The 95,167-nt window shown below is 47.1% G+C and carries 91 protein-coding genes, 1 tRNA gene and 1 riboswitch; of the genes, 35 read left to right on the forward strand and 57 right to left on the reverse strand.

The window, feature by feature from the left end:
• Window positions 1-23: 23 nt before the first annotated feature.
• From HZB61_13215 to trxA, 15 genes are all read right to left on the reverse strand, one after another.
• Complete coding sequence (locus HZB61_13215) at window positions 24-1,223, reverse strand: hypothetical protein (protein MBI5057567.1); 1,200 nt, start codon at window positions 1,221-1,223, stop codon at window positions 24-26.
• A 59-nt stretch (window positions 1,224-1,282) separates the two neighbouring features.
• Window positions 1,283-1,966: a matrixin family metalloprotease gene (locus HZB61_13220; GenBank protein ID MBI5057568.1), complete on the reverse strand. Its 684-nt coding sequence runs from the start codon at window positions 1,964-1,966 to the stop codon at window positions 1,283-1,285.
• Between the two features lie 117 nt (window positions 1,967-2,083).
• Window positions 2,084-2,443, reverse strand: coding sequence for a four helix bundle protein (locus tag HZB61_13225; GenBank protein ID MBI5057569.1), 360 nt, complete (start codon window positions 2,441-2,443; stop codon window positions 2,084-2,086).
• Window positions 2,444-2,526: 83 nt separating this feature from the next.
• Window positions 2,527-2,769 (reverse strand): type II toxin-antitoxin system MqsA family antitoxin, encoded by a 243-nt coding sequence (locus HZB61_13230; GenBank protein ID MBI5057570.1) that lies wholly within the window; start codon window positions 2,767-2,769, stop codon window positions 2,527-2,529.
• Complete coding sequence (locus HZB61_13235) at window positions 2,759-3,079, reverse strand: DUF4258 domain-containing protein (protein MBI5057571.1); 321 nt, start codon at window positions 3,077-3,079, stop codon at window positions 2,759-2,761. Before HZB61_13235 ends, HZB61_13230 begins: the two co-directional genes overlap by 11 nt.
• Window positions 3,080-3,155: 76 nt before the next feature.
• Window positions 3,156-3,344: a hypothetical protein gene (locus HZB61_13240; GenBank protein ID MBI5057572.1), complete on the reverse strand. Its 189-nt coding sequence runs from the start codon at window positions 3,342-3,344 to the stop codon at window positions 3,156-3,158.
• Window positions 3,345-3,463: 119 nt separating this feature from the next.
• A complete protein-coding gene (locus tag HZB61_13245; GenBank protein MBI5057573.1) occupies window positions 3,464-3,823 on the reverse strand; it encodes a DUF2784 domain-containing protein in 360 nt (119 codons plus the stop codon).
• Window positions 3,824-3,979: 156 nt separating this feature from the next.
• A complete protein-coding gene (locus HZB61_13250) occupies window positions 3,980-4,630 on the reverse strand; it encodes a ribonuclease HII (protein ID MBI5057574.1) in 651 nt (216 codons plus the stop codon).
• 112 nt (window positions 4,631-4,742) lie between these two features.
• A complete protein-coding gene (rplS, locus tag HZB61_13255) occupies window positions 4,743-5,102 on the reverse strand; it encodes a 50S ribosomal protein L19 (protein ID MBI5057575.1) in 360 nt (119 codons plus the stop codon).
• Window positions 5,099-5,833 carry a tRNA (guanosine(37)-N1)-methyltransferase TrmD gene (gene trmD / locus HZB61_13260; protein MBI5057576.1) on the reverse strand — a complete coding sequence of 245 codons (735 nt, stop codon included), beginning with the start codon at window positions 5,831-5,833 and terminating at the stop codon, window positions 5,099-5,101. Before trmD ends, rplS begins: the two co-directional genes overlap by 4 nt.
• Before the next feature lie 93 nt (window positions 5,834-5,926).
• Window positions 5,927-6,157, reverse strand: a complete 231-nt coding sequence (locus HZB61_13265) for a KH domain-containing protein (protein ID MBI5057577.1) — start codon at window positions 6,155-6,157, stop codon at window positions 5,927-5,929.
• A gap of 30 nt (window positions 6,158-6,187) precedes the next feature.
• The gene (rpsP, locus tag HZB61_13270) at window positions 6,188-6,424 is read right to left on the reverse strand and encodes a 30S ribosomal protein S16 (protein ID MBI5057578.1); all 237 of its coding nucleotides are present in this window, start codon (window positions 6,422-6,424) and stop codon (window positions 6,188-6,190) included.
• A gap of 110 nt (window positions 6,425-6,534) precedes the next feature.
• Complete coding sequence (gene ffh, locus HZB61_13275; GenBank protein MBI5057579.1) at window positions 6,535-7,851, reverse strand: signal recognition particle protein; 1,317 nt, start codon at window positions 7,849-7,851, stop codon at window positions 6,535-6,537.
• 99 nt (window positions 7,852-7,950) lie between these two features.
• A complete protein-coding gene (gene trxB / locus HZB61_13280) occupies window positions 7,951-8,871 on the reverse strand; it encodes a thioredoxin-disulfide reductase (GenBank protein MBI5057580.1) in 921 nt (306 codons plus the stop codon).
• A gap of 6 nt (window positions 8,872-8,877) precedes the next feature.
• Window positions 8,878-9,207 (reverse strand): thioredoxin, encoded by a 330-nt coding sequence (gene trxA / locus HZB61_13285; protein MBI5057581.1) that lies wholly within the window; start codon window positions 9,205-9,207, stop codon window positions 8,878-8,880.
• A 153-nt stretch (window positions 9,208-9,360) separates the two neighbouring features.
• Between trxA and HZB61_13290 the strand changes: the two genes are divergently transcribed.
• Complete coding sequence (locus tag HZB61_13290) at window positions 9,361-9,789, forward strand: DUF488 domain-containing protein (GenBank protein ID MBI5057582.1); 429 nt, start codon at window positions 9,361-9,363, stop codon at window positions 9,787-9,789.
• A gap of 158 nt (window positions 9,790-9,947) precedes the next feature.
• Complete coding sequence (locus tag HZB61_13295; GenBank protein ID MBI5057583.1) at window positions 9,948-10,337, forward strand: hypothetical protein; 390 nt, start codon at window positions 9,948-9,950, stop codon at window positions 10,335-10,337.
• A gap of 6 nt (window positions 10,338-10,343) precedes the next feature.
• Here the strand turns inward: HZB61_13295 and HZB61_13300 are convergent, their stop codons facing one another.
• From HZB61_13300 to HZB61_13375, 16 genes are all read right to left on the reverse strand, one after another.
• A complete protein-coding gene (locus tag HZB61_13300) occupies window positions 10,344-10,886 on the reverse strand; it encodes a hypothetical protein (protein ID MBI5057584.1) in 543 nt (180 codons plus the stop codon).
• Window positions 10,887-10,956: 70 nt separating this feature from the next.
• Window positions 10,957-11,355 (reverse strand): hypothetical protein, encoded by a 399-nt coding sequence (locus tag HZB61_13305; protein ID MBI5057585.1) that lies wholly within the window; start codon window positions 11,353-11,355, stop codon window positions 10,957-10,959.
• A 74-nt stretch (window positions 11,356-11,429) separates the two neighbouring features.
• The gene (locus HZB61_13310; GenBank protein MBI5057586.1) at window positions 11,430-13,067 is read right to left on the reverse strand and encodes a DUF3373 family protein; all 1,638 of its coding nucleotides are present in this window, start codon (window positions 13,065-13,067) and stop codon (window positions 11,430-11,432) included.
• A gap of 334 nt (window positions 13,068-13,401) precedes the next feature.
• Window positions 13,402-15,153 carry a sigma 54-interacting transcriptional regulator gene (locus tag HZB61_13315; GenBank protein ID MBI5057587.1) on the reverse strand — a complete coding sequence of 584 codons (1,752 nt, stop codon included), beginning with the start codon at window positions 15,151-15,153 and terminating at the stop codon, window positions 13,402-13,404.
• Window positions 15,154-15,157: 4 nt separating this feature from the next.
• The gene (thiC, locus tag HZB61_13320; protein ID MBI5057588.1) at window positions 15,158-16,459 is read right to left on the reverse strand and encodes a phosphomethylpyrimidine synthase ThiC; all 1,302 of its coding nucleotides are present in this window, start codon (window positions 16,457-16,459) and stop codon (window positions 15,158-15,160) included.
• Window positions 16,460-16,579: 120 nt separating this feature from the next.
• Window positions 16,580-17,317 (reverse strand): thiamine phosphate synthase, encoded by a 738-nt coding sequence (thiE, locus tag HZB61_13325; GenBank protein ID MBI5057589.1) that lies wholly within the window; start codon window positions 17,315-17,317, stop codon window positions 16,580-16,582.
• The gene (locus tag HZB61_13330) at window positions 17,314-18,084 is read right to left on the reverse strand and encodes a thiazole synthase (protein MBI5057590.1); all 771 of its coding nucleotides are present in this window, start codon (window positions 18,082-18,084) and stop codon (window positions 17,314-17,316) included. Before HZB61_13330 ends, thiE begins: the two co-directional genes overlap by 4 nt.
• Window positions 18,085-18,173: 89 nt before the next feature.
• Window positions 18,174-18,374, reverse strand: coding sequence for a sulfur carrier protein ThiS (gene thiS, locus HZB61_13335; protein MBI5057591.1), 201 nt, complete (start codon window positions 18,372-18,374; stop codon window positions 18,174-18,176).
• On the reverse strand, window positions 18,371-19,675 hold the full coding sequence (gene hydG, locus HZB61_13340; protein MBI5057592.1) for a [FeFe] hydrogenase H-cluster radical SAM maturase HydG: 1,305 nt from the start codon (window positions 19,673-19,675) through the stop codon (window positions 18,371-18,373). Before hydG ends, thiS begins: the two co-directional genes overlap by 4 nt.
• Window positions 19,676-19,772: 97 nt before the next feature.
• Window positions 19,773-19,880: riboswitch (TPP riboswitch) on the reverse strand.
• Between the two features lie 47 nt (window positions 19,881-19,927).
• Window positions 19,928-20,791, reverse strand: coding sequence for an EamA family transporter (locus HZB61_13345; protein ID MBI5057593.1), 864 nt, complete (start codon window positions 20,789-20,791; stop codon window positions 19,928-19,930).
• Between the two features lie 95 nt (window positions 20,792-20,886).
• Complete coding sequence (locus HZB61_13350; protein ID MBI5057594.1) at window positions 20,887-22,257, reverse strand: sigma-54-dependent Fis family transcriptional regulator; 1,371 nt, start codon at window positions 22,255-22,257, stop codon at window positions 20,887-20,889.
• Between the two features lie 57 nt (window positions 22,258-22,314).
• Window positions 22,315-23,739 (reverse strand): Asp-tRNA(Asn)/Glu-tRNA(Gln) amidotransferase subunit GatB, encoded by a 1,425-nt coding sequence (gene gatB / locus HZB61_13355; GenBank protein MBI5057595.1) that lies wholly within the window; start codon window positions 23,737-23,739, stop codon window positions 22,315-22,317.
• A 24-nt stretch (window positions 23,740-23,763) separates the two neighbouring features.
• Window positions 23,764-24,189 (reverse strand): PIN domain-containing protein, encoded by a 426-nt coding sequence (locus tag HZB61_13360; protein MBI5057596.1) that lies wholly within the window; start codon window positions 24,187-24,189, stop codon window positions 23,764-23,766.
• Complete coding sequence (locus HZB61_13365) at window positions 24,186-24,458, reverse strand: CopG family transcriptional regulator (protein ID MBI5057597.1); 273 nt, start codon at window positions 24,456-24,458, stop codon at window positions 24,186-24,188. Before HZB61_13365 ends, HZB61_13360 begins: the two co-directional genes overlap by 4 nt.
• A gap of 66 nt (window positions 24,459-24,524) precedes the next feature.
• The gene (gene gatA, locus HZB61_13370; GenBank protein MBI5057598.1) at window positions 24,525-25,964 is read right to left on the reverse strand and encodes an Asp-tRNA(Asn)/Glu-tRNA(Gln) amidotransferase subunit GatA; all 1,440 of its coding nucleotides are present in this window, start codon (window positions 25,962-25,964) and stop codon (window positions 24,525-24,527) included.
• 155 nt (window positions 25,965-26,119) lie between these two features.
• Entirely contained in the window at window positions 26,120-26,398 is a 279-nt protein-coding gene (locus HZB61_13375) for a hypothetical protein (GenBank protein MBI5057599.1), read from the reverse strand.
• A gap of 252 nt (window positions 26,399-26,650) precedes the next feature.
• Here HZB61_13375 and glgB point away from each other — a divergent pair, with 252 nt between their 5' ends.
• A complete protein-coding gene (gene glgB / locus HZB61_13380) occupies window positions 26,651-28,555 on the forward strand; it encodes a 1,4-alpha-glucan branching protein GlgB (GenBank protein MBI5057600.1) in 1,905 nt (634 codons plus the stop codon).
• A gap of 102 nt (window positions 28,556-28,657) precedes the next feature.
• On the opposite strand, the gene HZB61_13385 is transcribed toward glgB, so the two are convergent.
• The 8 genes from HZB61_13385 to HZB61_13420 all read right to left on the reverse strand — a co-directional run bounded on the left by HZB61_13385 (window position 28,658) and on the right by HZB61_13420 (window position 42,889).
• Window positions 28,658-35,893: a M6 family metalloprotease domain-containing protein gene (locus tag HZB61_13385; protein ID MBI5057601.1), complete on the reverse strand. Its 7,236-nt coding sequence runs from the start codon at window positions 35,891-35,893 to the stop codon at window positions 28,658-28,660.
• A gap of 8 nt (window positions 35,894-35,901) precedes the next feature.
• Window positions 35,902-36,225 carry a hypothetical protein gene (locus HZB61_13390; GenBank protein MBI5057602.1) on the reverse strand — a complete coding sequence of 108 codons (324 nt, stop codon included), beginning with the start codon at window positions 36,223-36,225 and terminating at the stop codon, window positions 35,902-35,904.
• Window positions 36,226-36,596: 371 nt separating this feature from the next.
• Entirely contained in the window at window positions 36,597-37,259 is a 663-nt protein-coding gene (locus HZB61_13395) for a hypothetical protein (GenBank protein MBI5057603.1), read from the reverse strand.
• A 300-nt stretch (window positions 37,260-37,559) separates the two neighbouring features.
• Window positions 37,560-38,441: a hypothetical protein gene (locus tag HZB61_13400; protein ID MBI5057604.1), complete on the reverse strand. Its 882-nt coding sequence runs from the start codon at window positions 38,439-38,441 to the stop codon at window positions 37,560-37,562.
• 157 nt (window positions 38,442-38,598) lie between these two features.
• Entirely contained in the window at window positions 38,599-40,044 is a 1,446-nt protein-coding gene (locus HZB61_13405; GenBank protein MBI5057605.1) for a radical SAM protein, read from the reverse strand.
• Window positions 40,045-40,048: 4 nt separating this feature from the next.
• On the reverse strand, window positions 40,049-41,455 hold the full coding sequence (locus HZB61_13410; GenBank protein MBI5057606.1) for an FAD-dependent oxidoreductase: 1,407 nt from the start codon (window positions 41,453-41,455) through the stop codon (window positions 40,049-40,051).
• A 54-nt stretch (window positions 41,456-41,509) separates the two neighbouring features.
• Window positions 41,510-41,737 carry a hypothetical protein gene (locus HZB61_13415; protein ID MBI5057607.1) on the reverse strand — a complete coding sequence of 76 codons (228 nt, stop codon included), beginning with the start codon at window positions 41,735-41,737 and terminating at the stop codon, window positions 41,510-41,512.
• A gap of 60 nt (window positions 41,738-41,797) precedes the next feature.
• Complete coding sequence (locus HZB61_13420; protein ID MBI5057608.1) at window positions 41,798-42,889, reverse strand: YeeE/YedE family protein; 1,092 nt, start codon at window positions 42,887-42,889, stop codon at window positions 41,798-41,800.
• A 61-nt stretch (window positions 42,890-42,950) separates the two neighbouring features.
• Between HZB61_13420 and HZB61_13425 the strand changes: the two genes are divergently transcribed.
• The 7 genes from HZB61_13425 to HZB61_13455 all read left to right on the forward strand — a co-directional run bounded on the left by HZB61_13425 (window position 42,951) and on the right by HZB61_13455 (window position 48,613).
• Window positions 42,951-43,787 (forward strand): ABC transporter permease, encoded by an 837-nt coding sequence (locus HZB61_13425; protein ID MBI5057609.1) that lies wholly within the window; start codon window positions 42,951-42,953, stop codon window positions 43,785-43,787.
• A complete protein-coding gene (locus HZB61_13430; protein ID MBI5057610.1) occupies window positions 43,784-44,539 on the forward strand; it encodes an ATP-binding cassette domain-containing protein in 756 nt (251 codons plus the stop codon). The genes HZB61_13425 and HZB61_13430 overlap by 4 nt, the downstream gene beginning before the upstream one ends.
• Before the next feature lie 52 nt (window positions 44,540-44,591).
• Window positions 44,592-45,653 (forward strand): MCE family protein, encoded by a 1,062-nt coding sequence (locus HZB61_13435; GenBank protein ID MBI5057611.1) that lies wholly within the window; start codon window positions 44,592-44,594, stop codon window positions 45,651-45,653.
• Window positions 45,654-45,822: 169 nt separating this feature from the next.
• A complete protein-coding gene (locus tag HZB61_13440) occupies window positions 45,823-46,419 on the forward strand; it encodes a peptidylprolyl isomerase (GenBank protein ID MBI5057612.1) in 597 nt (198 codons plus the stop codon).
• Between the two features lies 1 nt (window position 46,420).
• A complete protein-coding gene (locus HZB61_13445; protein MBI5057613.1) occupies window positions 46,421-47,167 on the forward strand; it encodes a hypothetical protein in 747 nt (248 codons plus the stop codon).
• A complete protein-coding gene (locus tag HZB61_13450) occupies window positions 47,151-47,936 on the forward strand; it encodes a TPM domain-containing protein (GenBank protein MBI5057614.1) in 786 nt (261 codons plus the stop codon). The genes HZB61_13445 and HZB61_13450 overlap by 17 nt, the downstream gene beginning before the upstream one ends.
• A 101-nt stretch (window positions 47,937-48,037) precedes the next feature.
• Window positions 48,038-48,613 (forward strand): LemA family protein, encoded by a 576-nt coding sequence (locus tag HZB61_13455; GenBank protein MBI5057615.1) that lies wholly within the window; start codon window positions 48,038-48,040, stop codon window positions 48,611-48,613.
• Between the two features lie 37 nt (window positions 48,614-48,650).
• Here HZB61_13455 and HZB61_13460 read toward each other — a convergent pair whose 3' ends face one another.
• Complete coding sequence (locus HZB61_13460) at window positions 48,651-48,893, reverse strand: hypothetical protein (GenBank protein ID MBI5057616.1); 243 nt, start codon at window positions 48,891-48,893, stop codon at window positions 48,651-48,653.
• Window positions 48,894-49,305: 412 nt separating this feature from the next.
• On the opposite strand from HZB61_13460, the gene HZB61_13465 reads away from it, so the two are divergent.
• Complete coding sequence (locus tag HZB61_13465) at window positions 49,306-49,626, forward strand: hypothetical protein (protein ID MBI5057617.1); 321 nt, start codon at window positions 49,306-49,308, stop codon at window positions 49,624-49,626.
• Between the two features lie 17 nt (window positions 49,627-49,643).
• On the opposite strand, the gene HZB61_13470 is transcribed toward HZB61_13465, so the two are convergent.
• Entirely contained in the window at window positions 49,644-50,777 is a 1,134-nt protein-coding gene (locus tag HZB61_13470) for a class I SAM-dependent rRNA methyltransferase (protein ID MBI5057618.1), read from the reverse strand.
• Window positions 50,778-50,898: 121 nt separating this feature from the next.
• Here HZB61_13470 and HZB61_13475 point away from each other — a divergent pair, with 121 nt between their 5' ends.
• The 12 genes from HZB61_13475 (at window position 50,899) to HZB61_13530 (ending at window position 66,849) form a co-directional block, all read left to right on the forward strand.
• A complete protein-coding gene (locus HZB61_13475; protein MBI5057619.1) occupies window positions 50,899-51,480 on the forward strand; it encodes a TetR/AcrR family transcriptional regulator in 582 nt (193 codons plus the stop codon).
• A complete protein-coding gene (locus tag HZB61_13480) occupies window positions 51,477-52,805 on the forward strand; it encodes a TolC family protein (protein MBI5057620.1) in 1,329 nt (442 codons plus the stop codon). Before HZB61_13475 ends, HZB61_13480 begins: the two co-directional genes overlap by 4 nt.
• A gap of 108 nt (window positions 52,806-52,913) precedes the next feature.
• Window positions 52,914-54,023 (forward strand): efflux RND transporter periplasmic adaptor subunit, encoded by a 1,110-nt coding sequence (locus HZB61_13485; GenBank protein ID MBI5057621.1) that lies wholly within the window; start codon window positions 52,914-52,916, stop codon window positions 54,021-54,023.
• Window positions 54,024-54,088: 65 nt separating this feature from the next.
• On the forward strand, window positions 54,089-57,193 hold the full coding sequence (locus HZB61_13490) for an efflux RND transporter permease subunit (protein MBI5057622.1): 3,105 nt from the start codon (window positions 54,089-54,091) through the stop codon (window positions 57,191-57,193).
• Between the two features lie 126 nt (window positions 57,194-57,319).
• On the forward strand, window positions 57,320-58,609 hold the full coding sequence (locus tag HZB61_13495; GenBank protein ID MBI5057623.1) for a TolC family protein: 1,290 nt from the start codon (window positions 57,320-57,322) through the stop codon (window positions 58,607-58,609).
• Window positions 58,606-59,790, forward strand: a complete 1,185-nt coding sequence (locus HZB61_13500; protein MBI5057624.1) for an efflux RND transporter periplasmic adaptor subunit — start codon at window positions 58,606-58,608, stop codon at window positions 59,788-59,790. Before HZB61_13495 ends, HZB61_13500 begins: the two co-directional genes overlap by 4 nt.
• Before the next feature lies 1 nt (window position 59,791).
• Window positions 59,792-60,520, forward strand: a complete 729-nt coding sequence (locus tag HZB61_13505; protein ID MBI5057625.1) for an ABC transporter ATP-binding protein — start codon at window positions 59,792-59,794, stop codon at window positions 60,518-60,520.
• An 82-nt stretch (window positions 60,521-60,602) separates the two neighbouring features.
• Window positions 60,603-61,832 carry an ABC transporter permease gene (locus tag HZB61_13510; GenBank protein MBI5057626.1) on the forward strand — a complete coding sequence of 410 codons (1,230 nt, stop codon included), beginning with the start codon at window positions 60,603-60,605 and terminating at the stop codon, window positions 61,830-61,832.
• Between the two features lie 51 nt (window positions 61,833-61,883).
• Window positions 61,884-62,981: an HlyD family secretion protein gene (locus tag HZB61_13515; GenBank protein ID MBI5057627.1), complete on the forward strand. Its 1,098-nt coding sequence runs from the start codon at window positions 61,884-61,886 to the stop codon at window positions 62,979-62,981.
• 162 nt (window positions 62,982-63,143) lie between these two features.
• Window positions 63,144-64,655, forward strand: a complete 1,512-nt coding sequence (locus tag HZB61_13520; protein MBI5057628.1) for a DHA2 family efflux MFS transporter permease subunit — start codon at window positions 63,144-63,146, stop codon at window positions 64,653-64,655.
• A gap of 8 nt (window positions 64,656-64,663) precedes the next feature.
• Window positions 64,664-65,806 carry a metallophosphoesterase gene (locus tag HZB61_13525; GenBank protein MBI5057629.1) on the forward strand — a complete coding sequence of 381 codons (1,143 nt, stop codon included), beginning with the start codon at window positions 64,664-64,666 and terminating at the stop codon, window positions 65,804-65,806.
• Between the two features lie 2 nt (window positions 65,807-65,808).
• A complete protein-coding gene (locus HZB61_13530) occupies window positions 65,809-66,849 on the forward strand; it encodes an HlyD family secretion protein (protein ID MBI5057630.1) in 1,041 nt (346 codons plus the stop codon).
• A 17-nt stretch (window positions 66,850-66,866) separates the two neighbouring features.
• Here HZB61_13530 and HZB61_13535 read toward each other — a convergent pair whose 3' ends face one another.
• The 4 genes from HZB61_13535 to HZB61_13550 form a co-directional block, all read right to left on the reverse strand.
• The gene (locus HZB61_13535; protein MBI5057631.1) at window positions 66,867-67,076 is read right to left on the reverse strand and encodes a DUF2283 domain-containing protein; all 210 of its coding nucleotides are present in this window, start codon (window positions 67,074-67,076) and stop codon (window positions 66,867-66,869) included.
• Entirely contained in the window at window positions 67,063-67,323 is a 261-nt protein-coding gene (locus HZB61_13540; protein ID MBI5057632.1) for a DUF4258 domain-containing protein, read from the reverse strand. The genes HZB61_13535 and HZB61_13540 overlap by 14 nt, the downstream gene beginning before the upstream one ends.
• Window positions 67,324-67,332: 9 nt before the next feature.
• Complete coding sequence (locus tag HZB61_13545) at window positions 67,333-68,310, reverse strand: acetyl-CoA carboxylase carboxyltransferase subunit alpha (GenBank protein ID MBI5057633.1); 978 nt, start codon at window positions 68,308-68,310, stop codon at window positions 67,333-67,335.
• A 164-nt stretch (window positions 68,311-68,474) separates the two neighbouring features.
• Window positions 68,475-72,020 carry a DNA polymerase III subunit alpha gene (locus HZB61_13550; protein MBI5057634.1) on the reverse strand — a complete coding sequence of 1,182 codons (3,546 nt, stop codon included), beginning with the start codon at window positions 72,018-72,020 and terminating at the stop codon, window positions 68,475-68,477.
• A 315-nt stretch (window positions 72,021-72,335) separates the two neighbouring features.
• Here HZB61_13550 and HZB61_13555 point away from each other — a divergent pair, with 315 nt between their 5' ends.
• The 5 genes from HZB61_13555 (at window position 72,336) to HZB61_13575 (ending at window position 77,305) form a co-directional block, all read left to right on the forward strand.
• Window positions 72,336-73,025: a hypothetical protein gene (locus HZB61_13555; GenBank protein ID MBI5057635.1), complete on the forward strand. Its 690-nt coding sequence runs from the start codon at window positions 72,336-72,338 to the stop codon at window positions 73,023-73,025.
• Between the two features lie 357 nt (window positions 73,026-73,382).
• A complete protein-coding gene (locus HZB61_13560) occupies window positions 73,383-73,985 on the forward strand; it encodes a hypothetical protein (protein ID MBI5057636.1) in 603 nt (200 codons plus the stop codon).
• A 329-nt stretch (window positions 73,986-74,314) separates the two neighbouring features.
• Window positions 74,315-74,896: a hypothetical protein gene (locus tag HZB61_13565; protein ID MBI5057637.1), complete on the forward strand. Its 582-nt coding sequence runs from the start codon at window positions 74,315-74,317 to the stop codon at window positions 74,894-74,896.
• 160 nt (window positions 74,897-75,056) lie between these two features.
• Window positions 75,057-75,677 carry a hypothetical protein gene (locus tag HZB61_13570; GenBank protein ID MBI5057638.1) on the forward strand — a complete coding sequence of 207 codons (621 nt, stop codon included), beginning with the start codon at window positions 75,057-75,059 and terminating at the stop codon, window positions 75,675-75,677.
• A gap of 260 nt (window positions 75,678-75,937) precedes the next feature.
• Window positions 75,938-77,305, forward strand: coding sequence for a hypothetical protein (locus HZB61_13575; protein MBI5057639.1), 1,368 nt, complete (start codon window positions 75,938-75,940; stop codon window positions 77,303-77,305).
• Window positions 77,306-77,625: 320 nt separating this feature from the next.
• Here the strand turns inward: HZB61_13575 and HZB61_13580 are convergent, their stop codons facing one another.
• The 4 genes from HZB61_13580 to HZB61_13595 all read right to left on the reverse strand — a co-directional run bounded on the left by HZB61_13580 (window position 77,626) and on the right by HZB61_13595 (window position 84,330).
• A complete protein-coding gene (locus HZB61_13580) occupies window positions 77,626-78,765 on the reverse strand; it encodes an HD domain-containing protein (GenBank protein ID MBI5057640.1) in 1,140 nt (379 codons plus the stop codon).
• Window positions 78,766-78,903: 138 nt separating this feature from the next.
• Window positions 78,904-80,550, reverse strand: coding sequence for an AAA family ATPase (locus HZB61_13585; GenBank protein MBI5057641.1), 1,647 nt, complete (start codon window positions 80,548-80,550; stop codon window positions 78,904-78,906).
• 72 nt (window positions 80,551-80,622) lie between these two features.
• On the reverse strand, window positions 80,623-82,644 hold the full coding sequence (locus tag HZB61_13590; GenBank protein MBI5057642.1) for a diguanylate cyclase: 2,022 nt from the start codon (window positions 82,642-82,644) through the stop codon (window positions 80,623-80,625).
• 327 nt (window positions 82,645-82,971) lie between these two features.
• Window positions 82,972-84,330: an aspartate ammonia-lyase gene (locus HZB61_13595; GenBank protein ID MBI5057643.1), complete on the reverse strand. Its 1,359-nt coding sequence runs from the start codon at window positions 84,328-84,330 to the stop codon at window positions 82,972-82,974.
• Between the two features lie 132 nt (window positions 84,331-84,462).
• Between HZB61_13595 and HZB61_13600 the strand changes: the two genes are divergently transcribed.
• Window positions 84,463-85,146, forward strand: coding sequence for an MgtC/SapB family protein (locus HZB61_13600; GenBank protein MBI5057644.1), 684 nt, complete (start codon window positions 84,463-84,465; stop codon window positions 85,144-85,146).
• 36 nt (window positions 85,147-85,182) lie between these two features.
• Here HZB61_13600 and HZB61_13605 read toward each other — a convergent pair whose 3' ends face one another.
• The gene (locus HZB61_13605) at window positions 85,183-86,097 is read right to left on the reverse strand and encodes a LysR family transcriptional regulator (protein ID MBI5057645.1); all 915 of its coding nucleotides are present in this window, start codon (window positions 86,095-86,097) and stop codon (window positions 85,183-85,185) included.
• A gap of 259 nt (window positions 86,098-86,356) precedes the next feature.
• Here HZB61_13605 and HZB61_13610 point away from each other — a divergent pair, with 259 nt between their 5' ends.
• From HZB61_13610 to HZB61_13635, 6 genes are all read left to right on the forward strand, one after another.
• Complete coding sequence (locus HZB61_13610) at window positions 86,357-87,247, forward strand: hypothetical protein (GenBank protein ID MBI5057646.1); 891 nt, start codon at window positions 86,357-86,359, stop codon at window positions 87,245-87,247.
• A gap of 27 nt (window positions 87,248-87,274) precedes the next feature.
• Window positions 87,275-87,577, forward strand: coding sequence for a hypothetical protein (locus tag HZB61_13615; GenBank protein ID MBI5057647.1), 303 nt, complete (start codon window positions 87,275-87,277; stop codon window positions 87,575-87,577).
• A 188-nt stretch (window positions 87,578-87,765) separates the two neighbouring features.
• Window positions 87,766-88,179, forward strand: a complete 414-nt coding sequence (locus tag HZB61_13620; GenBank protein MBI5057648.1) for a hypothetical protein — start codon at window positions 87,766-87,768, stop codon at window positions 88,177-88,179.
• An 8-nt stretch (window positions 88,180-88,187) separates the two neighbouring features.
• A tRNA-Leu gene (locus HZB61_13625) sits at window positions 88,188-88,274 on the forward strand.
• Between the two features lie 191 nt (window positions 88,275-88,465).
• Window positions 88,466-89,263: a dienelactone hydrolase family protein gene (locus HZB61_13630; GenBank protein MBI5057649.1), complete on the forward strand. Its 798-nt coding sequence runs from the start codon at window positions 88,466-88,468 to the stop codon at window positions 89,261-89,263.
• A 15-nt stretch (window positions 89,264-89,278) separates the two neighbouring features.
• Window positions 89,279-89,803 (forward strand): hypothetical protein, encoded by a 525-nt coding sequence (locus tag HZB61_13635; protein MBI5057650.1) that lies wholly within the window; start codon window positions 89,279-89,281, stop codon window positions 89,801-89,803.
• 63 nt (window positions 89,804-89,866) lie between these two features.
• On the opposite strand, the gene HZB61_13640 is transcribed toward HZB61_13635, so the two are convergent.
• From HZB61_13640 to HZB61_13670, 7 genes are all read right to left on the reverse strand, one after another.
• A complete protein-coding gene (locus tag HZB61_13640) occupies window positions 89,867-90,463 on the reverse strand; it encodes an RNA ligase partner protein (GenBank protein MBI5057651.1) in 597 nt (198 codons plus the stop codon).
• Window positions 90,423-91,757 (reverse strand): tetratricopeptide repeat protein, encoded by a 1,335-nt coding sequence (locus HZB61_13645; protein ID MBI5057652.1) that lies wholly within the window; start codon window positions 91,755-91,757, stop codon window positions 90,423-90,425. Before HZB61_13645 ends, HZB61_13640 begins: the two co-directional genes overlap by 41 nt.
• Window position 91,758: 1 nt before the next feature.
• A complete protein-coding gene (gene rsfS / locus HZB61_13650) occupies window positions 91,759-92,115 on the reverse strand; it encodes a ribosome silencing factor (protein MBI5057653.1) in 357 nt (118 codons plus the stop codon).
• Between the two features lie 89 nt (window positions 92,116-92,204).
• Window positions 92,205-92,870, reverse strand: coding sequence for a nicotinate (nicotinamide) nucleotide adenylyltransferase (gene nadD / locus HZB61_13655; protein MBI5057654.1), 666 nt, complete (start codon window positions 92,868-92,870; stop codon window positions 92,205-92,207).
• A gap of 213 nt (window positions 92,871-93,083) precedes the next feature.
• Window positions 93,084-93,377 (reverse strand): HigA family addiction module antidote protein, encoded by a 294-nt coding sequence (locus tag HZB61_13660; protein ID MBI5057655.1) that lies wholly within the window; start codon window positions 93,375-93,377, stop codon window positions 93,084-93,086.
• Between the two features lie 12 nt (window positions 93,378-93,389).
• Window positions 93,390-93,668 (reverse strand): type II toxin-antitoxin system RelE/ParE family toxin, encoded by a 279-nt coding sequence (locus HZB61_13665; protein ID MBI5057656.1) that lies wholly within the window; start codon window positions 93,666-93,668, stop codon window positions 93,390-93,392.
• A gap of 176 nt (window positions 93,669-93,844) precedes the next feature.
• Window positions 93,845-94,972 (reverse strand): hypothetical protein, encoded by a 1,128-nt coding sequence (locus HZB61_13670; protein ID MBI5057657.1) that lies wholly within the window; start codon window positions 94,970-94,972, stop codon window positions 93,845-93,847.
• Between the last annotated feature and the right edge of the window lie 195 nt (window positions 94,973-95,167).

Consider the following 95,167-nt stretch of genomic DNA (forward strand, 5'->3'; position numbering starts at 1 on the left):
CACTCATCACTTGTTCCATGACTTTAACTCTTTGTATTTCCTTCTGACTCAAAACTATTTCTCCCTTCATAGGCTTCTCCTCCTTGAAGGGGACATTTTACCTTTGCAGTTAATAGGGCCATTATCCCTTTGCTATCACATATTGAGAAATACTTATTGCTGTAATCATAGAAATATGAATTGGAAGTTGAGATGATTTTTATTTTATAATCAGACCCGGTCGCTAACGTATCAGGAACAACCCAATGTCTCAACCCATCATTTGAGGTGCTATTTTCTATTGTGCTTACAAAGTTGCCACCTTTATATAATTCAATTTTCACATTGGAACCCACATTCCCGTTGCTTGTCCACTGAATAGAGTAATCAGTGCCCTGCTGCCATGATTCACCGCCATTTGGAGAGGTTACTTTCAGATAAGAATTAGAGCTGTCAAGAACCGTAAAGTCATAATATTCAAGTTCACGCCACTCACCTGCAATCTTTGCTTTCGGCACAACCTTGAAGTTGCCTATATCTGTATCGGTAAACCATGCAAAGGAGGTCCCGAAGTTTTTCGTAGCGCCCGGATTTAGAACAACATTATAATAGTACCTCTCAACTCCGGTAGCCGGGTCTTTCATATCCCATTTATGATTGTTGTTTGCATCATGAATTGCCAGTGCAAGCTGCTCAATAACAATTGGCTGCTGTCCATCATTTCTGATACTGAAATCTGCATAAAAGTTAGGGTTAGATAAGCTTGCCCAAGGTTCGCCGCGTATCGGGTCAGACGTTCTCCAGAAATAATATACAGTGGGACTTCTGGAGATTATTTTATAGGTAACAATATTACTGGTGACATGGGTAAAATCATCCTCAGCCCACCATTCATAAATACCTAACGGTTTATTGGCGGGAACCGGATAAGGTATATCGAAATGCCCGATGGAATCTAAATTCTGTGATAGCGTTGAACAGTTGTTAGTGCCTTGCACGCAGAAATGAAGTGTTGCCGTCCTATACGGTGTAAAACCAGTATCCCACTGTGCAAATGTTGTCACACCGGGGATGCCTATCTCAGGAGTCTGAGCAATGGTCGGATCGAATGTAGAAGGATTTGTGATTGTATAAGTAAGATAATCGCTGCATATTGTTATTGTCTTATCAATTGTCGGCGTCAGATCACATGCCCGCCATTTGTATTCTCCGGGAGCTTTATTAGCAGTATAAGGAATATCCAAATGTCCGCTATCATCTACGGTGTAAAGAGGCGGATAATCCGTAGATGAGTCGTTCAGATTTATAACTTCAAGGCGCACCTGAGCATTGGGAATGAAATAATCAAGCGTCTGCGTGAATGTCGTTCCCGGAGGGCCGGAGTCAGGGGATTGGGAGATAAGCGGAGGATATAAAATTCTGGCGCTTCTTTATCGTCCGGATAAAGATCACGCTCTAATGCAGATAGAGGTGTGTTTCCTAAAACTGTTTTTTCAAGTGCTGAAGCACCAGGCGGTTCAGTTGGGTGAGCAAGTCCAATAAAGTGACCAATTTCATGTAAGGCAACGCTTTCGAGATCATTCCATACAAACGGGCACTGGTTGATGACACACCAATCATTTGTTGTAAACGTATTGTCGCTATTAAAAATTATAACTGCATTATAGATATCCGACCCTTTTTCAGGAGGATAACGGTATGTACAAGCACGATTCTCTCGAATATTACAACCTTCATAATTAATATATTCAGCAGGAATTTCTTCGGGACTTTTCTTTGTTATTAAATGGAGAGTGTCTGGATTATTAGGAGACGGGTTAAGGGTTTGGCCAATATAAGGTTCCCTTCTAAACTTCAAGTGTGAACCTTCAATATATCCCCACTTATTAAATGCGCTTTCAATTGCTGCAACTTCATCAGTACTAAATGCATTCGTGTCAATAATATATGTAATTGGATCATTGCCAGGCCATTTGCTATGTCTCAACGGCCTTGCAACGGCACTTGAAGCAAAAAGGACTAATATCAGAACCGATAAAAAAAAATCTTGCGAGCCATAACGTCCCCCTTTAAAATTAGTGTCAAAGAGTCAGAGTATCAAAGGTCAAAGTCGGATGGATTTCATAAACGCGTTCAGCATCATACCAAGCTCTTCGCGCATAGTTTCATATTTTTCGTATGCCTTCTGATCAATGAATTTCAGTTCGCAAGCTATTTCCAGCAGATACTCGGTTTCAACCAGTGATCTGTTTTCTATATTTAGAAAATTCAGGAATTCTTTTTTGCTTCTGCTTGCCTGTCCTTCGACAATATTCAAAGGCACAGAGAATGCCGCTCGTCTTATCTGCGAGGTCAATCCATAAAGCTCTTCCTTCGGAAATGTCTTGCTTGTTGCGTATATTTCCATAGCAAGCCCATGCGCCTTGTCCCATACTTTCAGCTTTTTGCAGCCCTTCTTTTCCATCACTTATCCCCCGATAGTGTCAAAGATCATAGTGTCAAAGTATCGAAGCATCAGAGTGTCCGAGTGTCAATCAGACTGCGATTCTATGCGGACAATGATGTGACTTCCACCATATGATGCTTTTGTCTGGCATCATTCACAATCTCTTCCAGTTTGGCAGCAACAGCATCATTGATCCAGTCCGCTCCGCACTGTGAGCAAACAGTAGCAGGAACATCCCTCACAACAACAACGCCAAATCCCAAATCAACTGTAAATGTGGTTTTCCCTTCCTTCTTGCTGCCTCCGCAAAGCGGACATTTATCGGTCGATGTGTCAAACGCCATACTTCCTCCTCGTTTTATAATCTGATTCAAAATGTTCCAAATCCGGCTTATATGCAGTGATAACAAAACAGCGACGTTTGTCGGTGTCTAATGCCGAAACAACGTGAAACGGATTCCCATCAACCCATCCAAAAAGTAAAGCACTCGGGAAAGGCTTGTCATCAGGATAATCTTCAATAACTTCTCCTGTCAGTAGAACTTTCATGACGGTATTCCTTGGAATCCCTCTTTCCATCATCCTTTCAAGTGCATGCCTCTGCCATTCGATATTGCCATTTTCAACTGCTTCTTTAAGCCCGTCTCTATTCATCTATAGTACATGTGTGAATCATGTGCAATATAATCGTAAATGTTCTCAATATCGGATATCGCTCTTTCGGCCCAAATCAGTTCTGCCATTTCTTCGAGAGCCTTTCAACGGCATCTTTATGTGAAAGTGTCCGGCCTTCTTTAATGTCTGCTTCACCTGCCTCGATTTTTTGCAGAAGATATATACGATAAATGAACTCCTCTATATCCACTTTATCAGGAAGCTCCTTCAATAAAACTTCAAGTTTTGATTTTAAGATTTCCATACCTTACACCTCACTTGCAAGATTTAAGTTTCCTTAAGTGCTACTATCTTGAACTGGTGAAATTTACTGCTAAGATAATTTATTAAACAACTCACATGTGATGGTTGTCAAGGAAAATGTTATTTGCAATTCTTTCTCCTGGGCCAGTACAGCCACACCGACACGATGGCAAGAATAATTGTCAGGGCTAAAATCACTTTCGGAGACATATTCAGGTAAACGATTTCTTCTACATAATGAATGATGAATGAGCCTGAATAGCTCTGAGACGGGTCGTGCATTTCCCTCAGCCAGATCTCAAGATGTGTAAGAGGGCAGTACCAGCCTAAGAATTGTATACCAAGCGCGAATATCATCCCGCCGATGTGGAACCTTTTGACCCATTTATACTTCCTGCCTATAAACGCCCCGAAGATGAGAAAGATTATCCAGAGCAAATGAAGGATTACGGTAATGTCGGCGGCTATGCGGTAGAGCATGGGAAATCAATCATTAAGTAAAATCCCCCTTCACCCCCCTTTTTTAAAGGGGGAGAGTTCCCCTCTATTAAGAGGGGGCAGGGGTGTGTTCTCTCGTTAGTTGAAAGAAGGATTCCCGACAAGCGGGAATGACATATCGTTAAGTTATTACTGCAATTAATAATCAAGAGACAGTTGATCGTCCCTGACTTTCCTGAAACTCTTTCTGTGGATCGGGCACGGCCCGTGCTGCTGAATGCATTCCATATGCTCTTTTGTAGAGTATCCCTTATGCCCGCTGAAATTATACACAGGGTATTTAGCGTGATAGTCATGCATGATATCGTCCCTGACGACCTTTGCGATAATTGATGCCGCTGCTATTGAGGCGCTGATGGATTCCCCTTTTATCATGGAGCGCTGGTTGATGGGAACGTCTTTTAGTTTAACGGCGTCTATGAGCAGGATATCGGGTCTGATTTTCAGGTCTTCGACCGCCATTTTCATGGCAAGTTTTGTGGATTCGAGAATGTTGATTTTATCTATAACGTCAGCGGCAACTATTCCAACTCCGACAGCAGCGGCGTGATGAACAACCTTCCAGAAGATACTTTTCCGTTCGCTTTCGGTAACGACTTTTTTTGAATCTCTCAGCCCTTCGATCACGGTCCCTGACGGCAGTATCACTGCCGCAGCCACGACCGGGCCTGCGAGAGGGCCCCTGCCTGCCTCGTCAATCCCTGCTATTAACGGGTGGTTCCGGCGTGCTTCTTCATCGTATATAAATATGGCAGGCACATCTGCTTTGGAGGTCTTTCGTGGAGACATGAGAAAGTTAAAAACTCTCCACAGATTGCACAGATTGACACAGATTTTTGCGAGCCATTCAATGAATCTGTGTTATCCGCGAAATCTGCGGATAAATATTATCATTCTTTACCTACTGCTTCTGGGTCTCTGTGAAAGCCTTTTCTTTTACTTTGGCAGCCTTCCCTTTTTTGCCGCGAAGGTAATAGAGCTTGGCCCGTCTTACGCGTCCTTCCTTGACAACTTTGATAGTATCAATAAGCGGTGAATACAAAGGGAAGATCTTTTCAACGCCGACGCCGTAAGAGATTTTTCTTACCATGAAGGTCTCACGCGTGCCGTCGCCTTTCCTTGCAATGACAATGCCTGTATAGGTCTGGATCCTCTCCTTGTCGCCTTCTCTGATCTTCATGTCTACACTGACAGTGTCGCCGACTTTGAAATGCGGCATTTCTTTCTTATATACTTCTTCTACAGCTCTTATGGCAATCATGATACTTCCTCCTCAATTTCGGAAATTAATTTTTTATCTAATTCTGTAAGCTCTACTTTTCCAATAAGGTCAGGTCTCTTTTGTATGGTCCTTTTTAAGGCCTCTTTTCTCCTCCAGCGCCATATTGCCTTATGGTCACCTGAGAGAAGCACCTGAGGGACTTCCATCTCCCTGAATTCCCTCGGCCTTGTGTAATGAGGGTAATCAAGCAGCCCCCACGAAAACGACTCGTCCTCAACGGATTTCTCATCTCCGAGTGCGCCGGGGACAAGCCTGGTCACCGCATCGATTATAACAAGAGCGGCCAGTTCTCCGCCAGTTATTACATAATCTCCAATGGAGACTTCCTCATCAATCAGCGTTCTGACCCTCTCATCAATGCCTTCGTAACGGCCGCAAATGAATACGAACCGGCGGCCTTCTTTTGCGTAAGCCTCCGCCATCGACTGATTGAAAGGGCTGCCCTGCGGACTCAAGAGGATTACCTTCCGGGGTTCGCCGTCTTCCTTCAGAAAATCCATTGCCCTGAACAACGGCTCCGGCTTGAACACCATGCCGGCCCCGCCCCCGTAAGGGGCATCATCAACCTGCCTGTGCGGCCCTGATGCGAAGTCCCTGATGTTGATCAGCCTTACATCAAGCAGGTTCTTCTCCCGCGCCCTTTTTAAAATGCTTTCATTCAGACAGGCAGTTAATATGTCGGGGAAGAGCGTCAGGACGTCACATTTCATTTTAACTAAGAAGTAACAAGTAAGAAGTAGGAAGTGGAAAAATAAAGACTTGCTGATTCATTATATTTCTTACTTCTCAGTTCTCACTTATTTTTATTCCAGTATTTCAAGTACGCAGCGTTTGCCGATCTTTGTGCCTGCTGCGCTCAGGATAGTTCTAATTGAGCGTGCTGTTTTTCCCTGCTTCCCGATTACCTTGCCAAGATCCGATGTAGCAACCCGAAGTTCGAAAACAGTGGTCCTTTCTCCGTCTACTTCCGCCACTGCAACTTCCTCCGGTTTGTCTACCAGAGCCTTTGCTATGTCTTCCAGTAGTGACTTCATATCCACCTCCAGATGCTTTTGGGCCGTGACTTACATGCCCGAAATTTTCAAAAGTTTTTTTACGACTGAAGTTGGCTGTGCCCCACAGCCAAGCCAGTACTTGGCTCTCTCTGTATTTATTTTAATCTCAGAAGGGTCTTTCATAGGATCGTAAGTTCCGATAATCTCTATAAACGGGCCGTCTCTTCTTTCCTTCGAGTCGGTGACAATCACTCTGTAAAAGGGCTGCTTTTTGGCGCCTTTCCTTGTTAGCCTAATCTTTACCAAATCAAAATCCTCCGTGTTAAATGATTTTTATGTTACAGGATACACAATTTAATATATAAAATACAAGGTTTAAATAATGAATTAGAATTGCTTATAGCAGGAGTTTATTGTCAGAATTTGAATTGAGGCATCCTGAATTTTCCGCTTTTGAACCGCTTCAGCATCTTCTTCATTTCCATATACTGCTTCAGCAGCCTGTTGACGTCGGCGACTGTTGTGCCGCTTCCGGTTGCGATTCTCTGTTTACGGCTGCCGCCGATAATGACCTGATTATTCCTTTCCTTCATTGTCATTGAATTGATCATTGCCTCGACCTTTACAAACGCCTTATCGTCGATATTGACGCCTTTCATCTGCTTGCCGAGGCCGGGGATCATGCCGAGGATATTTTCAAGCGGTCCCATCTTTTTGATCTGTTTGATCTGGTTTTTAAGGTCGTCGAAGGTAAAACTGTCTTTCCGCAGCTTTTCCTCAAGCTGGGCGGCCTCATCCATGTTCACTGCTTCCTGCGCCTTTTCCACGAGGGAAACAACATCACCCATGCCCAGGATCCTGGATGCCATTCTTTCGGGATGGAAGGGTTCGAGGAAATCGATCTTTTCGCCGACACCGATCAGTTTAATAGGCTTTCCCGTAACAGTAACAATTGAAAGCGCCGCGCCGCCGCGCGCATCGCCGTCCATCTTTGTGAGGATGACCCCGTCAATGTCGAGCTTGTCGTTAAAAGACTTCGCGATGTTCACGGCATCCTGTCCTGTCATGGCGTCAGCGACAAACAGTATCTCCTTGGGCTTTGCCTCTTTTTTCAGGTCTTCAAGCTCCTTCATTAGATCTTCATCTATGTGGAGTCTGCCCGCAGTGTCGAGTATCAGGATGTCCCGGCCTTCCTGAGTTGCCTTTTTCAGCGCCTCCGGGAAGATCCTTACAGGGCTGTCCCCGGGTTTTGTGGCATAAACCGGCACATCAATCTGCGTGCCAAGGGATTTAAGCTGATCGATCGCAGCGGGCCTGCCTGTATCAAGCGCAACAAGCATCGGCCTTCTGCCGTCTTTTTTGAAATTGCTTGCGAGTTTTGCCGAGGTTGTTGTTTTACCGGAGCCGTGAAGACCCACGAGCATAATGATCGTCGGCGGATTAGGAGCAAGGCTTATCTTGCGCACGCCTCCGCCCATGAGGTTGCAGAGTTCATCATAGACTATTTTTACTACCTGCTGTCCGGGGGTGATGCTGTCGATCACCTCTTTGCCTACCGCCCTCTGTTTTACCTTATCAGTAAAGTCCTTCACCACCTTGAAGTTGACGTCAGCCTCAAGGAGCGCCATCCTGATCTCCTTCATGGCCTCGGCGACGTCAGGCTCCCTGAGAAGGCCGCGGCCTTTGAGCTTCTTGAAGATGCCTTCTAATTTTTCCGATAGTGATTCAAACATAATTTCAGTTGTTAGGGTTTGGGGATTAGGGGTTAGTTACTTAACGTGTGGCCGTTGCTTTTTTGCCAATCCCTAATCCCTGACAACTAATCCCTGTAGTTAAAAATTTTCCTCTATATACTTTACTGCCGCCATCGCGGCTGTGGCGCCGTCGCCGACAGCGGTGGCTATCTGCTTTAAAGGCTTGCTCCTCACATCTCCCGCGGCGTATATCCCCGGGGCGGAGGCCGCCATATTCTTATCGGTGATGATGTAGTTGCTTTCATCAAGGTCTACCAGGCCCCTGAGAAACTCGGTATTCGGATTATAGCCTATATAAATGAAGACCCCCTGTACATCGAGCACCAGGTTTTCGCAGGCCTTCAGGTCCCTGATGTGCAGCGCGTTAACGCCGTCATCGCCGGATATCTTTTCCGGGACAGCGGTCCATATGAATTTTATCTTCGGGTTTGAGAAAGCCCTCTCCTGCAATATCTTCTCCGCCCTGAGCTGGTCTCTCCTGTGGATGACGTAAACCATCTCCGCGAATTTCGTGAGGAATATCGCCTCCTGCACAGCGGAGTCGCCTCCGCCCACAACGGCAATCTTCTTGCCTTTGTAAAAGGCCCCGTCACAGGTCGCGCAGTATGAGACACCCCTGCCGCGGAACTCGTCCTCTCCCTGGATCTTCAGTAGCCTCGGATGAGCCCCGGTCGCAAGTATAAGGCTTTTGGCTTCATAACGCTGATCGCCTTCAAGGACCATTTCTATGATTTTCTTATTTACAGAAATATCAATGACAGTCCCCTGTGTGATCTCAAGGCCGAACCTTGTTGCCTGCTTTTCCATTTTCTGGGCCAGTTCAACGCCCATAATGCCTTCTTCAAACCCGGGGTAATTCTCAACCCATTCAGTGGTTGTGACCAGACCGCCGGGCAGGCCTTTCTCGATAAGCAGGCTCTTCAGCCTTGCCCTTGCAGTATAAAGCCCTGCCGTAAGTCCGGCAGGGCCTCCTCCGATAATTACAACGTCATAGAGCATATTTTTTTACATCAGGGAATCGATCTTGGATTTGAGCTGGCCTTTCGGCACTGCGCCAACTACCTGATCGAGCATCTTTCCGTTTTTGAAAAATATTAAAGTGGGAATGCCTCTTATATTATAGCGGCTTGCGAGGTCCGGGTTTTCATCCGTATTTACCTTTGCAAAGGCGACCTTGCCTGTATATTCTTTTGCAAGCTCTTCAACAACAGGGGCTATTATTTTGCACGGGCCGCACCATGTTGCCCAGAAATCAACCATCACGAGAGTAGATGCCTGCAGAACCACTTCATTAAAAGAAGAGTCCCCTGTAACACTTGTAACTGCGCCTGACATATATTTTCCTCCTTACAAAGTTATTGAGTAATAATTATATTCCCCGAATTACTTCTTTGTCAATTTTCCGGTGGAATGGAAACGTCGATATAATTTTATCATGCTTTCGCCGGTTATCGTATGCAAAATGATATTATCTGATTACAATATACCATGAAGAAAATCTATACACTTGGAACCGGGTTACGCAGCCTTGAGGACTTCACCGAGATACTGAGCGATTACAGCATAGAGGCGGTCATCGATGTGCGAAGTTATCCGGTGAGCAAGCTCGAACATTTCAAAAAAGTGAACCTCGAACCTTTACTCAGGAAAGAAATGTTTGAATACTACCACCTCAAGGAACTCGGCGGTTTCAGAAAAGGCGGTTATGAAAACTATACTCTCACAAAAGAATTTGAGGAGGGTATAGACCTGCTTGAAAGGACCGCATCAGCCAAAACATCGGTCGTCATCTGCGCGGAACGCTTCCCCTGGAAATGCCACAGGCGTTTTATAGCGCGTGCCCTGCAAAAAAGGGGATGGCTTGTTGAACATATCATAGACAAGGGAAAGGTTTGGGTACCCAAGCAAACAAATTGAAAAATTCTTACCGGACATATAAAATCAATTCGCAGAAAGTATGAAGACAATTTCTATCCACAGATGACACAGATTGGCACAGATTTTTTCTGAGAAGAGTTTATTCTATCTGTGCAATCTGCGAAATCTGTGGATAAATTTTATATCAGGAGGCATTGATGGCAGAGATAAAAAGCCGTGAGGACAAGCCCCTACCGGGGATAGAATATTCAGAGATCCGGATACCCGATGAAGACAATCTCGGAAACGGTATTTTCACAACTGTTCTTGAACCTAAGGCCCTGGCAAAGATCAACCCGATTCTGAGCTCTATAAGTAATGAACCAGTATTTCAGTTGCTTGTCAGTATAAACGCGGCAGTGCATGAGATCACCGTTCTGCTTGGCAAGGCGGACAAAAGTCCCGCGACTTCAAGGGAAGTATTTGTGCTGCCCAAAAAACTTGATGATTCAAAGGCGCACCGGGTTGACGTGGTTTTTAAAGACTGGAAGATAACCGGGTTAAAGATGGACGGTGATGACCTGGAGCGGGTGACGGCCTGTCAGTAATTTCCGCTATTCCTTCTTTGATCCGATAAACCAGTCCTTCTTGTCGCTGAATAACACATTGAATGTCGTAAGCGAGCCGTAACACCTGGTGATATACTGCTGGAGATTTACCTTTTCACTTTCAGTAAATTTTTCAGAGGCGTTGATATTCTGCTCAAGCACCCGCAGTTGATTGCGGATCATTACAATCTTGTGGAAGAAGACGTCGATCGGGACACTCTTTTCCTGCATCCCCGGTTTGCCGGGTTTCATGATCATCTCCCCGCCGTTCCATTTGTCGGCAAGAGGGGTTATTCCAACGAGACCTTCTTCAAATAGAATGTCCCGGATAGTTTCTTTCAATTGATCTAAATCCATGTCTTGTGCCTGTGCTCCTTTTTCCTGTTGAGTTGGCGGGTCGGACAATTCCGTCTCCGCTTCAGCCTCAGTAAAATACTTTACCCCGGCGGCAATAAAGTTTATCACAAGGCGTTCTTTTTCAACATGCACTACCTTGCCGGTCCCGAAAGCTTTATGATAAACGACCTTCCCTGTGTAGAATTCTTCCATGGTATCACCTCATAACTGTAAAAGACTTAGTTGATATGATACAAAAGAAGATGAGAAAACTCTATTGTATTTAGATACCTGAGCAACTGGCCGTGTTTCTGAAGCTTTTGATGGCCTTGATCAAACTTCCCAAACTCACGTTTGTCTCCCTGGATATCACTTCCCAGGTCTTCCGCTTTCTTTCGTCAGAAATCTTTTTCACTGTCTGTCCCGAGAGGCCTGCAAAACACAATATCGCCGCAGTCTCTCCCGGCGAGGTCTCTTTGAGAAGTTTTTTTATGACGGCCTCGTTTACATTGAAAAAGAAGTCTTCGAGCTTTCTCTGGAAATGTTCAATCTTTTTTGACGAGGTCCGATCAATACCGGATATGAGGTTGTTGAGCTCTTCTGCTTTGGTAACGGCATGGAGAGAGTGCGTCAGAAGGAGAAGGTAGATGAGTGCAAGCATAAACAGTTTTTTTCTTTTCATTAATACGCCTCAAACCATAAGGAGAACCGGGAGGGACAGATGTCCCTCCCGTCTAACCATAAAAGGAGGGGTGGTTAGAACTGTACGTCTATTGTTGCGTAGATGTCCTGTGCCTTTTCGAGCGGCATGAACATCTGGGCATTTCCTGCTGCGAAATCACTTGCTGACGCCTTCAGATCAGAAATGCTCTTGGGCTCTCCGACCCATGAGTTGCTCCCTGTGTAATCAAATTTGTAATACTGATAACCAATCCTGAAAAACACCTTTCCTCTTTTAGCGATAGGCTTTTTATTCAGCTCCTGGATGATATAGACCTCATAGACGTCGCCCCTTGTGCCGAGCTTGCTTGTCCACATGTCGTCTCCTGCCGGGACCATTCCGATCCAGTATTTTGAGCCGTAGTTATATTCAGCGCCGATCTTTGTACCAGTGGATTCGATATCATATCTTGCGCCGACATAAACGGCAGAGCCGGTGTGGTTTTCCGTGTCACTGCCCGCTGTCATCGGATTGTCATCATAAAGCAGCCCTGCTCCTGTACCAGGGTTGTCAAAGGTGCCTACGTCAGCGATATCCCCGTCACCGTTGCCGTCAACGGCAAAGGTGAACATATCTTTTCCGGCATCCGTCCTGCTCATGGCTGCCGAGGCAAAGAGATTGAGAGTGCCGGGGCCTACCTTGTCCAGTTTGCCCATCACCAGTCCGCCAAACCATGTTATGTCTCCGAGGTTCGCCCTTACGCCTGAATCAGGCATGTTGTCAAAGATGTCGTATCCCTTGTTGGCCTGGAGTTCGACGTGAAGATCATCCGTGCTGTAAGGGACCACGGCGATGCCCGCAAAATTAACATCCTTTAGATTCGCGGTGTCCGTCTTGTAACCGCTGTCAAATCCTTTGCCGTAACAAAACTTTGTAAAGGCCCCGGGCAGTGAAGCGATGTCAGGCGCATAGCCGATTGTTAAACCGTCAAAGGCATAATCAACCAGAAGTCCCTGAACGCCTGCCGTTGTGCTGAGCCTTTCGGAATTCTGCCTTATGTAGGTTGGCGGGCCGCCTGTTGAAGGCCTTCTGCCGATAGAGAACCATGCCGGGATTCCGCCGATATTGGACCATGTGGCATAGGCATAATCAACCCTCAATGTGTTGTCCTGCGGGACATGGACTACTGAGCCGTCGAAGGGGCCGTTGGCCCTGTCTGCAAAATACGAGCCCTGTACAGGCCCCATTGTCTCATGCCCCCAGACTTTATACATAGCCAGCCGCGCCTTGACCCATACGTCCTCTACCGGGTTGGCCGTCACGTTCAGCCCGAAGCGGTTAAGGAGCAGTGATTCGTTTTTCACCTTTTGCTCCCCTATAATATTGCTGGCTGTGCCTCCCACAAAGACAGGCAGCGAAGTTCCGTATGTTCCCAATGATGTCCTTCCAAAAGCTGAACTCGGTATGAGCAGATAATGGTCATGAATATCACCTCTCAACGAATCAAGCCTGAACCTGTAATCTCCTTCAATCCTCAGCCATGACGGCCATGCTGCTTTGCTGTCCGTGTCCTCCACCTTTGCGGATTGCGTGTCCTGCATCTGCTGCTTCAGTTGCTGTAATTCCTGTGTGAGGGAGTCAAGCCTGATCTTCAACTCCTCATCAGAAGCTGCAAAAGATGCAGCCGGAAGCAACAGGGTCAGCACTGCAAAAACCAATAATGCTTTCCTCATTTTTTTCCTCCTCCTAAGTTTTAGAAATTTTGAAACTTTTGCAAAAGTATCAAGAAAACCGGTTTTGACGTCATACCCGCGAAGGCGGGTATCCAGAAGTCTTTGGTCTTAAAGAATACTGGATTCCCGATAAAAGACCTCGGGAATGACGAACAAAAACTTTTGCAAGAGTCTCGTTTATTACAAAAAATAAAACGCAACATTCGTGCTAATGAAGTGGAACGTTTTAGGAATTACTGAACATATGGATAACATTAAATAAATCAGGCGAGGGTACTGCAGAATGAAATCCCCGGATGTTTAGAAGTGAAACATTATTGCTGAAACAGTTGTTTCAGCTTGTTACGGGCAGGTTATATTTTTTGATCTTTCTCCAGAGGGTGGTCCGGCTGATGCCGAGGCCCTTTGCGGTCTTTGACAGGTTGCCTTTATGCTTTATCAGCCCGTTCTGGATAACCAGCTTTTCCATCTCAGCTACCCCTCCGGGTTTGTCGTCAGTTTCATTTTCCGTCCGGCCCTGTTTACAAATTGTGGCTATATGCCGGGGAAGGGAATTGAGCTCGATTACATTTCCCAGGGCGCGAATATAGGCATGTTCTATAATGTTCTCAAGTTCTCTCACATTGCCGGGCCATTCATACTCCATGAAAGCCAGCATGGCCTCCTGCGAGACATCTGTGATCTTTTTTCTGTGAGGGAATTTCAGGGCGCATTTTTCGAGGAAATGATTGACAAGCAGTGGTATGTCTTCCTTTCTCTCTCTGAGATGAGGCACTTTTACCGGGACAACGCATAATCTGTAAAAGAGGTCCTCCCGGAATTTTTTGGTCTTTATTGCTTCTCTTAAATCAATATTTGTGGCGGCAATGACCCTTACATCCACTTTCTTTGTCTTTACATCGCCGACCCTTTCAAATTCCCCGTCCTGCAGCACGCGCAGCAGCTTCGGCTGTGACGAAATCGGCATGTCTCCTATCTCGTCAAGGAATATCGTGCCCCCGTCCGCCAGTTCAAATTTCCCTATCTTGTCCCTGATGGCGCCTGTGAAGGCCCCTTTAACGTGGCCGAACAATTCGCTTTCAAAGAGACCCTCAACTATCGCAGCGCAGTTGACCTTTATAAAAGGCTTGTCTCTCCTTGGGCTGTGATGATGAACGGCCCTTGCGATGAGCTCCTTGCCGGTGCCGCTTCCTCCCTGGATAAGGACAACGCAGTCCGTATCACTCATGGCCTCAATCGAGTCAAATATCTCCTGCATCTCCCTGCTGCCGCCGATGATGTTGGAGAACCTGTATCTCTCATTCAGCTCCCTCTTCAGCCTTTCGGTCTCTGTAGCGTCTTTTATGGTGGCTACAAGCCCGACGTTCCTCCCGGCGTTATCTTTGAGAATTGCGGTCGAGAGATAAACCGGTATCGTGGCCCCGTCTTTTCCGACTATCCTTTCTTTGCAATTGGCCAATCCGTATCCATTTCTCAAGGCAAATAAAAGAGGGCATTCCCTGTCGCAGTTGTCAGCCATCAACACCTCGCTGCATTTACGTCCGATGGCTTCCTTTGCCTTTAAGCCCGTAAGCTGTTCAAGCCCTTCATTAAAGCTCGTGATCCTCATCTCCGCGTCTGTTGTGAAAACGCCGTCAGCGAGGCTGTTGATGATGGAGTCTATCCGGCTTTTTTCCTGTGAAAGAAGGACGTTGTTTTTTTCCAGCGAGTCTATTATCTCAACAATGTCCCTCATAGGCCTGAAATTCTCGATGACGCCGATGGTGTTTCCGTTAGCGTCCTTCAGCGGCGAGACATTCAGGCACAGGGGGATTGGAAGGCTGTTGCGCTTATGCAGATTAATATTGATAAAGTGGGAAGCGCAACTGTTATTTACAATAGTGTGCAGGGGGCAGCCGGTCAGGCAGAGATCGGTATTCATTACTTCTTTGCAGGAAAGTCCCTCAGGGACCGTGTCCGGCAGTCCTATAAAATTCTTTGCCGTATCGTTAACAAACATGATCTTGCCTTCGAGGCTTATAACAACAATCCCTTCCCCGATGTTCTGAAGAATAAGCCGGCAATTGTTGTCCAGTTTCTTTTTCATAGCCTTAACGTCTCCTCAACGCCTCTTCAACTGTTTTGATGGCGCAGAAATCTCCGCACATGCTGCATACGTGCGATTCTGTAGGAGGGACTTCAGCGCGCCACTGCCTGACCTTATCGGGATTCAATGACAAAGCTATCTGGCCGTTCCAGTCAAGCGCCTTTCTTCTCTTTGCCATTTCGATGTCGAGGTCAATCGCGCCTTTGACGCCTTTTGCTATATCAGCGGCATGCGCCGCGATCTTTAATGCGATAACGCCTTCTTTTACGTCTTCTATATTCGGCAGCCTGATGTGCTCGGCAGGCGTAACATAGCAGAGGAAATCAGCTCCTGCCGCTCCGCCGATGGCCCCGCCGATAGCTGCGGCAATATGATCATAGCCCATCGCGATGTCTGTCACAAGGGGGCCGAGAACATAAAATGGCGCGCCCTTGCAGATCTCTTTCTGCATCCTGATATTAAGCTCAACCTGGTCCAGCGGCACATGGCCGGGGCCTTCAATGATGACCTGCACGCCGGCTTCAAGCGCCCTGTCTCTCAATGCGCCAAGGGTCAGAAGCTCATCCATCTGTGTCCTGTCAGTTGCGTCGGCAAGACACCCGGGACGCGCGGCATCGCCGAGGCTCAATGTAAGATCATACTTTCGCGCTATATCGAGAAGGCGGTCATATTTTTCATAAAGCGGATTCTCCCTGTCATTGTAGATCATCCATTCAACGAGGAATGCGCCGCCCCGGCTTACGATATCGAGTATCCTGCCGTCTTCTCTCAGGGTTTGAATAGTTTTTCTTGTCAGCCCGCAGTGGACGGTCACGAAATCAACGCCCTGATCAGCGTGCTCCTCAATGATGTTAAAAAGGTCATCAGCGCTCATCCTTGAGATCGAGCCTTTGTCCCCGGCAGCCTTTGCGACCGCTTCATAAATGGGAACAGTGCCGACCGCAATGGGCGATTTTCTGAGGAGCAGTTTTCTGATGTCCTTTATCGGGCCGCCTGTTGAAAGGTCCATCACGGCGTCAGCCCCGTATTTCACCAGGACATCGAGCTTCTCCATCTCCTCATCAAGCGAGATCTTGTCCTTGGACGTCCCGATGTTGGCGTTTACCTTTGTCCTCAGACCTCGCCCGATGCCGAGAGGTTTAATATCGTGGAACGCGTTTCTCGATATAACACTGACGCCTGACGCGATGTCCTGAGAAAGTCTTTCAGGCTCGACACCTTCATCAATGGCAACCTGTTTCACCTCATCGGTGATGATGCCTTTCTTTGCAAGCTCAATTCTCGTATGCTGTAACGGTTTTTTCATAATATTCTCCTTGATTGTCATTCCGCACTTGATGCGGAATCCAGTAAGGGCAATTCATGAATTGCCCAACATTTCTCTGGATTCCCGCCTTCGCGGGAATGACATCGCACTACTTAATATTTAATTTATATCTTCTAACAAGCCAATCATCTCTCTCGTCTTTCCCTTAATATCATCCGCCCCCAAAATCTCCGATATCATAGCGACTCCGTAAGCCCCTGCGTTTTTAGCTTCATTCACCCTGTGGCTTTTTATCCCGCCGATTGCGAAAACAGGGACCTTGATTTTTCTGCTGACTTTTTTCAACGTGTCAAGCCCCGGAGGTTTTCCGTATTTTAATTTCGACGGAGTTTTATAAATAGGTCCAAATGTTATAAAGTCAGCCCCGGCCTTCTCAGCCTCTTTTGCCTCTTTCAAGGAATGTGTTGAGACGCCGATCAAAAAAGGTGACGAGTGACGAGTGACGAGTGACGAGTGAACGGCTTTTCTAACCGCGTCCGCGGGAATGCTGTTTTGCGTGAGGTGAACGCCGTCTGCGCCAACAGCAAGCGCAATATCGGACCTGTCGTTAATGAAAAGCTTCGCATTATATTTTTCGGTCAGCTCTCTCATCCTGTATGCCAGTTTTAATAATTCTCGAGTCTCTAAATCTTTCTCTCTCAGTTGAATCGCCTTCACCCCGCCTTTTAATGACTGCCTGATGGCGGTCATTAAGTGAGAAGTGGGAAGTGAGAAGTGAGAAGTTTCTCTGAACTGTTTTCTATCAGTAATCAGATAAAGTCTAAAGCCCAAAGCCGGGAGTCCGTGTTTTGTTTTTTTACTTCTGACTTCTGACTTCTGACTTCTGACTTGCTTCACAGCATTCCCTCTATCGGGCTGCTTGCTGTTGCGTAGAGTTTCTTCGGCATCCTTCCAGCTTTGTATGCGAGGCGTCCCGCGATTACTCCATGCTTCATGGCCTCCGCCATCGAGATCGGGTCTTTTGCCCCGGCTATCGCGGTGTTCAATAATACTGCGTCGCATCCGAGCTCCATTGCGAGCGCGACATCCGAGGCAGTTCCCACTCCGGCGTCAACTATGATCGGCACCTTTGCCTGTTCAAGTATTATTTTTATGTTGTAAGGATTTCTTATTCCAAGCCCCGACCCGATCGGCGCGGCAAGCGGCATTACAGCGGCAGCTCCCGCATCCACAAGTCTCAACGCCATAACAGGATCATCATTTATGTAGGGCAGAACAATAAAGCCCTCTTTAGCTAAAATCTCGGTTGCTTTCAGTGTGGCGCAGTTATCGGGGAAGAGGGTTTTTTCATCGCCGATGACCTCAAGCTTGATGAGGTCTGAAACGCCTGCCTCCCTCGCAAGCCGCGCGTATCTCAACGCGTCTTCCATTGTGTAGCACCCCGCGGTGTTCGGCAGGATCCTGTATTTCTTCGGATCAATATAGTCAAAAAGGTTTTCCGACTTCCTGTCAAAGATATTCACCCTCCTCACTGCGACCGTAACAACGTCCGCGCCTGACGCCTCAATGGCCTTTCTCGTCTCTTCAAAATCTTTATACTTCCCTGTCCCGACCCAGAGACGGGATTTGAATTCAATGCCTTTGATGATCAATTTATCGTCCATACGTTCCTCCATTTTAGGGGATTGGGGATTAGGGGTTGGGGATTGGTTAAAAGACTAATCCCCAACCCCTAACAACTAACCCCTGCTGTTCATCCGCCTCCGACAAAATTCACAACCTCTACTGCATCGCCGTCTTTAAGGACATGATTCTGAAAATCGCATTTTTTAATAATATTCAGATTTACCTCAACAGCGACCCTTGCAGGTTCAATCCGCAATGTCTCAAGAAGTCCGGCGACTGTGAGGTTGTCATTTAGATCAGTTTCGTTTCCGTTTAATTTTATTTTCATATATGAATATCTCTCTTCCCTTTTTCTATTAATTTGAATTTCTCAGCGAGGCCGTTTGCGCTCTTTGTAAGCTCTGCGTCCAGGATTTTTCGCAATTGTTCCTTCACTTCATCTGAAGCGCAGTCTTCCATATATTCTTTGAGCGAGAGGACTGCATTCTCGTGACAGAAGTTTTTAATTGTTTCCCCCTCTGCAAGATGCCTGAAAGTCTCACCGCTTCTTCCCTCTCTGTAGCAGGCCGTGCAGAGACTCGGCATAAGACCGAGACTTACGATCTTGCCGATAATTTCTTCAAGCCCTCTTGTGTCGCCTATCTCAAATTGCTCGGTATCGCCGTCATGCAGATATCCCGAAGGGCTGGTCTTAGATCCCGCTGATATCTGCGATGCGCCGATGCACAGCAATTCGTCCCTCAAACCGGCATGCTCTCGTGTGGAGACAACAACTCCGACATACGGGAGCGCCAATCTGTAAATGGCGACTATTTTTTTGAAATCATCGTCAGAAACCCTGTAACGGGAAGTTATCTGCGAACCCTGCGCGGGCTGAAGCCGTGGGACCGAGAGGGTATGAGGCCCGAAACCGTATTTGCTTATCAGTCTTTTGCTGTGCGCGATCAAGGCCCCGACTTCCCAGCGCCAGTCATAAAGGCCAAGCAGCACGCCCATTCCGACGTCTTCAAACCCGGCCTCAATAGCCCTGTCCATTGCATTGAGCCTCCAGGCATAATCTGATTTCGGTCCCGTTGGATGCATATGCCTGTACGTAGGGATGTGATAGGTCTCCTGAAAACACTGATACACGCCGATGCCGGAACTCTTTAATCTCTTGAAATCCTCCACGCTCATCGGCGCCGCGTTTGCGTGTAAAATGCGGATGTCCGTGCTCTCATAGATCGCGCGGACAACCTTTTCAATGTAATCAATGCCCGCAAGTTTTGTGTGCTCGCTTGCCACGAGAAGTAATCTTTTATATCCCCTGCCGGACAAAAGTTTTGCTTCCTGCACCGCTTCATCCACACTCAATGTCTTTCTTCGCGCATCCCGGTTGCCCGTCCTGAAGCCGCAGTAGAGGCAGTCGTTCGTGCATTCATTGGAAAGATATAGAGGCGCAAAAAGGACGATCCTTTTTCCGTATACTTTTTCCTTTACCCTGCGCGCCGTATCAAGCGCTTCCAGCCAGAGGTCTTTGTCCTCAAGCGCCAAAAGCGCAGACACTTCAGTGAGATTTAAAACCTGCATCTCAAGTGATTTGGCGAGGATTTCTTTGATGCGGGAGGAATCTGTGTTTATGTGTTTCATAATTAATACCTTTGTAAGGGCGGGTTTAAAACTCGCCCCTACCACAAACTAAAAAACCGCATTCCCTATGGCTGCATATTAAAGGGAACACGGCATCACGTTCTGCTCTTCCCTTTCCTTCGCTGGTATTACCCGGTTCAGGTTCAGAGGGTCTTCCCGGCACTGCGGAAACTCTCAGGCTGTAAAGCCTCCCCTAGGGTATTTAAAGTATACTGCTATCAAAGAAATGGTGTCAAGCGTAACACACGGGCATTATCTGCTCAATACGATCAGCAGGAAACCGATGAACATCATTACTCCGCCGATAGCCCTTTCAGCGATCTTTTCTTCTTTAAATAAAAGATGCCCGTAAAGGATGCTGAAGAGCAGGCTCATGCGTTTTACCGAGATCATATAGGCGACCTTTGTAAGGCCCATTGCAGTCATGTGAAATACTATCATCAGGGCATAAGTAATGCCGATCGCCGCAAGAGGCAGAATGTCCTTTCCTGTTATGGCGATCCTGTCCCTGCTTTTACTCAAGGCTATCGGAGTAAACAGGATGGTCAGGAGTATAAAGTAAAAACTGCCGAAGAAGACCGGGGACGAATTCGTGATCGCCATCTTGCCGAGAGAAGATGTAATGCTGAAAATGAAGGCGACAATTATCATCAGCACAGAGCCTTTTTCCCTGAAGACTGCCTTTACAGGCTCCAGCAGAGAGTGCCGCACCTTATGGATATGAAGCGTGTAGCTGCCGGACGCGATGAAGAGGACCCCGATGCCGCCGGTCAAAGAAACCTTTTCACCAAGAATGAAGTAAGACATGAGGATCAACAACAGCGGGGTCAGCGAGAGAAACGGTGCAGTAAGGCTGATGGGCGAGACCTTCAAGGCCTTTGTGTACAGGATCATGGCGATTATCTCAAACGGCATGGCGATTACAGTTGCAAGCCAGAAATTTTTGTTCAGGGGCGGTATCTCGATAAACAGCAAACAGGCCAGAAAAACCGGGAGGGAAAACAGCAGTCTTGCCCACGCGACAAAGTATTCATCCCGCGACGCAAGGACGCGCTTTGTCAGGGCATCGCTTGTGGCGAGAAGGATTGCTGTCAAGAGGGCGTAGATGATCCACATGACATCTAAGCAGGAAGTAAGAAATAAGAAGTTGGAAGTCCCTGTCTGTGGTTGTTTATCTTCACTTCTTAGTTCTCACTTCTTACTTCCCACTTTTATTTTTCGAGATTGTAGTCCTTGATCTTGGTCAACAATGTCTTGTAGCTGACTTTTAAAATCTCCGCTGCCCTGGTTTTATTTCCGTGCGTGTCTTCAAGGGCCTTCCTGATCCTTCGTGATTCGGCGATCCTGAGGGCGGCCTTTGCGACTTCATCAAGCGTGCCGTCGGGAGCGATATCTTCAAGTTTCCCTCCGGGGGTATCCAGCGGAGTAAGCCGGAGTTCCATTTGAGTTATCGTGCCGCCGTCGCAGAGAATCATCGCCCTCTCGATGACGTTTTCAAGTTCGCGCACATTGCCTTTCCACGAATAGTCTTTCAGGACATCCATTGCTTCCCGGCTTATATTTTTGTGCGGTATGTTCATCTCGGCAGATAATTTTGCAATAAAGTGTTCGACCAGCGCGGGGATGTCTTCTTTTCTCTCTCTCAGGGGAGGAATGGTGATCGGGAAGACGCTCAGCCTGTAGTAAAGGTCCTGCCGGAATAAATTTCCTGCCACAGCAGCTTCAAGGTCTTTATTGCTTGCGGCAATTATCCTGATATCTATTTTGATGGAATTTGTGCCGCCGACCCTGTCGATCTCGCCTTCCTGCAGGGCCCGCAACACCTTTGTTTGCAGAGTGATATCCATCTCTCCGATCTCATCAAGAAATATAGTGCCCTTGTTTGCGAGCTCGAATTTGCCAAGCTTTTTCTCGCCGGCCCCTGTGAACGCGCCTTTTTCATAGCCAAAGAGTTCGGACTCAAGCAATTCCCTTGGAATAGCGGCGCAGTTTATCGGCACAAAAGGAAGTTCTTTTCTCGGGCTCAATTCATGGATAGCTCTTGCGAAGAGCTCCTTCCCCGTGCCTGATTCTCCAAGCAGTAAGACGGTGGACTTTGTCGGGGACACCTTCTGGATGTTCTCTGCCACAGCGAGCATCTTCGGGCTTTTGCCAATGATGTCCGGCATCCCGATGTGCTGTGACAAGGCGTCTTTCAAAAGCAGGTTTTCAGTTGCGAGTCTCCTGTTTTTAAGAGACCGCTCTATGAGCAGATGCAGGTGGTCGGTATCAAGGGGCTTTGTGATGAAATCATACGCGCCGAGCTTCATGGCATTGACGGCGGTCTCAACAGAGCCGAACGCGGTCATGACAATCACGGGGGTCAAAGGGTTTTCATCTTTCGATGCCTTCAAGACCTCGATGCCGTCTTTCCTCGGTAACTTCAGATCGGTAAGGACAAGGTCTACCTTATTCTCCCTGATGATCTTTATCCCCTCGGCCCCGTCTTTTGCAGTGACAACCTCAAACCCGAAAAGCTCAAGGGTCTCCCTGAGCATCCGGGCCATGGACTCCTTGTCTTCTACAACGAGAATTTTTTCCATGATGTCAATTAAATAATTTGATCTACACGGTTGTAGGGGCGGGTTTGAAACCCGCCCCTACAGTTTTTTTCTCAACAGCTCATTCACGATCTTTGGATTGGCCTTGCCCTTTGTTGCCTTCATTATCTGTCCCGCGAAGAAACCGAGGAGTTTTTCTTCGCCTGATTTGAAACGTTCCACCTCTTTAGGATTGTTTGCGATGACCTCATCTATTACTTTCTCAATCTCGGATTCGTCGCTTACCTGAACAAGGCCCTTCTCCTTCACTATAACTTCCGCATCCTTGCCGGTTTTATATATTTCCTCAAAAACGGTTTTCGCGATCTTGCCGCTAATTATATTTTTATCTATCAGCTTCAACAAGCCGACGAGTTGTCCGGGCTTCAGCGCGGATTCCTCGATCTGTTTTCCTTCTTCATTGAGAAGCCTCATCAGCTCGCCCATCATCCAGTTGCTTACGGCTTTCGGTTCGCCGCCTAAAGTGACAGCCTGCTCAAACCACTCCGCGATCGATCTTTCAGATGTAAGCAGTTCAGCGTCTTGTTCGGGGAGGCCATGTTGACTGATGAATCTCTGCCGTCTTGGATCAGGCAGTTCGACAAGCTGCGACTTTATCTGTTCGATCCATTTGTCGTCAACCTCAACAGGCACGAGATCAGGGTCGGGGAAGTAGCGGTAGTCATGCGCCTCTTCCTTTGAACGCATGGATTCAGTTATGCCCTTTGCTGTGTTCCAGAGGCGCGTCTCCTGGGTTATCCTGCCTCCTTCATTCAAGACTTTTATCTGCCTCTTTATCTCATAATCAAGCGCCTTCTCAATGTACTTGAAGGAATTCATGTTCTTGATCTCGGTCTTTGTCCCGAATTCATTCCGGCCCTCCGGCCTGACTGACACATTCGCGTCGCATCTTAAAGAACCCTGTTCCATATTCCCGTCGCACACGCCAAGATAGCGGACAATCGCCCTTAATTTTTTCACGAACTCAGCAGCTTCCTGCGGAGTGCGGATGTCAGGCTCCGAGACGATCTCCATCAGCGGCGTGCCCGCCCTGTTTAAATCAACATAACTGTAATTACCGGCCCCTTCATGAATGTTCTTCCCCGCATCTTCCTCAAGATGTATCCTTGTGAGGCCAATTTTTCTTGTGCCGCCATTGACAGTGATCTCCACGGAACCGTGCTCGCATATTGGGAGTTCGTACTGGCTTATCTGGTATCCTTTGGGAAGGTCGGGATAAAAATAATTCTTTCTGGCAAACCTGCTGTAAGGCGCGATCTTGCAATCTACGGCAAGTCCGGTCTTTATCACATACTCAATGGCCTTCCTGTTTGCCACAGGCAGGACACCCGGCATCCCGATGCAAACCGGACATGTCTGCGTGTTCGGCTCCGAGCCGAATTTTACGGAGCACCCGCAGAACATTTTCGATTCCGTCAGCAACTGCGCGTGTATCTCAAGCCCTATGACCGTTTCGTATCGCATTTATAACCTCTTATTGTTTAGATATCAAAACAACTTTTTAAGTCCCATTCCCACGTCTTCAAAATGTTTGTCGGCAGTCAGGACCTCCGAGACGCCTATCTCTTTCAGGACTACAAAGGAAGTAAAATCGAAAAAGGAGATATGCGGTTTATCATTATATTTTTTGCTTAACTCCCATGCCTTTGCCCATCGCTTTTCATCTATCTTTTCCAGAATTATTTTGCCCTTCCTGGCCGCAATAAGAATTGCTTCAATGAAATCTGCAGTGCTATACGGATTTATTCTGGCCCTCAAAAGGTTAATGGTTTCAGCAAGAATATAATCTGTAGTAACCGGAAGTCCCTTGCCAAGAAGAAAGGATTTGTAAAAAGAGAGCACGGGTTTATGATGGTCGTCATTTTTATTAGCTATTGCGCTCCAACCCCATGTGTCAAAAAAGACCTTTTTCATTTCCTTTTCTTAGGCAGACCATAAAGATAGTAGTCGTGGTTGTCTGCAAGGTCGGGCGGTCCGTCTTTGCAAATACCTGCTACTGACAGAAGTTTTTCAATTGTTTCATCCTTAAAAGACTTTCCCCGAAGTTTCTTCTTTTCTTTTAAAAACCTGTCAATAGCTTCCCGCACCATCTCTGCGACAGAAGCCCCAGTATCTTGCTGCAGTCTTTCAAGCACTTCTTTTTGATCTTCTTCCAGAAACATCTGAAATCTTACTTTTGACATATTCGCCTCCTACACATATCATAATTGAGTTATGTGTGTATGTCAACGACTGTTCGCAGCCTGCGCCTATAAATTCGGTTTCCTCTTATGCCAATCGGTTGACTGCTCATAGGCGTATGAAATCTTCAATATCGTTTCTTCGTCGAAGTGCTTCCCGATAATCTGCAAACCCACCGGCAGGTTTTGGGAGGTGAAACCGCAGGGGATTGAAATACCCGGGGCTCCCGCAAGGTTTACCGAGATGGTGAAGATATCGGCAAGGTACATCTGGAGAGGGTCGTCTGCCTTCTCTCCAACTTTAAATGCGGGGTTTGGGGCTGTCGGCGTTACTATCGCGTCGACTTTTTCAAACGCCTTCCCGAAGTCATTCATTATTAATGTCCTGACCTGCTGGGCCTTTTTGTAGTAAGCGTCATAATATCCCGATGATAGGGCATACGTCCCAAGGATTATCCTCCTCTTCACCTCAGCTCCGAATCCCGCTTCTCTTGTATTCATGTACATGTCGATAAGGTCTTTCCCTTCGACACGCAGACCGTACTTAACTCCGTCATACCGCGCAAGGTTTGACGAGGCCTCGGAAGTGGCGAGGATGTAATAAGCCGCAACCGCGTATTCAGTATGCGGGAGGGAAATTTCTACAGGAATGGCGCCGAGGGATTCGAGTTTCCTGATCGCCTGTTTCACTGATTCTTCAACTTCCTTGTCCATCCCCGCGATGAAATATTCTTTTGGAACACCAAGCCTCATCCCTTTTATGTCCTGACCGAGGACGGATGTAAAATCAGGCACCGGCAGATCGGCTGATGTTGAATCACAGGCGTCATGTCCGCTGATGACATTGAGAAGGATCGCGGAATCCTTCACGGTCTTTGTGATAGGACCTATCTGGTCAAGTGATGATGCAAAGGCGACAAGCCCGTAACGCGAGACACGTCCGTACGTCGGTTTTAATCCGACCACACCGCAGAATGAGGCGGGCTGGCGTATCGAGCCTCCGGTATCAGAGCCGAGGGCCGCTAAACACATATCAGCGGCAACCGCCGCGGCTGAGCCCCCGCTTGAGCCGCCGGGCACGCGTGTAACGTCCCATGGATTTCTTGTTGTTACGAATGCCGAATTCTCTGTTGATGAACCCATAGCGAATTCATCGAGATTTGTCTTGCCGATCAATATATATCCCTGCTCTTTTAACTTATTTGTGGCTGTGCCTTCATAAGGCGGGACAAAGTTCTCAAGTATCTTTGATGAACAGGTGGTCCTTACGCCCTTTGTGCACATATTGTCTTTTATCGCAAGAGGAATCCCAGCGAGCGGACGCTTGTTGTTTCCAGTCGCCTTTGCCTGAAGCAGCGCATTTTCTTTATTGATAGTGACGAAGGAGTGTATTTTATCTTCAACAGTCTCTATTCTTTTAAATATCGCCTCAGTCAATTCCTCAGGAGTGATATCGCCTTTGTCGATAGCTGCTTTGGCCTCCTGAATATTCAGGCTGTAAAGTTCCACGCATCCTCCATGATAAATTTCGAGTCTATTCTACAATTTTATTATTTCAACTCACAACCTGTTCCCGCAGAAAATCTTTGGCGTGGCAAAAGGACACGATTGGCTTCTAAAGAAAAGTCTTTTTAAGAGGATGGTTATAGAGAAAGTGGAAGTGCTTATTCTTGCTTGGTCAGCAGAAAGAGAGCAACAGCTATTGCCGTAAGCGAAATTACTTCAGCAATCATTACGGGTGCGTCAATGCTTACATAATTGACTATTGCGGAACTTCCATACTGCTCTAATCCCAGGAATTGTAAAATTGTTGGCCTCAGATGATGCCCCAAGTATGTTTTAGAGCAGTTTATTCCATACCTGGAAAGAGGTTCTATTATAAAAGTAACCAGAAAAACACAAAAGACATAGAATATTAAAATAAGCTTTTGACGCTTTCTCATACGCTTTCTCCTCTTAAATAAATTGCTTTTGTCAGGACTAAAACAACATTTTGTCTGAATAGCTGTTCGGACTTCATTTTAAAAACCAAATAACATAATAAGCTTGTTTTATAATTATAATTCAAACAACAAAAAAAATCTTAATTACCGCTTTGTGTATTTTTTTTGTATAATCGTATGATCCTGCAGGTTTGTCGTAGTGCATTTTGCTGCAAGCGATAAAATAGACAATTTTTAGCGGAAGGAGAACAGATGGTAAGACACGATGTGAGCCTCTTTACCGATCACGATATTTATCTTTTCAAAGAGGGAAACCATTTTAAACTTTACGATAAACTCGGCTCCCACCTCATGACCGTCAACGGGCAGGAAGGCACTTATTTCGCGGTGTGGGCGCCCAATGCAAAGCAGATCACAGTCATGGGGGACTTCAATGGCTGGAACAAGGAATCTCATCCAATCACGTCGAGGTGGGACGGCTCCGGCATTTGGGAAGGATTTATCCCCGGCTTAAAAAAAGGCAATATTTATAAGTATCACATAATATCCAACTACAACGGCTACAGTATTGACAAGGGCGATCCATACGCGCTTTACTGGGAACTGCCTTCAAAAACAGCTTCCATAATATGGGACCTGGATTATACATGGAACGATCAGGAATGGATGGGGAACAGAAGTAAAGCAAATGCATTAAGCGCCCCTTTTGCCATATACGAAGTCCATCTCGGCTCATGGAGACGGGTACCGGAGGAAGGGGACAGATTCCTCAATTACCGTGAGATGGCCCATTATCTCACTGACTATGTGAAGCATATGGGATTTACCCACGTTGAGCTGCTGCCGATAATGGAGCATCCGTTCTACGGCTCATGGGGTTATCAGACCCTTGGATATTTCGCCCCAACAAGCAGGTACGGAACGCCGCAGGATTTTATGTACATGATCGACTACATGCATCAAAACGGCATCGGCGTTATTATTGACTGGGTGCCTTCGCACTTTCCCTCTGACGCATACGGGCTCTCATACTTTGACGGCACCTGTCTCTATGAACATCAGGACCCGAAAAAAGGATACCATCCTGAATGGAACAGCTATATATTCAACTTCGGCAGGAACGAGGTGAGGAATTTCCTCATCAGCAGCGCCCTTTTCTGGCTTGAAAAATATCACATAGACGGCATCAGGGTCGATGCTGTGGCGTCAATGCTTTATCTTGACTACGCAAGGAAAGAAGGCGAGTGGATACCGAATATATACGGCGGCAGGGAAGACCTCGATGCCATAAGCTTTTTGAAAAGGTTCAACGAAGCGGTTTACGGAAACCATCCAGACGTTCAAACATTCGCCGAAGAATCGACCGCATGGCCCATGGTTTCAAGGCCGACGCATGTCGGAGGATTAGGGTTCGGCATGAAATGGAACATGGGGTGGATGCATGACACCCTGAAATATTTTTCAAAAGACCCGATCTTCAGAAAGTACTATCACGACCAGCTTACATTCAGCATCTGGTACGCGTTCTCCGAGAACTTCATGCTCCCGCTTTCGCACGACGAGGTAGTCCACGGCAAGGGAGCGCTCATTGGTAAAATGCCCGGAGACGAATGGCAGCGCTCTGCGAATTTAAGACTTCTGTTCGGGTATATGTACGGGCATCCCGGCAAGAAACTCCTTTTCATGGGAGGAGAGATCAGCCAATGGAAAGAGTGGTGCCATGATGAGAGCCTTGAATGGCACTCGCTTGACTATTCCTTTCAGCAGGGGGTAAACAAGTGGGTCAGGGACCTTAACCACCTCTACAGGAATGAACCCGCACTGCATGAACTGGATTTTTCCAATGACGGTTTTGAGTGGATAGACTGCCGCGACTGGGAAGACAGCAGCATAAGTTACATCAGAAAGGGACAGAACACAGGCGAGGTCATTCTGGTTGTCTGCAACTTCACGCCGGTAGTAAGGGAGAATTACAGAATAGGTGTCCCGCACGGCGGATACTGGAGAGAGCTTCTAAACAGCGACGCTGAAATATACGGCGGAAGCGGCAAGGGCAACGCAGGCGGCGCTCACGCTGAAACAATACCGGCGCAGGGAAGGGAATTTTCGCTCTCACTCAATCTGCCGCCATTAGGGATATTATTTTTTAAAGGTTGAACCGGAAAGACATTCCAATAAAAAGGGCCTGTTTTATTCCAGGCCCTTTTCCGTTTACTGTATCTGATCTGTACTGATCATTAATCAAGAAGCATCCGATAATCAGTCTCCGATGCCGGGGCCCGGAGCTTTGCCATAAAATTTGCGCCAGATGTTGAAGTCCTGTATCCAAACAGTTCCGTTGCCATCCACATCGATATCAGCCGGGGCTCCTTGCGCAACGGTCTTGCCGGCCCACTTGCGCCATTCGTTAAAGTCGATGATATTTACAAACCCGCTCTCGTCAAAATCCGGATCGCACAAATTCCCATAATGCTGTATTCCGGCTGCTGCATTATTATCATCCTCATTTGCATTACTGTCCATCTGATCAGCATTCGCCACCAACCTGCAATTATCACAGGCATCACCAACTCCGTCAGCGTCCGCATCTTCCTGGGCTGGATTTGCAATGTAAGGACAATTGTCGGAAGCATCTGGAATTCCATCCACATCTGCATCAATCAAATCCGAGCCGTCGCAGTCTTCGTCAATGCCGTTGTTCGGTATCTCAACTGCTCCCGGATGAATTGACGCGTTATTGTCATCGCAGTCAAATGCGGTTATTCCATCTACCGTCACGTTCAACAACCCGGCATTGTCCCAGTAAAATCCGGGCTCGCTCGATGGATAGCCGAATTGCTGGGCATCGGCAAAACCAAGATACAGTCTGGTCGCTCCCGCAGGCACGTGGAAGTTCTGTGTAACTCCAGTGCCTGTTCCGGTCAGCCCGTCTCCTATGAAAAAGGTCTGATTCAACTCCGGGAAAATATCAAAGAAGCTGTCGCCCATTCCATCAGGGGCCTGCGTGAAGTCCAGACGCGAAGGCGCAGGGCCGGCTGGTTCATTGTCATTAAGGAACACACCTGCAAGGAACATCGTCTTGCCCGGCACGTACGGAAGGGTCTGCGGATCAGTTGTGAGATCGCCGCGCCCGTATACAATCCCCGATATGCCAAGATACGAAAGTATGTCTGTTGTGCCGCTGGCATTATCTCCGCCGTCCGGGCCGTTAAACGCAGGCGGATAAGTACCGCAGCAGGACACTTTGCCGTTGACATCGCTGAATGTAATCGAAGATGCGCTTCCTCCGGCAAAACTGACAACCGGCGGCATGAGTCCGTCAAATGCGGATGCCCTCCCTGCCGCAAAGATATTTGCCCTTCCATCAACAGCCAATGTTACAACTCCTGAATAATACCCGTCGCCGTCAAGGTCATTATCTTTAGTGGCTGTGTTGCAGTCGTCATCTTTGCCGTTGTACGGTATTTCTGCCGCGCCCGGATTGACCGAAGGGTCATTGTCGTTGCAATCGGAACCCTCACCGTGGCCGTCAAGGTCCGCATCCACGTCTGATGTGTTGGCGTTGCAGTCATCGTCAATTCCGTTATTAAGTATCTCAGTCGCTCCCGGATGTACTGCAGGGTCATTGTCATTACAGTCAATGCAACTGGCGTAACCGTCTCCGTCAAGATCATCAAAACCCTCATCAATCTGTCCGTTACAATTGTTATCTATGCCGTCGCAGTCTTCCACTGCACCCGGGTTGACATAGTAATTCCAGTCATCACAATCTCCGCCGCAGTCTGTGTAACCGTCACCATCGTTGTCAACCGCATTCTCATCAATCTGTCCGTCACAGTTGTTGTCTTTGCCGTCACAAATTTCCTGGGCCCATGGATTGACGGTTGGGTCGTTATCATTGCAGTCGCCTCCGCAGGCTGAGTACCAGCCATCGCCGTCAAGGTCGAACTCTTCGTCTGCTACGCCATTGCAGTTGTTGTCAATGCCGTCACACAACTCCGGCGCATTCAGGTAAACCGCAGGGTTTGAATCGTCGCAGTCGCCGTCGCAGATCACATCATGGCCGTCACCGTCCACATCATCGCCGCGTACACATGCCGGCTCAAATTCCACTACATAACCAGGCAATAATTCCTCACCTGTCGCGTCATTCCACTCTTTGCCGGACGAGGTGATAGCGTGAGCAAAGTGGATGCTGTTTTCATTTCCGAAGTTATTGGGCTCTCCCGCGCCCCAGTTTGTAAAGGAGCTGAAGTTTTCGTTTGTGACCCATTTCCATCCGCCGTCAGGTTCTGTCGAACCGGCGATCTGATAACTGCCCATCCAGTGGTCATGGAGGAAGTCCTCCCAATTATCACCGTTGCCAAGTTCGGGATGATTTGTGAGGAAAAGGCTTTCTCCAACGGATGCTATGGTTACAAGATGCCCCGGCAGTCCCATATATGTCAGGCCTTCAGCGGCGGTCTTTGCATCATTCCAGTTAATACCGGGCACATCGACTCTTATGTAGTAATGTCCGTTGTCCAGCCACTGTACGGGTTGATCATGGGTGTAAGGATTGCAATCATCGTCTTTGCCGTTAAACAGGATCTCTACAGCGGACGGATTTACTGCGCTATCGTTATCGTTACAATCCCCTGTGCAGGCTGTATAACCATCGCCGTCAAAATCTTCGTCAATATTTCCGTCGCAATTGTTATCTATACCATCGCAGATTTCCAACGCGCCGGGATGGACGAAAGAATCCCAGTCATCGCAGTCTCCGGCACAGGTAGTGTATCCATCCCCGTCATTGTCAAAACCTTCATCAACATTGCCGTCGCAATTGTTATCTTTGCCGTCACATATCTCCCATGCGCCGGGATTGACTGCCGGATCATTATCATCGCAGTCGCCTTGACAGTTGGTGTAGCGGTCACCATCATTGTCTTTGGCAAGCCCTTCATCAATATCATCGTTACAGTTATTGTCAATGCCGTCACATATCTCTACGACGCCGGGATGAATGGCCGGATCATTGTCATTGCAATCGCCTCCACAAATTGTGTCATAACCGTCGCCGTCAAGGTCAGGCCCCGGAATGCAGATAAATGCGCCGCCAGTTGGATGTGCCAGTCGAACGGGGATCAGGGAACCGATCTTTGCAATAACGTCTACAGACCCGCTTCGTCCTTCATACACCCTGAATTGTCCGAGCTGAGGGCTGTTTAGAAAGTAAATGTAATCAGCGTTCTGTTCAGGCGTATTTCCGGTATTCATTGTTACTACGAGCGACATGGTATCGTTCCAGGTTTGAGCGTCCAGAGCGGCATTCCCAGAACTGGTCTTTACAGAAAAATCAAACCTGCTCTCCGGGATTATGGCTGTCTTGGCGAACCATGTGCCGTTGGTGTAAGTCAATGTTGCTATCCTGAATTCATCACCTGCGGAAACAGCCTGATTGTTCACAGTCGTTGCCGCAAGCATATTATGTTCGTCATCCATTCCGCTGTTTGGACTGTTGCTGTTATATCTGTTCCAGAATTCTACACTTGCCCGCTTCGGGTTGCCATTGGATTGAAGGCCGGGGTAAGCGACTGCGTTTGGAATAAAACTGCCGCTTCCTGTTCCGTAGCCATACATGATGGAAGCACTCGCAGGTAAGATTATCGTGGTAAATGTCTCATCCAGAACACTCGCCCCAAGTTTGAAGTAAGAATCGTAGTAATCCTTTCCAAGCGGCCCGGAGTAACCCTGAAACTCGAATATCGTCCCGACACTGCCGTTGCAATTAGTGTCTGCTGAGTCGATTATTCCGTCACAATCATTATCCAGTCCGTCAAAACATGATGCCTCAGGATTTTCAGCCGGACTGCCGATGGCGCATGTATCAACCTGTACGCCGTTCTGACAGATTATTGCTCCTGTCGAGGCGCAAACGCCTGTTCCGCAGGTTGTAGGAATCTGCTGAAAGTTAGCGCCGCAGGTCAGGCTGAATATAGCAGTAACTGACTTTGCCGCGTCCATTGTTACAATACAAGCGCCTGTCCCTGAACATGCTCCGCCCCATCCTGTAAATATGGAGCCGGGAGATGCTGAAGCTGAGAGATCGACAAGTGTATTGTAATCGTATAACTCTGAACAGTCAGCCCCGCAGTCTATCCCGGCAGGAGTGCTTGTTACCGTGCCGTTTCCTGTGCCTGGCTTGTTTACTATGAGGGCATAAGTATTAAGTGTGAAGTCGGCTGTAACCGATTTTGCGTTATCTATCGTTACCTCGCATACTCCTGTGCTGGTGCAGGCCCCTGACCACCCTGTGAATGTGGAGCCTGTATCAGGAACTGCAGACAGTTCAACATATGTATCATAATCATACGGTTCAGTGCAGTCAGCCCCGCAGTTTATCCCGGCAGGTAAACTTGTGACAACGCCGCCTCCAGTGCCCGTTTTACTTACCATCAGGTCATAGGTATCCAGTGTGAAGCCGGCAGTAACGAACCTTGCCGCATCCATCGTTACTATGCAACTGCCAGTCCCTGAACAAGCCCCTGACCACCCTGCAAATGTAGAGCCTGTGTCTGCAACAGCAGAGAGAGTAACTTCGGTATTATAGTTATAAACCTCTGTGCAGTCATTGCCGCAGTTAATACCGGCAGGAAGGCTTGTTACAGTTCCGGAACCGTTTCCGCTGATGTTTACCGTGAGGGTCAGATCGCGAAGATATATCCGAACAGGGACATTGCTTGTACTTGTAGTCCCGTCTCCAAGCAATTGATTTCCCCAGGCCCATAATGTCCCGTCTGACTTAAGGGCTCTGTTGTGCCAGGTCCCTGCTGACATTGAGACCCAGTTGGTATCAGCCCCTATCTGAAGAGGAGTTGTTGAACAAGGATTACTCCCACAGGTTTGCGGCCCAGTACTATTCCCTATTCCAAGCGTGCCGGCTATATTAGTCCCCCATGACCATAATGTCCCGTCTGATTTGAGGGCTATCGTATGATCTAATCCCGCAGAGGCAGAGACCCAGTTATCGTCAGTGCCGATCTGAACAGGTGAATATTGATTCGTTGTCGGCCCGTCTCCAAGTTGGCCAGATGAATTAGCCCCCCATGCCCATAATGTCCCGTCTGATTTAATGGCTATAGTATGAGCCCCACCAGCAGAAACAGAGACCCAGTCAGTATCAGTACCTATCTTACGAGGAGTTGTTGAACAAATAATACTCCCACAGAGTTGAGGACCGAAAGCATTCCCGATTCCAAGCTCGCCATTATAGTTTCTTCCCCATGACCATAATGTCCCGTCTGCTTTGAGGGCTATTATGTGCCCCGCTCCGGTTGAGGCAGAGACCCAGTCATTGTCAGTTCCTACCTTAAGAGGAATAAAACTATCAGTATTAGATGTCCCGTTTCCAAGCTGGCCAACCCTGCCATATCCCCAGACCCATAAGGTCCCGTCTGACTTAATGGCTAAACTGCTATACCCGTCGGCAGAAACAGATAGCCAATTGCCACCTATCTGAAGAGGAATTACTGAACAAGCATGAGTATTACAGAGTTGCGGACCACCAATAACATTTACTCCAAGCTCGCCGAATTCATTACCTCCCCATGACCATAATGTCCCGTTTGATTTGAGGGCTATGGTATGAGACCCTCCGGCAGAAATAGAGGCCCAGTTATTGCCAGTCCCTATCTGACCAGGAAATAATTTATTTGTTAAAGTCCCGTCTCCAAGCTGGCCCCTGTAATTATATCCCCATGACCATAATGTCCCGTCTGTATTTATGGCTTCAGAGTGACCACCTCCATCAGACAAAACTATGCAGGGTGAAGTTGAAAGGGTAGCAGTCATATTAGCGCCTGATGCACTTATGCTGGTAATATTCGCACCACAGGAAGATCCATTGTAGAGACTGCTGTTTGGACTTGAAGCAGAAGTAAACGAGGTTTTAGTTGTTGAGCCGGGATAGGGGTCTCCGTCGTCTCCAAGGTTGCTCTTGGTTTCAAGCTCCCACAGGTCATCCGCCTGTACAATCCTGACGCCGTAATGTTTTACAGCGCATGATAACCCGAATGAAGACCCGGATACAGGAAGACACTCCTTATTGTTAACTTTATTCGCCCCCCTTTCTCTCGCAATTGTAGTGCCGTCAATATGCCAGATAAGAAGTCCTACCCCCGGCAGTCCCGCGTCGAATCCGACCTGTTGCCTGTTTTCCACAAGGAAGTATTCACCTGACAGAGGAGTTCCCGTTCTGATCTGGTAGACATCTGCATTGGTGGCCGCCTGCTGTATAGACTCTGAAGTTAGCGTCCCTGTTACCTGAGCGGGCGTCACCCAGCCGAGAAAATATTTAGACCACGCATCCAGATGAGCAGGCCGGTCGCCGGAACGCGCTCCGCGCGTTATACCGTTCCACGAGCCGTGCGCCATCACGCTCCAGTTGCCGATGCTGTAAGAACTGTCGTCTGTATCATAGAGGTCGGGAAGCCCGAGCGCATGGCCGTACTCGTGTGCAAACACGCCGACAGTAGATATTTGCCCATCAGGAGCATATACCTCCGGTTCTATCACATAGTCATTTACCTTGATAAAGCCGCCGGATGGACATGGATCATCTGTCGTATATTCCCCGACCCCTGCGTCTGTAAGGTTCCACCTGTGAGACCATATATCAGATGTATTCCCGCTCGCTTCCTCGCCTGTGCCCTGATGTATGATGTTTACGGCATCAACATAACAGTCGCCGTCCTGGTCATAGGGCGCAAAATTGAACCATGCAGCATCTGCCGCAGCAACAGCCTCTCTTACCAATTCAGCAGGATGCTGATCACATCCTGACGGGTCTGCACACGGTACATTCTGTCCGTAGTAATCGTGGCCATTCCCAGCAGTATACCAGCCGGCTACTCCGCCCGGCCCTGAGGAGACAGTGAATTGTCCGTATGATACCTCTTCATAATAATCCTTCATGCTTCTGTTTCCTGTGCCGAAAAGAAGGGAGCCAAAGTCAGCAGGTGTGTAAGTAGTAGGTGATAACAGAAAGCTGATAAGAATCACAGGAATGTTGCCTGTGCCTGTAGATGGAACCGCCTGAGCTTCTATAAGACCACCCTGACGGGAGGCCCGGGGTAAGCTTGCTCCTGTCGCACGTGTTTCTCTTGTAAGCGTTTTCGCGGAGATAATTTGACCTGCCGGTCTAAGCATCAATGAAACATCAGACGCAGTGTCTTTGCCGACTACAGCCCCGGAGCTTACAAGAGTTCCATCAGCGCCACGCACTGCGTATGTCCACTTGTTGACGGACGTATCAAACAAAATAGAATGTCCGTCCTCTGCCTCCCAACCATGACTGTTCTCATCCCCCCATTGCCTTGCCTTGAAAGCTGTGCCGTCCGGCTGATTCATTGTGTGGAGAATTGGAGATGCTGGGACCGCAAACGACTCACTGGTGGTAAGGAAAATTGAAACTGTAACAAACAATAAAAAAATTATCTTGCCCTTGATTGACATAACCCCTCCTATTTTAGGACTTCTATATTTTTGTGTATCCAGAATTTGCCACCTCTTTCATCACCCGAATAGTACACATGGGCCTTTATCCTTTTCCCGTAAACTTCAGGGGATGGATTTACTTTTGTAAAGAAGGTCAGTGTTTGACCTTCTTTTCCCTTCAGGAAATTCGTAAAATCTTCTATGTCCTCAGAAGCCTCGACACTGATGGTCAACTTGTATATAGTCTGCTCAGGACTCATGCCGTAAAGAGATGATGAGCCTATACTGTATTCCCTGACTGTGCCTACAAGTGCCGCCTTGTTTGGAATTACAGGAACGGCTGAGGACATAGAGAATGAAGAAAACAAAAAAACAAAAAGGGCCAAACACACTTTTATGACAGGTATAAAATTCCTCATCTCGTTTTAACTGCAATGTCTGCAAAAGGGTAAGACAATACCGTGGCGTATGACACGCCTAATGAGCAACTAAAATTTCTGTAAAATTTATGCTGACGGGGTTGCCGCCATCAGCATAATTTATTATTTTGGAAGTTTAGAATATGTTCTTAGTAACAATAATTATACCAGATAATTATTGTTACTAAAATATTTTTCTGTTATCTTGAGAGGGGTTAAAGTTTAATTAAATTTCTGAGCGGTCCCAATATGTAACATGGCACAAATTGGGACCGCTCAAGAGTGTGTCAAGGCACATTATTTTATAGATTTCTTATGAAATTTTTTCCAAAATAACGTCTTGCCGCCAGTGTGGCCCCGCCCGTAAGAAATAAAATAGAACTTATCGGTTCGGGAGCGACAGCAACGTCCAGCCCCGCCACCCTGAAATCATCATCAGACCCGTCAGCCCAGATCCTGATCGTGTTTCCTGTATAACTCACACTGTGCCAGGTGTCCCTCAAATTAGGATCGTCCGTCGGGTTGGGAGCCGCGTCTATTAATTGATTTGTACCGTTAACTGTAAGGTTGAAGTCATCTGTTGCGCCAACATGGGTGAAATGAATGCTGTTCAGGGTCACTGTTGAATCAAAAGTAAAAAGCAGGGATTCTCTTTGAGTCGACCCGTCTAAGTTAACGTTATCGCCGGAGTATGCCACTATTCCAAGGCCTGTAGAGCCTGGATATATTCCCACATCAGGGCTGGTTCCCGTAACATCCGTCCAGAGAGGGTATTCTGTCCCGTTTGGATCTGTTGAGGAGGAAGGGGTTACATAGACTGTGAGGCCTGCTACGGTCATTTGAGCGGCATCGGGATATCCTGTCCATCCTGTGCCCTGGAAGTCAAAAATAACAGCGTGGGATGAGGCAACAGCGCCAAAGATAAATACGACGACAGCAAACATCATTAAAATAGTTTTTTTCATTACGCTCTCCTTTTTTGTAAATTTAATTTACATATATATCAAGATTGATGCCAGTTATTAAGGGAACCCCTTAATTTAATTCTTAGTTTAAAAACAATCAGTTATAGGGGAATTACTTAATTAACTGGAAAGATGAAAGTGTGGCATGTTACAGTTGTGTGCGGTACAGATATGTGCCAAGTCACATATATTCCAAGGGCTTTGTTTATAACTCCTCTTTGCAATTCCCGAAATACATTCCAATAAAAAAGGGCCTGGTATAACCAAGCCCTTTTCCGTTAATTCACAAGCAATGAACAATTATTTTTTTCTTTTCCCAAAATAACGCTTTGCCGCCAGTGTGGCCCCGCCCGTTAAGAACAGAATAGAGCTGATGGGTTCAGGAGCTGCTGCAGAGGAATAACTGTGCCCGCTGTCGCTTTGCAGGGTGACGCCGGGAGTCTGGGGATCGAGGAAATAATGGATTGTGTTGCCGAACTGTGCTTCTATCGACGCATCCCTGGCAGTTGTCACGTGTACTTGCAGATCGCCGGACAACTGGATTCTATTGCCGACATAGTATTGAAATATGGGAATCCCGCTGCTGCCGTCGTTACTGGTACTGTTATTGGTAGTGATGTCGCCCGTCCATGAAACGGTCTCGGTGGTTTGGATCCATCGATTGATGCCGGCCCCAAAAAACGAGGACATACTCCCCGTCGGCCTATAACCATTAAGCATGAAATTCCCGTCAATCGTCTGACTTAATAGTACAGACACCGTGGCGCCGGTGGGCAATGTATCCGACGTGACAGTGATCCAGTCAATGAACGACGCCCTGCCTTTTGTGTCAGAAAAAATTGTGCCGTTACTAACAGCGCTTAAATTCGCACCCAGGGCGCCGAAGTCAGCGCTAACGCTGCCGTCGCTGTAGCCGGTGCTATTGGTTGTAGCGTTCTGAACAGAGTCCGAGGCGCTTGTTCCGGAGTTATTAACCTGTCCGGTGTTCACAGTGTGGGTCTCTCTTTCCACAAAGACGGTGACTTGCGATGTGGTGTAAGATGCAGCCAGTGCGGCGCCAATTGAGACTGCCAGACTGAAAAGCATTGATACCGCCAGTATCGCTACAGGGAATTTTCTCATGATTATTTTGTTCCTTTTTAGAAGATTTGTATTTATATACGCATGATATATGCCAGCCATTAGGAAAACCCCTTAATATTTTTTATTAGTTTGAAAACAGTTAGTTATAGGGAAGGTGCTTAATCAGCAGGAAAATGAGGGGTGCGGCATATTACACTTGTGTGCGGTACAGATATGTGCCAGGCACAAATATATCAGGACACTTCGCAAAACGCCACTACATTGTTTCTCTTCGGCGAAAGACGTCATTTTTCACCCACAGCCAGAAGAGGCTTTTGAATCCTTTTGCAGCGGCTTTTACATCGTGGATGCTTCTTAGATTCAAAATACGCCTGATAATAAATTGCGGTCTTGAATAAAACTTTTTAAACGCGATCTGCCTGAGCTGAGCGATCTCTTCTCTCGTCATTGTATACGGGACAAAAGCTGCGCCCTGATAAGTGAAATCTGTGAGGTCGCCGGACATTGTGCCGTACTTCTCTAAGTTGTCGTAAAGCTCTGTGCCGGGGAAAGGTGTCAATGCGTGGAAGTTTGCAATATCGGGGTTGATCTCGCAGGCGAACTTGATACTCTCAAGCCCGTCCTCAAATGTCTGTCCTGGGATGCCGAAAAGGAACGGCGTGTAAACAGTCAGCCCGGCTTTCTTTGCCGCTCTGACCGCCCTGCGTGTCTGGTCAAGCGTTATCCCTTTCCTGACGGTATTCAAATTTCTCTGCACCCCGCTTTCCGCGCCAAGCAATACTGCCCAGCAGCCCGCGTCTTTGAAGGCCTTCAGCAAAGGATAATCCACCTGGTTCACACACGCGGAGGCAAACCACGTAAAGTCGAGCTTGCGCCTTTTTATCTCCCGCGCAATTTGCATGGCCCTGTCATAATCAGCGGCTAGTGTGTCGTCAATAAATTTTATCTCGCGGTATCCCTGCTTCAGGCAAAGCTCAACTTCCTGCATGACGTTTTCCACGCTGCGAAAACGAACGCCGCTCTTTCTTTCTTTATCGATCTGAAAGCAGAAGATGCACCTCCTGTTGCAGCCGCGAGCGGTCATGATCACTGCAACGGGTTTTCTCTTGTACGTTGCCGGAGGAGGGATGTAATTAGTTGTATCGCCTAAAAGCTTCCGCGCAGGGAAGGGCAGGGCGTCAACATCAGTGATAAGAGGGCGCGGAGGGTTTTTTATGATTTCATCACCATCTCTGAAAACAACCCCTTCGACTCCTTCAAGACTTTTCCCCTGTGACAACCTCTCCAATATTTCGACAACAGTAATCTCTCCCTCCCCTGTGACAACAGCGTCAATGTCCGCCGGGTCTGCGAGACATTTCTCCTGCATCGCGATAGGGTAGGGCCCGCCGACGGTAATGTAGGGGCGGGTTTGAAACCCGCCCCTACGAATCTCCGCTGCCGTATACATCGCCTTCTTCCATCCGAAGACGGTTGAGTAAATGCCGATGAAATCAGGTTTGAACTTTGATATCTCGCCCATTATCTCATCGTGCTGCATGAACGCGCCGTTCAAAAATCGCACATCGTGTCCTGCCTTCATCAAAGAGGACGCTACGTAAAGGGTCCCAAGCGGCTGCCAGTAGTTTATTTGTGAGGCTGCGGTCTTCGAGGAAAAGATGTCTTCAGGTACCCACGAGGGGATGACAAGGGCGCACTTCATAAATTTATACTCCGACAGGAAGGGCGTTTCTTTCTTCCCTTAACTTTGACTTCCTGATAATATTCCCGGCTGCCTCAATCCCGGTCTCAATAGCGCTGTCCATGTTGTAATATTTAAACATACCGCTTCTGCCGATGATGTGGAGGTTTTTAAAACCGCGCAGATACTCCACGACTTTTGAGTAATGACCGTTGTATCCAACTTCAAAAAGGGGATACGCGTGGGGCACCCTTATAACGCAACTGTCGATGACCTGGTCCATTTCGATAAGCCCGAGTTTGGCCAACTGCTGCACCGTCATGGAAGTCAGCGCTTCGTCGGTTAAGGTCCAGATACCGTCTCCCTTAAAACAGAAGTACTCGGAGACTACGTGCGTTTTTCCTTCCGGCGCCATATGAAGACTCCAGTTCTTTGGCTCATGGATCCTGCCGAGGGGCATCTTTTTCTCAGGCAGATACAGCCAGGTGAGGTCAGAGACCCTCGGCTTGTTAAGCATGACTGTTACTATCACCATGTCCCTGTATCTCAGCTTTGAGGCCGCGTCGAGTATGTCCGCGGGCGGGGATGGATTGAGCATCTTTAAGAGGTTCGTCAGGGGGATGCTGGAAATAAAATCACTGCCTTTGACATCATATTGACGCTCGCAATTGTCCGCAATTATATTCGTGATAACAGGGCCGCGATGATTTATCCGGGAGACCCTTGTGCTGGTCAAAACGGTGTCCTTTTTTTCAATTTCTTCTTTCAGCCTTTCGGATATTTGCCCGATCCCCAGTGCGGGATAAATGAACTTGTCCACAAGCGTGCTGACCTTGCGCCCGCTGAATTTAAAGAACGCGTTCTTTATTGCCACTCCAAGAGAGAGGCCGTCTATCCTCTTTGACACCCATTCTTCACTGATGTTCCCGCATTCAAGTCCCCACACTTTTTCACTGTATTCCTTGAAATAAAGCGTGAACATGGTCCTGCCGAAATGCGCCACCACCCAGTCTTCAAGGGAGATATGTTCGGGAGAGGTAAAGAGCTTCTTTATCTTTTCCTTGCCGTAATCAGAGATGGCCTTCACAGTAGTTGGAATGCCGAGGCCGAAAAGCGCATTGGACGGCTTGAGCGGATAGTCGAAGAATTTGCCGTTCATGTAGATCTTGCTCTTGCGCGGCACAGTCAGGTACTGGCCCCGCAGCAGGTCTTTTACAAATTGTTCCGTCCGGATATTATTTGTGAGGAACCTGTGGCCGCCAAGATCAAACCTGAAATCACCGTGCCGGATGGTCCTTGAAAGCCCCCCGACTACGGGGCCGCTTTCAAACACTGCTACCGGATGTCCTGCCTTCACAAGACTGAAGCCGGCGGAAAGCCCTGCAAGCCCGCCGCCGAGGATGATGGTAGAATCGTTCCGGGAGAAATCCATGACTTGATTATACAAATTAATTGCGGGAAATTTACAGAAGCAGGCAGTCTTAAATCATGTGCAGCAGGGGGTGCCGCTTACACGGGCAATGAAATGGTCTCCCTTGTTTTCAATCTCTGTCCGGCATCCTGACATTGAGGCAAAGGATTTTATTCTTCTGGAATCTTCAAGCGTGTTGACCTGGACCTCAATTAAAACCTCCGCGCCGCACTGCAAGGAGAGCAGCTCCTTCAGCTTTTTAAAAAGTTCCAGAGATGTCATGGAGCGTGCATCGATGTTCATGGCGTCAAAAACAAAGGCGCTGAAGAACCGTGATCCTTCAGCGCCCTGAAAACAGAGATATTACATGTCTTCCATCGGCTTGATGAATTTGAAATAAACCATTGTCCAGTTGCCGAGGATGATAGAGATTGTTGCTACAATGCTTCCGATGGAGAGGGTGGAGGACCCTGTGATCCCCTGTCCGATATTACATCCCCCGGCGACCATGGCTCCGAAGCCCATCATCATGCTTCCGCCAAGCACGGTCAACAATTCGTCAACTGGCGGGACTTTCCACTTGAATTCCTTTAAAATCTTTGCGCTGAGAAAGGCGCCGAGCGGCACGCCGATAATGAAAAAAGATGCCCATGTTACGGTAAAAGAACCGATGGCATACATGGGGAATACGTTTACGAGCGGGTGGTTCTCCGGCATGGCGGTGCCTGTCAGTAGTGTGTAGAATAATTCTCCCGTGGGCGTTGTGAAGGAAAGCCCTCTTGGGAAGCCTTCCCATACTGAAGCCGCCCAGAAAGCCGCTACCGCAAGCACGCCTAACATCAGGCCTGTCAGCGGCCAGCTAAAACCTTTTTGTTTGCCGGGTGAGAACGGCTTGCCCATTAAAACAAATATCCCGATTGCGATAACAACGGCTGCGATTACTCCCCATTTTACGGAAGGACTGTCGCCGATTAGATGATACAGGGCCGGATTGTTAATTTCGCCGACCGGGACCCTGACGCTTCTTAAAAGTTTATAAAGTGGGTTCAGCACGCCGGTAGCTGTTGCCTGAATGCTTGTAAAAAAACCGACAACGGCCACTATCGCATTGAACTGCCCTTCACCGATCTTGTACCATACGCCGCTTCCGCAGCCTCCCGCTAAAACTATTCCGAGCCCGAATATGTAGCCCCCGATAATATTGGCCAGCGGAAAGAACGGCTGTACTGCCAGGCTGATAACTTCCATGTCATTCAGCACGTTTGCCCCGATAATCGTGACCATTAAAGCGATTAAATATCCGCGCAGCAGGGTCAAGTCCTTGATGAAGATAGTGTCCCTGAAGGCTGTGTTCATGCAGAAGCGCCCGCGCTGCAGCACAAACCCGATTGCTAATCCGAGCAATAGCCCGGATACAATAAATCCAAAAGTTATACCTGGTAAAGTCTCTTCCATTCAGTCCCTCCTGAGAAGTATTTTTGCTTGCTAAAATAGCATATGAATCCTGTATTGGTCAATGGGTTTTTTAGGCGCGAAAGACATATGCCATCGAAAAAGGTATAATTACGATAATTATAAATTCATAGTTATGAACTTCAGGGAAAACATAGCCAGGCTCCAGGATTTCTACCTTCTGTCCATCAAAGCCCCCATCGGTATTTTTCGCAGACCTTTTTATTTCACGGAAATGATAGAGCAGATGGATTACATGGGTACCGGCTCGCTTTTCATTATTGTCCTCGTTTCTCTTTTTATAGGAATGGCTTTGTCCCTTCAAATATCCGCGGAACTTTCTACCCTGGGACTGAAGATGTATACCGGAAAATTAGTCGGTGTGTCCATAATCAGGGAGATAGGCCCGGTCTCAATCGCACTGAGTTTCGCAGGCAGGGTAGGCTCCGGCATGGCGTCTGAGATCGGCTCGATGGTGCTCGGACACCAGGTGGACATCCTGAGGGTGCACGGCGTCAACCCTGTAAAGAAGCTGGTCACGCCCCGTGTTGTAAGCGCGGTCCTGATGCTCCCCATTCTTACAGTAATAGGCGATGCGGTGTCCCTGTTCGGCGGATATTATATCGCGGTCTTTGTAAGTCACCAGAGCGGTTCTTTCTACTGGAGCCAGATAAGGGACATTATGGATTTCAAAAACATCTTTTCCGGGATCGCGAAGCCTTTTATATTCGGCTATTTCATATCCTGCATAAGCTGCTACATGGGACTTGCGACAAGGGGAGGGGCAAGGGGACTGAGGAAGGCAACGACTACGGCAGTCGTTTTCTCAACGATTGTGATTATTGTAGCTGACTTCATGATGACAAGGGCACTGCTGCTTCTGCTTGGAGAGTCGGTATGATAGAGTTCCGTGATGTCACGCTTGCGTACGGAGATAACGTCGTGCTTGACAAGGTGAGTTTCAAAGCTCAATTTCACGAGAGGGTTGCCGTCCTCGGCGGAAGCGGAGAGGGCAAGACAACCATCCTTAGGCTTATCCTCGGTCTTGTGCGTCCTGATGATGGAAAGATTTTGATAGACGGCCGGGACATTACTGAACTTTCAGAATCAGAGCTGAAGGACATACGAATGAAATTCAGCATAGTATTTCAGGAAGGGGCCTTATTTGATTCAATGAATGTAAAAGAAAATGTGGCATTTTGTTTCAGGGAATACTCAAATTATTCCGAAGATGAAATAGAAAAGCGCGTGAGAGAGTTCCTGCGCATTTTGGGAATAGAGGACGCTATCTACCTCATGCCCGAAGAGTTGAGCGGGGGCATGCAGAGAAGGGTCGCCATCGCACGCTCCCTTGCCGGCTGCGAACCGGAGATGATGCTTTACGATGAACCGACTTCAGGCCTGGACCCGCTCACGGCGGACAACATTTGCAGGTTAATAATTGAACTTTCAAAGGGAGAGCCGCCTGACAGGATGGGTTTTATTATAGTGACCCATAAGGTGACCGATGCGGCGAAGGTGGCTGAACGGTTTTTATATATAAGAAATGGTAGTATAATTTTCGATGGAAATATCACGGAGCTGAAGAGGACGAATGACGCGGAACTGCGGAATTTTATCAATGAACTTTATGCATCAGAAGGATGTTTCTGAGTCCTGATCTTATTCGCGGCAATTCGTGAAAATTCGTGGCTGAAAAAGATCTATGTACGATTACGTAAAACAACACAGGTGGGCAAAACTGAGGGTCGGGCTGGTCATAACTATTGCCGTCGTGACCGTCTTTTTTGCGGTAATGTTTGCCGGCAATATTGAAAAGTTCTTTTCTCCAAAAGTGAAGATATATGCCTTGTTCAGTGATATAAAAGGACTCAGGGAAGGTTCGCCGGTATGGTTTTCAGGCGTTGAAATAGGCTCGGTGAAATCCATGCACTTCACCATCCAGAAAAAGATCCAGGTGGAAATGTCGATAGCCTCCGACACCCTGAAACTTCTCAAAAAGGACTCAAGGGCCAATATCCTTACCCTCGGCCTTTTAGGCGACAAGTATGTTGATCTGGTCCCCGGGTCAAGTGAAGCAGCGAGTTTGAAGGCGGAGGACACAATCATGGGGCAGACAACTACAGAGATACAGGACGTTGTGGAGACGAGCCAGGCGTCTATAATTAAAATAGCCGACTTCGTCAATACCCTTGAAGGAATGATTGAGAAAATGGAGAAAAGCAACGGCACCGTGTCAAAACTCCTGAGCGATCCTTCCGTACATGACAATCTTAAAGAGACGACAAAGGAGCTGGCGGGCCTGCTCAAGAAGATGGAGAGCGGCCAGGGCACAATAAGCAGGCTGGTGAATGAAGGCGATGTTTACAATGACCTCTCGTCATCCGCGAAGGACATAAAACTATTTGCAAAGTCTCTCCGGGAATCCGACGGGACGCTGAATAAATTAATCACAGACCCGTCGCTTTATAACAGATTTCAGAAGGCGTCCGAGAACCTTGATACATTTACTCAAAGGCTTGAAAGGTCAAAGGGCACGGTCAATAAACTGATCGAAGATGAAAGCCTTTATGATAATGTCAATTCCGTTTCGATAAAACTCGGCGCACTTCTCGAAAGGGTGGACAAGGGCGAAGGGGTTGTAGGCAGTCTCATGAAAGATGAGGACCTTTCGAAAGAGCTCAAAAGCACTCTCAAGGAACTGAACGCCCTGATAAAAGATGTTAAAGAACACCCCGGTAAATATTTTAAGTTCAGTTTGTTTTAAAATAGCCGCGGAGTATAGAGAAGGAAATAATCTTTGGCCACAGATTTTCACGGACCCCGCAGATAAAAAACTTCCAAGGAAATCTGTGTAAATCTGAGTAATCTGCGGATGGCTTATTTTCTCTATGTTCTCTGTGGTAAACTTTTCAACATAATCAAAGGAGGATGTTATGAAAAAATTCAAAATGTGCATGGCTGTTGTTTTTATACTGTTGTTCACTTTTTCTGCTTATGCGGAGGAACCGAGGAATAAAAAATTTACAAAAGAGGAGATCAAAAAAATGGCTGAAACAAAGGCGATCATCGAGACGAAATTCGGAAATATCGAGTTGAAATTTTTCCCCGACGTTGCCCCCAATCACGTAAACAATTTTATTGAGCTTGCCAAAAAAGGATTTTATGACGGTACGACTTTTCACCGCGTTATTCCCGGGTTCATGATCCAGGGCGGCGACCCCAACTCAAAAAGTCCTGACAAATCAAAACACGGCATGGGCAGCCCCGGATATACTGTGAAGGCCGAGTTCAACGACAAACCCCACAAGAGAGGCACGCTCTCCATGGCAAGGTCCGGCCATCCCGACAGCGCGGGCTCGCAGTTTTTTATCTGCGTGGCTGACTCACATTTCCTCGACGGGAAGTATACGGTCTTTGGTGAAGTCGTCTCAGGCATGGACGCAGCAGACAAGATAGTCGGCCAGCCGAGGGACAGCCGTGACAATCCCAATGAAAGGGTCGAGATGAAGGTCAAGGTCGTGGAGAAGTAATATGGTCAATCTCTCCCTTGAAAAACTTAAACCTGTCGCCGCAAAAGAGATAAAGCCGTTTTTCGAAGAGGTGTTAAGCAAACACCAGGCAAGAATCCATTCCATTTACGTGACAGGCACCTCGATTACGGACGATTTCAATGAGAAGACATCCGATGTGAATTCCGTTATCGTGTTAAAAGAGATGGATATAAAGTCTCTCGAATTACTCTCTCTTCTCGGCAAGAAATACAGCAAAAGCAGGGTCTCGGCCCCGCTTCTCATGACGCCGAAATACATAGCAACGTCCCTTGATGTATTCCCCATTGAATTTCTGAATTTCAAACTAATCCACGCAACCGTATCCGGCGAGGACATGTTTGAGAACCTTGAAATAGGAATGATGGATTTAAGACGGCAGTGCGAGAGGGAACTGAAGGTCAAGCTCATCTCGTTGAGACAGGGTTATATTTCATCGCTTGGAGACAGAAAAATACTGACTGAAGGTCTTGCAAAACATATCACAGGCTATATGCCCCTTTTCAGGGGGATAATTGTTTTGTTAGGCAAGCAGCCGCCGGTAATGCAGGATGAGATAATCCGTGTCCTGTCCGAAACGGCGAATATAAACACCGGTGTATTTTCCAAAGTACTCAGGGTTAAGAAAGAGAAAATAAAACTCTCCGTTCAGGAACTCAATAGCATATTTGAAGATTACTACACGGCTGCCGAAAAGTTAGGAGAAATAGTAGATGAAATCAAGGAATAGGTACTTAGTCGTAGCTCTTCTGACCATCTGCCTTCATCTGCTTGCAGCCTCTTCGTTCGCTGAGGTTGCCATCCCCGATAAACCTTATAATCACGTGGTGGACCTCGCCGGGATAATCAACGACGATGTAGAGGGCGCGCTTAACGGATATCTTCTTGAACTGGAACAGAAGACTACGGCACAGATGGTGGTGCTGACAATCGGCTCCCTTGAAGGCGGGTCTCTTGAAGATTTCTCGATCAATATAGCTCATAACAAATGGAAGCTGGGGCAGAAAGGCAAAGACAACGGCGTCCTGCTTCTTGTGTCGCTTCAGGACAGGAAGTACAGGTTTGAGATCGGCTACGGCCTTGAAAGTGTCCTGCCGGACAGCCTCACCGGCACCATCGGCAGGCAGTATCTCGTACCGTATTTCAGGCAGGGCGATTATTCAACCGGAATATATACGGCGACATTGGCCGTTATTCATACAATCGCAGCCGACGCAAGCGTTGAGATCGCGGGAATGCCGAAGATGAGGTCCCGGTCGGCGTCAGGGGCGAGAGGAAAGCCTTCCCTGCTGAATATGGTTTTTGCCGCGCTCTTTTTTATAGGACTGATCTATATGTTCATACGCCATCCGCGCCTGCTGCTTTTGTTCCTCGCGATGAATATGCTTGGCGGCGGCAGGAGAAGCGGCTGGGGCGGCGGCGGCGGCTTCAGCAGCGGCAGTTTCGGCGGCGGCGGAGGAGGAGGCTTCGGCGGCGGCGGTTCTTCCGGGAGCTGGTAGCTGCCCATGTTTGATTTAATAATCTTTCTTGATAGCATTTTTGAGTTATGATAATCTGTCTGGTGTAGTAATCAAGCAGTTTATTCCCAAAGGAGGGCTTCATGTCAAAAGGTTTAAAGATTACCCTGATAATTTTAGGCGTCTTAGTGATTACAGGTTTTGTTCTAGCCAAGTGGATAATCGGTGGATACAACAGTGTGATTGCAATGGACGAGCAGGTAAAGGCGCAGTGGGCGCAGGTAGAGAACCAGTTAAAAAGAAGATACGACCTGATACCCAACCTTGTTGAGACTGTGAAAGGGTACGCAGGCCATGAGAAAGAGGTATTTGAGCATATTGCTGACGCAAGGACCAAATACTTTCAGGCTAATACAGTAAAAGACAAGATACAGGCTTCAACGCAGCTTGAAGGGGCGTTGTCCCGCCTGCTCCTGCTGCAGGAGAATTATCCGCAGCTAAAGGCGAATGAATCGTTCCTGAAACTACAGGACAGCCTTGAAGGCACAGAGAACAGGATAGCAGTCGAAAGGAAAAGATACAACGAGGCGGTGCAACTGTTGAATACTTACATACGGACCGTCTTCGGCAGATTTTTTGGTGCGCTGGCTGGTGTGTCGAGCGCCGAATATTATGAAATCCCGGAGGCAGAGAAAGCGGCCCCGAAGGTAAAGTTTTAGATGTAGGGGCGTATTGCAATACGCCCCTACAATTTGATCACAATTTCCCGATGATCTGCAGGGCGCTTATAAGTTGCCCTATGAAGTCTTCAGGGGTGAAATAACCTACCATCCTGTAAAGTTCATCACCGCTTACATCGAGGATAAAGAATGTCGGTGTTGCGAATATGGCGTACTTACTGAACTGTTCGGAATTTTTGCCTGATTCATATTTAACAGGGACAAAATGTTTTGCGATATGCTTCTGCACATCGGTATGGGGAAACGTACCTGTTTCCATCCTCTGGCAGGCGTCTCAGGTCGGAGAGTAAAAATCAAGCAGGACCAATTTGCCTTCTTTTTTCGCGGACTCAAGCGCCTCGTTGAGGGTTTTCATCCAGGTTATTTCATTTGCCATTGTTTATTCCTCCTGTTGATTTTTGATATGGAAACAACATCTTTTTTATAGTAAATCTTATTCAAACATATAGCAAGCTGTTGCTATGGCAACACACGGGTTGTATCCCCTGTACTATTAAAAAAGAAATCAGTTAAAATAGCCCATAAGATCAGGGAATGACCGAAATGATGCATTTAAAAGTTCGGTTGACAAGATAACAGTAAAGTAAGAATTTGTTAATATTGATTATTGACTTATCTAACGTTAAGAAGGGAAGCAAGCTGTCTTGGGTAAACTTAATTGCTGGGAATTTATGTCTTGCGGGAAAGCTCCTGCCGGAGACGTATCAGATAATGATAACGCTTGTCCAATTGCAACCGAAACATTGGCAAATGGTTTAAACGGCGGCGTCAACGGCGGAAGGATTTGCTGGGTGGTTGCTGAGAGTTGTGACGGGCATAATAATAATGAGCATAAAATCAAGATGCTGAATTTCCAGAAGAAGTCCTTCTGTTTTCAATGCGAGTTCCGTTATAAGGTCATGTCTGAAGAAGGCTTGCTGGATTCATGCAGGGCGGTCGGAACATATTTAACAAATCTGCGTTTACTGCAAAAAGATAAACAACCTGCCTGATTACATAAAGGGCAGTCTCAGGTTATTGCGATAAAGCACTTCAGGTACTCTCCCTCAGTAAAAGGCGCTAATTCGGCGTGGTCAATCCCATGGGTGTAAGTTTCAAGAAACCGCAGGGACTTTCTTGCTTTCCCGGCCGCTTCAACAAGCAGGTACCTGAAATCCTGCAGGGACAAATGCGCGGAGCAGGAGCAGGTCGTAAAGATCCCGTTTTCAGGCAATATCCTTAGCGCCATTTCATTGATGCTCCTGTAGCCGGCCAGACCTTCATTTATTTTCCGCCTGTCCTTGATGAAAGCGGGTGGATCAAGAATAATCAGGTCGAATTTTTCATGAGGGGCATTTTTCAGATATTTTTTCACATCGTCACAAATGAATTCGCATTTCCCCGTGTCAAGATTGTTCAGTTTTATGTTTTCCTTCAGCAGGTCGAGCGCGGCGGCAGACGTATCTATGCTGGTGACTGACCGGGCCCCGCCTGCCAGGGCATAAACGGAAAACCCCCCTGTATAAGAAAAGCAGTTCAGGACAGGTTTGTCTTTTACATATTTCAACAGCGCGCGCCGTTTGTCACGCTGGTCAAGGAAAAACCCTGTTTTCTGCCCGCGCTTCACGTCAACTAAAAACTTAAAGCCGTTTTCCTTTATCGTTACCAGCTCAGGGACATTGCCGTACAATAAGCCTGATTGATTTTCCATGCCTTCGATCTTTCGCGACGGGATGTCAGACCTCTCGTAAATGCCCGCCGGGTTTATGGTCTCAATGAGCGCCCCGGTCACACTTTCCTTCCACTGCTCAATGCCGCGCGTATGGCACTGCAGGACCAGGTGGTCATTGTATTTATCAACGATCAGCCCGGGCAGGAAATCGTTTTCGCCGTTTATCAGCCGGTATGAATCCGTATCTGCGCTCTCGACATATTGTCTTCTTATCGCGTGGGCGTTCCTTATCCTCTTTGCAAAAAATTCTTTATCAACTGTCTCGTTTTCATCATAACTCCATATCCGCACTGCGATCTGGGAGTAAGAATTAAAATACCCGGTTGCCAGGAAACCGCCGCTCTCTGTTACCAGTTTAACAGGCGTGCCAGGCATCAGATTGTCGGGGACATTCTCCAGCGCCTGTGAAAAGACCCACGGATGCCGGTTCATGACGGGCCCGGTCCTCTGCCGTTTAATATTAAGCGTAATCATACAGCAGTAATTATACATTAATTCATGACGCTTCTCTTGACAATCCACTCCCGCGATACTAAAATGAATCAGCGTTCATATGAATCAGCGTTCATTAAATAAGTCACCGAAATCTAAAGTGCTGCAGGCGGCCCTTGACCTGTTTTCTTCCAAAGGATATTCGGAAGCAAAGATGGCCGAGATAGCCAGGGGAGCGGGGTTGAGCGTGGGCGCCCTTTACCTCAGGTTCAAGAACAAGGAAGAACTGTTCCTGGAGCTTATTAAGGACCAGACAAGGGATTTTGTTGAGCGCACCGGAAAGTTACAGGTTGAAGACCCTGTTGAGGCCCTGAGGAAATATATTGCATTGAACCTTGAGTATTCGTTTCAGAAAAGGCAGATGATATCCATATTCTTTAAGGAATACAATCTTCCTTTTCTTCAGCCGCTGAGGGGAAATTTTTTCAGGGCACAGCACACGATAATAGCTGATATACTTGTAGCAGGTATCAAAAGAGGAATTTTCAGGCCCATGAACGTCAGGGATACGGCGGCGGTTATTTTTGCGAGCATAAGGGGCGCTGTATTATTGAAATTAATATTCGGGATCGGGGATGTAAGCAAAATGAGCAAATCCCTGTTCGCGCTGATCACAGACGGCATAAGAAAGGACGCAAGATGAAACGAAGACTACCATCCGCAATCTTATTCATGCTGCTTATCATTCCTTACTCTTCTTACGCTGAGGAATATTCACTCGACGACCTTTATAAAATAGCGCTTCAAAGAAGCGAGACGATCAAGATATCGGAAGAAGACATATATATTTCTGAACGCGAAAAAGACAGGGCCATGGCTGCGCTTTTTCCGAAACTTTCCGCTTTTGCAAACTACACTGAATACCCCAGTGAAAAGACAACGGACCTTTTTGTGATACAGCCTAACAACAGCACATCCTGGGGCTTGAGACTGGACCAGTCTTTGTCTACGAGCGGCAAGGAGTTGACCGCGCTCGGAATCGCAAAAGAGTCCATTGTAAAAAGCAGGGTTGATCTCGAAAGTGTGAAAGAGGGGTATCTCCTGAATGTTGCCTCCTCGTATTACGATGTATTAAAAGCAAAGAAGGCGCTGGACATAGCAAAGGCGAGCGAGGAAAGGCTGACAAAATACAGGAACGCGGCACAGACGAGACTGAGAGTGGGAGAGATAACTAAGACAGTGCTTTTGAGGGCGGAGGCGGAACTTTCAGGCGCCCAGTCGGAGTTGATAAGGGCTGAAAACAATCTCAAGCTCGCAAAGGCGGTTTTAGCCAGGAAAGCCGGCATCAGTGGTGATTACGATTTGAAAGAAGATCAGCCTTCAGCAGTCAGCGGTCAGCAGTCAGCAGTATTAACAACGACACTCGATGATCTCAAGCAGACGGCCTTTTCAGAAAGAAGCGAAATAAGATCAGTCGAGCTTCAGAAGAAGATTGCCGGAGAGCAAATTAAATATACGAAAGGCTCATATTGGCCGGATGTGTCCGTGGAAGGAGTATACGTCAGGAACGAAAGCCATCCCTCCGCGGCTTTTACGAATAATGAAAGTATCTTCGGCGGCATAAAGCTTAACTACCCTTTTTTTGAAGGAGGCTTAAGACGTGCCGAGGTAAAAGAGGCTGAGGCGCGTTTCAGGCAAGCTGATTACAGGCTGGCGGATTTATACAAATCAGTCAATATTGAAGTTGAAAATGCTTATCTGAATTTTTTAACGGTGTCAGGGACCCTTGAAAAACTGCAGGCTGAGGCGGCATATGCCGCAGATAACTACAACGCCGTATCAAAACAATTTGAATTCGGACTGGCGAACAGCCTGGATGTCATGGACGCAAACACACTGCTTGTCACCTCTGAAAGACAACTTGCCAACGCAAAATATGATCATCAGTTTGCAATTTTACAATTAAAACGCGCGACGGGAACGTTGTTGAAGACGGCAGGCAGTAGTCAGCAGACAAGTAGTCGGTAGGTAGTAGTTAGTAGTCAGGGAACGGTAAGCGAAATATCTTGTCCTCCCTAACTACTAACTACTTCCTACTATCTACCTGCTTAATCTTTATTAAGGAGTTATTGAATCATGAAGAAAATAATTTTACATTGCTCCATGCTCTTTGCCCTTTGCTTTTTGCTTTCTTTGTCGGCATGTTCAAATGATAAAGCAAAGCAGCCTTTGAAAGCGGCCCCGGTGCCGGTGACTGTCGGCACGGTGGTCCAGAAGCCCGTCCCCGTGCAGCTCCGCGCCATCGGAAATGCGGAGGCCTATTCAACTGTGGGAATTAAGGCCCAGGTCGGAGGGACGCTTATGCGCGTGCATTTCAAAGAAGGGCAGGACGTGAACAAAGGGGACCTCCTTTTCACAATCGACCCCCGCTTCTACGAGGCCATGCTGAAACAGGCGGAGGCAAACCTTGCGAAGGACAGCGCGCAACTGGAACACGCGCGCGTAGAAGTGCGCCGCTATGAGGACCTTGTGAAAAAGGGATATGTGGCCCAGGAGCAGTATGATCAGATCCGCACCAACTTCGCTGCCCTTGAAGCAACAGTCAACGCGGACAAGGCCGCTGTTGAAAACGCGCTGCTGCTGCTTAAATATTGCTATATCTACTCTCCGGTCACAGGGCGCACGGGAAGCGTCATCTCTTACGAAGGGAACCTGATAAAGGCCAATGCGGACACCTCCATGGTGGTGATAAACCAGGTCCAACCCATATATGTTACTTTTTCAGTCCCCCAACATGACCTTGCTGAGATCAAAAAATATATGGCAATTGAGAAGATCAAGGTCCAGGCTGTTATAGGAAAGGATGACGCTGATCCCGTAGAAGGCGTCCTCACTTTTGTGGACAATACGGTAGACACCGCCACAGGAACAATAAAACTTAAAGCGACTTTTACAAACCAGGAAAAGCGGCTGTGGCCCGGGCTGTTTGTGAGCGTCACTGTGATACTCACCAGCCAGCCGAACGCTGTTGTCGTTCCTTCACAGGCGGTGCAGACAGGACAAAAAGGCACATATGTATTTATTATCAAAAACGATCAGAGCGCTGAATCGCGTCCCGTCTCAGTTGACAGGTCGCTCGACGGCGAGACCGTTGTATCCGGAGGGCTCCGCGCCGGTGAGACCGTTGTGACGGACGGCCAATTGCGGCTCGTTTCCGGCGCCAAAGTTGAAATCAAAAAGGAATGATTTGACCACAGAGACACAGAGTCACGGAGGAAAATAAAAATGCCTCAGTGGTTTGAATTTAGATTATGAACTTGTCTGAAATTTTTATACGCAGGCCGATCATGACCACGCTGGTCATGCTGTCCATACTTGTCTTCGGACTGGCGGCATACAGGTTTCTCCCCGTAAGCGATCTCCCGAATGTGGATTTCCCCACTATACAGGTGAGTGCCAGCCTGCCCGGGGCAAGTCCTGAGACAATGGCATCAGCGGTTGCGACCCCGCTGGAGCGCCAGTTCTCAACCATCGCGGGCCTCGATTCAATGACTTCAACCAACGGGCTGGGAAATACGCAGATCACTTTGCAATTCAATCTGAGCAGGAATGTTGATGCCGCAGGCCAGGATGTGCAGGCCATGATAGCCAAGGCCTCGCGGCAGCTCCCGCAGAATATGCCGACCCCCCCGACGTACAACAAGGTAAACCCCGCTGACCAGCCGGTCATCTACATTGCGCTCAGTTCAGCCACACTGCCTCTTTCCAAAGTATTCGAGTACGCGGACACCTTTATTTCCCCGCGCATATCGATGATAAGCGGCGTGGCGCAGGTGTCGGTTTTCGGGGCGCAGAAATTTGCCGTGCGCGCGCAGCTTGACCCGATGGCCCTGGCTTCAAGGCAGATCGGCATTGATGAAGTGGCAAGCGCGCTGGACCGGGGAAATGTGAACCTCCCCACAGGCCAGCTTCAGGGCAAGCAGCAGGCCTTTACCATACAGGCAACAGGACAGTTGTATAATGCAGAGGACTACCGCCCGCTGATAGTCGCCTATCGCAACGGTTCGCCGGTCCGCCTCGAACAAATCGGCAGGGTCATCGACAGCGTTGAAAATAATAAGGTGGCAAACTGGTACAACAATACCCGTTCAGTTGTTCTTGCCGTCCAGCGTCAGCCCGGGACAAATACGGTCGAAGTAGTGGACAGCATCAAGGGCCTTCTGCCGTCCTTCCGCGCCCTGCTGCCTCCGTCGGTCAACCTGGACATCCTCTATGACCGGTCCGTGTCCATCCGTGAGTCGGTCAATGATGTTAAATTCACACTTCTCCTGACTGTCTTCCTTGTGGTCCTGGTGATATTTCTTTTTCTGCGCAATCTCTCGGCGACGATCATACCGAGTCTTGCGCTGCCTTTCTCAATCATCGGCACGTTCGCTGCCATGTACGTGATGGGCTTCAGCATAGACAACATTTCTCTTATGGCATTAACTCTGTCAGTCGGTTTTGTAGTGGACGACGCCATTGTCATGCTCGAAAATATCATGCGTCACATAGAAAAGGGTGAAAAGGTCCTCGACGCCGCGCTTACAGGCTCCAGGGAAATAGGGTTTACCATTTTATCCATGACCCTTTCACTTGTGGCGGTCTTCATTCCGGTGCTTTTCATGGGCGGGATCATGGGCCGGATACTTCATGAATTTGCCGTGACGATCAGCATGGCTATTTTAATATCGGGGATTGTTTCCCTGACGCTCACGCCCATGCTCAGCAGTCGTTTCATCAGGCCGCATTCGGCAGCGGAGAAACACGGCCGCATGTACATGTTTATGGAACGGTTCTTTGACGGGATGCTGCACGCCTACCAGCGCACTCTCAAATCAGTGCTTCATTATCGCCGCACAATCATGGCGGTCACTATAATTCTAACTGTTGCAACGGGCTTTTTATTCTGGAAGATCCCGATGGGGTTTCTCCCCTCGGAAGATACCGGCCAGGTCTTTGCATTTACCGAAGCGGCACAGGGTATTTCTTTTGAGGATATGGTGGAGCACCAGAAAAAATTAGCCGCAATAGTTTCAAAAGACCCGAACATCGATGCCTTTATGTCCGCTGTCGGTGCGAGCGGGGCAAGCGTAGCAAATAATACGGGCCGTATGTTCATGCGCCTGAAACCACGCAAGGACAGGGAATTGAGCGCGGACGAAATTATCCAGGAACTGCGGCCAAAGGTCTCAAAGGTCCCAGGCATACAGATGTTCATGCAAAATCTCCCTGCCATCCGCATCGGGGGACAGTTGACCAAGAGCCAGTACCAGTTCACAATGCAAAGCCCGGACCCCGGCGAACTTTACACCCGGGCAGCGGAACTGGAAGGCAAGATGCGCGCTCATCCGCAGCTGCAGGATGTTACAACTGACATGCAGATCAAAAATCCCCAGGTAAATATAGAGATCAACCGTGACAAGGCTTCCGCGTTGGGCGTTACAGCAGAGCAGGTCGAGAATGCCCTGTCCCTGGCTTATAGTTCGCAGCAGGTCTCGACCATCTATGCCCCGAACAACCAGTACAAGGTCATTATGGAGCTTGAACCAAAGTACCAGACAGACCCCTCGGCGCTCTCACTGCTCTATATACGGTCCAGCTCAGGGCAGTTGGTCCCGTTAAACACTGTAGCGAACCTTACCAGGAACGTCGGCCCTCTCACAGTGAACCATCTGGGCCAGCTCCCTGCGGTCACTATATCTTTTAACCTCAGGCCGGGGGTAGCGCTTGGTGACGCGGTTGCGGCAGTTGATAAACTTGCCCGCGAAACCCTGCCGCAGACTATCAGCACCAGCTTCCAGGGGACGGCCCAGGCGTTTAAGGCGTCAACCCAGGGACTGTGGATACTGCTCATCATGGCGCTGCTGGTTATTTACATTGTGTTAGGAATTCTTTATGAGAGCTTTATCCATCCCCTCACCATTCTATCGGGACTGCCCGCTGCTTTGTTCGGCGGGTTGATCACCCTTTTGATATTTCATAAGGACCTGAACATCTATGCCTTTGTGGGCGTGATAATGCTGCTGGGCATAGTGAAGAAGAATGCCATCATGATGATAGACTTTGCACTGGAGGCGCAGCGCAAGGAAGGGAAGTCGCCAATCGACGCTATTTATGAAGGCGCAATAACACGTTTCCGCCCTATCATGATGACCACAATGGCAGCGCTGATGGGGACATTGCCCATTGCCATCGGTTTCGGCGCCGGCGCTGAATCGCGCCGCCCGCTCGGCCTGGCTGTTGTCGGAGGCCTGCTCGTTTCCCAGCTGCTGACCCTGTACATAACCCCGGTGGTTTATTACTACATGGACAGATTCCAGGAGAAGGCCGGTCAAAGGTTCAAGTCGCGCGGGGAAGGACATGCAGGGATTTAAATATGCAAGAGTTGTCATTCCGGCTTGTCCGGAATCTACTTGCAAACATTGTGAGCAATAAAAGAAAGATTCCGGACAAGCCGGAATGACAGAAATATAGCAATATATTTTTTCAGGAGGTTTAACATGCAAAGGGTCATTGCCCTCGTTTTATTATTGATATTCATATCCATCTCCAATGCAGATGCAGAGGAGCTCATAAAGAAGGGAGAGACACTCAGCTTGCAGCGGTGCATTGATATCAGTTTGCTGCGCCAGCCGAATATCCTTGCCGCAGCAAGCACTGTTGACGCGAGCCTGAGCAGGGTGGGACAGGCGCAGGCAAATTATTATCCCCAGATAGACCTGACATCCGGCTACAGCAGGGTGGCCACTGCCGGCTTCAGCAGGACCGGGACCTCTGTTTCCTCGGATGCCTTTGATCAATATACGGCCCGTGCAGCGCTGAGCCAGAACATCTATGATTTCGGCAAGACATCGACACAGGTGAAGATACAGAACTTCAATCTTGATTCTTCCCGGTCCGATCTGGAAAATGTATTTGAGCAGACTGTCTTTAATGTCAAGCAGGCATATTACGGGGTCCTGGCGGCACAGAGGAACGTGGTTGTCGCAGCCGATTCAGTAAAACAATTCCAGCTGCACCTTGAACAGGCCAAAGGGTTTTACGAAGCCGGTACAAAACCCAAATTCGATGTCACGAAGGCAGAGGTAGACCTCGGGAACGCAAAGCTGAACCTGATCACTGCCGAAAATTCACTGAAGATATCCAGGGTGGTGCTGAACAACGCGATGGGCGTGCCTGATGCGCCTGAGTACGGTATAGAGGACAACCTTGATTTCTTAAAATATGAAATTACCTTAGATAAGGCGCTTGAGACTGCATACTCAAACAGGCCCGACCTGAAGTCGCTTGTTTTCAGAAGACAGGCAACTGAAAGCTCCATTGACCTTGCCGCTAAAGATTATTATCCCACACTCTCAGGCATTGCAGCGTATAACTGGTCGGGACAGAAGTTCCCCCTTGATCACGGATGGGAGGCTGGGGTGACCTTATCGTTCCCCTTATTCAGCGGGTTCCTTACCAAATACCAGGTGGAAGAATCAAGGGCAAACCTGAACGTCATCAGGGCCAATGAAGAGACGTTAAGGCAGGGGGTCCTCCTTGAAATACAGCAGGCGTATCTGGATCTGCAGCAGGCGGAGGAGAGGATCACTACTGCGGGGCTCAATGTGAAACAGGCTGAAGAGAACTTCGAGATCGCAAACGGCAGGTATGCCGCCGGAGTTGGCAGCCCCATTGAGGTCACGGATGCGGAGGTGTCCCTGATCAACGCGAAGACGGCTTACAACCAGGCGCTGTATGATTACAAGATCGCCCGGTCAAGCCTTGAAAAGGCAATGGGGGTAAAATGAAAAAAATAATGATCGGCATCCTGATCGCGGCAGCCCTGGGCGCGGCGGCGTTCTTCTCAGTCGGGGACAAAGAGAATGAGGTCAACTACAGGACTGAAAAGGCCGTCAAAGGAGACATCGTTGCAACCGTTACAGCGACAGGTACGGTCAATGCCGTGACAACCGTTCTTGTGGGCACGCAGGTCTCCGGCACAATTAAAAATATCTTCGTTGATTTTAATTCCCCGGTTAAAAAAGGCCAGGTGATCGCATTAATAGACCCGGCAACTTTTGAGGCGCAGGTGGCGCAGGCAAGGGCCAATCTTCTTTCAGCAAAAGCAAACCTGGAGAAGTCAGAGACTGCTCTTATAGACGCGAAGCGGACGATGGACAGGAACAGGGGATTACTTTCAAAAAACCTTATCGCCAGAAGCGAACTTGATACAGCGGAGACGAATTACGAAACTGCGAAGGCGCAGGTGAATGTTTCAAAGGCCCAAGTCGCGCAGACGGATGCAGCGCTTAAGATCTCGGAGACGAACCTGGGGTACACGAAGATACTTTCTCCGGTTGACGGCGTTGTGATATCGAGGAATGTGGACATCGGGCAGACCGTTGCCGCGAGCTTTCAGACGCCCACACTTTTCACCATAGCCCAGGACCTGACGAAGATGCAGATCGATACGAACGTGGATGAAGCTGACATCGGGAATATAAAGGTCGGGCAGGATGTTGAATTTACCGTTGACGCCTATCCCGATGTTACTTTTAAAGGACTGGTGTCGCAGGTGCGGAACTCCCCCATCATAGTGCAGAATGTCGTCACATATGATGTAGTTATCGGAGTGGACAACCCCGTAAGAGAGAACGGCCATTCTCCCCTGCTTAAACCCGGCATGACCGCCAATGTCTCAATAGTCCTGCAAAGTAAAAAGGACATTCTCAAGATACCAAATGCCGCGCTACGGTTCACCCCTGCCGCTAAAGACAAAGGCCGGACGCAGGGGCAGCAAAGGGAAAAAGGGCCCGGAGTCTGGGTGCTTGAGGGCGGTAAGGCCAAACGCATGCCTGTAAAAACAGGGATCAGCGACGGCAATTACACTGAACTCGTCTCAGGCGGCGTAAGTGAGGGACAGGAGTTAATAGTTGAGTCTCTTGCGAAACAAAAAAATACCGGCAGCGCTCCACGTCCAAGGTTCTGATATGCCGCTTATCGAAGCAAACGGGATCCAGAAAGTTTACAGGACAGGCGACATAGATCTCTGCGCGTTATGCGATGTCTCGCTGACTATAGACAAGGGTGAATTTGTGGCGATCATGGGACAATCGGGTTCGGGTAAATCAACTTTCATGAACATCCTCGGCTGCCTGGACAAACCTACGGGCGGCAAATATATTCTGGAAGGCATTGACGTGGGAGGTCTCGACAGGGACGAGCTTGCCGCTATAAGAAACAAAAAAATAGGCTTCGTCTTTCAGGGATTCAATTTGCTTTCAAGGGCCTCCGCGCTTGAAAATGTTGAACTGCCGATGCTCTATGACGGCCTGTCCTCCAAAGAGAGAAAGCAGAAGGCAATATACGCGCTGAAGAGCGTGGGGCTTGAGGGAAGGGAAGGACATCATCCCAACCAGCTTTCAGGCGGACAGCAGCAGAGGGTGGCCATAGCAAGGGCGCTGGTGAACAACGCCCCGATCATACTTGCAGATGAACCCACAGGCAACCTCGATACAAAGACCAGCGCAGAGATAATGGAGCTTTTCGTGAAACTGAACACGGAATCAAATATCACAGTAATACTCGTGACACATGAGCCTGATATATCCGAATACAGCAAACGTGTAATAAAATTCCTTGACGGCCGGATTGTCAGCGATGAGAAAAAAGGGAATTTACCACAGAGCCACAGAGACACTGAGGAAAAGCTGGGATGAGATCAAAACAGGAACTTATTTATTTTCTTATTTTCTCTGTGCCTCCGTGCCTCTGTGGTTCCTATGAAATGAAGGTGACATTATGATTAATATACCTGCTACATTACGGATCTCACTCAGGGCCTTGAGGGTGAACAAAATGCGCTCAGCCCTCACCATGCTCGGAATTATTATCGGGGTCGGCGCGGTCATCGCGATGCTCGCGGTCGGCACAGGCGCAAGCAGCCAGATTCAGCAGCAGATATCAAGCCTGGGAAGCAACCTCCTGATGGTCGTTCCGGGGGCCACTTCCTCAGGCGGCGTCAGGATGGGCGCTGGAACTCAATCAACTTTGACGCTGGGAGATGCCGAGGCCGTATTGAAGGAATGCCCGGCGGTATCTGATGTGGCCCCGGTGCTCAGCGGTGTCGCGCAGATCGTTTACGGCAATCAGAACTGGTCGACAGGCGTGACAGGGACAACCCCCGGGATGTTAAACGTGCGCGACTGGAAGCTGTCTGCCGGCAGGGCTTTTACAGAGCAGGACATCAAAAGCGCGACAAAGGTCTGCCTGCTTGGACAAACGGTTGTGGACATGCTCTTTGGAGGTTTGGACCCGGTGGGGCAAATAGTCAGGATAAAAAAGATACCGTTTACAGTCATCGGCGTCCTTGAGGTCAAAGGCCAGGACCCCAGAGGACAGGACCAGGATGACGCGATCTATGTGCCGGTGACAACAGCGCAGAAAAAGCTCTTCGGCACCTCATTCCCCGGCATGATAAGAATGATGATGGTAAAGGCAAAGAGCACGGAAGACCTTGATTCAGCGGAGAGGCAGATCAACGAGCTGCTCAGGCAGAGGCACCACATCGGGCAGAGGCAGGAAAATGATTTTACCGTCCGGAACCTCACGCAGATGATGCAGGCCGCGGAGCAGTCCGCGAGTGTCATGACAATGCTGCTTGGCGCGATAGCGTCCGTGTCCCTGCTTGTCGGAGGGATCGGCATTATGAACATCATGCTCGTATCGGTCACTGAAAGGACAAGGGAAATAGGGATACGCATGGCAGTAGGCGCAAAGACCTGGGACATAAGGCTCCAGTTTATAATTGAGGCGCTGGCATTATCATTGACAGGAGGCGCTGCAGGGATAGTCATCGGCCTGACGAGCTCGCAGATAATTTCATCGTTAGCGGAATGGCCCACGATAGTCTCCCCGCTTTCGGTGCTCCTCGCTTTCAGCTTCTCCGGGCTTGTGGGAATATTCTTCGGGTTCTATCCCGCATATAAGGCCTCACTGCTTAACCCGATCGAGGCTTTGAGATATGAGTAAGGGCGGGTTTAAAACCAGCCCTTGCAAAAATAAGAGAGGACAACAGATTAAATGGAAGAACAGAAAACACCAGCAAACGGAAGTCATAAAAAGAAGATCGCCATCACGATCTTTGTCCTCGTTCTGATAGCAAGCGCGATCACGGGATATTTTTATGTCCAGTATAAAAATACCCACATCACCACGGATGACGCCTTTATCACAGGGCGCATCCATACAATCGCCTCGAAGGTCCAGGGGACGGTCAAAAAAGTTTATGTTGAAGATAACCAGCCTGTGAAGCAGGGCGAGCTTCTTCTTGAGATAGACTCCGCGGATTTCGACGTCAGTGTGAAAGGCGCCTCTTCAGGTCTTGAAACTGAGAAGACAAAACTTACAGAGCTGGATTCTCAGCTCGATACGACAAGAAAACAATTTGAGGAGATCAAGTCGGCGGTCGGCGCGGCAAGGGCGAACCTTGAACTTCAGGAGGCGAACATGCGTCAGGCAGAGACAGATTTGAAAAGGGCCGGGAGCCTTATCAAAGATGAAATTATTCCCAGGGAAACTTACGACAGGACAAAAACAGCGTACGATGTAGCAGTCGCCCAGGTAAAGGCGGCAAAAGAGGAACTGAAGCGGACTGAATCGCGCCTTGAAACACAGAAGGCTGTTATAAAGCAGGCATCAACAGCAATTGAGCCACAGAAATCTTTGATAAAACAGAAAGAGGCCTCGCTGGCAGCGGCTGAGCTGAACCTTGGGTACACGAAAATCTACGCCCCTGCTGAAGGGCGCGTCACGAGGAAGTCCGTTGAGGCCGGCAACCAGGTCCAGGCGGGCCAGCCGCTTATGGCTGTCGTGCCTCTTGATGATATCTGGGTGGTTGCAAATTACAAAGAAACACAGTTAGACAAAATAAGGCCGGGACAGAAGGCGGAGATAAAGATCGACACATATCCCGATAAAAAATTTACCGGCAAGGTAGACAGCATTATGGCAGGCACGGGCGCAGTCTTTTCTTTATTTCCCCCTGAAAACGCTACAGGCAATTTTGTCAAAATAGTGCAGAGGGTGCCGGTCAAGATACTTCTTGATAAAGCCACAGACCCCGACCATATTTTAAGAATCGGCATGTCCGTGGAGCCGACGATAGTGGTTGAAAAATAGATCTACAAAAGCAGTTGGACCACAGAGATCACTGAGAATGGACCTAATGTCAATATAAAGTCATTTGATATGAGTAAAAACAAGACAGATACAAATTATATAAATAAGTTTTTAATCTCCGTGTTCTCCGTGCACTCCGTGGTTATTTCCTAAGGAACTTTCATGAACAAATGGCTTGTCGCACTTACAGTAATGCTCCCCACGCTCATCGAGATCATCGACACGTCTGTAGTCAATGTCTCGCTTGATCACATCCGAGGGAGTCTGTCCGCGGGGATTGATGAGGCGACGTGGACCATTACATCTTATCTCGTATCAAACGCGATCATCATCCCGATGACGGGATGGCTAAGCAGGTATTTCGGCAGGAAGCGTTATCTGATATTTTCAATTTCCCTGTTTACCTTCAGCTCGCTGCTCTGCGGCTTGGCGTGGAACCTGCAGAGCCTTGTATTCTTCAGGATACTTCAGGGCATGGGAGGCGGCGCGCTCCAGCCGATATCACAGTCAATACTGCTTGAGACCTTTCCTCAAAAACAGCACGGCATGGCGATGGCCATATTCGGCATAGGGATAATGTTCGGGCCAATTGTCGGGCCTCTTTTAGGAGGGTGGATCACGGACAGCTGGTCGTGGCACTGGATCTTCTTCATCAATATCCCGATAGGCATCATCTCGATATTGATGGTGATATTTTTTATTGTTGACCCGCTGTACATGAAAGGCATGAAGATGAAGATCGACTACTGGGGACTCGCGTTTCTCGCGCTCGGACTCGGCTGCCTGCAGATAGTCCTTGACAAGGGTGAGAGGGAAGACTGGTTCGCGTCGGATTTCATAATGTGGTTCAGTATAATCTCGGCAGTCTCCCTGACACTCTTTGTGATCATTGAATTATTCGCGGAGCATCCCGTGGTCAATTTGAAGACATTAAAGAACGTGACATTCACAACAGGCAGCCTTATTATGTTCTTTGCGTTTTTCAATCTGTTCGGCAGCATCGTGCTTCTGCCGATATATCTTCAAACGCTCATGGGCTACACTTCAACGCTGGCAGGGATGGTGCTTGGGCCGGGGGGGATAGCATCTCTTATTGCCATGCCCATTGCCGGAAGGCTTGTTACAAGGATGAACCCAAAGGCCGTGCTTTGCTTCGGCATAACCGTGGCCGCATATTCTGTATATCTCATGTCGAACTTTAACCTGTCCGCGGATTTTAACACTGTAATATGGCCGAGGCTGGTTTTGGGAGTGGGCATGGGGTTTCTTTTTATTCCGCTCACCACACTTACAATGTCGGGCATCAAGAGAGAAGAGATGGGGAACGCTGCGGGGATATTCAATCTCCTCAGAAACCTTGGAGGCAGTTTCGGGGTCGCTTTTATTACCACTATGCTCGCAAGGCGCGCTCAGTTTCATCAGAACCATCTTGTAGAGCACCTCACGCCGTTTGACAGAAGCTACCAGATCACCTCCTCACAGCTCGCCCAATCTCTGCAGCAAAAAGGGTTTGACCCGGTCACGTCGCAATCTGCCGGTTTAAGCAGTATCTATGGCCAATTAACAAGACAGGCCTCCATGATGTCCTTTAACGATGCCTTCCACCTGCTCAGTATAATAATGATCTGCACCCTGCCGTTTATAATGTTAATGAGAAAAGACCTGCGGAGATGATATAGACGATGAGACTGTTTATATTTTTTATCTCGGCATACGGACTGGCGAACCTGTATATATTTTTCAAGCTGTCGTATTTATTCAAAGCCGGCACAACCGCGGGCATCGTGACAGGCCTGTGCATTTTGTTTATGGCGTTGTCTCCTGTGCTGATACATTTCTACAGCATGAGGGGGAATGAAAAGACGGCACGAACCTTCGCATACACAGGCTTCATGTGGGTATCGCTTCTCATAGTCTTCTTTCCGCTTGCGCTGCTGCTTGAATTTTATAATTTCATAATGCTGCGTGGTGATGTTCTGTTCGGGCGGGATCTGAGTTCAATTGCGGTTTCACCTTTTTATACTTTTTTTGCTCCGCTTTGCATCTCGGCTGCCGTAAACGTTTACGGAATTTATGAGGCGAAAAACCTGAAGGTCGAGAAGCTCACAGTAAAAACTTCAAAGCTCCCGGAAGGAGTTGGCAAGATCACGATAGCTCAGATCTCAGACCTGCATCTCGGAATGGTCATCAGGGACAAAGCCCTGAATAAAGTAATCAGATTGATCGAAGGCGTAAAGCCTGACCTGATAGTCTCCACAGGAGACCTTCTTGACGGAGTAGTAAGTCATGTTGATTATCTCTCGGATAACCTGAAAAAGCTCCACGCGAGGCTCGGCAAGTTTGCCGTCATCGGCAATCATGAGTTTTACGGCGGGTTGAAACATTCGATAAAATTCATTGAGACCTCCGGGTTTACCATACTCAGGGGGCGCGGGATTACAGTGGAAGGCATTATCAATATCGCAGGCGTGGATGATCTTAATGGAGACACGAATAAAGATCACAATGGACCGGAAAAAGAAATTCTGTCCAAACTCCCTGATAATATTTTTACCCTACTGTTAAAACACCGCCCTGAGATAGACAGCGGCAGCTTTGGTCTTTTCGATCTTCAGCTTTCAGGGCATACTCATAACGGGCAGATATTCCCCATCAATCTCCTCGCGCCTTTCATATTCGAGCATCACACAGGTTTTATTAATCTGTCAAAAGGCTCCGCCCTGTATGTAAGCCGTGGCGCAGGCACAGCGGGGCCGCCGGTGCGTTTCCTTTCTCCGCCGGAATTGACTATTATAGAGGTGGTTTCGGAACAGAAGGCAACATGATAATGAAAAAACGCATAGCGATCATATCAATAATCGTACTGCTGATAATTGCGGGAATATTTATTTATTCTCTCCTGAAAGAAAAACCATTGGAGAAAATTGTGACCACGGGAATCGTTGAAGGCACTGAGGTAAATCTTGCCTCAAAGATATCAGGAAGGATCTCAGAGATATGCTGCAGAGAAGGCGATGCCGTTCAGAAGGACGCAGTTGTTATCAGCCTTGTCAGTGATGACCTGAAGGCGGCAGTTGAGCAGGCAATTGCGTCATTGGAAAGGGCAAAGGCAGATGAAAGAAGCGCAGCCGCTATGATAGAAAGTTCACGCGCGGACCTGAATGCGGCAAAAGCCGATGTGAAGAACAGGGAGGCTGATGTTGAGAAGTCGAAGGTCCAGATGGATGACGCAAAAAAACAGATGGAGCGCATGACGTCGCTCTTTGAAGAGAACCTGGCGTCACAGGCTGATGAGGACAGGGTCGTGACGGCATATGGGTCCTCAAGGGCGGCGTATGAATCATCCAGGGCGGGACACGAGGCCTCGCTCTCCCGCGTTGAACAGTCATTGTCGCAAATAAATTACTCGCAGACCCTGCTTTCATCCGCAAAGGCAAGGCTCAAAGAGGCGGAGGCCGCGCTCTCCATTCAGAAGGCGAGACTTGATGACACGGCAATAAAGACGCCTATTTCAGGGACTGTGGTATTCAAGGCGATGGAGGCCGGAGAATTTGCCTCACCCGGAATAACGGTCCTTACGATAGTTGACATGCAAAATCTATGGGTGAGGATCGATGTTGAGGAAAACCTGATCGGGCATATCAGGGCAGGCAGTGAGGCCCGCGTCACTGTTGAAGGGATGGAAAAGAAATCGATCAGCGGCAGGGTCTATAAGATCGGCAGGTACGCGGAGTTTGCAACTCAAAGAGACGTCCGCCAGGGGGTGCAGGACATCAAGACCTTTCATGTGGAAATACGGGTTGAGGACAACGGGCAGGTTTTAAAACCAGGCATGACAGTGAGTGTCGAGATACCGGTCAGGAAATAGAAGGGAGTAAGCTGTCCTTATGGTATCGCAACTTCTTTTTCGTTCATGACACTTGAGAGCATGTTGAGGACAAATTCCTTTGCGTCAAGGATTTCAATAAGTACGGGCTCGCCGTCATGTGAAAAGTGGACAATAACCTGTCCTTCCTCTTCAGCATAATCAATCGGCTTGTCTGAAAGTTCTACCATGAGCGCATCAACATCTTTGCTGTATCTAATCTTTCTCATACCGTGACCTCCTTCCGGGATAAACAGTTATTGCCAGAATCCTGTCTGCTTGTTCCTCATAGACAACTCTGAGGACATGTTCATCATCCAGCCTTTTCTGTGCAATTAATCTGTTCTTATAGCCTGTTCCTATTTTATCAGGAAATCTTATTATATCGTCAACTTTTTCAAGTGAAAGGTCAATGCCATGAGCTTTGAGTATATCGATTTTCAGTAACAGGTGATCGCTGTGTTTTATATCTACCATTATAACGATTTACCCCGCTTCCTCCACCGCGCCCATTGATCTGAATTTTTCATAGCGCTCTTCAAGCAGCAGGTCAACGGGCTTCTTCATCAAGTCGGTGAGACGGTTCTTTAACACCTTTACTACCGCTTCCATTGTCTCCGGGTAATCCCGGTGCGCGCCGCCGACCGGTTCGGGGATGATCTCATCAATTACTCCGAAGCTGTACAAGTCCTGCGCGGTCATTTTCAGTGACTCGGAGGCCTTTTCATATTCTCCCTGGCCAAGCTCTGTGCCGTTCTTTTTCCACAGGATCGCGGCGCAGCCTTCAGGCGAGATAACCGAATACACTGAATGCTCAAGCATGAGCACTGCGTCTCCCACCGCAAGCGCGAGCGCGCCGCCGCTGCCGCCTTCGCCGATCACGGTTGCGATGATCGGTGTCTTTATCATAAACATGTCAAGGAGGTTCTTTGCTATGGCCTCTGCCTGTCCCCTTTCCTCAGCGCCGATACCGGGATACGCGCCGGGTGTGTCGATGAAAGTAAATATCGGCCTGCCGAATCTCTCGGCGAGCTTCATTATCCTGAGCGCCTTCCTGTACCCTTCAGGGTGGGGCTGGCCGAAATTCCTTTCGATCCTCTCTTTTGTGGAGCGTCCCTTTTGATGTCCGATAACAGCGACAGGGATGCCCTGGAATTTCGCGAACCCGGCGACTATCGACGTATCGTCAGCGAACCGCCTGTCGCCGTGCAGTTCGATAAAGTCTTCCATAATGAGCTTTGTATAATCGAGCGTGTACGGCCTTTCGGGATGACGCGCGATGAGGGTCTTCTGCCAGGGGGTTATTTTTGCGAATATGTCCGCCCGGAGGTCCTTTGCCTTTTTCTCGAGCTTTTTTATCTCGGAAGTTATGTTCATGTCCTTGCCGTCAGCAAGGCGCTTGAGTTCCTCTATTTTATTTTCCAGTTCTGCGACCGGACGCTCAAAGTCAAGATAATAATGCATTCACTAACTCCTAATCCGGCATAGCCGGAGAAAAAATATTTTTTTTACCACAGAGGGCACAGAGTACACAGAGAAAAACAACGAAATATTTTTAAAAATTTTAAAATTTCTCTCTGTAACCTCCGTGTTCTCTGTGGTTAATTCTTCTTTTTATTTTGTAATTTTTAATTCAATACCGCTGTCCCTGCACCCAGAAGGTTTTCCGTCTCGGCGATCAGTTCTTTTGAAGGCATTACCTGCCTGCCGGTAAGTAAGACCGTCTCCCAGTTTTGCGGCGAGATTATTTTCAGGTACACAGGGCAGTCTCCGGTGTATCTTGAAAATACCTCATTCAGTTTCGGGAGGGTCTCCGGCTGAACAGTGCTTTGCATCGTCAGCACAAGCGCTTTATACTGCGCGGTTGTCAGCTTCGGAGCTGGCGCGGGAGGGCTTTTCTTCTGGCGGTAATTCCCGTTCCTGGGGTTCCCGCTTCTTGAATCGCTGACGTTTTTCAGCTCTCCGGCAACATCGGGGTTTTCTATAGAGACGATCTTCTTTGCGATGACCTTTAAACCCTTGTCCGTCTTGTCGGTGTACCCGGAGATAATTACAGGCGAGTCCTGGGTCATTACAGCCTGCGCTTCCTGGTAAACATCAGGGAAGACCACAACCTCGAGCGTCCCGAACAGGTCTTCAATTGTCACGTAAGCCATCAGGTCCTTGTTCCTGGTCTGTATCTGTTTTATCTCCCTTACAAGCCCTCCGATATTAATGTCCTGCCTGTCTTCGGTCTCCTGAAGCTCATGCGTAGGCGTTATGGAAAGCTCCGCGAATTTCTCTTTGTATTTGTTTAAGGGATGCCCGGTGATGTAAAAGCCGAGGGCCTCTTTCTCCATCATCAGGCGTTTTGATTCGTCCCATTCATCAACCTCGGTCATGCGCGGGGCAATCGGCTGCTGCTCGTCAAAGAACATGCTTGCCTGTCCCGAATTTTTCTCCTTCAGGGAACGCATCGCCGCGTCCATCACATTTGGGAGATTATGCATCAATTGCGCGCGCTTGCCTAATGAATCCATCGCGCCAGCCTTGATGAGGCTTTCAATGACCTTCTTGTTCACGCGCCTGGAATCCGCCTTTATGCAGAAATCAAAGAAGGAGTCAAATTTACTGTCGCCCCTGGTCTCGATGACCGCGTCAATCGCGGCGCTGCCCACGCCTTTGACAGCCTCAAGCCCGAAGCGGATCGAATTGCCGATGACCTTGAACTCCCTCGTGCTTTCGTTGATGTCAGGCGGGAGGATCTCGATGCCCATGTCCCTGCATTCATTTATGAACGAAACGACCTTTTCAGTGTTGTCCATGTCAGTGCTCAATGAAGCGGCCATGAACTCGACCGGGTAATGCGCCTTGAGATAAGCGGTCTGATACGCAATGAGCGCGTACGCGGCTGAATGTGATTTATTAAAACCGTATTCAGCAAACTGGAGTATTAAACCGTAGAGCTTCTCCGCCTTCTCGTCAGAGACCTTGTTCGCCTTCAGCCCTCCGATGAACGTGGTACGCATCTTCTCCATTTCATCGGGGTTCTTTTTGCCCATGGCCTTTCTTAAAATATCAGCCTGCGCGAGAGAGAAATCAGCCATCTTGTGGGCGACCTCCATGACCTGCTCCTGGTAGAGGATTATGCCGTGCGTCTCTTTTACGATCTCATTTAATTTCGGCAACCCGAGTTTTGACAGGGAGCCGGTCTGCTTTTTACCGCCGGCTTTTTTCCCATCGATAAATTCCTCAACCAGCCCGCTGCCCAATGGGCCTGGCCTGTAGAGTGCGACAAGCGCGATCAGGTCCTCAAACACGTCGGGCTTCAATCTCGTAAGCAGGTCTCTCATGCCTGAACTTTCAAGCTGGAATATGCCGCCTGTCTTTGCAGCGCACAGAAGCTCATATGTCGCCTTGTCGTCAAGAGGGATGGTCCGCACAGAAAAAGGCGCGGAAGGCTGAGCAGTACTGTTTATAATTTTCTCTGCCTTGTCGATTACGGTAAGCGTCTTCAGCCCGAGGAAGTCGAACTTCAGCAGGCCGAGGTCGTTTATCGCGTTCATGTCGAACTGCGTTGTTATCGCGTCTTCGTTAGGGAGCTTGTGCAGGGGAAGAAAGTCGGTAAGCGGCTCAGGAGAAATGACTATGCCTGCCGCGTGAGTTGACGCATGGCGTGAAAGGCCTTCAAGCGTCTGCGCGATATCAAGCATTTCTTTTATCTCAGGCCTTGTGTCATATATTTCCTTGAGCTTGGGCTCCATGCTGAGGGCGGATTTTAAACTTATCTTCGCAACCATCGGGACGAGCTTTGCCACCTTGTCCACTTCCGAATAAGGAATGTTCATGGCCCTTCCAACGTCCCGGATCGCCGCGCGCGCCTGCATGGTCCCGAAGGTTATTATCTGGGCGACGTGGTCTTTCCCGTAGAGGTTAGTTACGTATTCAATGACCTCTCCACGCCTGTTCATGCAGAAGTCCACGTCGATATCAGGCATGCTGACTCTTTCAGGATTGAGAAATCTCTCAAACATCAAACCGTATTTGATCGGGTCAATGTCCGTAATATCCAGGCCGTACGCAACAATGCTGCCTGCGGCGGAGCCTCTGCCTGGGCCGACAGGTATGTCCTTGCTCTTTGCGTAATGAATAAAGTCCCACACTATCAAAAAGTAAGAGGAGAACCCCATCTTCTCGATCATTGCAAGCTCGCGGGTGAACCTCTCCATGTAGTTGTCCGGGATGCTGCCGCCCAATTTCTTCTTCAGGCCTTCCTCGGCAAGATTTCTGATATAGGTTGTCACCTGCTCGCCGTTAGGGACTTCGTATTTCGGCAGTCTGAATTTGTTGAAGGTGAAATCGAGATTGCACTTCTCAGCGATCCACTTTGTGTTATTGATCGCATCGGGGATGTCCTTGAAGGCCTCTTTCATTTCCTGCGGGCTTTGAAAATAAAAAGTGTCCGAGGAGAACCTCATCCTGTCCGTATCATTCAGCGTCTTTCCAGTCTGAATGCACAGGAGCACCTCATGCGCCTTGGCGTCTTCCCTGTTTAAATAATGGCAATCATTCGTTGCGACAAGAGGGATATGCAAATCTTTGCTCAATTCAATAAGCAGCTTGTTGACGGCCACCTGTTCAGGCAGGCCGTTTGACTGGATCTCAAGATAGAAATTCTCCGCGCCGAGGATGTTTCTGTATTCAAGCGCTGCCTCGCGCGCCCTGTCAATATTGCCTGCCAGAAGATTGCGCGGTATCTCGCCTTTCAGGCATGATGAGAGGCCGATGAGCCCGCCGCTGTACTGCGCGAGCAGGTCCTTGTCTATCCTCGGCTTGTAATAAAAGCCTTCGAGATACGCATGGCTGACGAGCCGCGAGAGGTTTTGGTACCCGCTGATGTCTTTGCACAAAAGTATGAGGTGGAAAGACGATTCGGTGGTGTCGGTCGACGCGCCCTTTTTTTCAAAGCGGCTCTTGGGCGCAATGTAAACCTCGCAGCCGATTATGGGCTTTAACCCCGCCTTTGAAACCTTTTTATAAAATTCTATCGCGCCGAAAAGGTTCCCGTGGTCGGTCATGGCAACAGCAGCAAGATTATACTCCTGTGCCTTTTTTACCAGATCTTCTATTTTTATCGCACCATCGAGCAGACTGTACTCGGTGTGCAGATGCAGAGGAACATACCCGGAATGCATGTCAAAATTTTAGAACATTTCGACATGTTAGTCAAACGCAAAAAGTCCTGAAAAAAGTTATTGACAGGTCAATAATCGTACAACTATAATTAATCACTTCTTTCTAAAATCTTGGGACTAAAATGAGGGGGCGATACATGTCTTCTAAAATGCGGCAGACAAAAAAATCTTCTCCCTGTCAGAAAAAATAAGCTGGCAAGAAAGTGTTTGTGTAAACACACAACTGCAACGTTATCGTTTTAGCATATAGCCGGATAGTCTTTTTGTTGTGGGAATAGTTTTTTGACGAATTACTAACGTAGGCGGAGGAAAAGAATGGAAAGACTCAAACGAAACGCGTTGTTGTTTTTAATTTTGTCAGCAGTATGCCTCATCGGCTGCGCCTCGACCGCGCCGCTGCCGGCAAATATTACTTTTATTGCTCCTTCGCCTAATATCAGCCCTCAATTGTCCGCTTTCTTTGGAGTTTGGAAAGGGAAGTGGCATTCGTCCCAGGATGTTACTTTAGTCATTGAAATGGTGGACAGTAATTATGCTGATGTTATTTTCAGTGTTGGGGCCCTTGCTGCCAGCGGTATAACTCCTCAAAATAGTTTTTATTATATGAGAGGCGAGGTGATAAGTGATTCAGCTATTGGATGGGCTACTGCCAATGGCAACAGATTTGTCTTTGAGATGCAAACTGGATCTAATGAGATTAAAGGATATTTTGTTGAGGGTTCAACAGGAGCGAAAGTCATTGCAAATATGGTCCGGGTTAATGTCGAAGAATTAGCAAACGTAAAAATCCATAAATATCCTTATGTCGAATATACTCATCCGGCAAAGAGCAGCAAGGAATTTGCTTATGATAATAATATCTGCTGGAGAGAAGCTGAAAAAGAAACAGCATTATTATCACCTGATATTAGAAGATATACCGTGTGGGAGAAACTTGATCTCTGCCTGCGTGATTTCGGATGGAAGCCCGTAAAGAATGATTCACAGGCAGATGTTCAACTTTAAAATTGGGAACACCCAATTAGTTTCAAAAAAAACTTAACTGATTTCCCATCTATACATTGATTAGAATTAGGGACACATCCCGTATTTTCATTATCAACCAACTTTTTAATTGAGAAATACGGGATGTGTCCCTGGTTACCCTCTTCCGCTTCTTCTCCTGATACGTCTTGTAGCTCCTGTACTTCATAACTTCCCTCCTTTTGAATTTTTTTCGTGACAAACAACAACGGGGAAGTTTATAATTATTCACTTAGCAATTTCCGGGTCCTTTATACTTTTCCTGCTGCGTAGTATAGATATCGTTGGGCGTACATAATTAAAACTTCATGAGTCTGCGAGCGTGGCGATAGTATGAATATGAATATTATAGGCTTAGTACTTGGATGGATTGCAGCTCCAATTCTCTTATTGATATTTCTATATATCGCTAGGAATGGAGCAGAATATGACATGCATAAAAGAAAATATGCAGCTATATCTAATAACAATCTAAGAGTTATATCTTCGGGAGGTACGTTCCTTATCAAGTTTATAATTCCTACTCTATTGATAGGCGCAAGCCTTTTCTTTCTTGCGATAATTATTCCGGTCTATCTTAAAAGTAAAATTATGGGCATGGTACTAATTATTCCATTGTTAATAATTTATTTATTAAAACCCTTCAAGCTTGCCGCAATTAAGCGAGTTGCGATAGATGATAAAAGTATATTCATATCGAACTATATAAAGACGATATCTATCCCTATCACAGAGATTGACAATGTAAAACAGGTTTATATTTATATGCATTGGAGACAGGACAATCGATATATAGTTCTCCGACTTCTTAGTGATACTGCGATGGGGAGAGAAATTATATTTAAGCCATTACTTCAGGAATTTATTTTTAATGAGGACGTACACCCGTTGATCGCAGAATTAATAAGCTTGCGAGACGATATAAGAAACAACGCTCAATAACGCGCTGCAGTGAAATCGAACCACACGGCGCTTTTTGGGCAGGTAATATTTTGAGATTTGCAAATTAGTTTTATTGCTCGGTGAAGTCATTCAGTGGTTCGATTCACTGAGCTTAGCGTTGAAGCTGTAGAAAAAGGCCTCTCTGAAAAATTGCGAGAGGTTGAGCAAAAAAACGGATGCTCAGAATGCGCTGTATTGAATGATCTCGATCGAGGCAAGGGTTTATGATTCCCAAAATCAAATTGATTTTTCGAACTGGAGACTTATTCTACAAGCTCGTTAGGCATATAAATCATGAAACATCTTTCTGTTAGGTTTATGAGGTAATAATGGTACCACGGTCAATTCGCCGAGATATGAACACGCTGGAAATGTCTATTTCTTCGGAAGTGTTCTTATGCCGATTGTTCGGTCATTCTATGTGGAACATACATGGTATCAGAAGTCAAAAAACATGGAAAAAGATACAAAAGAGAATTTATGATATTCTTAAAAAAGCGATTGAACTAAATGTTAATAGTGATATTTTTCATAAGTCACGCTTAGATAGCTATCTTGGGCAATTTGAGAGAGCTTGTGATTCAAAAGAAAACACTGACATTGATATAATTTTCTCGCTGACAGCGATTATACTTGAATTGCTCGGGGGTGTACCGGATTACACGAGCAGAAAAGCCTTAAACAGACATTCGGATTATTTACTTTCTGGCCTGCGGAGTATCCAGTATTATCAGACACCCTATCAAAAAATGAGAACAATTATCGAAGCGGCGCACTTTAAGCCATATTGCGATTATCACAAAAGTGATGATTTGTATGATGTATATGTTTCGGAATATAACGGAAATTCTATAGGATTTCTAAACTGGTATCGAAAGAAGTATCCGAATGTATATTCTGAATTATTTTAGCTGAGTAATTACTATTTTGATCTATGTAGCTATCTTTAAAAATGCCTAACACTTATAAGGCCTCCAGTTGTCAAGGGGCAAAAATCACCCGTCATGTGAGCGATACAAAAAACATACTCTGACTTAATTTCAAATAACTTACCAAACAACTCGACATACAATGACAACTCAGGAAAGCACGAAAATATTTCGCCATATCATTCCGAACTATGATGAAATCACTTTATTCGCGATGGGGTTTACATGTGGTCTATTGCTGATCGCAGGTATTTTTTCCGCCAATTGGCAAATATCCAAACCTCTCTCAAGGGATGATCTTAACTTCTTTGTTTTGGCTGCCCTCTTCCTGACTGGCCTTGTATTTTCCATTTACCATGCATTTACTGTCCGTCCCAAGAAATCTTTTGAGAAGCTGCTCATGCTATTTTTTGCAGTAATTCTCAATGCGGCCAGTGGAATCATGGCTGGAACATATTTTCTTAAAGACGCTCAAGGCTGGCTCGTTATTTTCCCCATTATAAACATAATAGATGGCGCGCTTCTGCTTATCATGTTAAGAGCACGCATCATTAATGAGGATAATATAGACGACGAGAATGCAGCACGCAGGCAAGTTGCCTTCACCGGGGCTTTGATTATTATTCTCTTTACTGTTTGCCAATTCATATTTGACCTTTTATGGATGCAGACGCTTTCTATTTGCGTTGTATACTCCAGCAATCTGAATCGAGGGGTACAGACATTAATTGCGCGACTGCTGTCAAGATATCGATTCGCGTAATAAGGGATCTTTACCCTGTCTGATGCTTCTCCTTCGCCGGATCAATTCCCACGATTCTCTTCCCTGAAATCTGTTGCTTCCGCTCTTGATACTTCTGATACGCTTTCTTTTCATGCTTCCCTCCTTTTGAATTATTTTCGTGACAAACAACCACGGGGAAGCTTATAATTATTCACTTAGCGATTTCCGGGTTCTTTTTACTTTTCCTGCTGCGTAGTATAGATATCGTTAGGCTTGATACAAACTGAGGAACTGTGATAATGAGGAAACATTTTAGGATTATTCAAAAACTATCATTGATAGTAATACTTATTGCTACATTCAGTGCATGCAGTAGTGGTGGAGGTGGTGGCACTAATGATGGGAACAATATTCAAGACAGCTCTTCTTCACTCCATTGGGCAAAATCATATGGAGGATATGAATATGATTATCCTTCTTCAATACAACAGACAAATGATAGTGGATTTATAGTTGCAGGCGCAACTCGATCTTTCGGCGTCGGGTATGATGATATGTGGATATTGAAATTAAGTTCTTATGGTGAGATTGAATGGCAGAAATCATATGGGGGTTTTTATATTGATGTGGCTAATTCAATAAGACAAACAATCGATGGCGGATATATCGTTGCTGGATATACATACTCTTTTGGAAGTGATTTCTGGATACTCAAACTGAACTTTGATGGATCAATTGCATGGCAGAAAGTTTATGATGGCTGTCTTGGTAGCGAGGCAATCTCTATTTTACAAACTTCAGATGGGAACTATATTGTAGGAGGCAGGACGTGTCTATCTTCTACAACAGATATTTGGTTGTTGAAGCTTGATTCAAGTGGTTCAATCATATGGCAGAAATCTTACGGAGGGGAAGAAAATGATTCTGTTAGTTCGATAATACAAACTATTGATGGAGGATTTATCATATCTGGAAACAGTGAGTCATTTAGTTATGGTAGTGGGCCCTGGTTGCTTAAACTTGATTCAAGGGGGGATATTGAATGGCAAAAGTCTTATAGAGAATTAGGAATTAATTCTTATGCAGAGGTAGTTGCACAAACGAGTGATGGTGGCTACACACTTTCGGGTGAGACAGTTCTTAGAGGCGGCGACCTTCTTGTCATGAAACTTGATTTAAATGGGGACATATTATGGCAGAAGTCATACGGAGGAGATTATTTAGATGGTGGTTCATCTGTGTCAGAGACAAATAGTGGTGATTACATTGTATCAGGGATAACATATTCTTTCAGTGAAGGTAGTTCTGACATTTGGTTGCTGAAATTAAACTCAAGTGGTGACATCATTTGGCAAAAGACATATGGCGGAACCGAGAGGGATGTGGCTACTTCGATGCAGTATACACAAGATGGCGAGCTCGTGATTGCTGGATATACTTGGTCTTATGGCGTTGATCAGAGAGATTATTGGATATTACGCCTTGATTATGAGGGTATGATTTCAGACTCTAATGCTGGGCGAAATTCATCCGCAACAGCACAGAATACTTCGCTGGTGGCAAGTGATACCACTATTGTACCAACTGACTCAGCAGCATCTATCACTGATACTACGGTGATTGGTATAAATACTAACGCTACTATTCGGACACAGGTTGCAGACTGAATAGCCTAACACTTATACCTTTAGACGATTAGAAGTCAAGGGGCAAAGATCACCCGTCACGGATTTTGAAAAAATCCGTCATGCGAGCGATACAAAAAACATACTCTGACTTAATTTCAAATCAGCGGCATCCAGACCTTATTCTACAGGCATGATTCCGGTCTCTCCGGGACCATGCCTGTCTGCGTCAAACATATATGGACCAACTTATAGTAGTGTCGGAATAGGGGCAGACTTGCTTATTGATATTCTAAAAAAAAGATGCATTGATAAAGTGACGCATGGCGGGGAACCGGGGATGGAATTTGAAAGGCGGAAGCTCAGCTCTTATTCCACAAGTCGCAATATCCCCATAGCTGGTATGGATTAATATTTATTTTAAGCTGTTCTTTCAGGATAACATCTTTGATAGCGTATTCCTCTTTGCTGCAATCCCTTTTTACCGGACTTAGAAACATGTTGCCGTTTGCCTTCACGACGCTGTGAACAACCGGAAGGTGGGCCTTTTCACCCCTGTGCGTGACTACGCCGATCTCGCCATTTGCAAGCCTGACAATAGTCCCCGGAGGATAAATTCCCACTAATTTAATACACATGTTTACTATGTCGGCTGCCGTGCGCTTCCCTGCGTTCAGGTAGAGCTCCCGCATCGCTTCCTGGGGCGTTAAAGAAGAACGATACGCCCGGTTTGAAACCGCTGCGCAATAATGGTCGCCAACCGCAATGATCCGCGCGGGTTCAGGGATGGCATTGCCGCTAAGCCCTGACGGGTATCCGCCGCCATCTATTGCTTCATGGTGATGTAATACGCCGTCTATCCAGGCCTGTTCCGTCACACCTGTTAAACATAATGTCTCCACCCCGTGTTCCGGATGGTCCTGTATTGCCTGTCTCTGTTCATCGGTGAGCGGGTCTTTTTGAGAAAACAACTTCTCCTGTATATTCAACATGGCAATATTAGAGGTAATGGCAGCGGCAAGCAGTGCCAGCCGGTCGCTCTCCTGCCATTTGAGGTTTCTTGTGATGAGTTCACAGATGATCGCGACGTGAACTGGGTGCTTAATCGTATAGCTGTATTCCATACCCAAAAAAATATTGCCTATGCATGCGTCTTCATCAAGGTCGCAGGCATCCATTATTTTTTTGCACAAGTTTGACACGTTGTTTAAAAATCCGTCTGTGGCCCCGTCAGTAACGTTTTTAAACAATTGCTCCAAATATATTTTTGCAAGATCAAGCAGCTCAAAAGGCGAGTGCGCCGCTTTTATAATAGAAGCAGAATCATCTCTATTTTGACCTTCAAGATGAAACAGTCCGCGGTTAATAAGGGTTTCAAGCTGTCTCGCCGACTCAATGATCTGGCCTTTTCTCAGCAGCAATATCCCGCTTTTGTCAAAGGCATTCCACGGGATAGGCTTGCCAACGGTAATATCTCCATTTTTTACACTAATAAATTCCATAGAGTCTAGCCTGCCGGCGTAGCCCGATTTATATATCGGCATTTTTGGGTGAAAATTTAAATGCAGGGTCATGTTGCCTTGCCTTGTAGACTGAAAACTGCGAGCATTTAATAAAAAGGAAGTGATGTGACAGTTACCTTAACCCTGCTCAGGCGCAGGGACAGAATCTTTCCCGATCTCTTTAAGCAGGGTTATCTTTGTCCCGCCGGGCACGGTTTCAACTTGCAGGTCATTAAGGTACGATTTGATGCGGTTGCAGTCATTGTCCTGCAGGACGAAATCCTTCCGGGGGATTGCAACTTCGGCGAAGAAGGTATTTTCTTTTAATCTGAATTTCAGGTTGCAGTTTTCAGAGGCAGGCTCACTGGTCCCGATAACATTTGCAAACAGGTCGGACAGCGCGACCTGCAATTGCCCGACAACATGCGGCGGCATATTGAAACTCTTCCCCATGCTTTCGACAGCCCTCAGCGCTACCAGCACCGACTTCGGTTCAGCGGGGATCGTCATGTCGTAGGACGGCGAGGTGTCAACAACTCTCACCTGCTGACGTTTGTCTCCCATGAGCGCGTCTTTGATCTTGACCGATTGCGATTTTTCTATTTCCCTGAGATACAGCCCCTTGATGACATCGATCAATATTTTATCGTCAACGGGCTCGGTCTCGCTGAAGGCGGTCTCAACCACTCCGGCATTATGAAGGAGATTCATTACGTGTTCGAGGTCTTCATGCCCGATGGAGAGCGCTTCAGAAAGGTTTGATGAGCCAGCGTCCGGACCGCTTTCATAGAGATGATCGAGCACCCTGAGGGAAGGTTTCCGGAGATCGAATTGCGGTATGTAGGTTTTTAATATTGACGTCCAGTACTTGAATGTTTTCCCCCTTGTGATCTCATTGAAATATACGAGCCAGAGATCATCCGGGGAAAATAAGCTGCCCGCCTGCCGCGCGGCCTGGATGAAATTTTTAATGTAGAAGGGGTTCCCGTCAAACAGGTCAATGAAGTCATCCAACTCGGTCCGGACGTTCAACCCGTACGTCTGGCTGAGCGCGGCAAATAACTCCCTGGTGTTGTCATGTCCCAGCCCGGTCAAGTTGAACAGTTCGAGGTATTCGCCGAATAACGTGTCTTCAAAGAACATCCTGTCAAGCTCTGATTTGTTGCCTGAGAAAATATGGGGGGTGTAACGGAATTTCACCGGGACTTCAAAAAGCGTCCAGTAATGCCTGTTGCCGTCAACCGGATTAAGTTCACAGAATTTTCTTATCTTGTGGAAATCGTCTATCATCACTATCACCGGCAGCCCCGTGCTCAGGTAGCAGCGGGACGGCGCTGAAACGGCAAACGAGAACAGCTTCAGGGGATCGCCGCTGTCTTTGATGCGCGTGTAATCATTAACGAGATCAACCGCCCACTGCGCGCCCGACTCTTTCGCGAAGCGCGTCAGGTCTTCCAGGGAATAGATGCAGGCGTCTATCATGGCCAGATTTTTTTTCAGGAAGGCGAGGTTCTGAAGGATGAAGCTGCAGAGATAATCCTTGGAGAAATTCTCTGTTGAAGTAAACGCCGTCTTGAAAGTATAAAAGAAAGGGACTGCTTCATTCTGGTCGTTAAAAAGATGGTAGTAGGCCTGCCTTAAAAGCTCGGTCTTGCCGATGCCGTTCCTGCCTGATAGGAAAATGCCTGTGGCATCGCCTGATCTCGCCTCCCGGTAAATATTGCGGAGGATTTCAAGTTCATGGTCCCTGCCGAAGAAATTTTTAACTGTAAACTGTGATGGCATAGTTATTTAAAATGCAAAATTAAAAATATGAAGATCGCAATCTTCCCTGACCTTGAGTTCTATTTTAATTTTTCACAAGTAGACTACCTTGTCTCCTCCTCCCCTTTTGGCAAGATAAAGCGCCTGGTCTGTTTTCTCCAGGAGCTCTCCGATAGATGACGCGTCATCGGGATATGTGGTAAGTCCCATGCTCACGGTGACCGGTATTTCCAGGGTCTCCTGGTGCAGGGCCTTGTCGATCTTTTCCTTCAGACGGTGTGTAATATGTATGGCATCGGTCTTTGTGGTCTGCGGGAATATAGCGACGAATTCATCGCCGCCGAACCGCGCCGCTATATCGACGTTTCGCAGGGATTTTTCCATGATGGTCGCAAGGGCCTTTATTAATTTATCACCCAGTATGTGGCCGAAGGTGTCGTTATACTCCTTGAACTTATCCATGTCGAGCATCATAAAGCTGAAGGGATGCTTGTACCTGTTGTAACGCGTGATCTCCTCTGAAAGCCTCGTGTTGAGATACCGGCGGTTATAGATGCCGGTGAGGGGGTCCGTTATGGACAGCTGCTTAAGCTCTTCAGTCTGTTTATACAGGAGGCTCCGTTCAATGGCGATCGCGGCGTTGCTTACAAAAGATTGCAGCAACTTCAGGTCTTCATCAGTAAAGGCGTCGCCCCGGATCTTGTCCGATACATTGATAACGCCTGTCACCCTGTCTTCGATCTTTATCATTATGCTGATAAAGGACTTGGTCTTGTAATGTGACCTGTTTTCCCGCTTGACCCTCGGGTCTTTCTCTATATCCTCGACAAGGAGGGGTTCGCCGCTCTCAATGACCTTTCCCGCTATGCTTTCTTCTTTTTTGAGCCGCATCTTCTCCTGCACGGCATCGTCAGCTCCCTTTCTGGCCTCTACCACCAACTCGGACGTATCGTGGTCAAGGAGCATGACCGAGCCTTGTTCCGCGTGAAGGTATTGCAGGGTCTTCTCAAGCAATGTGTTGAAGAGCCTCTCTTTGCCTAAAACTGCCGCTATGGAATTTGAAAAGTCCGCGATATACGCGAGCTTCTCGTCAGACCTTTTCATTTTAGTGATCGAAAAACGCAAGTTGTGATTTTCAAGATTCAACTGCAGGTAATCCCTGAAGGCGTTCATTATCTTCAAATCCTCACGGGACAGACTTCGATCGAAAATGCCGATGATTTTTTCAATAGTATCTCCGATGAAAATCGGGAAGAAAAGGAATGAAGATGTTTTTTTGAGCGGCTCTCCCGCTATGTGTTTTTCTGTGCCGCCGGAAAAAACGAAGGTCCTGGTATTAAACATGTTATGCACAAGCGGGCTTTTTGCGTCAAGCTGAAATCCTGCGAGATCATCTTTATATGTCCCGGTACTGTAGGTGCTTTTATAAATAAACTCCGAATGATCAAGCACCATTATGGTTGCTGAGGTTTTACCCAGGACAAACTCGATGGTGTCTAAAATATATCTGTGCAGCAGGTCCGGGTTCTTGGATAGTGTCGCAAATGTATGACTGTCAAAAAGCGATGTCATGCGGAGGAGCTTTTCCTCGACGCGGTATTTTTCGTCAAAGGTGTTCAATAATTTATTTACTGTCAGATACACATAGTTTGCGATAGCGCTTACGGAATCTTCTTCGATAAAATTCAGGGGCATGGTTGCCGGTAAAGGCGGAAGAACAGTTTCTCTTGTGGACCTTAAAAAGTCGAGAAAGGCATCATACGAGGCAAAGCCTCCGATGCCCCTTATATATATTTTTTCATCAAACCGCTCTACCGGGAAAGAAAAATTCATTATTCCGGCGGGGCACTTATAAGTTGACGGTGATTTTGCTTTCAGAGATTCGAACATTAATTTAATACACGAGTCAGAACAACTCAGACTGTCCACTTTAGCTGATTCAATGAATTTGCAGAATTTATTTTCCCCTATAGAGAACAAGTTGATGCCGTCTTCGTCATAAAAATGAAATTCAAAATTCAGTGTCTTTGAGAGGTTGGAGAAATACTCGGACCATTCTTTTGACAACAATAGTTCTGAAAAAGTCATATTATCTTTTTTTATATAGTCAGGCATTGCTGTTATGCTTTATCATGGAATTCATCTAATACCCCAATTTTATTAAGCAATAAGTTAACCACCCCGTAACTTATTGAATTAATTGTTTATCAGAATATCAGGCTATGGTTATAGTGTAATATATTCCGACACGAAATTGTTAATTTTCTCTAATGTTAGCAAAAAAACACTTAAATATAAATAGTTACGCAGTGTCAACTTGCTTTACGCTCATTTGTTAAGTCTTACACTTAAAGGGGTTGTCAGATGCTAAGATATGAAAAAAAGTATGATACAAAATACCATGTTGTAAAACACAAAATCAATCGAGGGACACAGGGAAAGCTATTTGCCTGTAAGTTTTAAAGGATCAAGCAGGCGGTTTGCCTCCTTCTCCTTTAATATTTTTTTCTCGACTGTAATTTGCTTGACGGACTTTCCTGTTCGATAGGCTTCCTTTGAGACTTCAGCGGCTGCGGCATAACCGATGACCGGATTCAGCGCTGTTGCCATCGCGAGGGTTGAGTCTGCAAGTGCCCTGCATCTTTCAGCATCTGCCTTGATGCCGCTCAGACATTTTTCAGTAAATAAATTAATCCCATTTGTCAGGATGTCAATTGCAGAAAGAAGATTATAGGCTATTACCGGCATCATGACATTGAGTTCAAGCTGTGATGCCTGTGTCGCATAAGCGATAGTGGTGTCATTCCCTATCACCTGAAAGCAGATCATGTTGAGCATCTCCGCCATTACGGGGTTTATCTTGCCGGGCATTATTGATGATCCCGGCTGCACAGGCGGAAGCTGGATCTCCGCAAAACCGGTGCGGGGGCCTGAGCTTAATAATCTTATATCGTTGGCTATCTTTGTGAGTGTTATTGCCGTCCCTCTCAGAGAAGCGCTGAGTTCCAGCGCCGGATTAACATTTTGGATCCCCTCAAACGGGTTTTCACAACTTTTGAATTTAATGCCAGTGATCTTTCCGATCTCACGTATAACAAAGCTTTTAAATTTCGGAGCGGCATTTATTCCAGTGCCGACAGCATTGCCCCCGATGGGCAGATACAAAAGAGACCCCATTGCATTAGATACCCTGCGAATGTCTTGATTGACCGCCTCCGCATAACCGCCGAATTCCTGGCCAAGCCTTATCGGGACCGCATCCTGCAAATGGGTCCTGCCTGCCTTCACGATTTTGTCGAACTCCCGGGATTTCGTAGACAATGCCTCCTTTAGTTTTTTTAGTTCTGGAAGTAAGCCTTCACTCACGGCTTCAAAGGATGAAATATATATTGAAGCCGGAATCGTGTCATTGGTCGATTGGGCCATGTTTACATGATCATTTGGATGAATGAGTTTATAATCGCCTTTCCTGCCTTTTAATATTTCGATTGCCCTGTTTGCAATTACTTCATTGGCGTTCATATTCTGGGAGGTCCCGGCACCCGCCTGGTACACGTCAACAACAAAATGCCTGTCATGAACTCCATCGATCACTTCCAGGGCCGCTTTTTCAATAGCTGATAAAATTTTCCTGTCGAGAAGACCAAGTGCGCCGTTTGCCCTCGCTGAGGCAAGTTTAACTATCCCCTGGGCCCTGATGAACCGCCTCGGCAGTTTCAGCCCGCTTATTGGGAAATTATCGAGGGCCCTTTTCGTCTGCGCGCCGTAATAAACATTATCAGGAAGACTGAGTTCTCCCATGGTGTCTTTTTCGATCCTCAATTTTTCATCTCCTTTTGGAATAAAGAAATCCGCAAAATCATGATGGCGACGGAAAAATCATTATACATAAAATCAGGCAGTTTTTGACAGCGGAGTAAATGCTCAATTATAATGTCTGATATGATACCTGCTTATGAAGTAATTATCCGCCTTATTCTCGGCGCTGTTATTGGCGGCATTATAGGTTTTGAAAGAGAGGTGCACGGCAGGGCCGCGGGCTTCAGGACGCAGTTAATTGTCTGTGTAGCTTCAGTGCTCATAATGGTGGTCTCCGAAAACTACTATTACCATATCAAGAGTATCGACCCAACGCTCAGGATTGACCCGGCGAGGATTTCAGCAGGCGCGTTAATCGGCATAGGCTTCTTAGGCGCAGGAGTGATTGTAAAAAGCGGTTTTGCGATCAGGGGACTGACAACCGCGGCGTCTATATGGATCGTCTCCGCTATCGGGCTTGCAATCGGGGGCGGGCTCTATTTCGAGGGGATTGCGACTTCCATAATTACCATCATCGCTTTAATGGCGCTCAGGGCTGTTGAAAGGAAGATAAAATTTTTACGTTACAAAGTAATTACGGTTTCCACGCTCATTACGGCAAACAAGGAGGAGGAAATTACATCCATGCTCTCAAGCCGCGGATTTCACGTCCACTCCATTGATTACGAGAAGGACAAATCAAAGGGTGAAATTATATATGACATCACAGTCTCTACAAGAAATAAGGAAGCAGTAAGACAGATGTTTGCTGAATTGAACTCGACGGAGTTTATAAATACACTGAAAATCAGCGGATGATAATGTTGTGGTTTTGTATTGAAACTGAAGGGCAGATTATTGGACGCTTAAAAGCTTGTTGTAGGGATATCTCCTTAAGAACCCCATAAATTGCTCGACGGTGTGTGAAGGCTCCTTGGACTTCCTGTATACGAGTGAAAAATCTCTTACAAATTTCTCTTCTTTAAAGACCGCTGTTTTCAAACTTCCGTACTTGCATTCTTTTCTGGCTGCCCACTTTGAAAGTATTGAAATACCGAGGCCTTCTTCAACCGCGCTTTTTATTGATTCAGTGCTTCCCATTATTATAGAGATCTTCAGGTTCTGCTGAGTTATTCCGTGCTTTGAAAGATACTTCTCTATAGCTTCTCTTGTCCCCGACCCTTCCTCCCTGAATATCAAAGGCTCTTTTGCGAGTTCCATGATGGAGACGGTGGATTTTTTTGCCAGATGATGATAGGGCGACATTATCAAAACCATTTCGTCGGGGATGAGTTTTTCCAAAATCAGTTTCTGCTTGTTGACCTCTCCCTCAACGAGGCCGATATCAACGCTGCCGGCATTCAAATAATCGACGACGGCTTTAGTGTTTCCTACATGAATATGGACCCCCACCTTCGGGAACCGTCTCTTGAAATCAGATACTACGGTCGGTAAAACGTAATTGCCTATAGTAGAACTTGCGCCGACTGTTATCACTCCTTTTACAAGACCGGTGATCCCGCCTATCTCTTTCTCAGCGGCTTCATATAGAGCGTTTATCTCTTTCGCGTATTTGTAGAGCATTTCACCTGCAGGCGTGAGAGTAATAACACAACCGGAGCGGTTGAATAATTTTGTGCCGTACATTTCTTCGAGAGCTTGTATTTGAAGGCTGACGGCAGGCTGGGTGAGGCGAATGATTTCAGACGCCCTTGAAAAGCTTTTAGTTTCCGCAACTATACAGAATACTTTTAACTTGTGGTCATCCATAGGTGGTAGATAATTTTACTCTTAATGATTTATAAAAGTCAATCGGCGGAATTGCACAGTATTAATATAAATCTGCAAAAAACTTTATCCATTCTGCAATAAATAAAGTTTTCTAATTTTGCTATTATGAATATTGCCTTGAAGAATTTTCAAGGTATTATTATAATGTCTGAGTTTTTGACCCCATTGTAAATTCAGCCGTTTAAATTATCTAAACGGTGTAAATCTACAAACTAAAATTCAATAAAAAGGAGGGTGTATGAGATTATTAGTCACATTAGTATTTCTCATCGCAGTGGTTGCCGTTCCGCTGTCTGTATTTGCAGAACCGGCAAAGACGATCGATGAGCTTGCGGCAATGTACAATGTTGACGCATGTGCTGACTGTCATGAGGATATCCACAAAGACTGGAAAGATTCATGGCACAGCAAGTCTCTCACAGATTCACGTGTCATCAGGACGTGGAGGACTTTTATACTTAACGGCCTTGACAAGGACGGGATGCCGAGGGCGGCGCTGAAGGATACATGCTTAGGCTGTCACGCCCCGCAGATCAAGGACGCTGCGCCTGAAGTTTCAGTCAAAATTGCAGAGTTGATTTTAATAGCTGCAGACGACCCTGACGCGTCAAAGAAAGAAGCCGCAGTGAATGAATTGTCAAAGCTGAATGTTAACTGTATTATTTGTCACAATTTAAAAGCCACACCGGGCGGTAATCCCCAGGCCAAAACCATATACGGCCCTAAAGGAAATGTAGACGCCGGACCACACAAAGAACAGCTTGGGTTTGAGACAGCAAAATCAGATTATCTTAGACAAGCCAAGTTCTGTTCGGAATGTCATCACGGCTGTTCACCGGGTATGACGGCAGAACGCTGCCCGACACTTTGGTTTGCTTACAACGAACACTACTTGACTCATGGCGGAAATAAAACCTGCCAGAACTGTCATATGGACGCAAAAGATTATGGCATGTCGCATAAGTTCCCGGGAATCATGGAAGTTGATTTTGCTAAAACCGGAATAGACCTTACCCTCAATGCTTCCGCAACAGAGTATCTTTATCATCTGGACAACAAGATCGTTCCCGCGGTAATCGTGAATGTTCAGGTTAAGAATACTGCCGGACACGGCATCCCTCATGGTTGAGTATACATACCATCAGCGGCACTGGAAGTGACCGTTAAAGACGAGAATGGAAAGGTATTATATTCAAAATCCGAGGATTACATAGTAAATGACTTTTATATTAAAAAAGCTGACCCTTCAAAAGATCCAATCATGGTTGCTAACTGGTGGTTTGACAGACAGGTGCATCTCCATGAAGGGATAGAACCGGGTGAAGTTAAATCAACATCCTTTGTGGTCCCTCTTGAAAAAGGGGCGAAATCAGCCACAGTGGAAGCCGCCTTTGTATTTCACTATGAAAAAGGCAAGGACGCCACCTGGAACAAGGCAACTAAGAAGATTGAATTCTAACTCAATTCTGTAAAACGATTCGGGCTTTATTCTGAAGGTCTTTGGAATAAAGCCCGATCTTTTTTCGCTCTCGTATTGCAAAAAAATTCATTGAGAATGTAAAATCTACCAGCGCAAGCAGTGTGAATGGTGAAGGACCTTCACTGGCGCTAAGTTTAAGGAGAGGGCGACTGCCCGGTTTTTAGATTATGAGAAGGATTTATTTTTTCCTGATACTTGCTGTCCTGATCTCTTTCGGCTGCTCCAAAGAAGTTAAAAAGCCGTCAGAAGATTCACAATTGGCGTCGGAGGCAGTGAACAAGATCGAAGCCATAAAAACAGCGTACCAGGAAAAGGACGCCGCGATCTTGCAGCAGCAGTTGGATGCCGGACTTTCTGAAGACATTTTAAGAGAACTTTCATTTGAAAAAGCTGAATTGTCTTTTACCCCGAGATTTGTGAGTATAAAGAGTGATTCCGTTATAATTAATTTAAGCTGGCAGGGATCATGGCTTATTAAAGAAAAGAAGCTTGAAAACAGGGGCACGGCTAATTTAGTATTACATAGAGACACAATGAAGTTGACGCAAATAGAGGGTGATAACCCTTTTCACTTACCTTAACTATAAATGCCGAAGTGGCGGAACTGGCAGACGCGCTAGGTTCAGGGTCTAGTGGTCGAAAGGCTGTGCGGGTTCAAATCCCGCCTTCGGCACCATCTTCAACACACTCATTCCATATAAGTCCACTTTCAGGTCAGCTGCTGATTTTAAATCGTAACGCGTGATGCGTAAAGCGTAATGGCGCTTTTAACTCTATGCTCTCTGCCCTCTGCGGCGCTTGCGGGCGGCTGAAAATGTGATAACATTTCACTATAGAGAATGGACAAACCCAAGTAAGGAGGACACGATGTATAAGATAGCAGTTGTTATTACATTGATATTGTTAGCGGCAAGCCAGTCTCACGCAGGCGCGAAGGTCCAGGGTCAGGCCGTCGATTACAGCGACAACGGCGTGGTGATGAAAGGGTACCTCGCGTATGATGAAAATATAAAAGGAAAACGCCCGGGCGTGCTGGTTGTCCATGAGTGGTGGGGGCATAACGAATACGCCCGCAAGCGCGCGCGGATGCTCGCTGAACTCGGATACACAGCCCTCGCAGTTGATATGTACGGTGACGGCAAGCAGGCAATGCATCCAGATGACGCCGGGAAATTTTCATCAGAGCTGATGAAGAACTTCGACACCGCGAAGTCGCGGTTCACCGCAGCCATGAACTTTCTCAAGCAGCAGCCGACGGTTGATCCCGAACGCATCGCCGCTATCGGATACTGTTTCGGCGGAGGCATTGTGCTGAACATGGCGCGGCAGGGCATAGAACTTAAAGGTGTTGCAAGCTTTCATGGAGGTTTGACAGCGGTAAAGCCCGCGGGGCCCGGCGCAGTAAAGGCAAAGATACTGGTGCTTCACGGCGCTGACGATAAGTTTACTACGCCTGAACAGATAGACGCCTTCAAAAAAGAGATGAAGGCCGCTGGGGCCGACTCCAAATTCATCTCATACCCGGGCGCAATGCACAGCTTTACAAATCCCGATGCTGATATGTATGCAAAGAAGTTCAATCTGCCGTTAGGATACAACGCCGAAGCGGACAAAAAATCATGGAGTGAGCTGAAGAAGTTCCTCAAAGCTATCTTCAAGAAATAGGGGTGCGTCATTAATATGAAAAGTCCGAAGATCTTAACAATAATTTTAATTATCTCATGCGTAACAGTTTTTTATGCTTGTGCTACCGGAAGATATATGGGCACAGGCCCCGCCACGACTGAGGAGATACAGGGGACATACACCCTTTTGCTTCATGGCAACAGGTACAGCGATGATGTTGAGAACGTGGCGGTCCTTGATAAAGAGGGAGACCGGTACACCTTCGAGATATACGCGCCTGAATACGATTACACAGTTAAGAAAGGCCTGCCTGCAAAAGAGGCCCTTGAGGAAGCGGAAAGGTTCGTCAGATTCAACAGCGCTTTTATGCGCTCCAGGCTGAGCAGGATTGTTGATAACGAAGGCAATACCATCGGATATGAATTGAGGCCGCTATATCACCTGTTCGAATTCGGGCAATCAGATGTGCTTTATATTAATTACCTGCTGAGAGATAACAGGGTGCTTACCATAATAAGACAGAAAGAGTATTCAAGAGACAGGGAGCCGTCCCTTTTCAGGGACTCAATGGACAGATGAATAATTTAAAGACAGGATAGTGACGAGTGACGCGTAACGGGAAGAGACAAAAATCATTGATCTTCACTCGTTCTGAATAAAGCTCATCAGATATTCTTTGAACTTGCTTGGCAGGAGCCATCTAATCCCCAGCTTCTCGGCCCATTTTATTGCGCCGTGATCGACGGTGACAAGGAGCGCGTCGAGCTCTTTTGCCAGCAATATCAAATCCACGTCTTCCTTGCTGTCGATTATTCCCTCGCGCAGGGCCTCCCTGTAGTTTTTCCTCATGGCCTGTATGACTTCGCGTTCATCGCTTTTGCCCGCGGTCCTAACGGCCTTCTCTGCGATCCTTAAGCCTTTGTTAACGCGCTCTCTTATATCTTCGATGAGCTCGTACAGGAAAAAGGCGGGGCAGGTCAGTTCATGCTTGCTCGGGGATTTTTGATGAAGCACGGCAAGAAGCGCTCCGGGGATCTCTTTTTCATTCACGAAATTCAGGAGCTCCTGAAAGATGGAAGAGGGCATGTAGAATTCGAGCGAGGGGATCTGCTCCGCTATCTGGAGAAATCCATTTATTGCCTCTGTAGGCGAATCGCCGAAATCATTGCGGACTTCTGGATTTACAAAAAGGCTTGTATCAAGAACTACTCTGTCTTTTCTTTGTCTTGCAGACTTCATATGTATTCAGGACGAAGGTGTTCCAGGTCTTGCATGAAGGGCATCTCCCGGCCCAGTCTTTAGAGGTGTACCCGCAGTTTGAGCAGCAAAAAGGCACAAGCAGAGGCTTGTCAACTTTCAGGGCTTTCTTGAATTCCTCGGCGGCCTTTTCCGCCCGGGATCGTCTCAGGTAAATATTGCCTAAAAGGATGTGCAGGTCGGGAAAATCAAATGCGCTGGTATCAAGCGCGTTGATCGTCTCAAAGGCGTAATCTATCATCTCAAGGCGGTAATAAAGTTTTGCAAGGAAGAACTGGAGCTTCAGGTCACGCGGGTCTTTCTGCACCGCCTTTTGGTAGAGATCGATTATCGTGCCCGGCTCTCCCATTGATATGAAAAAGTCTTCCAGGCGCACAAGCAGGACCAATGAAGAGGTCGTTTCATATCCCTTCAGCAGAAGCTCCTGCGCCTCATCCGTATTGCCGTCTTTTAAATACGCTTCCGCGAGAGCAATGTACGCGGAGGCAAAGTCCTTGTCCGCCTTGATAACGGACTTTAATATCTTTACAGCCTTTTCAGTATTATTGGTTTCAAGGTAATGGCATCCAAGTTCGTACCTGTAGCCTAAATGTTTTTTGTGCTCTTCCTGTTCTTCCTCGGGAGAGAGGTCGCATTTAAGCACCTTGTGCTGGACCTCTAAAACATCTTCCCATTTTTTGTCTCTCTCGTATATGTCACGTTTCCTGTAAAGGATCTCGGGATTCTCTTCGTCGATCTCAAGGATGGTGTCAAGATATTTCAGGGCCTCATTCCATTTCTGCTGCCCCTCAAAGACCTTTTCAAGCGAGAGCAATACCTCAACGCTCCGGGGTTTTATTTCCTTGGCCCTTGTGTAAAAATCCTTTGCCTTGAAATAATCTTCCTCATATATCGCGATGTCACCAAGCCTGAGCAGTGCGTTAACGTTGTACGGGTCTTCTTCAACAACTTTCGTGAAAAGCTCCTCCGCCTCTTCGTACCTGCAGGCAAAGAAGGCGTCGAGCCCCCTTGTGTAGGATTCCTGGATCTTCAATTCCTTCTTCTGGCGGCGGTTGAACTGCCAGTTGCTGAAGAACCGCCTGGCGTCCCTGATGGAAAAGACAACGAACATGGCGAAGATGCCGGCCGCGGTGGAGATCAGTATAAGGCCGATGACCGGGACTTCATAAGTAACGCCCTGCCAGACCGTAAGGTTGACCGTGTCCTTGTTAAAGAACGCCAGTATGCCCACTACAAGCAGGAACATGATCGTCAGGAATACTGAAAACTTTGCCATGTTATTTCTTGTGCTCCTCTACCGGAATTCTCGGCGCGTCTATCCAGAGCTTTTCCAACTCGTAATAATCCCTGGTCTCATCATCAAAGATATTAATTATTATATCGCCGTAATCTATCAGGACCCACCGGGCGAAATCCAGCCCCTCTTTTCCGAGAGGGAAGATATTCTGTTTTGAAAAATTCTCCTGTATGGCTTCCGCTATCGCCCTGATCTGCGACGTATTATCTCCCGAACAGATCACAAAATAATCTGCAATCGTTGAAAGGTCTTTTAATTCGAGGATGATCGTGTCTTTGGCTTTTTTGTCGAGGGCCGTCTCCGCGGCCCTGACCGCCCTTTTCTTGCTGTTGCTAATTAAAGGAATCTCCTTTTCTTTCCGTAACGCGTGACGAGTAATACGTAATGTGTTAAAACCGGAAATAGGGACTCGTTACTTATCACGCATTACCCATTACGTATATATAATTCATGTGAAATTATATAGTTTTCTACGGAATCAGGCAAGAGGTACTTAATATTTTTACCGGACGCAACCAGATTTCTTACGCGGGACGCTGAAATTTCAAGCCCCGTGACATTGCACAGGGACCCTTTCTGTTTCCCGGAGATGTCAAAAGAAAAGCAGTCCCTTGTCCCCTTATCAAGCTCCTTCAGTATCTTCACGGGAACATTTTTGAGATACGGGGATGATGAAAGGGCCGCAAACGCGTGGGACGGTCTTGATATAACGACCAGGTTTGTAAGATCGAGAAGCGTGCCGGGCTGCTTCCAGTGAGGCAGGTCCAGGAACGCGTCAATACCCAGGATGAAAAACAACTCCGCGTTCTTGTGCCTGAGCTTCAATTTGCTGATAGTGTCGACAGTAAATGACTTGCCGGGAGATCTTGCCTCTATGTTAGACACATCAAAACGGGGATTGCCCGCGATGGCGAGCTTTACCATTTTATAACGGTGAGCGGCCTTGATGAGATCGGGTTTTACAAACGGCGTCTGGCCCGCCGGTATAAAGAGTATCCTGTCGAGCGAAAGCTTCTCAAAGATCTCCTCCGCGGTCCTCAGATGTCCGTAATGTATGGGGTTGAACGTCCCGCCGTAGATGCCGAGTTTCATGGTACATTGTTTCATGGTACATTGAAGTATACAGAAGGAAGAGATTTTTCGGCAATACGGGGAGCGGGGTTACGTCATTGCCGGTTAATTTGAAATTAAGTCAGAATTTATTTCCTGATCTTCTGCCTTTTGTTCTTCTGCACTATTGTACTTTTGCACTTTGGAACTTTTCTTAGCCCTTGACAACCGGAGGCCTTATAAGTGTTAGATTGCCTATACTGCAATTGCCTCAACCATCTTCCAACCTTTAGACTCTTGAGATGCATGCCATAAGTCATAATTCTGCTGAAGGTTGAGCCATAATTCCGGTGTCGTTTTGAATGCCTTAGACAGACGTAAAGCCATATCCGGTGTTACAGAACCGCGCTCGTTTACAATCTTTGATAATGTCTTTCTTGAGACCCCAAGAATCTCAGCAAGCTCTGAAACCGTTAAAGATAATGGCTCCATGTAGTGCCTTCTCAAAATGCCTCCCGGATGTGTTGGTGGTCTTTTTCTTGTTCTCATGTTGTCACCTTCCTAATGATAGTCAATGTAATTAACATCGTAAGCATTGGCTTCTTTAAAACTGAAAATTACTCTCCAGTTGCCTGAAACCCTTACTGCCCATAATCCTTTCATCTTCCCTTTGAGCTGATGCAGGTCTGATCCTGGGTATTTCATATCAGTTACATCTTTTGCGGCATCAAGCCTATCAAGTATGTCACCTAATTTTTGAGCGTGTTGTGCTTGAATACCTTTCTTAGTTCCATTGTAGAAATAGTTCTCCAGACCTTTATGTTCAAAGCTCTTAATCACAATTACAGTGTAACCTATGGAGTTACGCTTGTCAATCCGAGCAATCTAACGACTGACGAGTGCCACAGTAAGGAGTTAAAAAGCATAAAGACGATTTGCAAATCTTAAACCATCGCTCATCCGAAAAAGTGACCTGTGGTACTCGTTCACGTCCATCTGGTTGTTATCTGCTATTCTTAATTAGAATGTGCATATTTCAAAAAATGATTAGTAAAATCATGATAAAGAATATGCACCTTATTATTCGAATCAATGGCTATGGAACTCCATCCTCCGACATCCCCTGTACTTTCAACAATTGAAGTAACCCAAGAATAAGCACCGGTTCCTTTTGCATATTTAAGGTCTCCATTAGTTACATCGTAATAACTGATATGAAAATTATTATTTGAGTCAATGGCTAGCGATGTATCTCGACCAACATCTCCTATACTGTCTACCGTATAAGGGGAAAGAACACCAGAATACCCCATAGATTTAAGGTCTCCATTGGTTGCGTCGTAATAAGCTACTTCCACAGGTGTAAATGAACCAGATGAGTAGACTACTAAGGAGCTGTATTGTCCAACATCTCCGGTACCATCCAGATCATTTTCCACCCAGGAACCGGAGGTATTTGTATAATATTCAAGCCATTTAAATGTCGCATTGTAGCAACTGATATGAATCTTATTGTTTGAATCAATTGCTATGGATGTATATTGTCCTGTATTATCAAAGCCGCTGGAATAAAGATTAATTTTGGAAGTAACCCAAGAACCGGAGGCATTTGTTGCATATTTGAGGTCTCCATTTGTTACATCGTAATAACTGATATGTACCTTATTATTTGAATCAATTGCTATGGATGTATAACGCCCAACATCTCCAACACCATCAAGGACAGAAATAATCCAAGAGCCCGATGCATCTGTTGCATATTTCAAATCTTTATTAAAGAAGTCATAGTAACTTACGTGTACCTTATTGTTTGAATCCACTGCGATGGAAATGTCCCACTCACCATTTCCTGAACTATCTATGGTTGAAATAACGAAAGAACCTGAAGCATTTGTTGCATATCTGAGAATATTACCATCGTCTTTTTCATAGGCTATATGCACATTATTTGATGAGTCGATGGCTATTGCTCCATCATATCCCGTTGCTTCTATGTTAGTAGTAGTCCATGAAATAGGTGTTTGACTTGGAGGATTATCATTACTGCTGCTCCCTCCTCCGCCTCCACCTCCGCATCCTATAAAACCCACCACAAGCAATGTAGGAAATATTAGCGTTGCCAAACTTCTCAGTAAAATTATCATGATACTGCCCTCCTTTTTTACCATGGCTAAGTTGTTCTTAACTTTTCAAAACAGATAACGATATCTATACTACGCAGCAGGAAAAGTAAAAAGGACCGGGAAATTGCTAAGTGAGTAATTATAAACTTCCCCATGGTTGTTTGTCACGAAAATAATTCAAAAGGAGGGAAGTTATGAAGTACAGGAGCTACAAGA

The organism is Nitrospirota bacterium, assembly GCA_016214845.1.
Lineage (GTDB): Bacteria > Nitrospirota > Thermodesulfovibrionia > UBA6902 > UBA6902 > SURF-23.

Excerpts from the sequence above, each read along its gene's own strand:
- HZB61_13445 (MBI5057613.1), top strand. The coding sequence starts at position 46,421 with ATGGTCAATCTCTCCCTTGAAAAACTTAAACCTGTCGCCGCAAAAGAG.
- HZB61_13530 (MBI5057630.1), top strand. The coding sequence starts at position 65,809 with ATGAAAAAACGCATAGCGATCATATCAATAATCGTACTGCTGATAATT.
- HZB61_13230 (MBI5057570.1), bottom strand. The coding sequence starts at position 2,769 with ATGGCGTTTGACACATCGACCGATAAATGTCCGCTTTGCGGAGGCAGC.
- gatB (MBI5057595.1), bottom strand. The coding sequence starts at position 23,739 with ATGCGATACGAAACGGTCATAGGGCTTGAGATACACGCGCAGTTGCTG.
- HZB61_13575 (MBI5057639.1), top strand. The coding sequence starts at position 75,938 with ATGAGGAAACATTTTAGGATTATTCAAAAACTATCATTGATAGTAATA.
- HZB61_13510 (MBI5057626.1), top strand. The coding sequence starts at position 60,603 with ATGATTAATATACCTGCTACATTACGGATCTCACTCAGGGCCTTGAGG.
- HZB61_13605 (MBI5057645.1), bottom strand. The coding sequence starts at position 86,097 with ATGGATGACCACAAGTTAAAAGTATTCTGTATAGTTGCGGAAACTAAA.
- HZB61_13385 (MBI5057601.1), bottom strand. The coding sequence starts at position 35,893 with ATGTCAATCAAGGGCAAGATAATTTTTTTATTGTTTGTTACAGTTTCA.
- HZB61_13345 (MBI5057593.1), bottom strand. The coding sequence starts at position 20,791 with ATGTGGATCATCTACGCCCTCTTGACAGCAATCCTTCTCGCCACAAGC.
- HZB61_13595 (MBI5057643.1), bottom strand. The coding sequence starts at position 84,330 with ATGGGAGAACTCAGTCTTCCTGATAATGTTTATTACGGCGCGCAGACG.
- HZB61_13250 (MBI5057574.1), bottom strand. The coding sequence starts at position 4,630 with ATGTCTCCACGAAAGACCTCCAAAGCAGATGTGCCTGCCATATTTATA.
- HZB61_13635 (MBI5057650.1), top strand. The coding sequence starts at position 89,279 with ATGAAAAGTCCGAAGATCTTAACAATAATTTTAATTATCTCATGCGTA.
- HZB61_13405 (MBI5057605.1), bottom strand. The coding sequence starts at position 40,044 with ATGAAGTGCGCCCTTGTCATCCCCTCGTGGGTACCTGAAGACATCTTT.
- HZB61_13565 (MBI5057637.1), top strand. The coding sequence starts at position 74,315 with ATGGTACCACGGTCAATTCGCCGAGATATGAACACGCTGGAAATGTCT.
- HZB61_13420 (MBI5057608.1), bottom strand. The coding sequence starts at position 42,889 with ATGGAAGAGACTTTACCAGGTATAACTTTTGGATTTATTGTATCCGGG.
- HZB61_13640 (MBI5057651.1), bottom strand. The coding sequence starts at position 90,463 with ATGAAGTCTGCAAGACAAAGAAAAGACAGAGTAGTTCTTGATACAAGC.
- HZB61_13425 (MBI5057609.1), top strand. The coding sequence starts at position 42,951 with ATGGGTTTTTTAGGCGCGAAAGACATATGCCATCGAAAAAGGTATAAT.
- HZB61_13365 (MBI5057597.1), bottom strand. The coding sequence starts at position 24,458 with ATGTCAAAAGTAAGATTTCAGATGTTTCTGGAAGAAGATCAAAAAGAA.
- glgB (MBI5057600.1), top strand. The coding sequence starts at position 26,651 with ATGGTAAGACACGATGTGAGCCTCTTTACCGATCACGATATTTATCTT.
- HZB61_13485 (MBI5057621.1), top strand. The coding sequence starts at position 52,914 with ATGAAGAAAATAATTTTACATTGCTCCATGCTCTTTGCCCTTTGCTTT.
- HZB61_13480 (MBI5057620.1), top strand. The coding sequence starts at position 51,477 with ATGAAACGAAGACTACCATCCGCAATCTTATTCATGCTGCTTATCATT.
- HZB61_13590 (MBI5057642.1), bottom strand. The coding sequence starts at position 82,644 with ATGCCTGACTATATAAAAAAAGATAATATGACTTTTTCAGAACTATTG.
- trxA (MBI5057581.1), bottom strand. The coding sequence starts at position 9,207 with ATGTCAGGCGCAGTTACAAGTGTTACAGGGGACTCTTCTTTTAATGAA.
- nadD (MBI5057654.1), bottom strand. The coding sequence starts at position 92,870 with ATGAAACTCGGCATCTACGGCGGGACGTTCAACCCCATACATTACGGA.
- HZB61_13375 (MBI5057599.1), bottom strand. The coding sequence starts at position 26,398 with ATGAGAAAGCGTCAAAAGCTTATTTTAATATTCTATGTCTTTTGTGTT.
- HZB61_13500 (MBI5057624.1), top strand. The coding sequence starts at position 58,606 with ATGAAAAAAATAATGATCGGCATCCTGATCGCGGCAGCCCTGGGCGCG.
- HZB61_13465 (MBI5057617.1), top strand. The coding sequence starts at position 49,306 with ATGTCTTGCGGGAAAGCTCCTGCCGGAGACGTATCAGATAATGATAAC.
- HZB61_13550 (MBI5057634.1), bottom strand. The coding sequence starts at position 72,020 with ATGCATTCCGGGTATGTTCCTCTGCATCTGCACACCGAGTACAGTCTG.
- ffh (MBI5057579.1), bottom strand. The coding sequence starts at position 7,851 with ATGTTTGAATCACTATCGGAAAAATTAGAAGGCATCTTCAAGAAGCTC.
- HZB61_13295 (MBI5057583.1), top strand. The coding sequence starts at position 9,948 with ATGGCAGAGATAAAAAGCCGTGAGGACAAGCCCCTACCGGGGATAGAA.
- HZB61_13600 (MBI5057644.1), top strand. The coding sequence starts at position 84,463 with ATGTCTGATATGATACCTGCTTATGAAGTAATTATCCGCCTTATTCTC.
- thiC (MBI5057588.1), bottom strand. The coding sequence starts at position 16,459 with ATGAAAAAACCGTTACAGCATACGAGAATTGAGCTTGCAAAGAAAGGC.
- HZB61_13560 (MBI5057636.1), top strand. The coding sequence starts at position 73,383 with ATGAATATTATAGGCTTAGTACTTGGATGGATTGCAGCTCCAATTCTC.
- HZB61_13360 (MBI5057596.1), bottom strand. The coding sequence starts at position 24,189 with ATGAAAAAGGTCTTTTTTGACACATGGGGTTGGAGCGCAATAGCTAAT.
- HZB61_13235 (MBI5057571.1), bottom strand. The coding sequence starts at position 3,079 with ATGAATAGAGACGGGCTTAAAGAAGCAGTTGAAAATGGCAATATCGAA.
- HZB61_13660 (MBI5057655.1), bottom strand. The coding sequence starts at position 93,377 with ATGAGAACAAGAAAAAGACCACCAACACATCCGGGAGGCATTTTGAGA.
- HZB61_13435 (MBI5057611.1), top strand. The coding sequence starts at position 44,592 with ATGTACGATTACGTAAAACAACACAGGTGGGCAAAACTGAGGGTCGGG.
- HZB61_13540 (MBI5057632.1), bottom strand. The coding sequence starts at position 67,323 with ATGGTAGATATAAAACACAGCGATCACCTGTTACTGAAAATCGATATA.
- HZB61_13645 (MBI5057652.1), bottom strand. The coding sequence starts at position 91,757 with ATGGCAAAGTTTTCAGTATTCCTGACGATCATGTTCCTGCTTGTAGTG.
- HZB61_13290 (MBI5057582.1), top strand. The coding sequence starts at position 9,361 with ATGAAGAAAATCTATACACTTGGAACCGGGTTACGCAGCCTTGAGGAC.
- HZB61_13390 (MBI5057602.1), bottom strand. The coding sequence starts at position 36,225 with ATGTCCTCAGCCGTTCCTGTAATTCCAAACAAGGCGGCACTTGTAGGC.
- HZB61_13300 (MBI5057584.1), bottom strand. The coding sequence starts at position 10,886 with ATGGAAGAATTCTACACAGGGAAGGTCGTTTATCATAAAGCTTTCGGG.
- HZB61_13490 (MBI5057622.1), top strand. The coding sequence starts at position 54,089 with ATGAACTTGTCTGAAATTTTTATACGCAGGCCGATCATGACCACGCTG.
- HZB61_13410 (MBI5057606.1), bottom strand. The coding sequence starts at position 41,455 with ATGGATTTCTCCCGGAACGATTCTACCATCATCCTCGGCGGCGGGCTT.
- HZB61_13395 (MBI5057603.1), bottom strand. The coding sequence starts at position 37,259 with ATGAAAAAAACTATTTTAATGATGTTTGCTGTCGTCGTATTTATCTTT.
- HZB61_13525 (MBI5057629.1), top strand. The coding sequence starts at position 64,664 with ATGAGACTGTTTATATTTTTTATCTCGGCATACGGACTGGCGAACCTG.
- HZB61_13630 (MBI5057649.1), top strand. The coding sequence starts at position 88,466 with ATGTATAAGATAGCAGTTGTTATTACATTGATATTGTTAGCGGCAAGC.
- HZB61_13570 (MBI5057638.1), top strand. The coding sequence starts at position 75,057 with ATGACAACTCAGGAAAGCACGAAAATATTTCGCCATATCATTCCGAAC.
- HZB61_13520 (MBI5057628.1), top strand. The coding sequence starts at position 63,144 with ATGAACAAATGGCTTGTCGCACTTACAGTAATGCTCCCCACGCTCATC.
- HZB61_13415 (MBI5057607.1), bottom strand. The coding sequence starts at position 41,737 with ATGAACATCGATGCACGCTCCATGACATCTCTGGAACTTTTTAAAAAG.
- HZB61_13330 (MBI5057590.1), bottom strand. The coding sequence starts at position 18,084 with ATGGACGATAAATTGATCATCAAAGGCATTGAATTCAAATCCCGTCTC.
- hydG (MBI5057592.1), bottom strand. The coding sequence starts at position 19,675 with ATGAAACACATAAACACAGATTCCTCCCGCATCAAAGAAATCCTCGCC.
- HZB61_13245 (MBI5057573.1), bottom strand. The coding sequence starts at position 3,823 with ATGCTCTACCGCATAGCCGCCGACATTACCGTAATCCTTCATTTGCTC.
- HZB61_13535 (MBI5057631.1), bottom strand. The coding sequence starts at position 67,076 with ATGAGAAAGATTAGATACAGCAAAGATGTTGATGCGCTCATGGTAGAA.
- HZB61_13610 (MBI5057646.1), top strand. The coding sequence starts at position 86,357 with ATGAGATTATTAGTCACATTAGTATTTCTCATCGCAGTGGTTGCCGTT.
- HZB61_13350 (MBI5057594.1), bottom strand. The coding sequence starts at position 22,257 with ATGGAAAAAATTCTCGTTGTAGAAGACAAGGAGTCCATGGCCCGGATG.
- HZB61_13265 (MBI5057577.1), bottom strand. The coding sequence starts at position 6,157 with ATGAAGTCACTACTGGAAGACATAGCAAAGGCTCTGGTAGACAAACCG.
- HZB61_13620 (MBI5057648.1), top strand. The coding sequence starts at position 87,766 with ATGAGAAGGATTTATTTTTTCCTGATACTTGCTGTCCTGATCTCTTTC.
- thiS (MBI5057591.1), bottom strand. The coding sequence starts at position 18,374 with ATGAAAATAAAATTAAACGGAAACGAAACTGATCTAAATGACAACCTC.
- HZB61_13305 (MBI5057585.1), bottom strand. The coding sequence starts at position 11,355 with ATGAAAAGAAAAAAACTGTTTATGCTTGCACTCATCTACCTTCTCCTT.
- HZB61_13450 (MBI5057614.1), top strand. The coding sequence starts at position 47,151 with ATGAAATCAAGGAATAGGTACTTAGTCGTAGCTCTTCTGACCATCTGC.
- HZB61_13495 (MBI5057623.1), top strand. The coding sequence starts at position 57,320 with ATGCAAAGGGTCATTGCCCTCGTTTTATTATTGATATTCATATCCATC.
- HZB61_13455 (MBI5057615.1), top strand. The coding sequence starts at position 48,038 with ATGTCAAAAGGTTTAAAGATTACCCTGATAATTTTAGGCGTCTTAGTG.
- HZB61_13470 (MBI5057618.1), bottom strand. The coding sequence starts at position 50,777 with ATGAACCGGCATCCGTGGGTCTTTTCACAGGCGCTGGAGAATGTCCCC.
- HZB61_13545 (MBI5057633.1), bottom strand. The coding sequence starts at position 68,310 with ATGCATTATTATCTTGACTTTGAGCGTCCGGTCGCAGAACTGGAAAAT.
- HZB61_13315 (MBI5057587.1), bottom strand. The coding sequence starts at position 15,153 with ATGAAAAAGAAACTGGACAACAATTGCCGGCTTATTCTTCAGAACATC.
- HZB61_13515 (MBI5057627.1), top strand. The coding sequence starts at position 61,884 with ATGGAAGAACAGAAAACACCAGCAAACGGAAGTCATAAAAAGAAGATC.
- HZB61_13505 (MBI5057625.1), top strand. The coding sequence starts at position 59,792 with ATGCCGCTTATCGAAGCAAACGGGATCCAGAAAGTTTACAGGACAGGC.
- HZB61_13240 (MBI5057572.1), bottom strand. The coding sequence starts at position 3,344 with ATGGAAATCTTAAAATCAAAACTTGAAGTTTTATTGAAGGAGCTTCCT.
- trmD (MBI5057576.1), bottom strand. The coding sequence starts at position 5,833 with ATGAAATGTGACGTCCTGACGCTCTTCCCCGACATATTAACTGCCTGT.
- HZB61_13310 (MBI5057586.1), bottom strand. The coding sequence starts at position 13,067 with ATGAGGAAAGCATTATTGGTTTTTGCAGTGCTGACCCTGTTGCTTCCG.
- HZB61_13585 (MBI5057641.1), bottom strand. The coding sequence starts at position 80,550 with ATGCCATCACAGTTTACAGTTAAAAATTTCTTCGGCAGGGACCATGAA.
- trxB (MBI5057580.1), bottom strand. The coding sequence starts at position 8,871 with ATGCTCTATGACGTTGTAATTATCGGAGGAGGCCCTGCCGGACTTACG.
- HZB61_13440 (MBI5057612.1), top strand. The coding sequence starts at position 45,823 with ATGAAAAAATTCAAAATGTGCATGGCTGTTGTTTTTATACTGTTGTTC.
- rplS (MBI5057575.1), bottom strand. The coding sequence starts at position 5,102 with ATGATTGCCATAAGAGCTGTAGAAGAAGTATATAAGAAAGAAATGCCG.
- HZB61_13430 (MBI5057610.1), top strand. The coding sequence starts at position 43,784 with ATGATAGAGTTCCGTGATGTCACGCTTGCGTACGGAGATAACGTCGTG.
- HZB61_13225 (MBI5057569.1), bottom strand. The coding sequence starts at position 2,443 with ATGGAAAAGAAGGGCTGCAAAAAGCTGAAAGTATGGGACAAGGCGCAT.
- HZB61_13580 (MBI5057640.1), bottom strand. The coding sequence starts at position 78,765 with ATGGAATTTATTAGTGTAAAAAATGGAGATATTACCGTTGGCAAGCCT.
- HZB61_13460 (MBI5057616.1), bottom strand. The coding sequence starts at position 48,893 with ATGGAAACAGGTACGTTTCCCCATACCGATGTGCAGAAGCATATCGCA.
- HZB61_13555 (MBI5057635.1), top strand. The coding sequence starts at position 72,336 with ATGGAAAGACTCAAACGAAACGCGTTGTTGTTTTTAATTTTGTCAGCA.
- HZB61_13670 (MBI5057657.1), bottom strand. The coding sequence starts at position 94,972 with ATGATAATTTTACTGAGAAGTTTGGCAACGCTAATATTTCCTACATTG.
- HZB61_13400 (MBI5057604.1), bottom strand. The coding sequence starts at position 38,441 with ATGGCTGGCATATATCATGCGTATATAAATACAAATCTTCTAAAAAGG.
- HZB61_13475 (MBI5057619.1), top strand. The coding sequence starts at position 50,899 with ATGAATCAGCGTTCATTAAATAAGTCACCGAAATCTAAAGTGCTGCAG.